We start from the raw sequence: 109,144 nt of genomic DNA, 5'->3' as shown, positions 1-109,144 counted from the left end.
GAAGCTAAAGAAGCTAAAGAAGCTAAAGAAGCTAAAGAAGCTAAAGAAGCTAAAGAAGCTAAAGAAGCTAAAGAAGCTAAAGAAGCTAAAGCACAGTCTTTTGCTCAAAAAGTAACGCCTGAACCAGCAGCCTATCAATGTTTTGCTGAGCAATGTCCAAGGGTGGATTTAAAAGAGATTCAAATTGATCTCAACGGAAAAGTACCAAAATTTATAACCCCTGTTGCTGTCGGGGAAATTCATGCAAATCAATGGACTCGTTTAGGTACGGAGTTCAATGTAAATTGGACAGATCAGAATCAAAATAAAACTTCAGAAAAGCTGATATTAAATGTCTTGGACATGCAGCATATGACTTTAAAAGATGAGTTAGGTCGTATCAACCGCTATAAGATGGTAGAGGCGAAAAAGCCTGATACTGATAAAAATTCAGATGTATTAGAAACACAATAAAAAAGCGGCTCAGCCGCTTTTTTTAATAAATTTTTTCAAAACCTTCCGGACGTGTTTTAAATCTACGGTGGAACCACATATATTGGGTTGGTGCTAAACGAAGTTGATTTTCAATAATCAAATTTGTTCGTGTCGCGTCTGCAATTTCATCTTCACTTGGCATATTGTCTAACGCAGGTTCAATCAAAATATGATATTTCGGATTTGTAATATCATCTTTACGGTAGAAGTAAAGTGGAATCGCGGCAGCTTTGGTCATTTTTAATATACGGCGATGTGCAGTTACAGTGGCTGCGGGTACACCAAAAAAGGGTGCCATAACGCCTTGTTTAAGACCAAAATCTTGGTCGGGACTATACCAAATAGGTCGTCCTTCTTTTAAATGACGGATTAATCCACGCATATCATCATGGTCGATTTGATTGGTATAAATCGTGGCACGACAACGGTAAATCAGCATATCTAGCAATGGATTATTTTGCGGACGATATACGACATCTGGATCAAAATACTGGGCACAGACATATCCACCTGCATCGAGTAGGGTAGAGTGTGTACCAAGTAGTAAAGCCCCACGCCCTTCAGCTTGCGCTTGTTGAATATGTTCTAAACCTTCAATCGTTACACGATCTTTAAACCATTTGGGACAATACCAAGCATTCAGTGTTTCAAAAACACCGACCATTTGATCAATAAAGACTTGGCGAGCATTTTCATAACGAAGTTCGGGCATCCATTCAGGAAAGCAGACTTCTAAATTTCTTAAAGTTGTTTCACGACGTGAACGCAAGTATTTGAAAGCTACATTTCCCATCAGATAAGCTAAACGATGCTGAATTGCCCAAGGTAATATCGCAAGGAGCATCAGAAATATAATACCAATCCAAATGCCCCAATATTTTGGCATTAAGAAAGACCACTGGAACTCTCCCGGTTGGTAGTTTTTCTGCTTACTCATATTTAAACTTGATAACAATTTAAGGTAATTCACTATATTAGCACGAACTGTTTTTTTTCGGCGAAGGCAACAATCGGATTCTTTAGAAAAACGTTCTTAGATTTTTCACATGAATTACTCATCAATAACAACATTAAGTGCCTAAAAACCTTTAACCAAAATTAGCTTGAGCAAACTTGGTGCAATTTTTGCAGAACATTTACTGAAAATGATATGAATACGAAGATGACCGTGAATGAATCAAGTATTGTTCAATGAGCCAGTCAAAAATGCACAGTATTGGTTTGCTAAATTAGAGTTAGGTTTTACCAAAGATTCAAATCGCACAATTTTGGCGCATCGTAAGCACTTTGGACCTGTTCGCGTGCAAAAGATGCTGTGGCCTGAAAAAACAGGAGTATGTCATGCCATTATTGTTCATCCACCTGCTGGAATTGCTGGTGGAGATCATCTTACCTTTGAAATAAAAATAGATCAGGATTCGCATGCTTTGGTTACCACACCTGGCGCAGGGAAGTGGTACAAAACCAATCTTAAACAAGCATTTCAACATATTCATATTCATGTCCAAGATGAGGCGATTTTCGAATGGCTTCCTCAAGAGACAATGCTCTTTAATGGTGCGAATGCAAATTCAGAAACAATCGTACATTTGGACGCTGCTGCCAGTTTTATCGGTTGGGATATGTTGGTGATTGGACGGCAAGCACGACATGAAACTTTCTCACAGGGTGCTTACCAAAATAAATTTCAGCTTTATCAAAATCAGAAAATATTGGTTGCAGACTGTTTAAATTTTAAAGGCAATGATCGTTGGTTAAAGTCTTGTTTAGGGATGAACGCTCATGCAGTGATGGCCAGTTTTTGGGCAGTGCCTCCAGAACAATACCGGTCAAATTTCTATCTTGATCAACATATTGATCAAATTCGTGAATTAATCATGCGTATGAATATTAACGTCACATTGACGTTACTCGATTACGTCGTGACAGCACGTTATCTCGGAAATGATGTACGTGAGTGTCATGATGCATTTGCTGCAATTCGTGCAAAGCTTCGTCGTTATTGGTTTGATCTTGATGAAGAGTTCCCAAGAATTTGGCGCACATAAATTTATTCTTGTCATAGCAACATAGTTAAGTTGTTTTAACACAAATATTTGAGCACACATCTTGCATCAATATTTAAAGATAGTGAGGAAAGCATTATGGAACTAACACCTACAGAAAAAGACAAAATGCTGATTTTTACTGCGGGGCTTGTAGCGGAAAGACGGAAGGCCCGTGGTTTAAAGCTGAATTATCCAGAAGCAGTGGCTTATATTTCTGCCGCACTATTAGAAGGTGCACGTGATGGAATGAGTGTGAGTGACCTCATGCATTTTGGAACAACATTGCTAAAACGGGATGAAGTAATGGAAGGCGTGGCTGAAATGATCGCAGAGGTCCAAGTGGAAGCGACATTTCCTGATGGTTCAAAACTGGTCACTGTACATCAACCGATTGTGTGATGTCTGAGAGGAAAAATTAAATATGATTCCAGGTGAAATCATTACGTCCGATACAGACATTGAAATGAATGTCGGACGGGCAACGCTCAAAATGACGGTAGCAAATGCAGGGGATCGACCGATTCAGGTTGGGTCACATTATCACTTTGCTGAAGCGAATGATGCGTTGCAGTTTGATCGTGAGTTGGCACGAGGATATCGACTGAATATTGCTGCAGGTACAGCGGTGCGTTTTGAGCCAGGACAGAGTCGAGATATTGAACTTGTTGCACTCGCAGGTAAGCGTGAGGTGTATGGCTTTGCGGGTCGTGTTATGGGTAAGTTGGATTAAGGGAAAATAATAATGAAAATGTCACGCCGTGCTTATGCGGAAATGTTTGGTCCAACGGTAGGTGATCGAGTTCGTCTCGCGGATACTGAGCTGTTTATTGAAGTTGAGCAAGACCTCACTACCTATGGTGAGGAAGTGAAGTTTGGCGGTGGTAAAGTGATTCGTGATGGCATGGGACAATCACAACTGTTGGCTGAAGATGTTGCGGATACGGTCATTACCAATGCGCTGATTGTGGATTGGTGGGGTATTGTCAAAGCTGATGTCGGTTTAAAGAGCGGTCGCATTTGGAAAATTGGGAAAGCGGGAAATCCAGATATTCAGCCCGATATCACCATTCCACTTGGTGCAGCGACGGAAGTGATCGCTGGTGAAGGACAGATTCTCACCGCAGGCGGTGTCGATACGCATATTCATTGGATTTGCCCGCAGCAAGTTGAAACCGCACTGATGTCCGGTGTGACCACCATGATTGGTGGTGGTACAGGCCCTGCGGCAGGGACTTCTGCAACAACAGTGACACCGGGGCCTTGGCATATTGGGACAATGCTTCAAGCCATAGATGATTTACCGATGAATATTGGTCTACTCGGTAAGGGAAACCTAAGTCAGCCCGACCCAATTCGTGAGCAAATTCGTGCAGGTGTGGTCGGTTTAAAGCTACATGAAGATTGGGGTTCAACCCCTGCAGCGATTGATACGTGTCTGACCGTTGCCGATGAGTTTGATGTCCAAGTGGCGATTCATACCGATACCTTAAATGAAAGTGGTTTCTTGGAAGAAACCCTCGCTGCATTTAAAAATCGTACCATTCACACCTACCATACCGAAGGAGCAGGCGGTGGACATGCCCCTGATATTTTAAAAGCCATTGGTCAGCCGAATGTGTTGCCATCTTCCACCAATCCAACTCGTCCTTATACCATCAATACCATTGATGAGCATTTGGATATGCTGATGGTTTGTCACCATTTAGACCCTGCGATTTCTGAAGATGTGGCTTTTGCGGAAAGTCGTATTCGCCGTGAAACCATTGCTGCAGAAGATATTTTGCAGGACTTAGGTGCCATTGCCATGATGTCATCAGACTCGCAAGCGATGGGGCGTGTCGGTGAAGTGGTGATTCGTACGTGGCAAACCGCGCATAAAATGAAAGTGCAGCGTGGACCTTTAGAGGGTGACAATGCGACACATGATAATAATCGTGTAAAACGTTATATCGCTAAATATACAATTAACCCTGCAATTACGCATGGTTTAAGCCATGAAATTGGTTCGGTGGAAGTAGGTAAACTTGCTGACTTGGTACTGTGGAAGCCTGCATTTTTTGGGGTAAAACCGTCGATGATTATTAAAGGTGGCATGATTGCAGCTGCGCCGATGGGAGATATTAACGCTTCGATTCCAACACCACAGCCTGTGCATTATCGTCCGATGTTTGGGGCAAATGCGCGCGGTGTGCATAACACCTGTATTACGTTCTTGTCACAAGTCGCGATTGAAGCAGGCGTGCATGAAAAATTGGGTCTGAAAAAGTTGATCAGTCCATGTAAAGGTACACGCGATATTCAGAAGAAAGATATGAAACTGAATACCTACTGTCCTGTGATGGAGGTTGATCCTGAAATTTATGAAGTGCGAGCCGATGGGAAATTGCTAACCTGTGAGCCTGCGGAAGTATTGCCGATGGCACAGCGGTATTTCTTGTTTTAAAGTTGTCTCTAGAAAAGATAATTACTGTGATAGGTGATAAAGTCTTATGTAATTAATAAGACTTTATCATTAGATAGAATTCATCGATTTATTTTAAATACATAAAAATTTCAGCGGAATAAACGCGTTTGCTAAAAGAAATTAAACACTGAATTAAAATATATAAATTTTAAATTTAATCGATATTAGAAGTTTTCCAAGCACAAAAAATATTAAATTTAATAGATTCATAGAGGTACTCTAATGATTGAAACTGAGAGACTAATATTAAGACAATGGAAGGAAGCAGATTACTCATCTTTTATAAAAATGGGTTTAGATCCAGATGTTATGAAATATTTTCATGAAGTTTTGACCCCACAACAGAGTATTGAGATGGCGGAAAAAATTTATGAGTTAATTGAACGAAACGGGTGGGGCTTTTGGGCTGTAGAGTTGAAAGATACTAGTGAGTTTATTGGTTTTATTGGATTGCACAATCAACCAGTGTTATTCGAATTTTCTCCATGTGTTGAAATTGGATGGCGGTTATTAAAAAGATATTGGGGAATGGGGTACGCAACAGAAGGTGCAAGAGCTGCATTGATATATGCTTTTGAAGAGCTTAATTTAAATAAAGTAGTTGCATTTACAGCTTTGACAAATAAGCCTTCAGAAGCAGTTATGAAAAGGCTAGGTATGACCGAAGTTAAGCAATTCAAGCATCCAGAATTACCTACAGGGCATATTCTTGAAAATCATATTTTATATGAAATAAATAAAGATACCTTTATAAAATAATTTTGAAATTAATTTATTAAAACTAATCTTTCTTAGACAAGGAATATACAGACCATTTTTTATCTTGAAATTGTTTGAGTCAATGTCTAATCATGACTTCAGTTTCAGAAAAAAGTGGTTGTGGAAGCTCATCAATGCTAAACCATTCCCAACGCTCAAAAATCTCAGGTTCTGTCACGCAAATTTGAGTTTTTAAACGTTCATCTAAAAGTTGATAAATCGTTCCGAACGTAATCTTCACCGCCTCAGCATTTTGATCAATGATCGTATTTAAGGGTTGAATAGACTCAATATATTGACTCAGATCTAAAGCAGTTTCCTCTAACAATTCGCGTACTGCAGCATCCTCAACTGATTCATGCGCATCCATTTTTCCACCTGGAAAACACCATGAGGCAGGTTCATCATTTTTGTTTCTATAACCCAATAGAACTTTTTGACGTTGATCAATCAACATGATGCCCACGCCGATGATTGGGTTACTTTTAATATTCATGATTGTGCACATCTAGCTGCTCTGTGTTCTACAAAGTACAACAGCGATATGACAACGCTAACTTTCAAATGTTTCAAAACATGTAATTTAAATAAAAAAGCATTCACATTTATAGGGGATTTTACCTATCACTATAGTAAAGAAAACCTATTTTATTTCTCTAAAACCTCTATACCGGTGAGAAAAAATCAATATTTCTACAAGATAATCCCTTAATTCAACATAGATTCATCCTTATATTTCCCTGCCTCCTTTCAAGACTAGATTAAGACATGCGCTAGACGATTTAGAACATCGCCAGCAAGGAATTTAGCAACGAGGGGGATGCGGTAATGGTAAGGAAATATCTAACTTCTGTGGCATTGACCACATGTCTTTTCAGTAGCGCAAGTTTAGCGCTTGCCGCTGAAAATGGCGGAAGTGCTTATCCAGATGGGACAGAGAGTTTTTTTGGTGGAGCAATGCCGCCACCTGGGATGTATCTCGTCAGTTATAACCAATACTACAACGCAGATAAATTTAAAAATGATCATCCAGTATTTGATGATTTTAAAATTGATACTTTTGCCACAGTTGCTCGTGGTGTCTATGTCAGTGACAAAACATTTTTAGGCGCGACATGGGGCATGCATGCATTCCTTGTATATGCCAATGCAGATCTTACATTAGGTGGTCGTCAAGATGATCACATGGCAATGGGTGATCTCATTATCGATCCATTCTTATTGGGTTGGCATAAAGGGGATTGGCATGTGGCGACAGGTGTCGACTTTTATATTCCAGTTGGCTCTTACAACAAAAATAGACTCGCAAATATTGGACGTAATTATTACACCATTCAACCGATTATCTCGACCACATACTTAAATAAACAAGGTATCGAAGTCAGTACCAAGTGGATGTATGACATCAATTTCGAGAATAAAGATACCAAATACGAGTCGGGTAATGCTTTGCATGTCGATTACTTAGTCGCGAAACACATGGGACCTTTGGCGGTTGGTGTTGGTGGTTACGTACATCGTCAGCTTGAAGGTGACTCAGGTGAAGGTGCTGTTTTAGGTGATTTTAAAGCTAAAGCAGCCAGCGTAGGACCACAGGTTCGCTATCAATTCCCTAAAGGGTATGCAATCGCAGCGAAATATCAAAAAGAATTTGATGTTGAAAACCGACCAGAAGGTCAGAAGTTCGCAATTGATATCACCATTCCATTTTAAAACATTGTTACCCAAACATTAGAGCAAGCATATAGAGGTAAGGCCATGAAAATTGAGAATCAAGAATATGCAGCAGGCAGTGCTGGAGCTGTCGATTATTTAGTGGTGAATGAGTTTTCAGGCGGTATTGTGGGACCAAGCCAACGTATGCTGGGACCTTTAAAAAATGGTGGAACGTTAAAAACAGGCACACCGCCTGGCTGTTGGGGTCCAATGATTACACCTGCATTCCAAGGTGGTCATGAAGTGACACTCCCTGTCTTTATTGAAGGTGCAGAGGTAGGTGATGCTGTCGCTTTAAAGATTAAGGATATGCATGTCACTTCTACAGCAACCTCATCGGGTGTGATGCAATTTGTTGAAGGGCGTTATAAAGGCGATCCGTTTGTTGCGAAATACTGTGAAGCATGTGGTACAGAGCAACCGGCAAGTTATGTAGAAGGAATTGGTGAAGATGCGATTCACTGTAAAAACTGTGGGGCAGAAGTCAGTGCTTTTCGCTTTTCACATGGTTATGTGATTGTGTTGGATGAAGAAAACAAAGTGAGCTTGACGGTCAATCAAGAGATTGCCAACAAGTTAGCAGGCAATGCCAATGAGCTTTCTGCACTGCCTGAACATGCAGCGCAACATTCAATCTTGTCGCTTGCACGTGCTGATATGCCTGGGGTTGCTGCGCATATGCGTCCATTCCTCGGAAATATTGGTACGACACCTTCACGTGACTTACCAGACTCTCACAACTGCCACGACTTTGGTCAGTATTTGATTGATGCACCGCATAAATTCGGAATGACTGAAGAAGAACTTATCGCAGCCAAAACAGACGGTCACATGGATACCAATTCGATTCGTCCAGGCTGTATTTTGATTTGTCCTGTGAAAGTACCAGGTGCAGGTGTCTACATGGGAGATATGCATGCGCAACAAGGCAATGGTGAAATTGCAGGGCATGCCACGGACGTTTCAGGCGAAACAGAATTACAAGTGGAAGTGATTAAAGGTTTAACAATTGACGGCCCAATTTTACTTCAAGCACCAGATGACTTACCACCAATGGCACGTCCATTTACCAAGGAAGAGCGTGAAAAAGTGAAAGCATTAGGTGCGCGTTGGGGACAAACTGAGATTGAGGAAAGTGGTCCAATCACATTTATGGGAACAGGTAAGAACCTCAATGATGCAACGGACAATGCTTTAAATCGAGCGGCAAAAGTCACAGGTTTAAGTGTGGATGAGGTTATGAACCGTTGCACCATCACAGGCTCTATCGAAATCAGCCGTTTACCAGGAATGGTACGTGCAACCTTCTTATGCCCAATGCCAATTTTAGAAAAATTGGGGATCGCAAACTTAGTTCGCGAACATTACCAACTTTAATTCATCACGTGAACGGCGGTTGATTCAGATGATTCAAACGCTGTTCGCAAATAAGCATGAAATTTACTGAACTTAAAACTTAGAAACGAGAACTTGAACAGGAATGTCATATGAACAGTAATGCAAAACTCCGTTGGGGCGATTTATATCCAGAACTTGGTATTGAGCCGATTCCAACCGAACCATGTATTTCGCCAGAGATCTATCAAGAGGAAATTGAAAAAGTTTTCTCAAAAGTTTGGCTGAAAGTGGGGCGTGTAGAAGAAATACCAAAGAAAGGCGACTACAAAGTTAAACGCTTAGATTTTGCTAAAACCTCAGTCATTTTAATGCACGGTAAAGATGGTGAAATTCGTGGATTTCATAATATTTGTTCACACCGTGGCAATAAAGTTGTGGTGGAGACTGGCAATGAAACTTTTGGTTCAAATAAAGCTGCAGTCGTGACTTGCCGTTTCCATGGCTGGGTTTACGATGCTAAAGGTGATTTGGTTAGTGTACCTGAAGAAGAAAAATTCACTTCTTGTTTTGATAAAGGTCATAACGGTCTTGCACCTATTCGTACCCAAGTTTGGGAAGGTTTTATTTTCATCAATTTGGATAATGATGGCACTCAATCGGTAGAAGAATTCTTAGGTGGTATGGGACAGCATTTAGGCGGTTATCCATTCCATGAAATGGAAGAATGCTTTGCCTATAACACAGTTCTGAACTGTAACTGGAAAGTCGCTCATGACGCATTTGCTGAAGCGTATCACGTGGCGACCATTCATGCAGGCTCTTTCCCGAATGTATTCGCATCAGGTTTACAAGAAGTGCAATTGTTTGGTGATCATCGTACTTGCGCTGTGTGCTTAACCAAAAACGCCAATCCAAAACCAGCGGCTGCATTGTCAGGTGAGATCACTGGCGCATCATTGGTGAATCACTATGAACGTGTTCAGCTACCTAAATCAGTCAATCCAAATGATCGTGATGACTTCTCGTTTGAATTATCTGTCATTTTCCCGAATATCTTGGTGCATGTGACTGAAGGTGTATGGTTCACCCATCAGTTCTGGCCGGTCGGTCATAACCAAACCCGTTGGGAGGGTCGCTATTACCTGCCTAAAGCGAAAACCTATTCAGAGCGTTGGGCGCAAGAGTTTGCACAAGTATTACAACGTAATGCGTGGTTAGAAGATACTGCCACCATGGAAGATACCCAAGAAGCACTTGAGTCTCGAGCGAAAAAAGTGATGCATCTACAAGACGAAGAAATCCTGATTCGTCACGGTTACCACGTTCTTGAACAATACCTGAATCGCGCATAAGGAGAATGCACATGTCAAACATCATTTCACAATTGCCAGCTGACTTTTCAAGCTTAGAACCTTATGTCGCGAAATGGGCTTTAGGGACATCGAAACAACGTCATGCAGCACGCTTAAATTCGACTACAGCTGAATTGCAAGCTTTTTACGATGCTATTTTGCCTGAAATGCGCAAGCTCCTTGCAGCACTTGACCAATACGCTTTAGGTACCTTGCCTGAAGAGCTGCACAAGTTGTACTGGTTAAGCCTGAGTTTTGCCGAAGTTGCTCCACATATTGAACTTTATAAAGGTTCAGTAGGTGTGCCATACGCCTTTGAAGAAAAGCGTTTCGTTTATGAAACTGGTGATGTAGTTAACGTTTAAAAGGATCTCGAAGATGAGCCAGCACAATCTAGAACAGCGTTTGCACTATCTGGAGACCTGCGAGGCGATTCGTAGCCTGATCGGTCGTTATGCAACAGCGGCTGATCAGCGCAACAATTCAGCCATTTTACAGCATGTATTTCATGAGGATGCCATATGGTGTGCAAATGGTTTTGGAGAATATCAAGGACGCCAAAATATCTTGAATGCATTGTCAGAGATTGCAGAAGCACAAGTGCTTTGGAGCTTACATATCATGGCGATGCCAGATATTGAAGTCATTGATCAAAATCATGCAAACGCGTCATGGATGCTTTGGGAAGTCTGTAATCTGGCAGATTCATCAACACAACAAAACCAACCAACAACCTGTTGTTTAGGTGGTTTTTATAAAACGGAAGTACGTCGGAATCAATGGGGTGAATGGAAATTTGATCGTGTCGAACTGAATCTGACCTTCAATCAACCTTATCCGAACACAGCAATATAGGCACTGTATCAGTACGGCCTAAGGGGAATTCAAGATGAGAAAAATCGCAATTATCGGTGGTGGACAAGCAGGCTTATTACTGGCGTTCTCGCTACTCGAAAATAAATATGATGTCACTTTATATGTAGATCGCCCTGCGGATGAATTGTTACACGGTCGTATGGTCAGTACCACGATGTTCTTCGCCAATACATTAGAGTTTGAACGCAAACTTGGTTTGAATTTCTGGGATGGTAAAGCCCATCATGGTCAAGCCATTCATGTAGATTTCCGTGGTCCAGATGGTTCAATTGCATTGCCACTTACAGGATTCTTGCATCAGAACAAAGGTATCGCGATGGATCAGCGAACCAAGTATCACCGTTGGTTAGAAGAATATCCACGCCGTGGTGGCAAGCTCATCATTCAAAATGTCAGTCCAGAAGATTTGGAAGTAATCACTGCTGAAAATGATCTGACGATTTTGGCGGCAGGTAAGGGCAATATCACGAGCCTATTCAAACGTAATGAAACACGTTCAGTGCATCAAACACCGCCACGTAAATTGGCTGCTGCACTCGTCGTAGGTGATGATTTGTGTGGTCCAAATAGTTGGCAAGGTCAACCCTCACAGACCTTACATTTCAACTTCGTGGCAGGTGCAGGTGAATACTTCAGTATGCCATTCTACAGTCACACGCATGGTCCATGTCGTAGTTTCTTATTTGAATGTGTACCGAATGGTCCAATGGATATCTTCGATGATGTGACATCTGGCGAAGAAATGGTCCAACGCATGAAAGAAGCGGTTGCCAAAGTAACACCAGATCAAAGCTTCCGTATGGTCGATAATATGGAATTAAGTGATCCAAATGCATGGCTCAAAGGTGCATTCCGCCCTGAAGTTCGAGATCCTGTTGCAACCTTAGATAACGGTGCAAAAATTTGGGGGATTGGAGACACTGTCATTGTAAATGATCCAATCGCAGGACAAGGCGCAAACAATGCAACTCGTATGGTGGAGCATTATTTAGCTGCGATTTTAGCACGAGGTGATGAAGACTTTAGTGCAGATTGGATGACAGAAGTATTCGAGCAATTCTGGGAAAATTCAGGTCGTTATACCACAGAATTTACCAACTTGCTGTTAAACCCACCAAGTGAAAGCTTATTGCAAGTGTTAGGCGCAGCATCGCAAAACCAAGCCATTGCAGATGATTTTATGGGGCATTTCAACAATCCATGTGGTTTCTGGCCAGCGGTAGATGGTGAAGCTGGGGCAAAAGAGTACTTGTCACGAAAGGAGTTTCAACATGCAGCTGCCTGAATTACTTTGGCAGGATGTTGATCTGGCGGAAGCGAAATCGCTCCGTCAGGCATTTGGTGGCTTTGCGACAGGAGTGGCAATCGTCACTTGCCTAGACCAAGATCAACAACCTGTAGGGTTGACGATTAATTCCTTTAGTTCAGTGTCTTTAGATCCTGCATTGGTGTTATGGAGTTTAGTCAATCATTCTCCGAGCCGATCCATTTTTGAAAATGCTGAATACTTTGCGATCAATATTTTAGGTGCACATCAGCGAGATGTAGGTTTGAACTTTGCTAAGCCGATTGCGGATAAGTTCCAACATGGCACGTGGACTATTCAAGATTGCAAAGCACCTATTTTAGAAGGTTGTGTGGTGCAGTTTGTTTGCAAACGTGAACAACAAATTGAAGCAGGCGATCATCAAATTTTCTTAGGAAAAATTGAGCAATGTCGTCACAGTAACCAACGTCCACTGTTGTTCTGCAAAGGTCAATTTAATGAATGGCCTGAGTACAAGGAGGTTTCATGACAGACTTAAATGGCAAAGTGGTCCTGGTGACAGGTGGTGCAACGCACATTGGTCAAGCCGTGGTGCAAGAATTAAAAAGCTTAGGTGCACAAGTCATTGTTGCCGACATTAATCAAACGCAAGGTCAGCAAGTGGCAGACGCAACCCAAGCGCAATATGAATTTTTAGATCTCGCTAATGATGACAGTATTCGCACATTAAGTGCCAAATTAACACAGTTAGATATTTTGGTGAATTTGGCGTGTTTGTATGAAGATCATGGATCTGCCTCAACACGTCAAGATTGGCAAAATACTTTTAATGTGACCGTGTTTGGTCATGCAGCACTGGTCCAGGCATGTCGACCTTTGCTGCAGGCCAGCGTTGATGGTGCAGTGATCAATATTAGCAGTGTCAGTGCACGCATTGCACAAAAAGAACGCTGGGTCTATCCAGCGTCTAAAGCAACTTTAGAACAACTCACACAAAGCATGGCGCTTGATCTAGCGCAAGATGGTATTCGTGTACATGCACTCTCATTAGGTTGGACTTGGTCAGTACCAATGCAAATGATCTCTGGCGGAGACCGTACCAAGACGGACCGCGTGGCAGGACGTTTCCATGTGTTAGGGCGTATTGCGGATGCAGAGGAAGTCGCACAAGCATTAAGTTTGTTGTGTAGCCCGAAAGCAAAATTACTCACAGGCAGTGTGATTCATGCCGATGGTGGTTATCACATTCTAGGTCCTGAAGCCACAGATTCACCGATAGAGGAGTTAACTCAATGAACATTAAAATGACCAATGTTGCTGAGAAATTTTTGTGTTCAACCTCTGATGTGGAACAGGGTGAGGGACTACAAATCATTATTGACGGTTATCCTCCATTGGCAGTGTTTCACTTAGAAGATGGCGAGTTCTATGTCACCGATGATACGTGTACACATGGTGATGCATCATTGGCAGATGGTGAGATTGATGGCTGTGAAGTGGAGTGCCCATTTCATGCGGGTGCATTTAATATCAAAACCGGTGAACCATGTGGTGCACCTTGTACGATTCCACTGAAAACCTATCAATCGATTGTACGTGACAATAATGTTTATTTGGTGGAGTGATGCCGATGTATAAAATCCAAATAGACGGTCAAGCCGAATTTTATTGTTCAGCTAATGATGTATTGCTACGCGGTGGCTTACGTGAAGGATTAGGCATTCCTTACGAATGTAATGCGGGTGGTTGCGGGACGTGTAAAATCGAAGTCCTGTCAGGTGAAGTAGAAAATTTATGGGCAGATGCACCTGGATTAAGCGATCGTGATAAACGTAAAGGTCGGTTACTGGCGTGTCAGTGTCGCCCCAAATCTGATTGTGTCATTAAGCTTCGTTTAGACGAACAATGTGTTCCTAAAATTATTCCAAAACAAAAAAGAGTAACATTGAAGCATGCTCATTTGGTGACACATGATATTTTGGAAGTACATTTTCAATCAGATGAGCCAGCACAATTTATTCCTGGACAATACGCTTTAATTTGGGTGAATCAACAGTTACTTCGTGCGTACTCAATGTCTAACCTACCGAATGAAGAGGGGTTATGGATCTTCCAAATTCGACGTGTTCCTGATGGTAAAATGACCAATTTGTTATTTGATGAACAGTTACGTGAAAAGGCTGATATTCAAATTGATGGTCCATATGGGTTAGCGCATTTACAAGAGAAGCCTCGCCCTATTGTCTGTGTGGCTGGTGGTTCTGGACTTGCTCCCATGTTAGCGATTGCTCGTGGCGTTGCAGTTAACCCACATTTGCAACATCAAAAAGTCTGGTTTTTCCATGGTGGTCGTGAGCAACGTGATTTGTTTACTGAAAATCAATTACGTGACTGGACAGAGTTAGGGGAACGCCTCAATTATGTACCTGCAACCTCCTCTGAACTCATTGAAGGTATCCGTTCGGGGTTTATTCATGAAGTGATTCAAGATGTATTAGGCGAACAGTTGCTTGAGCATGAAATTTATTGTGCAGGTCCGCCACCGATGGTGAAATCTATTGAGCAAATGGCCCATCAAGCAGGTATTCCACAACAACAAATTCATTTTGATCGTTTCTTTTAATCGAAGATATCATTTTTCTCCCGCTCAGGCGATGGTTAACCCATCGCCGGTATTGAGCGATCACGACACATCAAGACCATATTGACGATCTGTGCGATAGATTCAGTTCCTAATTTCTGACGAATATGAGTGCGGTGAATTTCTACTGTTTTATGGCTGATATTCAACATTTGTGCGATATGTTTACTCGAAAGTCCATCGACCAATAAATTTATAATCTCACTTTCTCTTGGTGATAAAGATTTCAATTTAATCATCTGTTCTTGACGTTTTTCTTCTTCAATAAAGTCTTGTTCAGCAAGTTGCAGACAGGCTTGGATTTGATTAAGCATATGTTGTGGATTAAAAGGTTTTTCTAAAAAATCAAATGCCCCAGCTTTCATCGCATTGACCGACATTGGAATGTCGCCGTGACCAGTCATGAAAATGATCGGCATACGGTTTTTTTGTTGGTTCAATTGTTGTTGTAATTGCAAGCCACTCATTCCTCGCATACGAATGTCAAGAATCAAACATGCAGGCGTTTGCGGGCGCTGATAATTCAGGAATTCAGTAGCACTATTGAATGTTTTTGTTTCGAGTTGCACGGAATCGAGCAACCATGTGAGTGAATTACAAATGTCTTGATCATCATCTATCACATACACAATGGGCTCGGGAACATGAGAATTGGTTAAATACATTTTGTACGCTCCTGTGCTGCCAGAGAGATATTAAAAATAGCGCCGGACTCACCTTCACAGACCCATAAATAACCATGATGGTTTTCAATGATGCTTCGAGACAGAGTTAAGCCAATACCCATGCTGTTGTTTTTACTTGAATAGAAAGATTCAAAAATTTGTTCTGGATTTTGCCCTTCGAGTCCAGGCCCATTATCTGCAATTGCAATTCGAGCATGTTGGTTATGTTGCCAAGTGCGGATATAAATGTCCCTTTCACCCTCAGGGTTAGTTTGTAGAGCATCGACCGCATTGAAGACGAGATTGATAATGACTTGGCTAAAGAGCGTTTCATCTGCTGATATAAAAATAGGCGAAACACTTAATTCATAATGGATGGTACATCCACCTTGATCTGCTTTAAGCTTAATCAAAGGATGTAACTCTTGAATAAGATGACTCACAGAATGAATCTGGAAATTCGCTTCGCCTTTACGTAAAAAGCTTCTCATGCTGTGAATAATGCCATTGACGCGATGTGTTTGATTTAAAGCAGCATTGAGGGCATCAAGAGTCTCTTGTGTGTTGGCTAAACCGTTTTGAATGCGAATAATACTACCTCCAACGTAATTGTTGAGTGCAGCCAGTGGTTGATTTAATTCGTGGGCGAGCGCTGTAGCCAGTTCGCCCATCGTTTTGCAACGTGACATATGACCAAGTTGCTTTTCACGAGCACGTGCTTTTTCTTCAGCCTCAATACGCTCAGTGATATCACGATAATTCACCAATACTCCCTGAATATCAGGGTGATCTAATAAGTTACGATAGGTTGCCTCTTGGTGTCGCCATTTTCCATTGTGGTGCAAGATTTTGTAATGAATCACACCAACTGCACGTTGTTCCGTTTTCTTAAATAGAAGCTGTCTGACTTTAATACGATCATCAGGATGAATTGCAGTTAACACATTCTTATTGAGTACAAAGCGATCCCGATAACCAAGAATACCTTGTAATGATGGGCTGGCATAAAGTAGTTTGCCTTGTAAGTCGAGAATAGCAATTCCATCTCCAGAATGCTCAAGCAGCATTTTGAAATATTGATCTTTAGACTGTAGAGCATATTGATACTTTTTGATTTCGCTGATGTTACGTACTAGAGCGAGAAGCTTTGGTTTATTTTCAATCTCAACTTTTTTAAGACATACTTCAACTGGGATATGACGTTGGTCTTGAGACTCTATTAACCATTCAAATGTGATTGCTTCGTCTTTTGTAGTGGCGGCCTGTTGAACTTTTCGGAGTGCATGATGCAAATCAAAACCATGTTGAAAAGCACTGATCTTTTCAACGTTCATTTGTGTCAATTCAGATTTACTATATCCAGTAAGTTCTACAGCGGCTTCATTGGCATCCATAAATTGGACACTGCCAATATCATGTACAAAAATTGCATCGCCCGCTTTATCAAAAATAGTTTGATAATATTGTAAGCTGGTCATTGTAGGTCCTTACCTGAGATGGCTTCCGGCTATCGGGTATAGGGTGAAATATCGTCACTGATAAATCATTTTTTTTATAAGTAAATACTGCATTAAGGGGCAGCATCTTGCAATTAGACTTAGGGTCTAATTACATACTTTTAACATATAAAAATATTCATGTGAAAAATTTATCAGTGATCTCAATGTTATGCAATTTAGATACCATGTTACTTCAACTGATTTAGGTGACAGTTACACGAGGAATGTTAGCTCAAAAAATATCATCTTTTTATCTAACGAATAAAATCAAACTTTATGCTATCTACATACAATCCTTTTTTGATTAGTCATTACACTGGATGAGGCATAGAATAAAACCCGTCAGTCCTACTCATTAAAGTGATATTTTTATGGCGTTCAGTTGGATTCTCTTTACCCTCATGGCTGCTTTTATGCAGGCTTGGCGCAATGCCTTTCAAAAACAATTGAGTACCACTGTCGATGTATGGGGCGTCACCCTTGCACGCTTTATCTTCGCCTTGCCTTTTGCATTGATTTATTTGAGTAGCCTTTATCACTTCTCACCTGTAACAGCGACTGTTCAATTTACGACAAAATATTGGGTTTATATTTTTATCGCAGGCATTAGCCAAATTTTAGCCACTGCATTGATGGTGCAGTTATTTAAACAAAAAAACTATGCCATTGGCGTGGGACTGGCTAAAAGTGAAGCGATCTTAGCTGCAATCATTGGCGTTGCTTTTCTCTCTGATCATTTGTCATGGTTGGCATGGTTTGGGGTGTTACTGGGTGGTTTTGCTGTGTTTCTGTTGAGTCGGGGACATGGTTTTACAGGATTTTCACCCAAAACACTGGTGATTGGCATCGGAAGTGGTTTGTGTTTTGCTATCACTTCACTATTGGTTAGAGAGGCCAGTCTTGAACTAACAATGTTGCCAACAATTCATCGCGCTGCATGGGTATTACTGTCGGTGATTGGCTTACAATGTTTGAGTATGCTTTTGTATCTCAGTTTATTCAGTCATCAAACGTTGCTGGCGATGTGGCAACGTCTAGGACTGACCTTTAAAGTCAGTGTATGTAGTTTTATGGCATCTCTCGGATGGTTTACTGCCATGAGTATGATGAGTGTCCCAGTTGTAAAAACACTTGGTCAAATTGAAATCTTATTTAGTTTGTTGATCTCCGCTTATTTCTTTAAAGAAAAGTTAGCGAAAGCCGAACATTGGGGATTAGCCTTAGTTGTGATTGCAGCAATCTTGGTGATTTGGGCTTAAATATTTTTAGAGATCATCAAATATTATTTAATAAGAAAGAAGGGGATGCACCAATAGATTTCATGTTGGCATGAATAATGCTTAATTTTGATGCGTAAATGGATTGATGTTGAACAAGACATTTCGCGAGTTGAAATTAAAGCAAAGTATTCAAGCGACAATAGGAAAGGCATGAAAATCTATACTCAAAGAATAGAAGCAGTGACAGAAGATCAAGCTTTCGAAACTGTGCAACTCAACTTTGATACACGACAAAAGAGCCGTTTTCGTGCAACTTTAGTTTCAGGGTGCGATATTGGTGCAGATTTACCGCGCACAGGTATTCTTCGCGGCGGATCATTTATTGCAACTGAATCAGGTGACTTACTGCGGGTGGACGCATTGCCCGAACGCCTGATGTGTGCCCAAGCTTCTTCTGATTTTGAGCTTTTGAAAGCAGCCTATCATTTAGGGAATCGTCATGTCCCTCTTATGCTCACGCCTAGTGCACTATATTTTGAACCTGATCATGTCTTAGCAGAAATGGTCGAAGGATTGGGTTTAATGGTGACTGAAGTGGATCATCCATTTGAGCCAGAAAGTGGTGCTTATGCTCAGCATGGACATGATCATCGTCTCAGCCCAATCAAAGCGATTCATGCTCATGCGCATCACTAATGCAGCTCACTTACTCAAACTGTTAACTTTGTCGTCTACAGCTTTGCCTGTAGGCGCTTATTGCTATTCGCAAGGTGTTGAAAGTGCGATCGATCAAGGTTTGATCCATGATGAGCAATCCAGTATTGCGTACTTCGAAGAAGTTCTGGAAATGCTTTTGGTTCGTTTTGAGCTACCTGTATTGAAGCGTTTGATGCAGGCCCATGATGATGAACAGCAGTTTAATCATTGGGCGCAGTTGTATCGAGCCAGTCGTGAAAGTCGTGAGTTATTGGCTGAATCGCAGCAGTTGGCATTTTCCTTGAACGCATGGATTAAAGATGTATTGAAAATGCCCGTTACGGTCAAAAAACAACTTGGATTTGTACCTGTATATGCTCAGTTATGTGGGCGATTGGATCTGAATATCGAAGATGTTTTAACGGCGTATACATTTACTGTTTTAGAAAACCAAGTACTTGGCGCAGTCAAAACTGTGCCGCTCGGACAGATGAGTGGTCAACGAATTTTGTGGCATTTACATGGTTTAGTCCCAGATGCCATAACGCATGCAATGTGTATAGAAGATCATCAACTCAGCAGTGCCTTACCTCAATATGCCATGCTCAGCATGTCCCATGAAACACAATATTCGCGTTTATTTAGATCTTAAAAATTATCATAAGGAATCAATCATGTCAGAACGTTCTCCTTTACGTGTCGGAATTGGTGGACCAGTCGGCTCTGGTAAAACAGCACTGACTTTAAATTTATGCCGTGCATTACGTAATAAATACAATATGGCGGTGGTGACCAATGATATTTATACAAAAGAAGATTCCAACTTCTTAACTCGTCATGAAGCCATGTCACCCGATCGTATTGTGGGGGTGGAAACTGGCGGTTGCCCTCATACGGCTATTCGTGAAGATGCCTCAATCAATTTGGCAGCGATTGATGACTTATGTGAAAAGTTTGATGGTCTAGAGTTAATTATCATTGAAAGTGGTGGCGATAATTTGGCAGCAACGTTTAGCCCTGAACTGTCTGATCTGACGTTATATGTGATTGATGTTGCTGGTGGTGAAAAAATTCCACGTAAAGGTGGTCCAGGCATCACCAAGTCTGACTTACTGATTATCAATAAAACAGATCTGGCGCCAATGGTTGGAGCGAATTTGCAGGTGATGGACCAAGATGCCAAGCGTATGCGAGGAGATAAACCGTTCTTGTTTTCAAACATGAAAACTGAAGATGGTTTAAACGAGATTATCAGTTTTATTGAAAAACAAGGTTTATTCAAAGCTTAAACAAGAGGGCTTAAAGGATGAAACAATGCAATAAATTCGGTCTATTCATTCTGGCAAGTGTTCCGAGCCTTGTAATGGCACATCCAGGCCATCATCACCATGACGCTAATTTTTGGACGGGCTTCATTCATCCGTTTACAGGATTGGATCATTTGATGATGGCACTCAGTTTCGGCGTTTTGATGTGGAGCATGTCTAAAATTTGGAAGATGATAGGGGCATGGGGCTTGCTTACAGCGCTTGTTGCTGGATTCAGTTTAGGTGCGCATGGAATTATTCCGAATGGCGTTGCAGAAATTGGAATTGTAGGTTCATTGTTCATCTTAGCTGTAAGTTTATGGACCAAATCGAACAGAATTTTTCCAGTTGCAGCAGTGTTTCTATCAGTTTTTCATGGTTCAGCACACGGAGCTGAATTAGCGATGAATGGAAATGTTGGCGTTCAGATTTTAGGCATGATTACTGCCATGGCAATGATTTATGCTCTTGGACTGGGTTTAGGGGCATTGATGGTGAAATTTGTTCCACAAGGTAAAAAGATTGTAGGTGTGCTAGCAGCATTGGTTGCAGTAATTGGTTTAGCGTGATCAAACTTGGCAAAATAAAAAAACTCCGCAAGCGCGGAGTTTTTTATTCATCAGGGTAATCAGCCACCATTCGCAAGACTTTCAAGCGCTTCCCAGCGCTCTAATTTCTCTAAAAGTAACTCATCAATTTCAGTAAGGCGAATCGAAAGTTGAGTTGCTTTGTCACTATCTGTCACAAATAAAGAACCATCAGCTAAAAGCGCATTAATCTCGGCTTGTTCCTTTTCCAAAGCTTCCATTTCAGCAGGAAGTTGTTCTAAAGTACGTTGATCTTTATAGCTTAGTTTTACTTTTTTAACTGCGGGTGCAGGGGTTGCCGCCGCTTCAGCTTTTGCAGCTGCTTTCTTCACCGCAGATTTCTGATCGACTACAGTTTGATCAGGACGTTGCATGAGGTAGTCTTGATAACCACCGACATATTCATCGATATTGCCTTTGCCATCGAATACCCAAGTTGAGGTCACGACATTGTCCATAAAGGCACGGTCATGCGAGATCAACAATAAAGTTCCTTTGTAATCACTGAGCATCTCTTCAAGCAGCTCAAGCGTCACCATATCCAAGTCATTGGTTGGCTCATCCATCACGATGAGGTTCGATGGTTTAAGCAGTAATTTCGCTAATAAAATGCGGTTACGTTCACCACCAGAAAGGGCTTTTACAGGTGTACGAGCACGCTCAGGGGAGAACAAGAAATCTTGTAAATAGCTATAGATATGACGACGTCCGCCATTGATATCGACAAAGTCTGACCCTTCGGCCACGTTGTCTTTTACCGATTTTTCAAGATCGAGCACGTTACGAAGCTGGTCAAAATAAGCCACTTCGAGTTGTGTCCCTGTTTTGACCGTACCTGAGTGTTCTTGTTGACCCAAAATTGCTTTGATCAGCGTGGTTTTACCGACACCGTTGTCACCGACTAGACCAATACGGTCACCGCGTAGCACCAATGCGTTAAAGTTTTTGATAATTGGAGGATTGTCGCCAAATTGCACACTGAGGTTTTCAATTTCGAAGACCACTTTGCCTGAACGTTGAGCATCTTGGGTGGCCATGCTCACTTTGCCTTGCTGCGAACGGCGGGCTTTAGATTCTTCTCGTAATGCTTTTAAGGCACGCACACGACCTTCGTTACGGGTACGACGTGCTTTAATACCTTGACGAATCCAAACTTCTTCTTCTGCTAACTTTTTATCGAACAGCGCATTTTGTTTTTCTTCTGCTTCCATCTGTGCAGCTTTGAGTTCGAGGTAACGTGAATAGTTCCCTTCATAACTGCGTAAGATGCCACGATCCAGTTCCACAATACGTGTAGCAATACTGTCTACAAATGAACGGTCATGCGAAATGAAGAGTAATGTTAGATTATTTTGATCGAGTAAGAATTTTTCTAACCACTCGATACTTTCAACATCTAAATGGTTCGTTGGTTCGTCGAGTAACAAAACATCAGGTTGGGTGAGTAGTGCGCGTGCAAGAAGCACACGACGTTTACGACCACCTGAAAGATCAGCTAAATCAGCATCAGGATCAAGTCCCATTTTACTGAGGATTGAATTCACTTTAGTTTCAAGTGCCCAACCATCTAATTGATCCATTTTATGTTGCAAGTTACCCATGCGATCGCAAGCTTCCATATCGCCGACTACACAAGCTTCGCTTGCTTCGTGATAAGCTCTAAGAACAGAAGCTGCTTCACCTGCGCCATCTGCCACAATATCTGCAACACGTCCCGAGTCCATTGGCACGTCTTGAGCCAGCATAGAAATGGTAATACCATTTTGCAGGGAAACTTCACCAGCGTCAGGCAATAAACTTCCATCAATGAGTTTAAGTAAAGTAGACTTACCCTCACCATTACGGCCAATCAAACACACTCGTTCGCCGCGCTCTAAACTAAAATTCGCGCCGTCGAGTAAGTACGGTCCACCAAATGCGAGTTGGACGTCCCTTAAGGTAATATAGGCCATAATGTTTCCTGAAATCCCCTGATGAGGACTTATAATGTCGAATCAAAAAAATCTAAATGAGCAGGCGTCATTTTCCGCACCCATAGAAGATTTGCAAGTCCGAATTGCATTTTTAGATGAATTAGTTGATCAGTTAAATATTCAAATTGCATTACAAAGCCGTGAAATCAGCGATTTAAAGAAACAAATGCAAATTTTGTATCAACGTGTTGAAGCTACTCATGCTGACGATGGTGTTGCTCCATTTGATCCAATTTTGGATAAACCGCCACATTATTAAGACGTGACATAAATACTGATTATTTATTAAGAAGTATGCGTAAATAGTTTGACCTTTGATATGAAGGTCGTTGTAATAGTCTTTTCACTTGCCGAATTCTGAATCTTATCCTATGAGCGCTAAAGTTGTCCTAATAGATCTTGAAAATAACATGCCGACTTCGACGTTATTTCGGGAGATTGTGCAACATTACACCACGACCTATCTATTTCATTCGAAAGGGAGTTTTTATTACAGTCTCACTGATTTGACTGAATTTGCGAGTTGGATTAGTAGTGGTCAAATTGTCATTTTAGAAATGCTTGAGGCAAAAGAAAAAGAATTTGAGTACGCTGTGATTGTGGGGCAAATCTTGGCATTGGTTGAGCATGGCGCAGAGATTGATGTGATTTCTGCACGAGACTGTAGCACCATGTTGGCTGACATGATGCGAGCTTCTGGCATTCAATGTAATTTGATACAGGTACAACCAGAGCAACCTGTGTCAAAACTCAAATACAACGTGCCTTCAGTTGAAACTATTCGTCAAAATCATGATTTATTTAAAGTAAAGCAGTATTGTGATGTTGTGGTTCGTATGGAAGGGAAGCCCAACACCTTAGCTAAGCTTAAAAACTCGATCGAGAATACGTTGCGCATAAATGACGAGCACAGCGCTAAATTGATTGGCATGCTGATTAATTTAAAGGTAGTTAAAAAAGAAGGTGAGCAAATTTCCTTTCGTAAAAAGGTATTAAAGCAGTGGGCTCAATTGGATATGAATGTTGATGAAGATGTAGTAGCAGACCACAAGCTTGGTCAGGTAGATGCGTTATTGGCGAAGCTACATATCGAAGCAAAAGACATTTTAGCTGAAATTGAAGAGTCACAAGACATTCAACATATTCAGAGTGATTTGTTTAAAAATTTTGAAAAAATAGATCCTGTCCAGCTGGAAGTCATCCAAAAATTGAACGCTTTAAAATCCGGAAAGCCTAAAGATATTTATGAACTGCGTGATTTATTAGAACAGCTATTTCCAAAATCTGATGTGCGATTATTGCTTAAGGAAATGATTGATAAGGGATATATTTATTGGAATGGTCATGAAGTACTTTATAGCCATGAGATGTTTTTGAACTAAAATATGCCTAGGAAAAAAGCGATGATTTTATCGCTTTTTTTTTATTTCAGTTGCACTGTGCTTAGGTGGGTTATACCACATCGTGCCTTATTTGGTTCAGGTCTCAATACTGGTTTCATGCCGCTATAAATCGTATTTTTAATTTTCAACTTGCCTTTTATATTCGGCTTATGCAACTCTAATATAAGAAGCAAAAGGTGAACTATGGAAAATGCTGGACTTTGGATAACGATTCTTATCGTTGTGTTTGTGCTGGGCTCGATCTTCGGATTACGTGTAAATCCAAGAGAAAAAGCTTTGGGGATTATGCGTGAGAAAGCGCGAAAAATGGGATTACACCCACGTTTGATTGCTGCACCTTCATGGACCAATATTCCAATGGCATCAGAAAATCGTGCCAGTATGGTGGCGTATTACAGCGTTATCATTCCTGATGGTCGCCTACCTTTAATGCGCGCTTTGGTTGAAAATGAAAAACTCAATGTTGTTCACGGAAATGAGAAATTTAATGATTTCCCCATTGCATTAAAAGGGATTTATGCTATTGATATGCAGTCTAATTGCGTCGGTTTGTACTGGAATGAAGAAGAAGATCTTCACGCTACACAACTTGATGAAATGAAAGCACTTTTACATAAATTGGCTGAAATTTAATTTTTTTAATCTTATAGGAATAACGGTTCACTATGGCGAATGCTCCTAAGTCCACATCCAAAAGCGCTACAGCTCAATCGTCAGAAGCTGGAAAAAAACGTGCTTTAGTGATCGTCGAGTCGCCTGCTAAAGCGAAGACCATTAATAAATACTTAGGTTCAAACTACATTGTGAAATCATCTGTGGGTCATGTCCGTGACTTACCAACAGGTGCTTCAAAAAGTACGGAAAAGAAACCAGTAACACGTACCAAACAGACTGCTGAAGAGAAAGCTGAAAAAGCTCAACAGGCACTGATTAATCGTATGGGGGTAGACCCTGAGCACGGTTGGAAAGCACACTATGAAGTGCTTCCTGGTAAAGAAAATGTTGTTTCAGAACTGAAAAAGCTTGCTTCGCAGGTTGACGAGGTCTATCTCGCAACCGATTTGGACCGCGAAGGAGAAGCAATTGCTTGGCATTTAAAAGAAGTCATTGGTGGTGATGACTCTCGTTATAGACGTGTGGTTTTCAACGAAATTACTAAAAATGCCATTCAAGAAGCATTTAAACAGCCTGCTCGTTTAGACATTGATAAAGTCAATGCACAACAAGCACGCCGTTTCCTTGATCGTATTGTTGGCTTTATGATTTCACCACTATTGTGGGAGAAGATCGCACGTGGTTTATCTGCGGGTCGTGTACAGTCAGTTGCTGCGAAACTTGTGGTAGAGCGTGAGCGAGAAATTCGTGCTTTTATTCCTGAAGAATATTGGCAAGTTTTTGCAGATACCAAATCTAAAAAAGATGATATTCGTTTAGAAGCAGTCAAACAGTCAGGTAAGACATTAAAACTTCAAAACAAAGCACAAACAGATGCTTTATTGGATGTTTTAAAAGAAGCTGAATTTAAAGTTGCTGCCCGTGAAGATAAACCGACCAAAGTTAATCCGAGCGCACCCTATATCACATCGACCTTACAACAAGCAGCAAGTACTCGACTTGGTTTCTCTGTAAAGAAAACAATGACGATGGCACAGCGCTTGTATGAGGCAGGTTATATTACCTATATGCGTACCGACTCTACATTCTTGAGTGATGATGCGGTCAATATGGTACGTGGACATATCGAAACCGAGTATGGTGAAAAATATCTTCCTGCAAAGCCAAACCGTTTTGGAAATAAAGCAGGTGCGCAAGAAGCCCATGAAGCGATTCGTCCATCAAACGTCGCGTTGAAGGGTGATCAGCTTGCGGGCGTAGATCGCGATGCTCAGCGTCTATATGATCTGATTTGGCGTCAGTTTGTTGCATGTCAAATGACACCTGCTGAATATTTGTCTTCGACAATCTTGGTCGATGCAAACGGTGTAGAACTTAAAGCTAAAGGTCGTACTTTGGTATTTGATGGCTTTACGAAAGTACGTGGCCAGAACAAGTCGGATGATGATGTTTTACTGCCTGCTGTGAAAGTGGGTGAAGTTCTGCAACTTCAAAAGTTAGATCCTTCGCAACATTTCACTAAACCACCTGCACGTTTTACAGAAGCATCATTGGTGAAAGAGCTTGAGAAAAAAGGCATTGGTCGTCCTTCAACTTACGCAGCGATTATTTCAACGATCCAAGATCGTGGCTATGTGAAATTGGATAACCGTCGTCTCTATGCAGAGAAGATGGGTGAAATCGTTACAGATCGTTTGGACGAAAGTTTTAACAACTTAATGAATTATGCATTTACTGCAGATCTAGAAGGTCAACTGGATAAAGTTGCAGATGGTGAGCGTAATTGGAAAGAGTTATTAGATAGTTTCTATGGTGATTTTAAGAAACGTCTGACTACTGCACAGGGTGAAAATGGCATGCGCCGTAATCAGCCTGTTGAAGTTGATGCTGTGCATTGTAAAGAATGTGATCGTCCGATGCAGATTCGTACCGGTACCACAGGTGTATTCTTAGGTTGTTCTGGCTATAACTTACCACCGAAAGAACGTTGTAAAGGTACACTCAACTTAACGCCAGTAGAGTCCTTGGCCGCATTATCTGATGATGAGTCTGCAGAAACCGCAGATTTAATGTCGAAAAAACGTTGCCCAATTTGCGAAACAGCAATGGATAGCTATGTTATTGATGGTGGTCGTAAACTTCATATCTGTGGGAACAATCCAGACTGCGAAGGTTTTGAGCTTGAAGAAGGTGAGTTCAAAATTAAAGGGTACGATGGTCCAACAATTCCATGTGACAAATGCGATGGTGAGATGCAGTTAAAGACAGGGCGTTTTGGTCCTTATTTTGCCTGCACAAGCTGTGAAAATACACGTAAAGTATTGAAGAACGGTCAACCAGCGCCTCCTCGTGTCGACCCGATTAAAATGGAACATTTGCGCTCAACGAAACACGACGACTTTTTCGTATTACGTGATGGAGCAGCAGGCTTATTCTTAGCAGCAAGTAAATTCCCTAAAGTACGTGAAACTCGTGCTCCTAAGGTTGCGGAATTGCGTACGGTTGCTGAACAGCTAGATCCAAAGTATCAGTTTATTCTGCAAGCGCCAGATACTGACCCTGATGGAAACCCAACTTTAGTGAAGTTTAGTCGTAAAAATCAAGCGCAATATATTGGTTCTGAAACGCCTGAAGGTAAACAAACGAAATGGTCTTTGATTTACCAAGATGGTAAATGGATTGAAGCTTAACGTTTAAATAACAGAAAATGCTGACTTAGGTCAGCATTTTTTTATGACATTAAATTTATTGTCTTACACATACTCTTGAGAGATTTTCTATTTCTGTATCAAATAGAATGAAATTCGCAATCATTTCTTTGTTATCGAGTTTTTTAATTAGTAATTTCACAGCATCAGGATCAGCTAAAGCTGATTTAAGGTTTAATTGCTCTTCAACTTGAGCATTGTCTATTTCAAATTTCAGTAATTTATTTTGATCAATTGTGAGTATATGTTCTTGTAAACTCCATTGAGCTTCAGATTGGGTATAAGCAATTGCTTTCTCGTTATCTTTAATAAAGGTCATTTGATTTTTTTCAAAATATTGACCATTTGGTTTGAACTCAGACACTATTTCGCTTTTCGCAGCATAACCCATGTAATCCATTTCTTCAGTACATTTCCATTTGGCTGAAAGTGCTGATAATTGAATATTTTCACTACTGTGTGAATTGGTTGCAGACGAGCTGGTAGCTTGATTACATACAAAAATGAATGTACACAGCACTAAAGTTTTTTTAAATATTTGATATTTTTGCATTGTTATACCGTTATTTTTTTTGGGGAATTGTAAGTTTATTACAATATATATAAGGGTTCTATTTGAAAAATTGAAAATCTCAATGTAATAAATAAGTATCTGAATTAATTTAAATATGAGAATAGCAATAAAGCATGCAGCAAAGGATAGAAACTTTTATTTTGGCTCCCGACTCTTTCAAAGAAAGCATGCCTGCTGAGCAGGTATGCATGATTATGAAAAATGCAATCCATAAAGTCTTACCCGATGCACAATGTATTTTGAATCCAATGGCAGATGGTGGTGAAGGAACCATTGATGCATTGGTCATGGCAAAATCAGGATTAAAAATCGCGTGCGAAGTACAAGGCCCATTCGCTAATCAGCGTGTCATGACTCATTTTGGATTAATTGATCAGGGACAAACAGCAGTCATTGAAATGGCGAAAGCCAATGGCATTCATCTCATACCACCTCATTTAAGAAATCCTTTGTTCACTAATACTGTAGGAACAGGGCAACTGATTGCCGCAGCTCTCGAATTCGGTGTGAAAAAGATCATCATCGGATTGGGTGGGAGTGTGACCAATGATGGTGGTGCTGGTATGGCGCATGCTTTGGGCGTGAAATTTATTAATCAATATCATGAAGTATTTGAGCCAACAGGTGGAAACTTAAACCAAATCGATTCCATTGATGTGTCACAACTCGACCCAAGATTGACTAAAACAGATATTGTTATTGCTTCAGATGTAAACAATCCATTATGTGGTCCACTTGGCGCATCTTATATTTTTGGTCCGCAAAAAGGGGCAACACCTGAAATGGTGCAAGTATTGGATCATAATTTATTGCACTTTGCAGGGGTGGTAGAGCAGCAGCTTTTAGTCGATTTACGTCATCGATCTGGTGCTGGTGCAGCAGGTGGTTTGGGATTTGGTTTGATGGCATTTACAGGCGCAGATATTCGATCGGGTGCTGAATTAATCATTGAGGAAACTCAATTGGCTGAAAAAATTGAGCAAGCTGATTATGTATTTACGGGTGAAGGGAAAATTGATACTCAGACTCAATTTGGTAAAACCCCATTTGCCGTTGCTCAAGTCGCATATCGGCACAACAAGCCTGTATTTGCATTCGCTGGTAGAGTTGGTGAAGGAGTAGAACCATTGTACGAACAAGGGTTTCATCACATCTGTAGTATTAATCCTCTGGATCAAAGTTTGTCAGAATCCTTGAAAAATGCAGTTCAGAATTTAGATTTAACGGTACAAAATATCGTAAGGCAGTATATCTAATTCTCTATGTAAGTGGGCTTTGATGTTTAAAACTGAAGCGTGTTTGTATTTTCTAAATCTAGCTCTGTTAAACTATTGTTATTGTAAAATTGATGAGTAGCGATGAGTTTAGACAGCCTGATTGATGAATTAAATCCTCAACAAAAACAAGCTGCAACCACAGAAGCCTTACATAGTTTGGTGTTGGCGGGTGCGGGCTGTGGTAAAACCAAAACGATTGTGGCACGTGCTGCTTATCTCATTGATCAAGGTGTACCCGCCAATCAAATTCAAATTTTGACGTTTACGCGTCGTGCTGCCAGTGAAATCGTGGCGCGTGTCGAATTGGCACTCGGTGAACAAGCAAAAGGATTACGAGCATCAACATTCCATACTTTTTGTATGTACTTGCTGCGTCGTATACCAAAAGCTTTCAGCTTAGCGCAATTCTCAATTATTGATCGTGATGATCAACTCATGATGTTTCGTTTGATACGTGGTAAAGATGATAAGAAGAATCCCAATCAGCTCCCGAAGCCTGCTGAATTATGTGATCTGTATTCATATGCCAGAAATACGCGTCAAAAGCTAAGTGTTGCCATAGAAAAGCAAATGCCTGAATTCTTAGCAATGAAAGACCTGATTGCAGAAATCATGAAAGAATATGAAACTCGAAAGCAGGCACGTAGCTTTCTTGATTATGACGATATTCTTGCGATCGTGGCATCAGCTTTAGCACAGTCTGAGGGTCTAGTCGATTATGTGGCCTCGATTTGCAGACATATGCTTGTGGATGAAATGCAAGACACCAATCCATTGCAATGGGCGCTATTAGAGCCTTTAAAGGATCGAGTAAGTTTGTTTTGTGTCGGGGATGATGCTCAATCGATTTATGGTTTTCGTGGAGCAGATTTCGAAAACATTCATCATTTTAAAGAGCGTGTGCCAGCAGCACAGATCTTTAAATTAGAAAAAAACTACCGATCTACTCAAGAAATTTTAGATTTATCAAATTGGTTGCTTGATCAAAGTGAGATTAAATATGACAAGCGCTTAAATGCGTATCGAGGTACAGGCATAAAGCCTAAAATTCATATTTTCCCGAATGAGTTTGATGAAGCAAAATGGATTGCCATAGATATTAAAGAGCGACATTTGCTTGAGGGAAGTCCTTGGCGCGATCATATGGTTCTGGTACGTTCAAGCTTTGCAGCTCGTCATATTGAAGCAGCTTTCATTGCAGCGAATGTCCCATATCGGTTTATTGGTGGTATGAAACTTCTTGAAACTGCGCATGTTAAGGATTTACTGAGTTTACTACGGGTCATTGCCAATCCTTCAGACGATATTGCATGGATGCGGTTTTTGACGCTTTGGGATGGGGTCGGTGATGTTGGCGCAAGCCGTTTAGCGCAACAGTTGTTACAGGACCCTCAAGATGACGTCATTGCGGAAAAACTAGAAAAATTTGGACGTATTCCTGCTGAGGCTCTACTCATTATGAAGCAGTTGAATGTGTTAAAGACTGAAGTTCAAGCTTGCGTAAGCTTGGCAATTCAGGCAATAGAAATTCAGTTGAGTGAAAATTACAAAAAGGATTGGGGGCGTCGTCAAGGAGACTTTGAGTTGGTGAAACAGTTAGCTTCAAAACATACTCAGTTAAGTGAGTTTTTAGAAGCCTACGTGCTTGATCCAGTTTCAATCAGTGAAATCGAACGCCAGTCAGATACTGATGTTGTTACCTTAATCACGATACATTCTGCTAAAGGAACTGAACAAAAAGTTTGTTACGTGGCGAATGTGACACCTGGTCAGTATCCACATGCAAGAGCTCAAGGGGATTTTGATGAAGTTGAAGAAGAACGCCGTGTGCTTTATGTAGCACTTACCCGTGCACAAAATGAATTGATTTTAACCAAGCAAAATTTGGTGACGTGGGCAAGGGAACAAGTCGATGAGCAAGGACGAAAAGTTGAAAGCTATTTTCTTAATAATCTTTCAAGACATTTGTGTACAAGTGAAACACATTATAAAACCAGGCAGCAAACGGTTAAGAGTGCTTTGATTGAGCGACAGTCGATTAATTTAGATTTTGGAATTGATCTCGATTAAACTATCTAGATTGTTTCATACAAAAAGTAGAGTAGGCGCGTACTTTTTGGTTTTTTTGCCTATCTTCTTAAGGTTTTTTCATGAAAATTTTAGTTCGTAACTTAGAGCGCAGCATTACTGAAGCTGAGATTCTGGAGTTATTTCAGCAGTTTGGAACAGTAGACTCATGTACATTGGTGTTAGATGCTGCAACAGGCAAATCGAAAGGATTTGCCTTTGTTGAAATGCCACATGGCCGTGAAGCTGTGAAAGCAATTAAGGGGCTGAACACCCGTAAAGTTAAAGGTGCAGGTATTCGAGTAAAAGCTGCAGACGAAAAGCCAGAAGCATAACTTGATGTCTAAATAAAGTAGGAGCAGTTATTGCTCCTTTTTATTTGATATTTTATTTAATTTTACTAATAAATATGAATCTTTTTTAGCTTTTTTGACCAACTTTTGTACTTTGAAGAGTTGACATATTTTTGAAATGTATTTCTGTTATATATTAATATTTTTATTAAAAACATACATTTAAAATCACATTTATATACAAATTATTGTGAAGTATATCTTAATAATAGATTGAATAAGTTTGAGTGAAGTGTGTAGTATAAAAGCTCCATTATAAAACCCCAAAAGGTTATAAAAATGTCTATTCAAGAATTAAATCATCTAGAAACAGAAATCGTATCAGGTGCAGGTACGTTAATCGGTGACACGCTTCAAAACGCATCAAACCTATTTTCGAGCACATTGAATGTTCAAGCTCCAATTTGGAAGCCATTGAGCCTAATTCCTGGTGTTGGTACAGTTCATCAAGCAATTGATGTTGGCTTCCTTGCGATTTCAGAAGGTCTTTACAGGGCTGGAACACTGTTAGGTGGCGATCAAGATCAGGTCAAATTTCATTATGACAATGAAAAAGGCGATGGGACTTATAATCCATTAGGAATTTTTAAGGGTATTGTTCGCTAATATAACCTTAGATTCATTCGAAAGGGTCAGCCATGCATTTGGCTGGCTTTTTTATTTAAGCAGTATGCATTAATAATCAGGCTTTCAATCAATCTTGTTGATCTAAAATTAATCTTGATTTTTTTCTTAAAAGCATTGCGTGATATGGCGTCAACATTTAAGTTGTATGACATAAATGTTGTTAGGAAGTTTTCATGTCTCGTGTTGCTCGTTTTCATGCAGATCGCACTAATCAAAAACTCTATTTTGCCCGTCTATCATGTCAGCAAGCAGAACAGACAGAGCATATTCAACAAGCTCAAGCCCATCGTGAAGCGGCAGTCTTTCATTTGCATGGAGCGGTCTTGGCATTTTTGCAAGAGTTGGTGCGTTATTACCGTTTAAATGATTTTTCACCTACATTAAAATCTATTGAAGAGCATATGGCCGCTAAAGGGCAAGTTTCTCCAGAAATCACCGTGTTACAGCATCTTGCAAAGGATGGTTTTATTGCAGAACTAAAGCGCGCTTATCGTATGTGCCAGTATGCACCTGAACCAAGTGCACCAGAACCTGAGGATGAGACTTCTTCAAATCTTATTATTAAAGTCACGCAGACACCTCAAGCGTGGTTGCCAGACACTCAAATTCTTCGAGAGTGGCATCGTGACTTAACCCATCTTATTGACGGTTTTCGTAACGAAATGGTTGAGTTTTAATTGTAATCATGACAGTTTTAAACGATTAGACTTGAAATATAAATTTTAGAACTTATATAAAATAGTCTAAGCAATGCAAAGTGCATTCAGCATTTTGCCACCATGTGAATCATGGAGGGTATATGTCTATAGAGCAATTGAAAGAATTATTCGGAACACAAGAAGCAATTTTAGAATTGGTGCAACTTGAGAATGGCGAGTTAGCTCTTCGTCACGCTGCATCCGAGGATGAGCCACTTGTGAAAATTCAATTTAATGATGAAGTGAAAGCTTTATTAGGTGATCATATGCCTTTGATTGCCCAACACATGATTCAGGCTGCGTTATTTGCACTTCTCGAAAAACAATCGAATGAATGGCATGCGGAAGTCGTAGATGAAAAACCACAGTTTTATAGCTAAGAAAAAACCGCGCAAATAGCGCGGTTTTTATTTTACTTAGTGAGATGGTGCATGATGATGTGCGATTTCAATTTGATTTAGAATATGATTGCTCATGTTCTTCGCCATTTCTTCCTTCGCGTAATACACTTCACCAATTTCATCTGCACGTATTGCTTCAGCTTCTTCTTTACTTTCTGCACAGATCAAAACTTGAATCTGTGGATTCAGAAGTTTGGCAGTATCTACAATCTTATGAATATCTAAAATATCCATCGGCGAGATAATTAAAAGCCTCGCATGTTGTATATGCGCTTGAATTAATACGCCCGGTTCTGTTGCTGAACCTGATACTGCAGCAATATCTTTTGCACGTAGTTTTTCAACAATTTCTCGATTTTCTTCAGCAATCACCACTTTGATGTTATTTTCCATCAGTGTTTTTGTTAAGCGACGTCCAACTTCTCCATGACCGACCATGACCACTTGATCGCGCAGGTAGTCCTGTGAGACCTCGTCAGGTAACATCGCCAATGGATCACCACTACGCTCAAGCAAACGAGCCAAATGCGAGCGCTCACGAATCCATTTCTGTACGGGTTCAATGGCTGAAAATAAAACAGAATTGAGCGAAATAGAAAATAATGCCCCGGCTAAAATCAAGTTTTGAGCTTCAGGGGTTAATAATCCTATAGATAGACCGAGTGTTGCCAAGATAAAGGAGAACTCACCGATTTGAGCCAGTGAGGCACCTACTGTAAGTGCGGTATTTAATGGATAGCGGAAGAACAAAACCAGCGCCATTGCTGCTAATGTTTTTCCGATCATGATAATGCCAATCACAGCCAGAATATGAAGTGGTTCTTCAACGATAATTGTTGGGTCAAACAACATTCCGACAGAGACGAAGAATAGGATGGAGAATATCTCACGCAGTGGTAACGTTTCTTCTTCAGCACGATGACTGAAGTCAGACTCTTTAACCACCATCCCAGCAAAGAATGCACCTAATGCCATTGAAACGCCAAAAACTGCATACGAACCATAGGCAATGGATACGGCTGCTGCAACCACAGTCAATGTAAATAGCTCGCGAGAACCTAAGCGTACGACAAACTGAATAATTTTAGGGATGAGGCGCTTACCTATAATCAGCATAAAGGCGATAAAGCCCGCAACTTTAAGTAAGGTTATTCCTAAAGTCACAAAGACATTTTGATCTGGATTGGCGCCTTCGAGTGCTGTTCCGCCGAGGAGTACGGCTGTAGCGGGTAATAAAACTAAAGCGAGCACCATAACTAGGTCTTCGACGAGTAGCCATCCCACAGCAATTTTTCCATTGACTGAATCCAATAAGCCTCGGTCACCCAAAGCTTTCAGGAGTACCACAGTACTCGCACAAGATAAGCTTAAGCCAAACACCAATGCTGACCCAAAACTCCATCCCCATAGCATAGAGACGCCAATCCCGAGGATGGTAGCCACTGTGATTTGTAAAATTGCACCAGGGACAGCAATACGCCGAACTTGCATTAAATCTTTCAGTGAAAAGTGCATCCCGACACCGAACATCAAAAACATGACACCCAGTTCTGCGAGTTGATTGGCTAGTGTGATATCGGCGACGATACCGGGGGTTTTGGGGCTAATAATAATGCCGGCAATGAGATAGCCAACAAGAGGGGGTAGACGTAAACGTGCGGCGATAAAGCCAAAAATAAGGGCTAAGCCAAAACCAACCGCAAGCAATATAATTAAATCTACATCATGTGGCACTAATCACCCCTTAAATATTTATAAATTATGAATTGGCTTTTGAGCTGTATAAGCATAAAAAATGCCAAACTGAGATTAAATTTTAACAACCTGAAGAAAAAAAAGGCAAAAAAAACGACCCAATGGGTCGTATTTTTTTAAAGAACTAAAATTATTTGATTTTAGCTTCTTTGAAGATTACGTGTTGACGGATTTTTGGATCAAATTTTTTGATTTCCATTTTTTCCGGCATAGTACGTTTGTTCTTAGTAGTGGTATAGAAATAACCTGTACCAGCAGAAGAAACTAGGCGAATCTTATCACGCATTTTCGTTGCTCCTTAGATCTTTTGACCTTGAGCACGTAGGTCAGCAACAACCTTTTCGATGCCCAATTTGTCGATAATACGCATACCTTTAGTAGTTAGACGAAGACGTACGAAACGTTTTTCGCTTTCTAACCAAAAACGGTGGTGGTGCAGGTTCGGCTCGAACCGGCGCTTAGTTTTGTTGTTGGCGTGTGAGACGTTGTTACCAACGACTGGACGCTTGCCGGTAACTTGGCAAACCTTAGACATGGTGTAACTCCATTGATTTAGCCAACAGCAAACCTGTATGGCCAGTCAAAATAAAACGGATTGAATTCATTCAAGGGGCGTTTTATATCAAAAATACGCTTAAAAGACAAGCGAAATTGATAAAAACAGGGCATGACCTGTTGTGATAGATCATGCCTTGATCATTTAACGAAGAAAGGCTTTACGGATAAGACTAGGGATCGGTCTATTAAACGGAGGCAGTACGTATTTCAAGCTGAATAGCTTTGGAATAGACATGACTGAGCGTTCATTTGATAAACTGAAGAAGCCTTCGGGACCATGGTATCTGCCCATACCAGATGCACCAACGCCACCGAAAGGTAGATCATCTTGTGCAACATGAGTAACAACAGCGTTTTGACCAAAGTGTCCAGAGTGAGTACGTTGCGAAACGTATTCTGCTCGAGCATCGTTAAAGTCGAAATAGTATAATGCAAGTGGACGTGGTCGGTCATTAATAAACTCGATAACTTCGTCTATTTGATCATATTCTAAGATTGGTAAAATTGGACCAAAGATTTCGTTCTTCATAATTTCCATATCAGGGCTGATATTGGTCAGAAGGGTTGGCGCTATTTTACGTACAGAAGCAAGCTCTTCTTTTAATGGGTTAATTTCAGTGACTTGAGCACCATTTTGAATCGCATCTTCTAAGTAACCTTGTAAGCGTTTATTTTGCTTATCGCTCACTATAGAGGTGTAATCTTGGTTGTCACGTAATGTTGGATACATCGTTTTCGCAACGGTTTCAAACTGGTGAATAAACTCTGAAGTTTTACCACGTGGTAGGAAAATATAATCTGGTGCGACACAAGTTTGACCCGCATTCCACAATTTACCGAATGCAACACGCTCCGCGACATCCTTTAAGTCAATTGAAGGGTGCACGATAACTGGTGATTTACCACCAAGTTCTAGAATAACTGGAACTAAGTTTTCAGATGCTGCTTTCATCACAGTCTTACCAACATTGGTAGAGCCTGTGAAGACTAATTTATCAAATGCAAGATGACTGAATGTGTCAGAGATTACGCCACCACCTGTAACAACGGCAACTAACTCTTGTGGGAACGCTTCAGATAAAGCATTTTGTAATACATAGCCAAAGTTACGAGAGGTGCTTGAAACTTTAATCATGGCATGGTTGCCCGCTGCCAATGCACATACTAATGGGCTAATCGCCAATAATAAAGGGTAGTTCCAAGGGGAAATGATACCGACAACACCTAAAGGTTGATACTGAACCCAACCTTTTGCAGGTTGATGTAAAATACCGATATGGCGTTTAGAAGGCTTCATCCACTCTGTTAAATGTTTGCTGTAATATTTGATTTGTTCGAGTGAAGTGAGTAGTTCACCAATTTTCGTTTCAGAAACCGAACGATTACCATAATCTTGGCTAATTGCTTCTGCAATTTGGTCCTGATATTTAATCAAAACTGCTTTAAGACGAGCCAAACGTTCAATACGCTGTTTTGCTGTCGGGTTCGGATAACGTCGATAGGCTGCTTTCTGAAGCGCTAGAAGATCATGTAAATGCTGAACTTCCGATGCTTCAGTCGTCATTAAATTTGTTTTTGTTTGACTGTTCATGACCAGTACCACTAATGTAAGGGTTGATGTGATTTTTATTTTTAGAGTAAATACTCTAAAAGTCAAGTCACTTTTATGTTAGCTTGGGCTAAACGTCATTATTCTTGTTATAGATGGTATTAGGATGTCGCATTCCAAAACGTTAAAAACCAAAGACCGAATCTTGCAAATTAGTTTGCAACTCTTTAACGAACGTGGAGAGCGATCTGTCACAACTAACCATATCGCAGCAGAGTTAGGTATTAGCCCTGGTAATCTCTATTATCACTTTCGTAACAAGCAAGAGATCATTAAAGAGTTGATGGAGCAATATCAGCATGCAACTTTAGAGCTGCTAGCATTGCCAGAAGACCGTGATGTAAATGCCAATGATAAAATCCGATACTTTCAAGTACTCAGTAGTCAGTTATGGGCCTATCGTTTTCTGCATCGTGATGTATATCATTTAACCGAAAATAATGATGACTTTAGAAAAATTTACCCGCGTTTCGCAGGTAAAGTGATGCAACAAGGTCAAAAGATTTACCGAGCCTTCGTCAATGCAGGTCTCATGCAAATGACAGAGTCTGAAATTGAAGCGTTGATCATTAACCTATGGATTGTCCTAACCAATTGGACGAACTTTCTCTATATGTCTGGTCATTTAAAAGATTCCAACCATCTAGATGAAAAGTGGGTTTGGCAGGCACTGCGTCAAATGGTGTTTCTTGAAGGTCCTTATTTACGTGGTGAAAGTCGTCAGACTTATGAGCGCTTGCTTGAAACGTTGGGAACATCTGAATTATTTGCTAGTCTTTCTGCTGATCGAGAAGATTGATTTCAGCAAAGATAATTTGAAAGCATTAAAAAAAGAGTTAGAATACGCGGCTGTTTTTCAATTTAACTGTTAAGTGATATAAATCATCATGAATATGACAACTGCTAACACAGCACGTTTACTGATTACTTGCGAAGATAAACCAGGAATCGTGCAGGCTGTATCGAGCTTTTTGTATCATCAAGGGGCAAACATCACTGCGCTTGATCAATATGCAACAGAAGCTCAGGGCGGGCGTTATTTCATGCGTGTTGAGTTTGAACTCGACAATTTGCAAAGCCGTAAGGAAAATATTCTACAAACTTTCGCCACAAACGTAGCTGAACGTTACAACATGCATTGGCGTCTAGCTTTAGTGTCAGATGTAAAGAAAGTAGGTATTTTGGTATCGAAAGTCGATCATGCCTTGCTTGAACTTTTATGGCGTCATGCACGTGGTGGATTACCTTGTGAAATCACTAAGGTTGTGTCGAATCATGAAGATCTACGTGAGTCTGTGGAAAACTTCGGTATTCCTTTTGAAGTTGTGCCTGTCAATAAAGAGAACAAGCGCGAAGCATATGCAAAAATTGATGAGTTAATGCAAGGTAATGATTTGCTTGTACTCGCACGTTATATGCAGATTCTTGATGAAGAGTTCGTCTCTAAGTGGGAAATGAAAGTGATCAACATTCATCATTCTTTCCTTCCAGCTTTTGTGGGTGCTAACCCTTATAAGCAAGCGTATGAAAAAGGCGTAAAACTGATTGGTGCAACAGCGCATTATGTGACAGCTGATTTGGATCAAGGTCCGATTATTGAACAAGATGTTGAGCGTGTCAGCCATGATTTTACAGTTGATCAATTACGTGAATTAGGTCAAGACGTTGAACGTAATGTCTTGGCGCGTGCTGTTAAGTGGCATTTAGAAGACCGTATCATTGTTGATGGTAATAAAACTGTGGTATTCCAGTGATTTTTAATTAAATATCACTGATTTATTAAGGCATGCATGAGCATGCCTTTTTTATTGATGATCAAAAAAACTCATCAAAACTGCAGAATTAATAGTTGCAAATGAAAACACTTCTCATTTATTATTGGCGTACTTTAATTGTACTAACCGATAAGTTTGATTGAAATCTTCCTTATGAAGACAGCGTCAATGTATATCAGATCATAAATTTTAATGAGCCCATCTCCCATTCCTATGATGCAAAATCCAATCTCAATGAAAAAGAAAGTGCTTACTTCGCTCATTGCAGTGGTGATCGGGCATATTGGTGTTTTATTTGCCGTGAGTCAGATGAAAACACCTGAATTAAAACCTATTGATAAGGATCCAATTAAGGTTCGTTTTGTTCAGATAAAAGAGGATGCGCCACCGCCGCCACCTCCTGTTGAACCTGTGAAACCTCAAGTTCAACCAAAACCAGAACCTAAAGTCGTTGAACCACCTCCTGTGGTTAAACCCAAAGTCATTGCTGAAAAGCCTAAACCTGTCGAACAAAAAGCAATTGTTCAAGAAGATAAATTAGAAAAGCAAAAGCAGGAACAACAGCGTTTAGAGCAAGAACGTAAAAATCGTGAGTTGCTTGAACAGCAGCGACGTGAGCAAGCATTGCGTGACCAACAGCTACGTGAGCAACAAGAACGTGAGCGCTTGGAAAATGAAAGACGCGAACAAGAACGTCGTGAGCAGCAAGCACGTAATACACCAAAGAATTTAAGTATTGGGCAAATATCATGGTCTCGTACACCGAAGCCATCATATACCAACCGAGATTTACAAGGTTCTGATCGTACTGTTGTAGTATCGATTGAAGCGGACACTAACGGTAATGTAGTGAATGCCAGAATCACAAAATCAAGTGGAATTGATTCGCTTGATCAAAAGATTTTACGCTCGGTGCGTAATGCAAAATTCAGACCTTATAAGGAAAATGGCGTGGCTTATCCGTTTAGAGCGGAACAACCATTTGAACTTAAGTTGAATTCTAACGGCTAACTTTTATTAGGAGTTCGAGTATGAACTTTTCAGTTTATTGGCAACATGCTGATGCAGTCAGTAAGACGCTTTATTTCGTTTTACTCGCAATGTCTATTGCGACATGGACAATTGTCGTTTTACGTGTGATGGGAACACGTCAACTGAAAGAAGTTGCTTATGCTCAACTCTCTAAAGCATTAGCAGGATTGAAAGCAAAACTCGCTCCTTTGGGATTTGAACAACGTAAAGCTGTTGCTGAGCAAGCTTTATTGCGTCAGATTGCTTTGGAAAAAGCATCTGCTGAAAAAGGTGTTGCTGTACTCGGAACAATTGCCTCACTTGCACCATTTGTAGGGCTATTTGGTACAGTATGGGGAATCTTCCATGCATTGGTTGCAGTAGGTAAAAGCGGTCAAGCAGGACTTGCACAAGTTGCAACCCCTGTGGGTGAAGCCCTGATTATGACTGGTATTGGTCTAGCAGTAGCTATTCCAGCAGTGATCGCATACAACATTTGTATTCGCTTTAATCGTACATTAAGTAATGAACTACAAGATCATGCTCACAGTCTTTTAATCGACACGATGCTGCAACAAGATTCTTCTGCGCAAAAAGTTGAAGTGAAAGCGACTCAAGAAAGTTACGTTGGAGGTCAAGCTTAATGGCTTTTCAATTGGGTGAAGACAACGATACAGGCATGACGGAGATGAACCTCATCCCGTTAATTGACATTATGTTGGTTTTGATGATCATCTTCTTGGTGACAGCGACCGTTGCTAACCCATCAATTCCATTAACTTTACCAAAAACGACAGCGGATATCATTGATCCGCCACCTGAATCGATTCAAGTAAGCATTAACTCACAGGGTGAGATTGCATGGGATTCAGAAATTATCAGCTTAGATGAATTGCAAAAAAGATTTAACGATGCCGGTGGTTCAGCACAACAACCGACAATTATTCTTAAAGCAGATAAAGAATCACGTTACGATACTGTTGCTCAAGTGATGTCACGTGCAAGCGAAGCCGGGCTTGCTGACATTGCCTTTGCCACAGATAATTAACTGATTAACATGAGAAAAGCGACCATAAGGTCGCTTTTTTTATACCTGTATTAGTCTTTGAGTAAACCTTCAAATTTAGAGCGAAGCTTTAAAAGTTTTGGTGGGATACTAAAATTGCAGTAGCCCTGAGTCGGGTTACGAGCAAAGAAATTTTGATGATATTCTTCAGCAGGGTAGAAGGTCGGTACTGAGCTTAGTTCTGTAACAATATCTAAACCTTCTGCTTTTAACTGTTGAATCGCTTTCTCTGCAATCTGGCGCTGTTCTTCATTAAAATAATAAATGACAGAGCGATATTGCGTACCTATATCATTACCTTGGCGATTGAGTGTGGTTGGATCATGTGTTGCAAAAAATACATCAAGCAATTGAGCAAAGCTAATTTGACTTTCATCAAAATCCACTAAAACCACTTCTGCGTGATGGGTGTCTCCTTTGCAAATGTCCTCATAGCTTGGATTGGCCGTATACCCACCCGCATAACCACTCACGACTTTAGTGACACCTTTGAGTTGAAGGAAAACTGCTTCAACACACCAGAAGCATCCGCCACCGAGCAAAGCTTGTTGCATGGGATTCACCTTATTGAGTTGCAATGACTGAAATAATGGGGTGTAGAATGAAAAAAGCAACCAGTGAAATGGTTGCTTAACTGTTAACGCGGTTGTATTGCAGACTCATACTGCAATACTGGATTACCATTCTCATCGAGTAGGCGAAGCGTTTTGTCATAGACTTGGAATGCCGCGACTTTTGCCAAGGCAGCATTATAGCGATTTGCAAGTTCTTGAGTATTCACACACATCATTTGTGTAGTTGCAACTTCACTCAAGCTAATTTTGTCAGCTTTAATGCTATATGCACCCATAAAACGGTTACAACCATCTGCACCACTCAAACGACTAGATGCTGCATCAAATTGAATACTTGGAACATTGTGTGCAGTAGGGTCGGTCTTAAATTCTGTTGCGCCAATATGTGTCAAAATCCAAGTTTTATTTTGCAATTGATTAAGTGCTTGTTGTTGCTTTTCAGCAGATGGTGTTGTGGTACATGCTGTAAAAAGTAATGCTGAGCCTATAACGGATACGGCTAAAAGTTGTTTTAACATATGAAATGCCCCTGTGTTATTTCTTTCTAATGTAAATTAAATTCAAGTCAATTTTATGTATATCAACTGATACGCTAAGGTGCAAGCTCTGGCTGACTCTGAGGGAGACCCAGACGAATCAATTTTGAATAATTTTCACTACTTTGATATTTAAATTGATTAAATTGGTCTGTTCTTGGGTTGACATGTGCCTTGTTGTACCATGTTTTGATATCCCAATGATGTTGTAATGCCCCTAAGTCATACAGATAATTAGGTAAATAACCTGAGGCTAATAATCGGTAGTCCACTGGCAGTTCATGTTTGGAAATCGCTTGAACCATATCAAAAACCAAAGTGGTGCAGTTACTGGTCAAGGTGTTATACCATTTTGGTTCTTGACTAAGTTTATCTGCTTGCTCTAAATATTCCTCAAATAAAGCTTTCATTTCAGCAGCTTCCATGTTGATTGGGAAAAAATAGACCTGCTCATTACGTACATTGCTACGTGTATAAATAATGTCTTTCTCGTCAGCAGCAACTAAACTGACTTCGTACTTTCTAAAAAAACCACCAATAGCAGAAAACTCTTCATCTTTTTCTTTGCGAATTTCAATCGAAAAGGTCAGTGGTTTAGAGTTTTTGAAATCAAAGCTGACTAAAGTGTGGGCGATTTGTGGTCCCATCCAATATGAAGTAATGATGTTAATGCCACTGATTTGATTCAAATCAATTTGACGTGTTTCCCAGCGTTCTTGATAGGTTCCGTCTTCATTCCATGCAAAATTACGCACATTGTGTAAAGTGACCCAATCACCTTGACGTTCATAATTGAGAATTCTTGCGACTTCAGGATTCCACTCACGGTCTTGTTTGGCAGGGATACTAAAATACCAAACTAAACTGAACGCAAAAAAGACAATGTATAAGACAACATCTTTACTACGGCTGAAAAAATGTTGTGTTGCATATATGCCTAAAACACTTAAGGCAAAAGCGACCCAAAAGCCAATGATAATACGACTGACTAACCAGCCAAATGGCTCTTGAACCCATAAGGCCATACATAACCAAATTGAAGAGAAGATGACAAATAAACTAAATAGGGAGTGAAAAGCTCCCTTTGCAAGCGCAAGAATAAACTCTCTTTTACCGATGTTATGCATTGTTATTGGCTATATGTAAGAAAGCTTTATTTTTGGTAGGTTGCGAACTCAAATGCAATATTTGTTTTGTCATCAATGTGTTGCTCTGATGCCACTTTTTTAAATTCAGGTGGAATCTCAGGATAATGAGCATCACCTTGAACGTCTAATTCAACATGCGTGAGTTCTAAGCGATCCGCAATAGAGATCGTTTGGCTAAAAATTTCTCCACCACCTATGATAAAAATAGATCCAGGCTTTTCTGAAGCTTTTACATCATGGACTGCCTGCTCAAGTGCACTCTCGATTGTATGCGCGATTTTTGTTCCTTCAAATTGCCATGACGTATCTCGTGTAATGACCCAATTTACACGTTTAGGAAGCGTTCTACCCATAGACTCAAGTGTTTTACGTCCCATCACCACAACACCACCTTGGGTAATTTCTTTAAAATGTTTGAGATCAGCTGAAATATGCCATGGCAAATCATTTCCTTTGCCAATACAACGTTGCTGATCCATTGCAACGACGTGTACGACTTCTAAACCTTGAAATGCCATGATTATTCTTCCAGCGAATATGAGTTAAAGAGGGAAATGTAAAGTTGGATCACGATTAGTATCAACTGTGATCCCAAAAGACATTAGTTAAAATCAAACCGCAACAGGTGCTTTAATTGCAGGATGCGATTCGTAATTTACGATTTCAATATCTTCAAATTTGAAATCAAAAATATCTTTAATTTCGGGATTCAGTTTGAGTTGGCACAATGGAAGTGGTTCACGTGTTAATTGAAGTTGTGCTTGCTCGAAATGATTGGCGTAAAGATGAGTATCACCACCTGTCCAAACAAAATCACCGACTTCTAGATCACAGACTTGCGCAATCATATGGGTGAGAAGTGCATAACTTGCAATATTAAATGGAACGCCAAGAAAAACATCAGCACTACGTTGATAAAGCTGACATGATAATTTTCCATCCTGAACAAAAAACTGGAAAAGCGTGTGACAAGGAGGGAGTGCCACTTGTCCAGCTTCTTTTGGGTTCCAACCTGATACGATTAAACGACGGGAGTTTGGATTGGTTTTAATTTCATTAATTAACCATTTGATTTGATCAAAACCATCTTGCTCGTATAAACCATCGTCTTTTTTAGTTGCACCAAAGTTACGCCATTGGTGTCCATATACTGGACCTAGCTCTCCTTCAGGACGTCCAAAACGAGCAGTCTGCTCAGCTGTCGACCATTCATCCCAAATTGTAACTTTATGATCTTGCAGATATTTAACATTGGTATCACCTTTAAGGAACCAAAGTAATTCAATCACGATTGAACGGAAGTGAACTTTCTTTGTGGTCAGTAGAGGAAAACCTTTAGAAAGATCAAAGCGCATTTGATGACCAAATACAGAACGAGTACCTGTACCAGTACGGTCACCTTTATCACCGCCATTGTCGAGGATATGTTGTAGTAGGTCTAAATACGCTTTCATAAATGTCCTGATCGATTTGAATGTGGCATTTGAAGAATAAACCAATGCCAAAAATTTCATTGGCATCAGTTTATACTAAAGCAGCATGCATTTTAATATCTTCCTTACGGAATAGACTCTTTGAAAGCGAGTAATTAAAGAAATAAGAAAGCACCCTTTAGGGTGCTCTCATTTAACACAAAATTTTAGGGCTTAAACAGTTTTGTGTCCTGTATGTACAGTATGAATTAAATCGCTTAGGTCATAACCAATGGATTGAGCATATGCTAGATACGCTTGCTTGATAGATTCATTTAACACAGGTTCACGGTGCAGAATCCAAAGATATTTTTGATTAGGTTCACCGACTAAAGCAGTTTGATAATTTTCATCGATCTTAAGTACCCAATAATCACCCTTAGTGAATGGAATCCAACGAAATCCTTCAGGCAAAAAGCTGACTTCTAATTTGCCATGTTCAGCATCTACAACTGTGGCTTCGCCAATAGACTCATCCAGTTCTTTGTTGCCATCAAGACAACGATTTTGAACACGTACAGTTCCATCGCTGTTTAAGGTATAGACTGCCGAAATATCCGTACTGTCTTCAGGTTGATGCTTCATTGGTAAGCGTGCAATCTCATACCAAGTACCTAAATAGCGTTCAAGTTGGAAGTTAGATACGGTCGTTAAATTTTGACTCATTATGATTTACTCCATTTAATCTAAATTAGATACATCCTTTGAGTATAGGCACAGTTTTGGAGTAGAAATAATACTGTTCTGTAGCAAAGCGTTAAGTGAGTGTGATTAATTTTATATTTATTTTCATTTGCTTAGTTGTTTTGAAATTCAGCGGGGTGTACGAGATGCATATAAACTCACTACGAATAATCCCACTGCGCTATAACCCATGAGTTGTACAAAAAGTGCAAAAAACTCTCTGCTATTTTGAAAGTTCAGCGCTGAAAGCATGAAGATAAAAAATACAATCAAGATGAAAGGACTAAAAGCATAATATGCTTTCAGCTGATGCTTTAGACGCTTAGATTGGATCAAAACATGATGAATAATGTGTAGACTTAAGCCTAAACATAAGCTCATTAGTGTCGATAGAAAATCAAGTTTTTTAATTTCAGCTGTCAACAGAATCACTACACACGTTGATATACAAATGATCAATTTAATCGTGCGTGTGCATCGTTCCGAATACCAGAAATTTAACATAATGACGTTTTAATGCTGATGTTGATGAAGTAGTGACAGTGGAGAAAATAAGCAAATAGATAAAGCCATAAATCCTAATCCTTGAGCACCAGGTAAAAGAATTTCTCCATCCTTTGCATGTATGAAAATTAAGGCAAGTAGCAGAGCGATAGGAATCCAAGTAAATAATCGGTACATCAACCCTGTTGGATGGTGTGAAGCGAAATGAATTTTACAGTAACGGCAAATAAGAAAAACGATACCTGTGCCCACAAACATTAAGATCGCATCGAAGTTAAGCGGTTGCATCCAATATAACGTAGCGGTAGCACTCGTAATCAAAATAAAAAATAAAGCTTTGTGTTGTATTGAAACTTTAGGATCAAACCAAAACTCGAGCATAGTAATCTGAATCAAAGTAAATAAGTCAAAACTCTAGCACAAAAAAAGGTGAACAAGATGTTCACCTTTGAGGGCATGATTTACTTATTTGCCATTATTTTGTAGAGGACCCCAGTCATATACTTTCTTTTGGTAGGCATACCAAAGCATCCATAGCCCGATGAGAATCATTGGAACTGTAAGGAATTGTCCTTTGCTCATCCATCCGATAAATAATTGTCCATTATCTGGCTCACGGAAGAATTCAACTGTGAAGCGAGCGATGCCATATCCAATTAAGAAGAGGGCAGAAACAGCCATGCGTGGACGAGGTTTAGAACTAAACCACCACAGAACAATAAAAAGAATCAAACCCTCACAGAGTGCTTGGTAAAGTTGGGATGGATGTCGTACGAGTTGTAAAGGATCTGTAGGGAAAATCATACCCAATGCGAAATTTGGATCTGTGACTTGTCGGCCATAAAGTTCGCCGCCAATAAAGTTGCCAATACGACCAAACATCAGACCTGTTGGAACACATGGGGCAATAAAATCCAGTGTTTGGAACCAAGTCATTTTGTATTTTTTACACCACAATAACATGGCCAACATGACACCTAAGAAGCCGCCATGGAAGCTCATGCCACCTGTCCAAACTTGGAATAACCATATCGGATTTGCAAGGAATTGATCAAAACCATAAAAGAACACATAGCCTACTCGACCACCAATCACGACACCTAATGCACCGTAAAAGATGAGATCAGAGACCATGTCTGGTGTCCATCCTCGTTGCTTAGCACGGAATGTTGCCAAGCCCCACGCAAATAAAAATGCGAGTAGATACATGAGTCCATACCAGTGAACTTGTAATGGACCCACAGATATTGCCACTGGGTCAATAGAAGGATAGGTCAGCATTGCTTTTCCTTTATATTATGTTTTGTGTCGATTCTAACGGAAAGACTGAAAAAATGTTGTACATTCAATGTGTAAAGTTATAAGGATGCAACGATGTGTATTGTAGCAATCGCATGGCAAGTGTTGGATGAAACACCATTATGCTTAATTTCAAATCGGGATGAGTTTTATCACCGACCTGCTTCACAAATTCATAAGTGGGAAAATAGCCCAATTATTGCAGGTCAAGATTTACAATCTGGTGGGACATGGATGGGGATTACTGCTGCAGGGCGTTGGGCACTTGTGACAAATTACCGTGATGCAAATGATAAGAAGGAATATCCAACTTCAAGAGGACATATCATTCAGCAATATCTGGAGTCTGAATTAGCACCGATCCGATTTGCCCAAGAATTAGAAAAAAAGCAATGTGATTACGCTGGATTTAACCTTTTTATCGGAACCTCTGATCAAGCGGTTTATATGAGTAATCGTGGTGAATCTCCACAAGTGCTTGCCAAAGGTGTATATGTGGTTTCCAATGGTGTATTAAGTGATCCATGGGAAAAAACCAAACATTTGCGTAAACGCTTCACACAAGAGTTCTTACCATTATTGCAATTAAATCCCAATGCTCAAAAAGCGTATGATTTAGAGTACGCCGTTTGGGATATCTTACAAGATGCAAGAAAAATTGATTTAGATTTATTACCTCAAACGGGCATATCGGTGGAAATGGAGCAGCTGTTATCTTCTACTTTTATACGAAGCCCAATATATGGAACACGATGTTCAAACTATTTATTGATGAAAAGAAATCAATGGACTTGGTTTGAAAAAACACAGCAAGGTGAACATCAGAATCACATAGTCAAAATTGATCTGAATCTCTCAAAAAAAATGCCGACATCGTAGTCGGCATTTTCTATTTCAATGTTTGAATTAAGCAGCAGGAGTGTTTTCTTTCTTTTCTAGACTTTCCCCAACAATCTCGCCACCGTCTTTACGTGTAATCACGACCGTCGCAGAGCGAGGACGTGTACCTTTACCACCGCTGATAGTGTTGCTGTGATTTGCAGGCCAAGTGCCACCTGGATGCTGAACATTCACAAAAATAGCTTTATAGTCTGGTGTCATCGTTACACCTGTAATTTCACAGCCTGAAGGGCCTGTTAAAAAACGACGTAACTTTGAATCATCAAGCTGTGCGCCAGCAGGAGTAAGTTGAGTGGCATTATTTGAACCAGCATTTGCAGAAGTCACTTTACCATCACTTACTTGACCTGGAAGTGCAGCAAGCATCATGCAATTCGTTTCATCTGTATAAGCGCCATCATCAGTCTGTACCCATAAGACACCACGTGGATCAAACCATAGGCCATCTGGACTTGAGAAATCATTTGCTGATGTGAGTCCAGATAGGTTTACACCCGGAAGTGAATCTTCTTCTGCGCCAAATAAGAAGATATCCCATACAAATGTTTTTGCTGTAACAGTATCACCAGTTTCACGGAAACGGATAATATGTCCGTTGATATTACCACGAGGACTACCACCTTTATCATTATCAGCATAATTACGAGGGTTGGCAGCATCAATTGTATGCTCACTTCCACGTAATGAGTTATTGGTTAAGGTGACATAAACCTCACCATTCTCTGGGTTTACTGCAACCCATTCTGGACGATCCATTTTGGTTGCACCAACTGCATCACCTGCTAAACGGGCATTTACCAATACATCAGCTTGATCTGTAAATTTGTATTTTGAATAACTAGCAATTAGTGGATTGGAGATATTGAGTTCAATCCACTCACCAGACGTCTTTTGAGTTGCTTCATTAAAGTTAAATTTAGCAACATAGAATTTACCGTTATTCATATATTTATCGCCAGCAGCATAACCACCGTTGATATCTTTAGGGTCCCAAACCGCATCTGAAACAAATTTATAGATATATTCGCCTTGAGAGTCATCCCCCATATAGAAGGCTAGTGGTTGCCCAGGAATGGCACGACTGACACGACAATCTTCATGTGCAAAACGTCCAAGAGCTGTACGTTTTACTGGGCGTTGACGACCATCAAACGGGTCAATTTCAACAATCCAACCAAATGTATTTGGTGAGTTTCTAAAATCTTGAGTTGCAGAAGATGCAGAGACTTTAGTTAACCAGCGCTCATAAACATCTTGAGGGAACAGTTGTGCTTGAACTGTGTGCCACTTATAAGAACTATTTGAAGCAATTTTATAGCGTTTTAACGACTCCAAATCCTTTTCAGAACGATCTTTATCATCGCGAGTAAAGTATTGGTTAAAGTTTTCTTCAGTGGTTAAGTATGTGCCCCAAGGCGTATAACCGTTACCACAGTTGTTGATCGTACCTAATGTAAATGTGCCTTCTGGACTGATCTTGGTTTGTACCAATTCATGCCCTTTTACAGGACCAGCGAAATCGATCGGTGTTGCAGCTGTAATTCGACGGTTGAATACAGAGCGTTTGTTTAGAGTGACTTGTTGAGTTGTAGGATTTTTTTGTACTTCAATCACTGAAACGCCGTGACAGTTGATTTCACGTAATGCTTCATCTTCAGAACGAATATCCGCTGAAATGGTATTATTCGCTGGATGCAAAATCGCTTTGTTATCTACATATTCGTGGTTGAGTACCAGTAAACCTACATTTGACTCATTTTGATCATAACGACTATTTTTCATGCCGAAATATGTCATACCGTCATGACATTCGCCTGAGCGCATGGTAAATGAAGCACCACTCGGAATATTATCTGCATCCCATTCAGGCATACCTTCAAAAAGCGGGTCTCCTAGTGCATAAATAACACGTGCTTCATATCCTTCAGGCACTGTGAATTCATTTTTAATATTTTTATCAACCGCTTTAAATGTTAGTTCAGTTGGCGTTTTTGATTTGTCGAATTCAGGTAGAGAAGGATTTGAGTTGTTATTGTCATTGTCGTCACTGTTACAGCCTGCTACTGAAGCCGCTACTGTCAATGCTACTGCACCACCAGCAGTCTTCTTAATGAGATCTCTACGCGTAATTTGCTTTTCAAGTAAATGGTGAAATTCTGGATTCCCCGAATCATTGCTATCGTAATCATCGTTAAAAGGTGTTAAATCAGTCATGTTCGTTCCTAGCATCTTGCTTGGTAGTTTTTAGCGTCACAAACAACTTAATGCGGAATCATGACAATCAAATGATAGATTTATGTCAGTTGAATTAAGCTTTTATTTAAAGAGTATGAAAAAGGCGAGTCTTTAGACTCGCCTATGTGTAAAAGGGTCAAGATATCAAAGTACTGACTTTGCTCTTCTGTTTTCGAGTAATTTTCCAAACAAAAGTCCCAATTCAAATAACATCCACATTGGTATCGCTAACATAATCATCGAGAGTGCATCAGGTGGCGTCACAAACATAGAAACGAAGAAACAACCTACAATAATAAAACGTCTTTTTTCAACTAATTGTTCTGTGGTAACTACACCAATCATAATGAGTAATAAAGTCACAATTGGAATTTCAAAAGTTAAACCAAAAACCAAGAATAATTTTAAACAGAAACTCAGATAGCTATTAATGTCAGTCATGGGTGCAACCGTTTCAGGTGCAACGCTAATGAAAAAATGTAAAATCGAAGGGAGGGCTATAAAGTAAGCAAAAGCAACACCTGCATAAAATAATGTAATACTTCCGATGAGTAATGGTAGAGCTAAAGCTTTCTCATTTTTATATAGCGCCGGTCTGACAAAAGCCCATATTTGATAAATGATAAATGGCATGGCGATCATTAGAGCAACGAAGAAGTTTAACTTAAATGGTGCCATAAATGTCGCGGTGACATCCGTTGCAATCATTGATGAATTTATTGGGAGTTGAGCTCTAAGAGGCTCAGACATCATTTGATAGCTTTGATTTGCAAATGGTAATAAACAAAAGAATAAAATGAGAATGACCCCAACTATTCTAAATAAATATTTTCTTAAAATAATAAGATGCTTGGTTATTGGCATTTCTTCAAGCTGAGGATTTTCCTCATTTGAAGAGATGATATTTGGGAGAGTATTGTGACTCATACTGCCTCCGCTAAGACTACATACGGTTTATTGTGTTGCGCCGAATTTTGAATATGAATAAAACTTTGCTTAGGTGTCGCGTGTCCTCTAAAAGGAACTACTGTACTTTGCTGAACGTTTAAATACACATAAACAGGGCTTGTTTCAGATCGAATCTGTTGATGGATAGGTGGATTTAAATATTCATCGCTTAATACTGTGTGTTTTTCAATTTCCTGCATTTGCGCTTTCATTTTTTCTTCTAATTCTTGAATGCGCTTCATTTCAGTCTGCATTTGTTCTTTAAGTTCAGACATTCTTAGTTCACGATCAATATCATTTTGTACATTGCTAACCATACGCTTAATTTTGCCATACCATTTACCAGCAAATCGCGCACCCTCAGGAAGCTTTTCAGGTCCAAGAACAAGCAATGCAATGATGCCAAACATTAATAGTTCAGCCATACCAATATTCAGCATTACTGTTACCTACCTTTAATGTTTCGCTGTTGAATTCAAATCATGAGATGTTTGATGTTCAATCGTGCGTGGTTCTTTTAATTGAGCAGATGTGCTCTGGTCTTCGTCATCCTTAATTGATTTTTTAAAATCTTTAACCGCACCACCAACATCTTTACCCAAATTTTTTAGCTTAGACGTACCGAACAAAAGTAAAACGACAATTGCGAAAATAAGTACGTGCCAAATTGATAATCCAGCCATGATATATTCCTTATTGAAAATGATCTTGAATGATTTCAACAGTTCTTTATGACAGCAAGTTGACGGAATTATTTCAGTTTGAAGTCATGGCTTTCTTATGTGTGCAAGAGACTTATCCTGAAGTGAAATAGATGTTGTGCTAAGATGAGAAAAAATCTATTTCATATTTAATATGGTTCTTCTACTCCCACTAGTCTCCTTTCTTATCGGCTATTTTGGCGTAGAATATTTACAAAAAATTCGTCCCTTTATGGCGATGTTGTTGGCGAAAGTGCTGATTCCTCTCATCATTATTTACAATATGGTGTTTTACCAAGAGGGCAGTATATGGTTGATGTTATTTAGTTTTATCGCTTCATTTTTACTGTATTTATTTGTTTATTACCGTACAAAAGACAAATTAGTCTCCTTATGTTCCAGTTACCTAAACATGGCTTGGCTTGGCTTTCCATTTGCATTCGCTATTTTTGGTGCGCAAGCATCTAGTCCTATGGTTGCACTTTATGTCGGGGGCTCTATTTTTGGTAATATTTGTGCAGTGACCGTATTAAGTGCTGAAAAGCAGTCTGCGATGGAGATTTTGAGAAAATTGACTTTCTCTCCACCGATTTTAGCTTTATTAGTTGCTAGTTTTCTTTCGTTATGGAATGTTAGTCATTTTCAGCAGAATGCAATGATTCAATCATTGTATATATTGGATAAGTGGTTAATGACCTTTACAGGGATGTGTATCCTTGGGATGTGGTTATCTCAAGTCAAAATTCACTTGTCCGATTTAATTGAAAGTTTAAAACTTGCTTTGATTAAATTTCTATTTGGTTTAGTGTGCTGTGCGGTAGCCTATTTTCTTCTACCGATTCCTCACGAACTGGTTGTTATTGCACTGATGTCTATGTTTTTTTTATTACCACCCGCAGCGAATATTGTTGCTTTAGAAACACATTATTCAGGAACAGGTGTTTCAGCCCAATATATCGCAGCGGGTACCATCGTAAGTTGCATGACAATTGGTTTATTTGCCATGGTTTATCATGGACTGATCGTTTAGTTCGTTTCGAGGCTTGCTTTGAATAACTGCATGGCTTGACCACGATGACTGATCTTATTTTTTTCTTCTTTGGTCATTTCAGCGCTACTAATATTGAGTTCAGGTAGCCAAAACAGTGGGTCGTAGCCAAAACCATTTTTGCCACGTGCTACTTCCAAAATTTCACCTTTCCAGATTCCTTGGAAAATCTGAGGTAAAGGATCTTCAGCGTGTTGAACTAAGGCGAGTACACACACAAACATCCCTTCAATCACGTCACCATTGTTACGTAATGGTGCTAAATCTGCCAGTAATTTAGCATTATTGGCAGCATCATCGCCATGCTCACCAGCATAACGTGCAGAGTAAATACCAGGAGCACCACCAAGTGCAGGGACGCAAATACCTGAGTCATCTGCTATAGCTGGTTTACCCGAAATCTTAGAAGCATGTCGTGCTTTGATAATGGCATTTTCTACAAAACTTAACCCATCTTCCACCGCATCCTCAATGTTCAGTTGTCCTTGAGGCACAACGTTAACAGGGAGTTTTAATTCTTCAAATAACTTTTCGAACTCAGCTATTTTCCCTTTATTGTTGCTCGCTAAAACCAAAGTACCTTGATCTAACCAATCTTTAGACGCCATGTTGAATCACTTTCTGTTTCAAATTTGAAGCTATTCTAACGGATATTTGCGATGATACAGATGAACTCATCTTTAAAATAACCAATCATTAAACATGAGAAATTTAAATAGCATTCATATTCGTCAAGCAGAGATCGCAGATGTTGAAAATATTGCGTCCTGTATTGCTTTAGCTTTGAACCACTTTGATGAAATACCAAAAAGTAAGTCCCTATTTTCAAAATAAGCTCTTGTATCGCACATCAATCATCAAGGGATAAAATACTTTGTTGCAGAATTAAAGCAGTCGCTTGTTGGGATGATTGCTTACAAACAACCCACTCATATTTTTCATTTTTTTGTTCATCCAAATCTGCAATTTCAAGGCGTTGGAACTCTTTTATTTAATTATGTGTTAGATCAATTAAATCAAACGGATATCCAGCAGATCACAGTCAATGCGCATATAGGGGCTGTTCATTTTTATAAAAAATTAGGTTTTACTTCACAGAGTGAAGTGGACATATTCGAAGATCTGAAATTCATAAGAATGAAGAAGATGATCGAATAAAAAAAGCACCGATAGGTGCTTTCTTCAAACTTATAAGCGTTACTAACGGCTTTGAATCCATTGATCAGCACGATCACGTGCAGTACGAATTTGTTCTGGTGTCAGGTTGGCAGCCAAAGCCGTCTTTTTTGTCTCAGACATATTGATCACTTTATTATCTAACATGCCATCACGTGTAGAAAGCTCATACCATTGGTAAGCACCCATATAGTTTTTCTTTTGCTCTTCCATAACGGCTAAATTGAAGCTTGCACGATTGTCACCATGGCTTGCTGCTTTTTCGAAGTATTGGCGAGCTAAGGTTTCATTTTTAGCAACACCAATACCGTCAGCATACATACGACCCACATTCAGCTGAGCAGATGAAATACCTTGATCGGCTGCTGCCTTATACCAAACGAAAGCTTGTTTTAGGTCTTTAGCAACATCTTTACCATGTTGATAATGTGTTGCCAGATAAAACTGGGCAGCCGGTTGACCTGCTCGAGCAGCTTTTTGCAGCTCAGATACAGGCATACGTGAATACTGTGCAGCCAGTGCAGAAGTTGATGGTTGTTGAGGTACATAATCTGCATGAACTTGGAAACTCAACAACCCTAGAAATAATGAAGTACCTAAGAATAACTTTTTCATAGAGCGCTCACTCGATAAATCGCGACCTCGCCAAACAAGTTCGGGATATGCTTGCTGAGCAAACTCCCTTGTTGATTCCCATTCACGGCTAAACGGTCAATAATTTTAATTTGATTCTCAGCACAAAGTGCTTCGAAATCCTTAAACGTGCACAGATGGATATTTGGAGTGTTATACCACATATAGGGTAAGGCATCCGAAACAGGCATTTTCCCTTTTAAAGCAAGGAAAGAGCGTGTTTTCCAGTGTGCAAAGTTAGGAAAAGTAATAATTGCTTGTTTCCCAACACGCACCATATCGCGCAAAAGCACATCAGGTGCATCTACAGCTTGCAAAGCTTGTGCCATGACAACATAGTCAAATGACTGGTCTGCAAAGCGTCCCAAACCGAGGTTCAAGTCTTGTTGGATGATATTTAACCCTCGACTGACTGCAATTGCAATCTTTTCTTGATCGATTTCTAATCCGTATGCACGAATGTTGTGCTTTTTGCTCATATGAGCCAGTAACTCACCATCGCCACAACCAAGATCTAAAATGCTTGAATCAGGTTTAATCCATTTTTCTGCAAGCTTCTGATCGATACGCATTACACGGTCTCCTTAGGGGTTGAAGCAAGATGGTCTACACCACCTAAGAAAGCCCTTAAAGTTTTGACATATAAAGGGATAGGGAACAAGAACGAGTCATGACCTTGTTCTGCATCAATATCAACATAGCTCACAGGCTTATGATTGGTAATCAATGCATCCACAATCTCAACAGATCGGGAAGGAGAGAATCTCCAATCCGTAGTAAATGAAATCACAAGGAATTTACATTTTGTATTCGACATTGCTTTAACTAAAGATTGTTCATACTCACGAGAAGGATCGAAGTAATCCAAAGCTTTAGTCATGATCAAGTAGGTGTTCGCATCAAAGTTACGACTAAATTGTTCACCTTGATAGCGAAGATAACTTTCAACTTGGAATTCAACATCGAAACCATACATGAATTTGCCAGATTTTAAATCACGACCAAATTTTTGTTTCATGGCTTCTTCAGAAAGGTAGGTAATGTGACCTACCATCCGCGCTAGAATAAGACCACGTTTAGGATAGCTATCTTTTTCTAAATAGCGACCATGATGAAAATCAGGATCGGACAAAATGGATTGGCGCGCGACTTCATTAAATGCGATATTTTGCGCTGAAAGTTTAGGTGCACTGGCAATAATGACACAATTATTTAATCGGTCAGGATAATCTACAGACCACTGAAGTGCCTGCATGCCTCCCAAAGAGCCACCAATAATAGAGTGCCAAACAGTGATACCGAGACGATCAGACAGCATTGCTTGAGTTTTAACCCAATCGCGCACGGTCACTAATGGAAAGTCTGGACCATAAGGACGATTTTCATTTTCAGGATTTGGGGAGGTTGGTCCTGTTGATCCGTTACAACCACCAATATTGTTTAATGCCACCACAAAAAATGTATTGGTATCAATTGCTTTGCCTGGCCCAATACAAGCATCCCACCAACCTGCTTTTTTATCATCTTCATGGTGATAACCAGCAGCATGATGATGACCAGAAAGCGCATGGCAGATCAAAATTGCATTAGATTTATCTGCATTGAGTGTGCCATAAGTTTCGACCATCAATTCGAAACGTGGTAAAACGCGGCCACATTCTAATGCGAGTGGTTCTTCAAATTGGAACTTTTGTGGAACAACAATGCCCACTGAGTCAGCTGGAAAAGACACAGGATAAATTCGCCTAAAATCTTAAGTATGAATAAATAAAAGGATACCACTTGAGGGTATCCTTCTAAAGTCATTTTCGTGCTAAATATTATTGCTAATATTTATACTGCCGCAGCGATCACTTGATCTGTGCTCAAAACACCTTGATCAATTAAACGATTTGTACATGCAATAATTCCTTCAATAGATGAAGTCACGATGTTGTCATGTACACCAGCACCGAATGCTGATTTACCTGTACCTTTGACTTGAAGTTCAATTAGTGCCAACGCTTTAGCATTTGCACCAGAACCAATGCTACGTTCTTCATAGTTCACAACATCGATTGGCAACTGTAAAGCATCTAAAATTGCAGAGATTGGTCCGTTGCCTTCACCACGTAGATGTTGAACTTGACCACCGACTTCAATATCTAATTCAATGACTTGATTGCCATTTTCATCAGATAATCGATAGTTTTTCGCGACATAATGTTTATCTTTCTGATTTACATATGTACTTTGGAATAAACTCCAAATTTGCTCAGCAGAAACTTCTACGCCTTCTTCGTCAGCTACCTGTTGCACGACTTGCGAGAACTCAATTTGTAAGCGACGTGGTAATACGACGTTGTAGTTCGACTCTAACAAGTATGCGATACCACCTTTACCTGATTGTGAATTGACACGAATGACTGCGTCATAATCACGTCCCAAATCTTTAGGATCAATTGGTAAGTAAGGCATGTCCCAAATTTCTTCGTTTTTCTGGAACTCAAAGCCTTTTTTAATCGCATCTTGGTGTGAGCCAGAAAATGCAGTAAATACTAAATCACCCGCATATGGATGACGTGGATGAACGGGTATACCTGTACATTCTTCAATAGTAGAAATGATTTCATTAATATTTGAAAAATCTAGATTTGGAGCGACACCTTGGGTATACATATTTAATGCAATCGCTGCAACGTCAACGTTACCTGTACGTTCACCATTACCAAATACACAACCTTCCACACGATCAGCACCAGCCATGATCGCTAACTCGGATGCTGCAATACCGCATCCACGGTCATTGTGACAGTGTACAGAAATAATGACACCATCGCGGCGTTGTAAGTTGCGATGCATCCATTCAACTTGGTCAGCGTAAACATGAGGCCCAGAAACTTCAACAGTCGCGGGTAGATTCAAGATAACTTTATTATCTGGGCGAGCATCCCAAATTTCAGTGACTGCATCACAGACATCTTTTGCAACTTCTAATTCAGTTGCGGTAAAGCATTCAGGAGAGTATTGGAACACCCATTCAGTTTCAGGGTATTGCGCTGCATATTCTTTCACTTTTTGAGCCGCATTCACCGCTAAGGCTTTTGCACCCGCTACATCAACATTCAATACTTTTTGGCGGAATGTTGGTGAGTTTGAATTATAGATATGCACAATTGCACGTTTTGCACCTTGTAATGATTCAAATGTACGTTGAATCAAGTGATCACGAGCTTGAACTAATACTTCGATATAGACATCATCTGGAATATGATTTTCTTCGATTAATTTACGGGTAAAGTCAAAATCAATCTGTGAGGCAGATGGAAAGCCAATTTCAATATGTTTGAAACCAATTTTCACCAACATTTGGAACATTTTGAATTTTTGTTCGATGTTCATTGGTTCGAAAATAGCTTGGTTACCATCACGAAGGTCGGTGCTCATCCAGATAGGCGCTTTATTAATTTCGTTATTTGGCCATTGACGGTCAGGTAAGTCTACACGTTGGTACATGCGACGGTATTTTTTGCTTGGATCAGCCAACATCATGAGATAACTCCTTTCATAGCACAACATGCTTGGGTCTTGTGTAAAGGCACTGCGCTATTTATATCGATTGTGTCTATTCTATCAATTTACAAGTGGCTTACTGCATCATTTTGCTGAATTCTCTAAAAATCTTTTGAATATATAGAGCTTAGCTATACCGTCACAGTGCTTGTAAATTCTTTCTTTTATTATAGTGCGATCTTCAAGAGAATTATTCCCTGATTTAGATCAAAGTATGATGAATGTGAAATTTTTTTTCACAATATATTTTTTTTTAATAAAATTTTTCATTATAAAAATTAACCATGAAAAATAAATTAGAGTTCTGCCCATTTTCGAATTAAATTGTGATAGAGGCTCGTGAGTTTGATGACTTGCTCATGTTGATCCCCTAATGCCATACGAAGTTGCTGAATAGATTGATCTAAAGTAAATAACATATGTCGATTTGAATCATCTCGAATCATACTTTGTACCCAAAAAAATGATGCCAAGCGACAACCCGATTGGATAGAAGTGACCTCATGTAAGCTAGTAGATGGATAAAGTATCAAATCTCCTGCAGGGAGTTTGACTTCGTGATAGCCATAAGTATCTTCAATGACTAATTCACCGCCGTCATATTCGTGCGGATCACTCAAGAATAAAGTACAAGATAAATCTGTTCTCAAGCGTTCTTGTGAGCCTTGAACTCTGCGAATCGAATTGTCGACATGAAAACCGAATGATTGATGCTGTTCATAGCGATTAAACAGAGGAGGGATGATATCTAGTGGAATTGCTGCTGATAAGAATAAAGGATGTTGACCTAGGGATTCTAAAATAATATCACCTAGATGTTTGGTCAGGGGATGATCATTGGAAAGTTGCTGATTATGTTTCACTGTCGCAGAGAGTGTTCCAGCTGTTACCTTTCCATTGACCCAATCTACTTTAGACATTTCTTCACGAAAATATCGAACTTGTTCAGGGCTTAGAATATTTGGAATATGATGAATCACTACGATCACTCACTGCTTTAGGTGATGAAAAGCATAGCTTGTATAGAGCTATGCTGAAATGAAATTAAAACTTGAAATTTAAAGACAATACAGCATTTCGACCTTCAGCTTCAGTTGCATAATGCGAAGCATAAGCTTTCGTGAAATAACGTGTATCTGAGAGATTATTGACGTTCAATTGAAGATCAATATCTGAATTTACTTGATAGCGAGCCATGGCGTCATAACGAACATAGCCTGGTACAAATTTGGTATTTGCAGCATCTCCATACACTCGATCCATAGCTAAAACACCAGCACCTAATTGTAATTTAGGGAGAACTTGGTAAGTTGTCCACAAAGTGGCAGAGTGTTTTGCGACATTTTGGACTTGGTTACCATTAGTTGGGCTAGCCGAATAACTTCCATCGCTATTTTTGACATAACCTGCATCAATAATTTCACTATCTAAATATGTGTATCCTGCAGATAAAGCCCATTTATTTGTGATATTGCCGTTTAAGCCTAATTCAACGCCATCAACACGTGTCTCACCAATATTTCTTGTAAATCCATCACTATCTAAAGCGCGAGTATTTTCTTTTTCTGTACGGAAAATAGCAGCTGTGAGATTAATTCTGTTATTCAAAAGGTCCCATTTGGTTCCGATTTCATAGGTTTTGACTTCTTCAGGTTTGAGGTTGTTAATTGCTCTTGCTTGTGCATCAGTCGTATTTCGTCCTGGGACACTTAACCCTTCTGAACCATTACCAGCATCGATTCCAACGGGATTAGCTGAAGTCGCATAGCTTGCATAAATTGATCCATTTTCTCTTGGTTTAAAGGTTAATCCAGCTTGATAATTGAAGAAATCGTGTTTTGAATTATATTTTGTTCCTGCTTGAATTGCTGAAGTGCCTGAACCAGTATCTTGATTGTATTTCATTTCAGTTTCGAATTCATCCCAGCGAATACCAAGGTCAAGGAGCCACTGAGGATTAAGCTCAATATTATTTAGGGCATATACTGATTGTGTTTCAGATTTAATCTTCATGACATTTGGATTAGCTTGAACTTTACCTAGCCAAGCATCATTCGAATTGGGGTTATAAAGATCAGTACACCAACCATTTGAAATATTTAATGAGCATGCATTATTAGCACCACTACCGCCTATTAACGTGGTATTAGGGTCGGTTACAATGTTTGTGCCGCGTTCAGAATCTTGTTTACTGTATTCAGCACCCAAATTGAAATTATGTTTTATGATGCCTGTTTGGAGTTTACCTGTTAATGCGAGTTGATCTGTAAAACTGTCAGTGGTTGTTAGGTTGGTATTTAGACGACGCCAAACTTTTCCATTTGCGACGTTGCCCTGACTGTCATCTGGTTGAGTCCATAAGTAATTATTTTTTGATTTGCTATAGACAGCAGTATTAATCAAGCTTAGATTTTCGCTAAAATCGTGCTCTAGCTTAAGGGTCCCACTTTGATTTTCTTGCTTTTGAAAATCACGATTTAACCAACCGTAGTATGTACCCTGTTTAACATCAACGGGTGAGCCGACAGTCGCTTTTCTGTCAGTGTCGTATTTATATGGAATACCTGAATCTGGCTTATCATCAGACTTTAGGTAGTAGTAGGCTAGTGTCGCTCGAGTGGGCGTCTCTAACCCAAAGCTAATACTTGGTGCAATACCAGCACGTTCATATTCAGCGCCATTATGTTGTCCCGCTTTTTCATTCTGGTGACCCATTGCCACGACACGAGTCGCAATACCATTCCCAAAATCTTTATTTGCATCTAATGTGATACGTGCATAAGCATCAGTACCGCCAGCAACAGAGCCTTGGAAAGCATCTCCAGATTTGGCTAATTTGGAAATTAGGTTAATACTACCACCCGTAGAACCTCCACCACCTAAAGTAGAGGCGGAGCCTTTGGTGACTTCAACCTGTTCAACGGCAAACATTTCTCGGTTTTGAGAAGTAGAGTTCCTCACACCGTCAACGTACATTGAACTTTCAGAGTTATAACCACGGATAAATGGACGGTCACCATTTGGGTTGCCACCTTCGCCCGCACCAAGTGTAATTCCTGGAATAGTTCTTAAAGCATCAGACAGCGTAGTCACTTGAGTATCTTGTATCTGTTTTTGAGAAATAACAGAGATTGATTTGGGAGTATCGAGTAGGGGAGCAACGTATTTAGCGTTTGAGGATTTGTCGACTTTAAATGACTGCTCTGATTGAGCCTCTGATTTAATTGTTTCTAAATGCGCTGTATCTTCTTGTGCGAAAGTTTGACCTGAAATAACAGCCAATGACGTTGCTATTGCAGATGAAACGATTTTTTTACGTGTCGTGATAAAGGCCATGTTCAACCTGATATGAATTTGTTTTCAGGTTGAGAATAATAATGATTCTTTTTTAGCTTTAACGGGTCTTAAAATTGATATTTGCGATTTAAGTTAAGCTAAATAACGGAAGCTTAAATGTAATAATGTAATATTTTATGTATAAGTAAATGAATTTAAATAATATTGGAAAAATTAAAGTTTCTACATTTTTGTATGGCTATTTTTGATAGGGAATTAAATTTTAATAAAATAAAAAACCCTGCTAGCGCAGGGTTTTACTAGAGAGAATCTACCTAGAATTAGAAATCATATGAAATAGATAACCAGTAGTTACGACCAGCTAAGTATGTGCCTTCAGAGCTACGTCCAATTGAAAGATATTTATAAGCTTGTTGAAGATCGCCGTTAATATCTACATATTCCATATTTTGAGTAAAGTCTTTATCCAATAGATTGTTTACTGCAGCATTAATACGAATTTTATCGTTCAGTTGATAACTTGCACCAAGATTAAATAAATTATAACCAGAAAATTCGTTATTGGTTTGTTCCAAAATACTAATTGAGCCAGCGTCTGTAGGTTCACTAGTAAATCGAGGACGACCAGATTGATATTCATGTTGTAACCATAGGTCTAAAGAGTCATTAATGTGCCAAGTAGATGTTAGGCTAGCTAAATGTTTCGCAGTAGACTCTAAAGCATATCCTTTGTCTTGACCTTTAGTTATTTCTGAATCGGTATAGGTGTAAGCCGCTTTTAAGCTCCATTCTGGAATAATTTGATAATTTAGGGATGTCTCTAAACCATAAATTTCTGCTTCATCCGTGTTGAAACTCTTGCTATAAGAAGTTGCTTTATCACTAAGATTAGAGCAATCATTGGTGTTACAACTGAACGTTCTAGAAACGATCTTGTCTTCAACAACGTTGAAGAATGCAGTTGCTGTAAGGTTAAAATTATCAGAAGGTTGATAATTAAATCCAAGCTCATAGTTGATTGATGTTTCAGGATCTAAATCTGGATTTCCAAGACTCGGTGTAGCACCTTGACCACTATAACCATTGATTCCGTCGTAAAGATCCTTAGCGGATGGTGTTTTATAACCTGTACTTACGCCACCTTTGATCGTTAGTGCATCATTGGTGTTCCAAACTAAATAAGCCCGCGGACTAAATTGTCCACCAAATCCGCTATGATCTTCGAAGCGACCACCGAATGTGAAAAATAAGTTGTCTTTGAGTTGCCATTCATCTTCAGCGTAGAGAGACCAAGTATCCTGTGTAAATTCTTTTCCTATACCTGCAATATCATCTGCAATGGTTGTATCTTTGTATTCAGTACCAACTGTCAATTTATGACTTTTGATTGGTGCAACAATATGAGAGTCAATCACAAGATCTTTATTTTCGAGTTTTCGAGCTTGACCTGCTAACTCTGGGAATGCATCTGTTGGAATGGTGCGACCTTGGGTCTCTGTTGTGTTATGGCTTAGATAAGTTTTCCACAAACCAAAATCATAGTTACCATCATGACCAAGTGCAAATTGAGTTCGATTGAACTCAAGCTCATCGTTATAGCCTGCGATACCACCACGAGAAATAAAGTTTCCTAAACGTTGATCTGTGTTGTCATAGCGTTGGCTAGAATAAAAACCATCGATCCATAAAGCATTTTGTTCATCTAATTTAAAGTCTAATTTTGCACCATAATCATAATTATCTGCTTTACTTGGGCGTGGATCACGGCTAGTCGAACCCTCAACAATACGTTCAGAACGTTGACGATCCAAATAGCTACCTCTTAATTGTAAACCTAAGCGGTCATTAATAAGTGGACCATTAATCACAAAACTAGATTTCCAAGAGTCTGCTTCAGCATTACTTTCCATAATGTTGCCACTCGTTGTGACATTTGCTGACCACTGATCTGCAACTTTTTTAGTAATGATATTGATCACACCACCCATTGCTTCTGAACCATAGCGAGTAGCCATTGGTCCACGGATAACTTCAATTCGCTCAATAGCGGCTAGAGGCGGTAAAAAACTATTAGAGGTTTCACCAAAGCCATTAGGTGTTACATCTGATGAGGTTGTTTGACGGCGTCCATCAATAAGAACTAAGCTATAGTCATTACCAAGACCACGCATCTTAACGTTAAGGCCAGATGTTTTCCCAACTCCAGAACGAATATCAATACCAGGGACATCTGATAAAAGATCAGCGATGCTTGTCGCATTTTTCTTTTCAATATCTTCTTTAGTTACAACACTAATAGATGCAGGTGCATTTTTAATATCCTGCTCAAAACCCGCAGCAGAAACGACAATTGTCGAAAGTTGATGAGCACTACTTTCATTTGTGGTATTTGCAAATGTTACACCGCTAGACAAAGCGAATAATGCAACTGTAAGAGGTTGAAGCTTAAACTTACTCATATTATGTTCTTCCGCTGGTATGAGTGATGCTTGAGGGCATGATCAAATTTGATGCAAATATTAATGATAAACTTTATCATTTGCAATAAAAAACAAACAATAATTAAGAAATATGAATTGAATATGGTCAAACCTTGTGAGCAAAAAAAATATTCTCAGGTTCATAAAAAAGATGGTTTGAAAAAGGTATTTTGTATATCTTTGATTGTTGTCATATAATGTGGCACTTTAAAAATTGCAATTACTATTTCTATATCGAGGAAGCCATGCAAGTAACTTCTGAAGCGGTTTCGGGCGTAGCCCGTCGTTTAAATGTATCTGTACCGACGAGCCGTGTTAATGAGCAATTCGAAGCTCGTTTAAAACGTACTGCTAAAACAGTTAAGATCAACGGCTTCCGTCCAGGTAAAGTGCCTTTAAATGTTGTTCGTCGTGAATACGGCGCGAGCATTTACCAAGAAGTGGTAAATGATGTTATTCGTGACACAGTATTCGAAGCAATTCAACAAGAGAAAATCAATGCTGTAGGCATGCCTAACATTGAAAAAGTTGAAAACAAAGAAGATGCTTTAGTTTATGAAGCTACTGTTGAAGTTTATCCAGAAGTTTCAGTTAAGTTTGACGGTTTAGAAGTTGAACGTAAATCTACTGAAGTAAATGATAAAGATGTAGATCAAATGATCGAAAATCTTCAAAAGCAACGCGCGACTTGGACTGAAACAAAAGGCATGGCTAAAAAAGACATGCAAGTTACTTTTGATTTCGAAGGTTCTATTGACGGCGAAAAATTTGAAGGTGGTTCTGCTGAAGACTTCAAACTTGTATTAGGTTCTGGTCGTATGATCCCTGGCTTCGAAGACGGTATCGTTGGTATGAAGAAAGGCGAAGAGAAAGTAATTGATGTAACTTTCCCTGAAGATTACCAAGCAGAAAACCTTGCAGGTAAATCAGCTCAATTCAAAATCACAGTTAAGCTTGTTGAAAAACAAAAGCTTCCTGAGGTAGATGCTGAATTCCTAAAAATCTTTGGTTTAACTGAAGAAGAAGGTGTTGAGAAGTTAAAAGCTGACGTTCGCAAAAATATGGAACGTGAAGTGAAAAACGGTCTTCGCAATCAAGTGAAAGGTGCAACTTTTGATGCGCTTGTAGCTGCAAATGAAATTGAAGTACCTGCATCTATGTTGTCTCAAGAAATTGACCGTCAACGTCAACAAATGATCCAACAGTTTACTCAACAGTTTGGTGCTCAAGGCGCTAAAGCATTTGATTCAAGCATGCTTCCAGATGAATTATTCAAAGAGCAAGCTGAAAAATCAGTAAAATTAGGTGTTTTGGTGAGCAGTATTCTTGCTGAAGCAAAAATCGAAGTTGATCAAGCACGTGTAGAAGCTTATATCGAAGATATGGCGACTTCTTATGAAGATCCTACAGAAGTTATTGAATACTTCAAAAATGATAAGCAACAACGTGCACAAATCGAAGCTGTTGTTTTAGAAGACCAAGTTGTAGATCACATCTTAGCGTCTGCTAAAGTAACTGATAAAGCTGTTAGCTATGAAGAATTGTTGAAAGAACAACAAGCTCGTCAACAAGGCTAATCGGTTATCCGAAGGAAGAGGCGCTTAACGCGCCTTTTTTCTTGTAAAAAATATGGATCAACTTGTCCTGTATTCACAAAGCCTAATCAAAAAATATCTGATATTTAATGGTGAATATTTTGCATTTTCGACAATTATCCCTCATATTGTGAAAATGTATTGAGTGACAAAAAATTCAGGAATAAATAACGTATGTATGTTCCAACAATTGATAATGCTTTGGTTCCAGTTGTCGTAGAGCAATCATCTCGTGGTGAGCGTTCTTTTGATATTTTCTCGCGTCTTTTACGTGAACGTGTAATTTTCTTAACGGGTGAAGTTGAAGACAATATGGCGAACTTAATCGTTGCGCAAATGTTGTTCTTAGAAGCTGAGAATCCAGAAAAAGATATTCATCTGTACATTAACTCACCTGGTGGTTCAGTGACTGCGGGTATGGCAATTTACGATACGATGCAATTCATCAAACCAGATGTCGTGACATATTGTATGGGCCAAGCAGCCTCAATGGGCGCTTTTTTATTGAATGCTGGTGCTAAGGGTAAACGTTACTGCTTAGAAAACGCTCGTGTTATGATTCACCAACCATTGGGTGGTTTCCGTGGTCAAGCTTCAGATATTGAAATTCATGCACGTGAAATTCTATTTATTAAAGAGCGTTTGAACCGTCTAATGGCTGAACACAGTGGCCAAGATTATGAAACTGTTGCACGTGATACAGACCGTGATAACTTTATGACCGCTCAAGCTGCAAAAGAATATGGTTTGGTCGATGAAGTTTTAACGAAACGTCCGCAACTTTAAGCTGTAAAGCATAGAAATTTATTTGGAGTGAAGATGTCTGAAAATCCTCAAGGACAAAAGCATTGTTCATTTTGCGGTAAAACGCAGTCTGAAGTGGGTAAACTCATTGCAGGCGAGGACGCTTACATTTGTAATGAATGTGTAGATGTATGCTTAGATTTAGTTCAGACGAGCCAGCAAGTCGAAACTGGTGAATGGGCAACTCGTCCATTACCTAAGCCGCATGAAATTCGTGCAGCTTTAGATCAATATGTGATTGGTCAAGACACTGCGAAAAAAACGCTCTCTGTTGCGGTATATAACCACTATAAACGTCTTAAAGTGACTCAATCAACTGCAAAGTCAGAAGATCGTGTAGAACTTGCTAAAAGCAATATCTTACTCATAGGACCAACAGGTTCGGGTAAGACTTTGTTGGCGCAAACTTTAGCGCGCTTATTAGATGTGCCATTTGCGATGGCTGATGCAACGACATTAACTGAAGCTGGTTATGTTGGTGAAGATGTTGAGAATATCGTTCAAAAATTGCTACAAAAAGCAGATTACGATGTTGAGAAAGCACAGAAGGGTATCATTTATATCGACGAGATCGATAAGATTACCCGTAAGTCTGAAAATCCTTCAATTACACGTGATGTCTCAGGTGAAGGTGTTCAACAAGCGCTTTTAAAAATGATCGAAGGTACGGTAGCTTCAATTCCACCTCAAGGTGGTCGTAAGCATCCACAGCAAGAGTTCATTCAAATTGATACGTCTAATATCCTGTTCATCTGCGGTGGTGCATTCTCTGGTTTGGAGCGTGTCGTGCAACAGCGTCAAGAAAAAGGTGGAATTGGTTTCACTGCTGACGTGAAGACTAAAGATGATTCTAAGAAGTTATCTGAATTATTTAGTCAGGTAGAAGCTGCCGATCTTGTGAAATTTGGTTTAATCCCTGAATTCATTGGTCGTCTGCCAGTGATTGCAACGCTCGAAGAATTGGACGAAGAAGCATTAATGCAAATTTTGACTGAACCAAAAAATGCATTAACGCGTCAGTATCAATACTTGTTCGAAATGGAAGATGTTGATCTATTATTTGAAGATTCAGCATTGCGAGCTGTTGCGAAAAAAGCACTTGAGCGTAATACAGGTGCACGTGGTTTACGTTCAATTCTTGAAAACGTCTTACTCGATACGATGTACGATTTACCAAGTCGCTCTGATATTGGTACTGTTGTGATCAATGAAGCTGTGATCAATGAAAATGCTGAACCAGAATATCGAACTGAGCGCCAACCTAAACAAGAACAACAAGTTGAAGAAAAGGTCGATTTAAAGATTTTAGATACTAAATCTGCTTAATTGATTGTAATTCATCTGAAACGCGTAAAAAGTCCCACTTTTTGCGCGTTTTTTGTTTTTAATCTCGGATTGAGATGATAATCTAACGATAACAAAAATATGACATAGAATAAAAAGTATTCGTGATGAGGGATAATCATGCGATCAAGCGTAGCAGTGTGTGCTTTGAGTCTGTTTCTTGTGGCATGTCAGACACATAAAGGGCTTAACGATAATAATCAAACTCATGTGGTTTCAACGTTAAAACCGGTAGATTTTAGTGAGAAAAAAACTTTTGTATCTCAGAAGCTAGCTCAATATAAAGTTGCAGGATTTGATCTGGGCTCATGGGTAAATCAAAAACCAGGACAGTTTTTCAGCCGTGTAAAACCTCAACATCAGCAAGCCGCAGTGTTGTATCTGTACCGTCCTGATAGTAAGTGGAATCGTCAGGAAATTATTGCACCGAGTTTTTTTCTAAATGGTAAGCGCATTCCGAGTTTAATCAGCAATCATTATTATTGGATAGAGCTGGCTGAAGGGGATTATCAACTTAGTATCAGTCGACCTTTAACTGTGATGCATTTTCAAAAACCTTTGGTTGCAAGTTTTAGTGTTAAAGCGGGGCAGCAGTATTTCTTAAAATATGAAGAAGAACAGTTTCGAGGTGGACCAAATGGTAGTGAAGATCTCCTCAGAGTTGGACCATTGATGCAAATGCCAACAAAACAGGCATTAAGAGAAATTGGCATGACTCAGTTGAAAACGCCTGGGCTTAACTATGTTGCCGTTATTCAACCGAACGGAACATTGCAAAAATCAAAAGAAAAAATTAAAAATAAAGAATATAAAGCCAGTGATGATGTGCGCTTAACAGAACCTTTTAAGATATATGATCCACGCACATGGTAACTCTGATTCAGCAGAATGGTTTTTAGCTTATTTCGAGTCAGTATGAATACTTTGTTTTTGTAGTTGTTCTAATTTCTTTTGGACTTCAGCAAAATTCTTTTCTGTAGATTGTAAAGAGCCTGCAAGTTGTTGATTCAGGATTTTCATGGATTCTTGAGCAACAAGTGGACCTTTATTTAAAATGGATTGACCTGTTGGAGAGGAATAAAAGTCGATCTGGGCTTGAACTTCTTGGGCATCATAGACATCTTTATAAATTTTGAGATAGATCGGTTTAAGTTTTTCCCAAGAAGTTTGCTTAATATTTTCTTGGTGAATTTTATCAGCCAGTTCATTGGCAATAACTTGTTGTTGTGGTGTTAATTTTTCGGCCTTAACAATATTTTGAACAATGCTATAGGCCTGTTGATCAATTTGAGGTCGGATTTGTTTAAGCGTACTTTGTAAGAGCTGATCTAAATTCAATACTTGTATGAGTTTTTCGATTTGTTGATCAGTCGCTTGAGCTGCCATAACCGCAGGTGAGCAGATCATGCATCCGCTCAAAAATAATGTTCTTAAAATTTTCATGAGTATTCTCGGTATAAAAAAGCACCCTAATGATAGAGTGCTTTTTGAACTTGAGACAAGTCGAATATTATTTATTGTGCAGCTGCATCTACAACTGGAATTTTACCAATTTTAGCCTGCCAAATTTTTGGTGCAGTTGCGTGAACTGATGTGCCGTTAACGTCTACAGCAACAGATACAGGCATATCTTTAACCACGAACTTATAGATTGCTTCCATACCTAAATCTTCAAAAGCGACAACTTCCGCTTCACGAATTGCTTTAGATACGAGATATGCAGCACCGCCTACAGCCATGAGGTAAGTTGCTTTATTGTCTTTGATTGCTTCAATCGCAGCAGGACCGCGGTCCGCTTTACCGATCATACCGAAAAGACCAGTTGCTTCTAAAACTTGACGTGTGAACTTATCCATACGTGTTGCAGTTGTTGGACCTGCAGGACCTACAACTTCGTCACCCACTGGATCAACAGGACCAACGTAGTAAATGAACTTACCTTTAAGGTCTACTGGAAGCTCTTCACCGTTGTTTAACATATCAACCATACGTTTGTGCGCAGCGTCACGACCTGTATAGATTGTACCGTTAAGAAGAAGCGTATCACCTGGTTTCCAAGAGTTCATTTCTTCTTGTGTGATGTTATCTAAGTCAACACGTTTAGAAGAAGATGAGTCCCAAGTGACTTCAGGATAGTCTTCAAGTTTAGGTGCAATAATATTCGCAACACCTGTACCGTCTAGTGTGAAGTGTGCGTGACGAGTCGCAGCACAGTTCGGGATCATACCGACTGGTTTACCCGCAGCGTGACAAGGGTAGTCTTTAATTTTGATGTCTAGAACAGTCGTTAAACCGCCAAGACCTTGTGCACCAATACCCAGCGCGTTTACTTTCTCGAAGATTTCGATACGAAGTTCTTCAAGTTTATTTTGTGGACCACGACGAAGAAGCTCGTCCATGTTGATCTCTTCCATCAATGCTTCTTTAGCAAGCATCATGGCTTTTTCAGCTGTACCACCGATACCAATACCGAGCATACCAGGAGGACACCAGCCTGCACCCATGGTTGGTACAGTTTTCAGTACCCAGTCCACGATTGAATCAGATGGGTTTAACATTGCAAGTTTAGATTTATTTTCTGAACCACCGCCTTTTGCTGCAACAGTGATATCTACTTTGTTACCTGGAACAAGTTTATGGTAGATCACAGCAGGGGTGTTGTCTTTCGTATTCTTACGGCCAAAAGCAGGATCAGCAAGTACAGATGCACGAAGTACGTTAGAGTTTTCTAAGTAACCTTGGCGAACACCTTCGTTAATCGCGTCGTCTAAGCTCATTGTTAAATCAAATTTAACGTCCATGCCCACTTCAACGAATACGTTGACGATACCAGTATCTTGACAGATCGGACGGTGACCTTCGGCACACATACGTGAATTGATTAAGATTTGTGCGATCGCATCTTTGGCAGCTTTGTTTTCTTCACGGTCATACGCACGACTCATTGCTTGGATGAAGTCTTGTGGATGATAGTAAGAAATGAACTGAAGCGCATCTTTAACGGATGTGATCAAGTCGTCTTGCTTGATAATAGTTGTCATACAAATATCTCTTGAGCGGGCTGATAGCTAGCGGGCTAAATTATAAGACAAAATGATTCAATTGTGGCTTTTTTGCTGAGGAATTGGCGAAAGTTTAAGAGAGCAGATTCATTCATAGAAAAGTTAAAATTAATATTTGCTAATTAATTTTTTAGATGGAAATACGTTTACGTAATAAGTTGTTTAAGCTTTTTTATACGTAACAATAATTTTTTTCAAATTTATCTCATAATATTTTTAGATTAAATGGGTGAAATTTCACTATTTTAGTCATCAATAATTCTAATACATTGACTTTATGAAATTAAATTTTGTTAAGATTTTCAATAGAAAGTATTAAGTAAATATTTATATAATTAAAAATCAATATTATTTATATATTTCATAAAATCTAGAAGTTAATTAAATATGAAGTCAAGTGACGCTGGAGTCTTTCTGAGTTATGCCTATATCACAATGCACCAGATGGGATTAAATGTAGAGCAAATTTTAGAAGATGTAAGATTGCCCGCACAGTTGCCTGATAAGACAGTTCGCAGAGATAATTCATGTCAGTACCGATTTTGGAATACAGCGCTAAAAGTTTCTAATGACAGAGATATTGGTTTACATGTAGGAGAGCATTTTCCTGTAATTAGAGGCTCAGTGATTGAGTATCTGTTTTTGAGTAGTTCGGGATTTAAAGTTGGACTAGAGAAAGCTTTAAATTACCAAAAATTACTTTCTTCAGCTTTTCATTTTAGCCTGTTCACAGATGAGCATGTTGCTGGAATTCAAGGGTTTAATCATCCTGTTCGGCACTATTTAGAGATTGTGATCAGTGTGATTTTAAAGTTTTTGAAATTCATTACAGATGATCAATTCCGCCCAATTAAAATTTATTTACCCTATGAATATGGTGCGACATTAATAGAATACAAGCGCGTATGGGGATGTGAAGTTGAGTTGGGCTGTCCAGATGGGAAAATTATATTTGATGCAGCGTTGTTGAATTTAAAATTTGACTGGTATGAGCCTGAATTATTTGCCATCCATGAAACTTATGCAAAACGTCAGATGAGACAGGTTGAAAAATATGAACTTATTTCTGATATAGAACAAATTCTAGCTGAAGTTTTACTCGAATCAGGCAATGTTCAATTAAAGCATGTGGCAGACAAGTTAAATATGAAGGTCAACACCTTGCGTGCATCTTTAAACGATATTGACACTTCTTTTGAGAAAATTCTAACTCATTATCGTATTCGGACTGCAAAGCAATTATTAGCATCCAAAGAGATTTCCATGTGCCATATTGTCAGCGTTCTCGGTTTCTCAGAGAGTTCTGTTTTTTCACGAGCATTTAAACGTTGGACGGGTGAGACACCTTTGCAATACCGAAAAAGAAAAATCTCCAGAAAATGATTCAATTGATACTTAAACTATATCATCTGAGTCAATTAAACTTATGCCAAATCCGTTACTTTAATCTGAGGTAGAACAGTTTTAATGCTCTAAATGGTTACTTGGTTTTTAACACATTTAAGTTTTTAATGAAGTTCTAATCCTAATAAATCGAATTAAATTTTAAAAAATATTCAATTGCTTAAGAATTAATTTGATTTCATATTCAATTATTATTCAACCAATTTAAGGAGTTGAAAATGAGTTATGTAAAGACTAAAGACGGTGTTGAAATTTTTTATAAAGATTGGGGATCACGTGACGGTGAGGTTCTTTTTTTTCATCATGGGTGGCCTTTAAGTTCAGATGATTGGGATGCGCAAATACTTTACTTTTTAGACAAAGGTTACCGTGTAGTGGCGCATGACCGCCGTGGTCATGGACGATCTTCTCAAGTGTCTGAAGGTCATGATATGGATCATTATGCTGATGATGTTGCAGCTGTTGTTGAGCATTTAGGCATCAAAAAAGCGATTCATATTGGTCATTCAACAGGCGGAGGTGAGGTTGCGCACTATATTGCAAGACATGGTGAGGAACGTGTTTCTAAAGCTGTTCTGGTGAGCTCTGTACCACCCTATATGGTGAAAACTGAAGATAATCCAAACGGATTGCCGAAAGCTGTTTTTGACGACATGCAGGCTCAATTATTTAAAAATCGAGCTGAGTTCTATCGTGTTGTACCTGAAGGTCCATTTTATGGATTTAATCGTTCAAATGCGAAGCCGTCTGAGCCGGTGATTCAGAATTGGTGGAGACAAGGAATGATGGGTTCTGCTAAAGCTCATTATGAAGGGATTGTGGCTTTCTCCCAAACTGATTTTAGAGAAGACCTTAAGAAAATTTCAGTGCCAGTATTAGTTTTACATGGTGATGATGACCAAATTGTTCCTCTTGATATTTCAGGAAAGTTATCGGCTGAATTGGTACAAAATGGAACTTTAAAAATTTATCCAGGTTATTCACATGGGATGCTTACTATTAATCATGACGTGATTAACCCTGATCTTCTTGCATTTATTCAAAGTTAATTTTCGATCTTGTCTTAAACAAGAACTCTTTAAGAGTTCTTGTTTTTTTATATAAGTCTTTAGTTAACCTCATGATTCTAAGTTACAACACGTAGGAGTTAATCATAGATCTCAGTGTTCTAAGGGATTTATTGAAAAAACCATCCTCACATTCGCGAGGATGGTAACTCATATGCAAATCAAATTATTGGGCTTGTTGCTCAGCCTGAATCGCTGTTAAAGCAATCGTAAAGACAATATCATCGACCAATGCACCACGAGATAAATCGTTTACAGGTTTGTTTAAACCTTGGAGCATTGGACCGACACTGACCACATTGGCAGAGCGTTGAACTGCTTTATAGGTGGTATTACCAGTATTCAAGTCAGGGAAAATAAAGACATTGGCACGACCCGCCACTTGAGAGTCAGGTGCTTTAGAGCGACCTACACTTTCTACAGAGGCAGCATCATATTGAAGGGGGCCATCGATCAATAAATCTGGACGACGTTCTTTTGCGATGCGTGTTGCTTCAGCAACTTTTTCAACATCAGCACCTGTGCCAGATGTACCAGTTGAATATGAAATCATGGCAATACGTGGATCAATACCAAACGCTTTGGCTGAATCGGCAGATTGAATCGCGATTTCAGCAAGTTGCTCTGCATTAGGATCTGGATTGATTGCACAGTCACCATAAACATACACTTCATCTGGTAGTAACATAAAGAAAACAGACGAAACTAAAGAGTAATCAGGTGCCGTTTTAATCAACTGAAATGCAGGGCGAACTGTATTGGCTGTGGTATGAACTGCACCTGAAACTAATCCATCCACTTGATCTAGTGCTAACATCATCGTTCCAAGAACCACTGTATCTTGTAACTGTTCTTTCGCTTGCAGTTCATTTAACTTGCCTTTACGCAACTCTACCATTTGCGCAATATAATTGTCGCGGATGAGGTCTGGATCAATGATTTCTAAATCGTCAGGTAATTCAATCCCTCGAGCTTTGGCTACATCTAAAACTGCTTCTGGTTTTGCCAGTAAGATACAGTGAGCAATACCACGTGATTGGCAGATCGCGGCTGCTTGAATCGTACGAGGTTCATCACCTTCAGGAAGAACAATTCTTTTCTTCGCTGCAATTGATTTTTGTACCAACTCATGACGGAATGCAGATGGAGAAAGACGTGGTTGGTATGAACCATTCAGCAACTGCGTTACCCAATCCGCATCAATATGGCTAGATACAAATCGAGTGACTTGTTCAGCGCGAGCAGTATCATCTACAGGAATTTCATTACTTAAATTAGCCAGTTGGGTTGCCGTTTCAAAGGTGCTCAATGGTGTGTGTAAAATAGGTAAGCCCTGTTTTATCGCAGCTTGGCAGAAAGCCAGTACTTGTTGATTAGGTGCATAATGTTCAGTCAATACTAAACCAGCAAGAGGGATACCATTGCTGCTTGCTAAACTACTTGCAAGTAAGACATCAATACGATCTGATGCGCTAATAATCAGTTCGCCTGCCGTGAATTTGTGCAGTTCGCGCTCGATATTTGAAGCGATCAGGCTACTATGCAGAACACGTCGTTGTGCAGCCTCACCTAAGTTAATCCATTCTGCTTGAATATGTTGCGCGATATCAGACATTCGCGGCACACTTAAAGTATTGCTAAATGGTACTAATGCAATAACAGGAAGTTGTTCGGAACCAATCAGCGGATGTGTTTTTTGAATTTCCCCAACAAATTGTTGAGTCTCTTGTATCAGACGCAGACTTGGATCAATGGTCACTGGAATCTGTGCAGACTCCTCGGACAGACCTTTGGTTCGCATGAAAAGCACACCAGCTGTTCGGTTGCTGTTTGCTCCACCAAAATTACGTAATTGGGTTTCTACTTTTTCTGCTGTATAGGCTGGTTGTTTGATATCAGCATTGCTCACAATGATGACTTTCGCATCTAGTGCTTGAGCAAGTTGAGCATTCAGTTCAGATGCAAAACTATCACGACTGTTTGGAACTAACCCTTCCACAATAATAAGATCATGTTTTTTAGCAATTTGACGATGTAGACGAACAGCTTCTTCTAATAACTCATCACTTTCACCAGCATTTAATTGCTGAACTACATTTTGATATGAGATTGGTTCAACTGTTTCGTTCTGAGAAACATGGCGGAATAACGCTGTGGTGCGATCGAAATTTTCAGCATGTACTTCTTGTGAAAATGGCTTAACAAAACCAGCTTTTACACCTTGACACTCAAGTGCATAAATTAAGCCTAAACACGCTGATGTCAGACCTACACCTTCACCAGTTGGAACAAGTACAATTGTTTTCATATCATCAAAATCTATATCTAAAAATAAAAAAGAAATATGTAAATATGTCTGAGCGGGCGACTACTTAAGCAGTCGCGGTTTCAAGTTCAGACTTTTTTTCAGATGAATTCACATCTCCGATTTGATTCACCACATGTTCTGTTTCTTGTGCAATACGTCCTTCTTCATCTGTAGGAATGACCCAAATTTGCGGACCAGTACCTTTATCAATGCGACCTTCTGTACCGCGAGCTAATTGGTCATTTTTTTCTTTGCTAAAGTTAAAACCAAAATGTGGCAAATAAGATAATGTTTTTTCACGAATAAATGCTGAGTTTTCACCAATACCACCTGTGAAGAATAAGCCATCAAGACGAGGTAAACCACAGCTGAGTGCTGCTAATGATTTAGCAAGACGATAGCAGAATACTTCAATAGCAAGTGCAGCATCTTCATTGCCTTCTTCTGAAGCTTCGATAAGTGTTCGCATATCGTTTGACAGGTTTGAAAGTCCTAATAAACCAGATTGGCTATTGAGCATTCTGTCAATTTTGTAAATGTCCCATCCTAGGTTTTTGGCTAAAAAATTATGTAAACTTGGATCTACATCACCACTACGGGTACCCATCACTAAACCTTCGAGTGGCGTTAATCCCATAGAGGTATCAACACTTTTACCATTCCAAATTGCACAAGTAGAACTACCATTGCCTAAATGAGCGGTGAGCCAACCACCTTCACGGAAACTACCAGCAAGCTCAGAACCACGATCTGATACATAGGCATGGCTTGTACCGTGGAATCCATAGCGGCGAACATTATGTTCAGTGTATAAAAATTTTGGTACCGCGTAACGATAGGCATGCGCTGGCATTGTTTGATGGAACGCTGTATCAAACACTGCAACTTGCGGTAAGTCTGGGAACAAACGTTTAGTCGCTTCGATCCCAACGAGATGTGCAGGATTATGTAATGGAGCTAAAGGTGTTGCTTCACGGATTTTTACAATAATTTCATCGGTGATTAACTCTGCTTGAGTTAAAGAACCACCATGTACAATACGATGACCAATGGCATCAGGCTTGTGATTCGCTAAGCGAGATAATCCAACTTCAAGTGCTTCTTTATGGTCTGCATTTGGAATACGAATATCAACTGGTTCGTTGCCTACAGTCACGCCTTTGATGCGCGCTTCTGGCGTACCTAAGTTTTCAGCAAGACCATGAATTCGGAAATCTTGATCTTTAAGTAATAATGCAAACTTGATCGAAGAAGAACCGCAATTGATGATAAGAACTGAATGAGGCATGGTGTGTTCCTTTACTGGCAATTTTAATATTTCGTTTGTTTTCTTCCAAATGAACAAAAAATGTTATTTCTTGATCGTGAAGCATTTGTAACATGCGTTTTTTTATTGTCCTAGATAGACTTTAGGTGATTAGACTTAAGCACTATCGACCACTAAGGCAATAATAATTAAAATTTATAGTCTTTCTTTATTCATTTATAAAATAAATAATGGTTATGTTTTAATTAAATTGTATGCGTAAAACATAGCATGTATTGTATTTTTTATATACCACTTCTGCTTTGTAATTGATTTAATTTATACGTTTTTTATTTCGTTATGATGAGTTGAATCACTCAAAAACAAAGCCCTTTACTCAAAGGGCTTTGTTTTTTTAAGTTAGGTTTATTGACGGATTTGGCCATCGCCTAAAACAATCCATTTTTGTGAGGTGAGTCCTTCTAATCCGACTGGACCTCTGGCATGAATTTTATCTGTTGAAATGCCGATTTCAGCACCTAAACCATATTCAAAACCATCAGCAAAACGAGTAGAGGCATTAACCATGACCGAACTTGAATCGACGCGAGTAAGGAATTTTCGGGCCGTGCTAAAGTTTTCAGTAATAATCGAATCAGTGTGATGCGATCCGTATTTATTGATATGCAAAATTGCTTCTTCAACGCCACTGACTACTTTAACCGCTAAAATAGGTCCTAGATATTCCTCATACCAGTCTTCTTCGGTCGCAGTTTTAATCTGTTCACCTAAAATTGCTTTGACTTTCAAGCAACCACGCAATTCAACTTGTTTTTCAGCATAAAGTTCAGCAATGCGAGGCAGAAAGTCGTCAGCAACTTTTTCATCAACCAGCAGCGTTTCCATGGCATTACATACGCCATAGCGATGAGTTTTTGCATTTAACGCAATTGGCAATGCTTTTTGTAGATCAGCTTGGGCCTCAACGAAGACGTGACAGTTACCATCAAGATGTTTGATTACAGGAATAGTCGCTTCACGTGTAATACGTTCAATTAAGCCTTTGCCACCACGTGGAACAATAACGTCAACATACTCAGAGAGGGTAATCAATTGCCCAACTGCAGCACGATCTGCTGTATTGACAACTTGGACTGCGTTAACTGGTACACCAGCTTGCTCTAAACCTTTTTGAATTGCGGTAGCAATGGCTTTGTTTGACTCTAATGCCTCTGAACCACCGCGAAGAATGATGGCATTGCCAGACTTAATCGCTAAAGAGGCTGCTTCTAGAGTGACGTTAGGACGTGATTCATAAATCATACCTACGACACCTAAAGGCACTCGCATTTTTCCAAGCTGAATACCAGACGGGCGATAAGCTAGGTCAGTAATTTCACCAATGGGATCAATTAAACTGATGACATCTTTAAGACCTTGTAACATTCCACTGAAGCGTGTGGGTGTAAGTTCCAAACGATCGAGTAATGCGCTGTCTAAATTGTTTTCATGACCACGAGTCATGTCTAGTTTATTCGCAGCTAGAATTTGAGCTTGATGGTCTTCCAAAGCGGTATGGATTGCCGTCAAAGCATTATTTCGTTCAAAAGTCGAAGAGCCAGCCAAAAAGCGTGAAGCTTCACGCGCATTCTGACCGACGACTTGCATGTACTGTTCGATGGAGTCTTGCATAGCAGTTTAACTGATCATATTAAAATCTCATTCAAATAGTAGCAGCGCAGATGACAACAATCTATGTTTATCAGCGAAAAAAGCTAAGTTGATAAAACTTGTAACTATTTTTAGAACCTAACGGTAGTTAAAAAAGATAAAAGATGAATTCTTGCATTGCGCAGATTTCATGCATCTGTATAAAATGAAATGAATGTTAATTATGTTGCATAATCATAACGAATTGAGAGTATTATCAAATTAACGGCTGTGAAAACAAAACAATAAAGCCAAATGGAGATAAGGGAATGAATTCCATGATAAAAATGGAGCTTGAAGATTATTCAGCTGAAGACAGCACTCATTTTTTTGATCTGTACCATAAAAATAGTTTTAAAGAGCCGCCACGAACCACATGGATTGATGGGTGGAAAATTGAATATATGGCGATCGCATCGCCAGAAACACTGCATCAGACGCCAACGCTGATTGTCGGAGGCGCATTTCAAAATTTTAATTCATATAAATATTGCGTTGAACAGCTCTTCGAGAAAGGACCTGTTATTTTAATCGACTTACCATCTTTAGGTTCAAATCAACAAATCCACAATCGTGATACTGGAATTTCTGCTGGTACTCTAGAGCTACCAGAGCTTTCAAAAATGTTAGGTCAATGGTTGGATTTGGTGGAGATTAAGAAAGTCTCTGTTATGGGGATGTCATTAGGCTCTGTGGTTGCTTCCTGTTTTGCTCATTATCGTCCAGAACTGGTAGATCGATTAATTCTGATGGGCGTCATGCAGAAGACGCGTAAAAGCTGGCGTATGTTGCTTGAAGAGTCATTAATATTGATGCAAGAGCAACGTATGGATGAGTTTGGTCAGGCTGTCATTTTGTATTTGGTGAATCATGCAAAATTAGATCAAACGCGTATGTCTCCAACAGCTAAACGACTCTTTTATAAGCAGATGTCTGAGTTTGATATCGCTGAGCGTGAGCGATATGAAATCAACTGTAATCGTTTATTGCGTCTTTCCCATGTTCCAATTCCGATGTGTAAAACATTAGTAGCATGTGGTCAATTCGATAGTTTTACTTTGCCATTTGAGAATGCGAATTTTGCCTTGCAATGTCCTGATGTTGAGTTTGCAATGATTGCAAATGCGGATCATGTGCCTCAACTGCAACGCCGAAAAGAAACCATGAATCTTTTTACCAGTTTCTTAAAAGGCGAATCGATTCATAATCTAGATGGGATCATTTATTTAGATAAAGACCAAATGCAATCATTGGATCGCAGAGGGGAAGTTCGATTTGCCCTTAAAAATGCACATTCTGTTTTAATTCATCAAACAAATGCACAACGTTTTGAAGTTGAAATTAAAGACCTGAATTACTTTGGTGTATCATTCTTTTTGGATGATCCATCTCAAGTTGAAGTCTTACAGGAAGATGCTCGAAGTTTTGCAATTGAATTTGAGGATGAGCAAGGACATTTTGCTGTCGAATGTTTAATGTTCGATTTTATTGGAAATGAAGTAAGAGCATTATTCAAGCATGGTTATTTTGAAGTGGCTGATCGCTTACTTCAATTTATAGATACCCATAAACACAATGACAGCGTTGATTAGGCTGTCATTGAATTCATTTGAATCAAAAAAGAGATACTTCGTAATATTGCTACGAACGATTCATTATTTTATTGCATGAATCATCCATACTAGATCACCAAGATGCTGATCTGTATCCATATTTTGATTATTTTTTTCAAAATACAGTTGAGGTTGAATGACTTCAACTTCAGTAAAACCTGAAAGTTTAAAAAAGTGCTGTACCTCTAAAGGGTCTTTAAAGTGGAATGTAAATGCACTTCTTGAAGCGTATTTGAGTAATTTGCTGCTCGACCAAATTAAGTTAGCCAGTTTATGTTGGACAGGTTCGGGATAAAGGTCAGTTAAATAATGAAGCGTTTGGAATGGTTGACCAAAACGTACAATTGAATTCAGCAATTGTTTGAGTAAATCTTGATTAAAATAATTGATTAATCCTTCACTGATAATCACTAGCGGTCTTGTTGGGTCGAATTCGTCAAAAGCTGTTTTGAAATCATCCGTGAATAAGTCTGCTGATAAAACTTTAGGGCTTTCGGGATCGATTTTATTCAAAGCGGATTGTTTTGTGGTAGCCATGTCTGGTAAATCTAATTCGCGATAATCTATTTCGGGATAATGAGATCTAAACCACCAACCACGAGGTGAAAGTCCCGCTGCAATTTCTAAAATTTGCAGGGTTGGATATTGTTTGATTAATAATTTTAAATGGTCGTCTAATAATGTATGTCGTGTCTTCAGGGTTGAACGCATACTTCCGCCGACAAACTTCTCAGCTATACTTTCAAAAGGGTGAGCGAATTGCGCCAAGGCTTTACCTTTCGAAGTCGCAAATGCTTCGTGAGAGATACCCATTTGGTACCAAATATAGCCAGTGTAGTGAGCAGTAAACGAAATATGACGGTGCTTTGATTGTTTTGATTGAGACATACACATCCTTGGCTATGATTATTATTGGATTGGTCAAGATAAAGGGAGCATTAGAATGCTCCCTGTATTATTAAAATGATTGTCTAAAATCTTCAATGACCTTTTTGACAGATTTCCATTCGTTGCCTAAGTCAAGTTGTTCACCAATGCGAATCTCTTGAATCTTACCGCGCATACGCTCTAAGCGTTCTTGGTTCGGCAATGGATAATTCTCTATGGCACTGAGCGCGACACATGCAGATTCCCGATTATTGCAGACTAAGCCCATATCACAGCCAGCTTCAAGCGCGGCTTTGATGCGGGCATCTGCACCACCTGCAACACAAGCTGCTTGCATACTTAAGTCATCAGAAAACAGGACACCGTCAAACTGAAGTGTTTCACGAAGTACTTTTTGAACCCAATACTGAGAAAAACCTGCAGGATTTGGATCTACTTTTTCATAAATCACATGTGCTGGCATGAGTGCGTCAAGTTGAGGTTGGAGTTGAATAAAGCTTTGCATATCTTGAGCTTCAATTTCAGCATAACTTCGTGTATCCACAGCTGCCGCAATATGTGAATCTGCTTTAACCGAGCCATGGCCAGGGAAGTGTTTCCCCGTGGTTGCCATACCAGCGCGTTTCATACCTTGCATAAAGGCTTGGGCTAAAGGGATGATATCTGAGATATTTTTAGCAAAAGCACGGTCACCAATAACATCGCTGATGTCGTTAAGGTCTAATACAGGTGCAAAGCTAAAGTCGATCCCGACTGCAAGGACTTCGGTAGCCATGAGCCAACCGCATTGTTCAGCCAATTCAATTGCTCGATCTGGCTGACTTAAATAGAGCTCACCGAAACGTCCCATGGCAGGAAGGAGAGTGAAGCCTTGTTTTAAACGTTGTACGCGTCCGCCTTCTTGATCGACTGCAATTAAAATATCGGGGCGAACTTGGCGCATATGATCCGTTAAGGCGCGAACTTGTTGAGGTGATTCAATATTTCTTCCAAACAAAATGACTCCACCAACTTGTGGAGATTGTAGGAGTTGAATATCTTCTTGATTAAGTGTTGTGCCCTCAATATCAAGCATCAATGCGCCAATCATAGTGGAATCCGTGATTCTAATTTTAAAAGAGAAAACAATACCCGAATTTTGCAATGATTTGCTACATTTTCTCCGTACAGATTATGATAAAACTATACGGCAGAAATAAAAAAGTTGTTTAAGGTTTTGAATATTAATATTTCTATCTGAAAACAATAGTGTAAATTTGGTTTATCCAAGGAAAGACAAATTCGTTATGAAACTTCAAACAATCGCTTGCGCGGTAGCCATTGCCACTGGTGGTTTATTTTTTGGTCATACAATTAATGTTGCGATCGCAGCGAATGAACCAGCGGTTCAACAGGTTCAGAATATAAAGCCCACACAAGAACAAGCTTTAGTTTCAAGACAATTAGCAACTTTGGTGGATCGTCAGCACTATTTAAATATGCGTTTAGATGCTACGACCTCACAACGTATTTTTGATATGTATATTGATAGTCTTGATCCTGACCATAGCCTTTTCTTGGCAGATGAAGTGGCAAACTATAAGAAAAAATACGGACCAACTTTTGGAGCGGCGCTCAAAGCGGGTAACCTTGAAGGACCTTATGCCATTCACGCTCAATATCGTGATCGTTTAAAGTCATTCTATGAGTTTATGTTGGCGGAGTTAAAAAAACCGCAAAACCTAAATCAACCTAATGTGTTTATCGAGTCTGATCGTGAAAAGGCTCCATTTTTCAAAAATAAAGCTGAGCAAGAAAATCAATGGCGCAAAATGCTGGTGTCTCAGTTAATCAATTTAACGATTGCTAAAGAAGAAGATTTGGCTAAGCAAAAAGCGCTGAAAGATGATCCTTCTTTAGCAGCAGGACAAGATCTCACTTCAGCTGAAGATTTAACGCCAGTTCAGACTTTGACCAAGCGCTATATGCGTCAATTAGAACGTATGAAGCGTACAAAAAGCGATGACGTTTTAGAAAAAACGCTCAATGCTATGTTGGCGACCTATGACCCGCACAGTAATTATTTCCCGCCAATCGATGCGATTGAGTTAAATCGTCAGACCACATTGCAGCTTGAGGGGATTGGTGTGTCGATCCGTCCAGAACGCGGGAATGAAGACTATACGCGTATCGAGACGATCGTAGATGGTGGTCCTGCGTTTAAGACAGGACAGGTTAAGTCTGGTGATCGTATTATTGGTGTCGCGCAAGACGGTGACAAAATGGTCGACGTCATTGGATGGACCAGTTCTGAAATCGTTGGATTGATCCGAGGTAAGCGTGGGACTAAAGTCACCATTAAATTGCTCGGACCTGGAGCATCTATGAGTCAGGCACGTACCGTAACTATCGTACGTGATGTGATTCAAGAAGAGGATGCAGGTGTACGTTCAAGAACAGTAGAAATTGTACGAGATGGCAAGAAACATAAAGTTGGGGTAGTCGAAATTCCATCGTTCTATTACAACTACCGTGCCCGTCGTGCTGGTGAAAGCTATCGTTCAGTATCTGAAGATACCAATAATGCATTGAAAAGTTTAGCTGCGCAAAATGTCGATGGCATTATCGTCGATCTTCGTAATAACCCTGGCGGTTCACTCGAAGAAGTGGCAAAAATGATTGGGCAAGTGATTAAATCTGGTCCAGTGGTTCAAATTCGGGATGGGAATGGTAACGTCAGTGTCTTCGAAGATCGTGATGGAGGCGCTCAAACCTACGCAGGTCCATTGGCTGTCATGGTGAATCTGGCTTCTGCATCAGCAAGTGAAATCTATTCAGCTGCTGTGCAGGATTATGGTCGTGGGATTGTGATTGGAAGTACTACGACAGGTAAGGGTACAGCTCAAGTTCAATTGGACAGCTTAGCGTATGGTCAAGCGACATTGACGCAACGAAAGTTTTACCGTGTTACTGGTGGAAGCACACAAAATAAAGGGGTTGTGCCTGATATTCAATTGGTTGATATCTACGATGAAGAGTTTGGGGAGCGTAAAGCTAAGAATGCTTTAGAGTGGGATACCATCCCTACAGCTCCTTTCAAACGTGAGGGAGAAGTGCAAGCCTTTGTACCAAAATTAGCTGCTCATTCAAAACAGCGTGTTGCGAATGATATTCAATTTAAGTATTTAGAAGCGCGTAAAGCGATTTCGCAGAAAGCTAAAGAGAATAAACAAATCGTGTTGGATATCGATCAACGTAAAGCTGAACTCATCGCTTTGGAAAAAGAAACGTTGGCAGAAGAAAATAAACGCCGTATAGCAATGGGTAAAACTGCTTATCCAAATTGGGAAAGTTATCAGGCATCGATGGAAGCTTTGGCTGAATCGCGTGCTAAGATGAAAACTAATCAACGCCCACCTTTACCTGAAGAAGAGGCATTTGTCACTGAATCAGCTCATATCTTGCTCGATTACATTGCCTTGCAAAAATAAAAATATTTATTGTTAAGTTTTACTTAAAAAATGGCGTATTTCGATACGCCATTTTTTATGGATATCGCCGAAAAACAACTTGACGTTCAATGAGATGGTGATATTGTTGTAGGCGACAAATGCTCATTAAAAAGTTGAACCTTCTTACATTTATTTGCTGTACTTTTGGGGTTTAAATAAAATAAAAACAGGTTCAGGTACGGATAAGTCTCTATATGATTCATATGAGTTACGATTATGCAATGGTGGCGGGTTCTGCTGTGGCGGCAGTGATCGTCTGCTTTATTGCTATTTCATTTGAACAACTCATTAGTACCCACAAAAACCCAGTTGGTCAAAAAGTGCTGCTCGGTGTAAGTGGCATGATATTTGGTCTTGCGATTTGGGTCATGCATTTTGTTGGAATGCTGGCTTGTCATTTACCCGAAGATCATAGTTTCGATATAGGTTTAACGCTATTCTCTTATGTGATCGCAGCTCTCGCTTCAATTTTTGCCATATGGCTCACGACTAGATCTACACTTCCTTTGGCTAGATTGGTTTTGGGTGCACTTCTGATGGGTTTCGGTATTTCAGGTATGCACTATACTGGAATGGCGGGATTGATCGTTCCCAACTACATTATTCGTTATGACACCATTTTGGTGATTTTTTCTGTACTGATTGCTGTATGTGGTTCAGGATTGTCATTCTGGCTGATGTTTAAATATAAGCGTACCTATCACAATAAATTGGCTTTCAAGCTTGCCGTGGCATTCATGATCGCTTTTAGTATTGTGGGAATGCATTATATTGGTATGGCGGCTGCGACTTTCCAACCCGTGGATGCCAAATATGCAGCATTGAATCAACTCCATGAAGGTCAAGGTTTATTACTTTTTGTCATTATATTTGTCACCTGCTTGGTTTTAGTGGTCAGTTTTTTTGTCGCTATTTTAGAATTACGACTTGAAGAACGAAATCAACAACTAATCAAAATGAATAAGGAATTGGAAAGTCTTGCTCTTCAAGATAATTTGACCAAACTTCCAAATCGACTTTTTTTGCTTGATTACACCACTTCATTATTTTCACTTCACCAATCTAAAGATCATAAAGTTGCATTCATTTATATTGATTTGGATCGTTTCAAGGCAGTGAATGATGCTTTTGGACATCATATTGGTGATCAGCTTTTAGTGAATTTAGCGCATCGACTTCATGCATTACTCGAAAAAAACCAAAAATTAATTCGTATTGGTGGTGATGAGTTTTTATTGGTTGTTGAAGACTTTTCTACAGACCAAATTGATCAAGTTGCCAATCTAGTATTGAGTAAAATCCAAGAAGGCTTTGTGATTTCTGGGAAGGAAATCAATATCTCAGCAAGTTTAGGTGTGGTCTATTATCCAGATCATGGTGCTGATTTACATGATTTGTTGGTGAATGCTGATGCTGCAATGCTGATGTCCAAAGAGCAAGGTCGCAATACTTACAGTGTGTTTAACTATTCATTAGATCAACAAGAAATCGCACGTAGCCAATCAAAACTTATTAATGATTTGTATCGTGCTGTTGAAGAACAACAATTCATTTTATTTTATCAGCCGAAATTCACAGCAGATTTTAAAATTTGTGGCGTTGAAGCTTTAATTCGTTGGAAGCATCCAAGTCTAGGACTTCTAGCACCAAATATGTTTATTGAGGGTGCGGAGCAAACAGGTCTTATTATTAAAATGGGCTACTGGGCTCTTGAACAAGCGTGTATACAGATTCAAGCTTGGCAAAAAAAGAAATTGCCTTTCTGTCCGATCGCTGTAAATTTATCAGCTGTACAATTTGAACATAAAGCGCTGGTAGATACATTAAGATGTTTAATCACGCAATACCAGATCGATCCAGCCCATTTAATTATTGAGATTACTGAATCGACAGCAATGCATCATATCGATGTCAGTATTCGTACTTTTGAGAGCCTACGTAATTTGGGGATTGGGCTTGCGATTGATGATTTTGGAACTGGTCATTCTAGCTTCTTATATTTAAAGAATCTCCCGGTAGATGAGCTTAAAATTGACCGTGAATTTATTCGAAATCTTTCACCCAATACTAAAGATGAAATTATCTTAGAAAGTATTATTGTCTTGGCTAAACGTTTAGGTTTGGTGGTGACAGCTGAAGGCGTTGAAACTCAAAAACAAGCCGATATCTTAAAACGTTTAGGTTGTCAGCAATTACAAGGCTATTTATTGGGTATGCCATTACCTGTGGATCGTTTAGAAAGCACATTTAAGAACTATTAACTTCTGGTCAGTTTCTGATTCATCACATTCACATTCGGTATTGATCTGCTACAATATCGCCAATTTTTATTTTGATCTTTTTTGATCTTCTAAACTGCATGTCTGCAGTAGGTGTTATTCATGAGCTTTAAGCAAGAGTTAGCGGAGCAAGTTGCTCAGCGACGTACATTTGCCATTATTTCCCACCCCGATGCGGGTAAAACCACAATGACGGAAAAGTTATTGTTGTGGGGGCAAGCGATCCAAGTTGCAGGTATGGTAAAAAGCCGTAAATCTGACCGTGCTGCGACATCAGATTGGATGGAAATGGAAAAAGAGCGTGGTATCTCGATCACGACCTCTGTGATGCAGTTCCCTTATAAAGACAAAATGATCAACCTGCTCGATACACCGGGGCATGAAGATTTCTCTGAAGATACATATCGTACCCTTACAGCCGTAGACTCAGCGTTGATGGTGATTGATGGTGCGAAAGGTGTCGAAGATCGTACTATTAAGTTAATGGACGTGTGTCGTATGCGTGACACACCAATTATTTCATTCGTCAACAAAATGGACCGTGAAATCCGTGAGCCGCTTGAGCTCCTCGACGAAATCGAAAATGTCCTGAAAATTAAATGCGTACCTTTAACTTGGCCTTTAGGTACAGGCCGTGACTTCGCGGGTGTTTTTAATCTGATCGAAGAAAAATTCTATGTCTATAAAGCAGGTTTTGGTTCAACCATTACAGATATTGAAATTCGTGACGGTTATGACCATGCTGACCTTCGTGAAAAAGTCGGTGAATTAGCTTGGGCTGCATTTGAAGAGTCACTAGAATTAGTTCAAATGGCAAATGAACCGCTTGATCGTGAAGAATTCTTAGCAGGGCGTCAAACTCCAGTATTGTTTGGTACAGCGTTGGGTAACTTTGGTGTAGACCATGTCTTGAATGCATTTAGTGAATATGCACCACCACCAAAAGCACATCCTACCCAAGACCGTAAAGTTGAAGCGACTGAAGAGGGTTTCTCTGGTTTTGTCTTTAAAATTCAAGCCAATATGGACCCTAAACACCGCGATCGTATTGCTTTCATGCGTATCTGTTCAGGCAAATATGAAAAAGGCTTGAAAATGAAGCATGTGCGTATTGGGAAAGATGTGCGTATTTCAGATGCATTAACGTTCTTGGCGGGTGATCGTCAGCATTTAGAAGAGGCATGGCCAGGCGACATTATTGGTTTACACAACCATGGTACGATTCAAATCGGCGATACTTTCACTTCGGGTGAAAACTTGCAATTCACAGGTATTCCTCACTTCGCTCCTGAAATGTTCCGCCGTGTTCGTTTAAAAGATCCTTTGAAATCAAAGCAACTTCAAAAAGGTTTAAAAGAGCTTTCAGAGGAAGGTGCAACTCAGGTATTTATGCCACAAAACAGTAATGATCTTATTGTCGGTGCTGTGGGTGTTCTTCAATTTGAAGTTGTTGCTTATCGTTTAAAAGAAGAATACAAAGTAGATTGTATTTACGAGCCTGTGAGCATTAACACTGTTCGTTGGGTTTCATGTCCAGATGAGAAAAAATTTAATGAATTTAAGAAAAAAGCACATGACCAACTTTCAGTTGATGGTGGTGGGCATTTAACGTACTTAGCACCTAGCCGTGTCAATTTACAATTAATGCAAGAGCGTTATCCTGATATTGTTTTCCGTAATACACGTGAACATTAATTTTGCTTGAAAATGTAAAACAGCTTCCTCGTGAAGCTGTTTTTGTATCAGAATAACCAATGCTTTAATTTTGGTTGATTCTTGTGATTACTCTAAACTTACAAAAAAAACGATTGCGTATTCTTCTTGCTACTTTAGTCATTGGGGTGGCATCTTGTGAAAAACAACCAGAGTCTACGACACAAAAGTCAGGGCAGTCTGCCCAAGTTAAAAACGCTGATGTGTTACCTTACTTAAATGATGACGCGTTTCAAGTTGAAATAAAGAGCGAAAATTGTACAAAATCGGTCTGCGAAAAAATTGAAATTTTAAGTCTAAAAACAGCAGATCAGTGGGTCAATCAACAACTTAACAACCATTTGGCTTTTGTGATTCAAGATCAAATCAATGAAAAAGCAAAATTGAGTTTGGATCAATCCATCGAAACCTATATAAGTCGATCTGAATCATGGATGAAGGAGTTTTCACTGAATCAGCCTTATGAGTTGGATATACTGACGCAAGTCGCCACCCAACGAAATCAATATGTGTTGATCCAATTCATCGTAAACACAAAACAAGCTGAAGTGATCGTTAAAGATCGTGGTTACTTTATGGTATTGGATCGAAAGCAGAAAAAAGTTTTACAGTTGCAGGATGTGATTCAAAAGAACCAAATAAATGATTTTGAAAGAATACTTCAGTTGTCCTATCAAAAATGGTTAAAGGCCCAGAGCAGTGAAGTGAGAAGTATCGCTCCAGTGAATCTTAGCTGGAAAAATCAGGAGTGGTTCTTTGATGGTGAAGGGATTGGTATTCATATTCGCGCGAACGAAATTGTCAAAGGTGGTGAGCAATTGGATATCTATTTGAATCATGCTCAAACCAAGCAAGTGGTTGTGCCGCAGATCTTCCAAAAGATGTTTTGAAATATTACAAATATTGTAATGTAGCATATACAATTGCAGTTAAACCCATACAAACGAAGCTTGAGCTATCAATTTCATCGGGTTAGGCTTAAATCAATGATAAATGACCGTTTCTCCTCAAGGTTGTGAGATGTTAAAAAATAAAATAGTTTGGACTGTATCTGTACTTACTGCCGCAATTACGCTGAGCGCATGTCAGCCAAAAGGGGACGGGCCTAAAGAGTCACCTGACACTCAAACTCAAGCAGCATCGGAAGTTCAGATACTCGTGCTTCAGGGTGAAACTGAAAAAGTGCCTGTTCGGTTGGTAGAATGTGATGGTAACAATTGTCCAGAAATTTCAATTGATCGATTGAGAACGAATCAATTTGTGTTAGATGGCTTAATTGATCAAGCGATTATCAAAAATTTACAAGAAACGCTAGAGTTGTTCGAACCTGAGCAGACGCTGCCTAAAGACAAAGATACTCAAGCCGCAAGTGAAGTTGTTGAATATAAAACTGCAGCGCAGTTACTTGCAGAGCAGATTCAGCCCTATATTGATAACTTTGTGGGTTTAGATAAAGAGTTAAAGCACTTGGGGGTTGGACATCAAATTAGTTTGAGTATTAGTCCTAAAATTTTAAATTCACAAGGACCACTTGCAACCGTCGTATTGAATACGAGTAACTATTTAGGAGGTGCACATGGTTCTTCTTCACAAACTTACTTTAATTTTGATTTGAAACAGCAGAAACAAGTGTCACTGGATCAAATTTTAGTGAAAGACCAAAAGAATAAATTAAATCAATTTGCCCATGAAGAATTTAAAAAATGGGTCATAGATTCGCAGTTAGCAGATAACGTTGAAGAGTATGAAGAGGCTTGGAAATTTAAACTCACTGATAACTATTATTTGGGTAAAAAGGGTTTAATTCTTCAATACGGTGAATATGAAATTGGTCCTTATGTGGTGGGTTTGCCAAGACTCACGATTCCTTATGAAAAGCTACAGGGTGTGATTAAACCTGAAATTCTGGAGGCTGTTCATCCTGCGGTTCAAGTTGCTGTACCTCAAGCTGCAGGTGAAGCAAAATAACATGTCTATGCCACGTTTGTTTGATACGCATACGCACTTTGATGTAGAAGATTTTGACTTCGATCGTGAGCAACTTGCGTATCAGGCTAAACAGAAGGGAGTGGATGCCCTTGTACTGATCGGGTTTCAACACCAACGCTTTCATACATTGATTGAAACACACCATTGGTTAAATGGTTTAGATCAGGCACCGAGGAGTTATCTCGCTCCAGGTCTACATCCTTTTTATATCGAACAACATCAGCCTCATCATCTAGACGATTTAAAAAAAATTCTTGAAGTACAACAATGCATCGCCGTTGGTGAAATTGGTTTAGATACTTTTCTCAAGCAACATAAGCAGCCGGAAGTTTTCGCTAAGCAACAGGATTTTTTTGCGCAACAACTCGATTTGGCTCAACAATTTAAGCTTCCTGTGCTGTTACATATTCGTAAATCTCATGCTGAAGTATTAAAACTGTTAAAAGCAAAGCAATTTTTTCAGGGGGGGATCGCCCACGCATTTAGTGGAGGGGTAGAAGAAGCAAAGGCATTTATTCAACTTGGATTTAAGTTAGGGGTCACGGGACAGATTACCAATCCCAATGCTAAAAAATTACACCAAACAGTTCAGTATGTTGGCATTGAGCATCTGGTCATTGAAACAGACTGTCCTGATATGACGCCATTATGTTGTCAAACTTCAACTGAACACCGAACCCGTAATACCCCACAGAATTTAATTTATGTTTTAGAGGGTTTGGCACATAGTCTAAATACGAGAATCGAAGACATTGCGCAACGTGTTTGGGAGAATAGTGTGTCTGCACTCAACCTAAAAAATGAACTGAAATTGTCGTGAGTTCAAAACTCTCTATTCCTCTGAAGTTTTGCTAAAATACGCCTTTTCCAAATAGTGTTAGAGCAATATGACTGACTTAGTTCATGATGATGAATATGAACGCCGTTTTACCGGTGTAGCCAAAATTTATGGCGAAGAAAATTTTCAGCATTATGAAAACAGTCATGTCATGGTGATCGGTATTGGCGGTGTTGGCTCTTGGGCTGTCGAAGCTTTAGCTAGAACAGGTTTGGGCGAGCTCACATTAGTGGATATGGATTCTGTTGCAGCATCAAATATTAATCGTCAGTTACCTGCGATGACATCAACATTAGGTCATGAAAAAATTGAAGTGATGGCAGAGCGTTGTCGCCAAATCAATCCACGTATAAAAATCAATTTAATTGATGATTATCTAACGCCTGAAAATGTAACGGAGATTTTGAGTTCAAATCCAGATGTTGTTTTGGATTGCATTGATGATGTCAAAGCAAAACTCGCATTGATGCTACATTGTCGTTTCAATAAAGTCCCCTTGATTGTATCTGGTGGTGCTGGTGGTAAGTTAGATCCACTCAAAATTCGGGTCGCAGATTTGTCAAAAACAGAATACGACCCGATGCTGGCAAAATTAAGAAGTCAGTTACGCTCAAAAGGTATCTGTAAAAAGCCGAAAGAGAAGTTCGGTATCACCTGTATTTATTCGGTGGATAATCCTTTTTCGAATGCTGATGTTTGTGCGAGTGCTGGGTTAAGATGTGGTGGTTATGGTTCAGCCGTGGTGGTGACATCAAGTTTTGCAATGGTAGCTGTGGCTGAAGTGTTAAAACGATTAGATTCGATTCAAGCAAAACAAGCCTAAAAGTGATTATCAAAAAAGGTCTCTATCAAGAGACCTTTTTTACGGATTATATTGGTTTATTCAGCATTGATTTTTAAGCTTTCTTGTTCAGCATGTCTTTGAATGGCTTGTTGCATACCGATTAAGGCATTTTCAATATCTTTTAATGTTTTCGCATTACCCCCGCTCAGGGCTTGTCGCCATTTTCGTGCACCAGGAAGGTTTTGAAATAAGCCTAAAATATGACGTGTAATCACTGAAAGTGGCGCACCATCAGCTAAACGTATTGCAATATATGGCATCATTTCCTGCATGATCTCAAAACGATCAGGTGCTGACAAATTCCATAATTGTCCTAGTTCAGCCAGTAGATAAGGATTGTGATAAGCCTCACGACCAATCATGACACCATCCACATGTTGTAAGTGTTGTTGAGTTTCAGCAAATGTTTTGATCCCACCATTGATTTCGATCAATAGTTCTGGGCGATCTTGCTTTAAACGATAGACATCTTCATAACGTAAAGGCGGAATGTCTCGATTCTCTTTTGGTGACAAACCTTGTAGTAAAGCAATGCGTGCATGCACGATAAAATTTTGACATCCCGTTTTTGCAACGGTATCGACAAAATGCAGCATCTCCTCATACGATTGCATATCATCGATGCCGATTCGGTGTTTTACCGTGACGGGAATATCAACTGCATTTTGCATTTCAGCAATACATTCAGCAACCAGCTCAGGCTCAGCCATGAGGCAAGCACCAATTTTATTGTTTTGAACACGATCACTAGGGCAACCAACATTTAAATTGATTTCATCATAGCCCCAATCTTGAGCCATTTTAGAACAGGTTGCGAGGTCTTTAGGATTTGATCCACCAAGCTGTAACACAATAGGGTGTTCTTCTTTGCTGTAATCTAAATGACGGGCTGCATCGCCAAATAAAATTGCGCCTGTGGTTACCATCTCGGTGTACATGATGATATTTGGATTGAATAGGCGTGCAAAAAAGCGGTAATCACGAGTCGTCCAATCCATCATGGGTGCGACGGAAATTCGAGGCTGTAAGGATTGGATATTGGACATGATAAAACCTAGATTTTGTAAATCGTGAAAAGCTCGGCATCTTACCATAATTTAAAAAATGGTTCATTGAGGAGGGGCATGAAACACTTGATAATTCAGGTAATATTAGACAGATACGCCCAGAATTTAATAATGGAACTAAAACACATTATTTATTTGATAAGAATGGGTAATATACTGGGAAATGGTGTTATGAAAATATTTTTATCAGATGTACAACAAGTATTCAGCGGCTTATTGACCCATAAAATCAGTCGAGAGGAAGCTGAAGAGTGGGCAAGAATAAGGATGAATGCGCTTGACCATAATGAATTGTTTTTTGATCCTCCTACTGAAGAGAAGCTTCTATGGAAAGCAATAATTTATTTGAGTGGTGTAGCTTTAAAAATATCACCTGAGGAATATATGGAAGATGATGATGGTATCAAAGAGATGTTTAATACTTATTGGTCAAAGTGATGTGGCGTCATGTATTAAACTGGACGGTATATTTAGCCAGACTTTGAGGAAGTTTAATACACTGCTTTATCTAATAGATGAAGGATGTGTGGATATGGGCTATGAAGCCAAATGTGGGTTTTCAAAATGATGAGTGGTTTTAAAAACCCAGGAGACTTTTTACTCATTTTGGCTTATTTTTTTATTTTTCAGGCTACATTGACTCTCTTTGGTTGGCAATTAAAAGAGAAAAGAGAAAAGATATTGAACTGGAATATTGTAATTGGCTCGCTTCCATTTGTACTCAGTATTGAATTGTTGTTTGATCACTATCAGAATTCATTTTTTGGGGAACTAACATTAATTCTCACTTATTTTTGTATATGTTTTGCTTTAAATACATTTTTTTGGATATTTAGTTTTTTATTTAAATTAAATCTACTTAAAATTAGATGGTATTTTTTTTCTTATATCAATGTTATAGGCGGTTGGATATTTTCAATATTAATTTAAATATTATCAGAAGCTTTGGCTTTTTTTATATAAATCTTTTTATATGAATAAATCTTTATTATAGGAAATATAATTTTTTATTTTAATTGATTTGAATCAGGCGGTTATGAATTATTGTTTGCAACAAAGCCTCTTGGTTATTATATTTTTTTGCTTGGTATAAATATTAGGGTTCTTTCATAAATCATTTTTTACTCAGTTCTAAATTATAAACCCCTGCGATTAAACTGAATCTTAATCCCAATCTTTTGCCACGGTTGCGATATCGCTCAGCAAGGATTTTGAAGGTCTTCAAAGTCCCAAATACATGCTCAATCCCAATTCTTCTTTTATTGATTTCTTGATTGTAAACTTTTAGCTCAGGATCTAGTTTACAGCGCTTTTTTGCTTTTAATGGCAATAGACTATTTGGATACACCGTATAAATCCCTTGATAACCTTTCTCTGCAAGAATAAAAGCACCTTTAGGAATCTGATTCAAGTTGCGTTTGAAAAGCTCGAAATCATGTACAGCACCACAACTCGTGCATAAACTCAGAACTTGCTGTGTTCTATAATGGATAATGGCTTGTACTTTGAAAGTATGAGCTTTCTTCTTACCACTATAGCTTTTCTTCTGTTTTTTTAGGTCTTTGTATTGGGGTTTCTGTGGCATCAACGATCACCACATTCCAGTCGATACCTTCGCCTTCAGGCAAACTCTTGGGTAAATTAAATAGATTGGACTTGATCAGGCAATCCTCTACGTGGCGGACGATTCTTGAAGCAGTAGGCTCTGACACACCATAACTGGTTGCGACATGAAACAAAGTTCGATATTCACGCCAATAACTTAAGCACAGCAGGATTTGATCTTCTACACTTAACTTAGATGGTCTACCTTTAGCAGGTACAAGCATTTTTAGCTGTTCCGCCATTAAATCAAAGGTTGACCATGAGATGCCTGTATATCGCTTAAACTGTGTTTCAGAAAGCTTCTTTGAGTCGATGTATTTCATTCGCAAATTATGTATGAATATTTAAAATTATTCGGTACAAATAATCAGCAAAGGATAGATCTTTTTTTGATTTATGAAAGAGATATAATTTAAATTTTTCAATCATTGGTTTAAAAAGTGTTCAAGTGAAGTCATATTTTATTGATGATTTTATTTTAGAATTCTATTAGCTAACCCTTCAAGAATAAACTTAGCTGCTTGAGTTTGACTCTGGATAAAACCATTATTTTTTGGCAAATCATCAGCTACATCTTGCACACGACGATGGTAAAAAATATGCATATTTTCAGGGGGAACTTGCGAGAAGTCTTTTAAGTTCCATTTAGGAATAAATACCAACTGATCTAATATTCCAAATTCAATAGAAGGGGACTGACATTGTTTGCATATCCCACGACGGATATTGGGTGGTGACTTCAAACGTTTAAAAGTAGTATGTTTAATATTTAAATCATAAACATCTTGTTTCAAGAATACTAAAACATCTGAAAATGCCTTACCTGTATATTCTTGGCAAACTTGGCAGTGACAAATAAAATGTGCGATGGGTGCATGAGAAAAGCGAAAAGTATTTGCGCCACAAGAACAACTTGCTTCAACATTGAAAGGCATGTGATTTAAATTTGACATAAAACTTCCTTGTTTAAGATCTATTCATAGATGAAATTAAAATTTTAAAGTTCGATTGAGTATCACGCAGGATAAATAAGGACTCTGATCAAGTTTGAGCCCCATAGTAAAAAAATCGCACTTATGTCGTATAGAACCTAAAGATTATCTAAAGTGCACTGATATCAGATCCGGTCTTTTTGGGGTCGACCAAAATTTTAGCGTGTTGTTCAGGATCACCTAAGGCCTGAAAAGCATCTTTGACTCCTGCAAGACCTACAACGCCCGTTATCAGAGGAGAACAATCAATTTGACCTTCAGCGATCATATGGAGCGCATCTCTGAACTCAAGTGGCGTATAACCAATCACAAACTGGATTTCGATTTCTTTGTTTAAAGCCAAAGCGGGTTCGATGCTGTCGGATTGCATACATACACCCACACCGATAATTTTAGAAAATAATGGCGCACCGTTAATAATCTGTTGAAGGATGCCTGGCATCCCGACACATTCAAAAATCACAGGACGTTTGGGTAAAGCACCTAATTTGTCAGCCACACGCCACGCATGCCACCATGGAATATGCATAGACTGTATCTTTTCGAAAATACCGATTCCATAGTTAATTGCTTCAGAAGCATCACCCAATAAACCGTATTCTTTCCAACTCTCAAAAGGTGAGGATTGTTTGGGATCAATGACGACATCTGCACCACAAAGTTGAGCCAGCCGACGGCGATTTGGTGAGAAGTCACTGGCAATAATTTTTTTCACACCAATCGCTTTGAGCATTAAAATGACACCTAAGCCTACTGGACCACAACCAATAACAATTGCGGGTTCTGATTTCTTTATTCTGCTCCGACGTACTGCATGTAAAGCAACCGCCATTGGCTCGGTCATTGCTGCAAGATCGGGATGTAATCCATTTGGCACCGCAAACATGAGTTGAGATTGCACCAAGATTTGTTCGGCATAACCACCAGAAGCTTGAGGGGAAAGACCAGTCGCTTGATAACCCCACTGATCAACTTTCAATAGTGGCATCGCACAAACTAAGGTATCTGTTTTAAATTTTTTTCTAGTTTTAGGACCATAATCTAGAACACGACCGCAAAATTCATGCCCCATGACAAAACGGTCTGTTGACTTTGCAACACCTTTTAGACCCACTTTAGCCGTAAGTTCATGCATGTGGTCACAACTATGTTGCATATGTAAATCACTGCCACAAATACCACATCGCACAACTTCTAATAAAGTTTGTCCTTGTGATGGTGTTAGATGGCTGACATCTTCAAGTGTTAATTCATTTTGATGACATACAACTGCTTTCATTCTTGTTCACGAATATTTTTTATAATGATAGTGAACAGTGTGTGTGATTACGCACAAGAGATACACAGCTTTAGAGGACTGAATGATGACTGCGGAGGCTAAATTATTGAAAAAGCCTCCATTTATAGAGGCTTAACATGCATATTTTATGAGTTAGCTTAGTTGGGTTCGATGATAACGTTGATCCACTAGCGTGAATAGTGCTGTACAACTGACCAAGATTAATCCTACGATACACGCCATTGCCCATCCACCATGATCCCAAGCATAAATTCCTAGCGCGGAACCACTTGCGCCACCAATAAAATAGCTGGTCATATAAAGTGAATTTACACGAGATTTAGCATCCGGTCTTAAATTAAAAATCACATTCTGGTTGCTACTATGCACCAATGCTAGACCGAGATTCATCAGTCCAAAACCGATGATATAGCAACTTAAATAGAATGCACCTAAATAAAGGAATATCCATGCGCTACCTAGGATTAAAATGCCAAACCAAGTGATTTGTTTGACGTAACCACGGTCGGCGATCTTACCAATTTTCTTGGTGGACAAGGCGCCAAATACGCCAACCAAAGTGACTAAACCCACCATGACATCTTCAAGAGAAAAAGAGGATTTAAGTAAAATAGAAATGGTCGAGAAGAGGATGCTCATCGTTGCAAATGCAAAGGCACCAATGATAGAGCGATAAATTAAACGAGGCTCTTCTTTGAGTAGCAGCCCCATGGATTTAAACACAGCAAAATAACTAATTTTAGAGCTAGGAATATAAGGCAGACGAATATTAAGTACCACAGCGACCATTAACATCAAAATTCCACTGACGATATAAATGAGCTGCCAATTAAATAAGTTGGATAACAAACCAGCTAAACTGGTCGAAATTAAAATGCCTACCAATAATCCGCTCATCAGTAACCCGACGACTTCGCCTGTTCGTTCTGGTCGAACCGCCATCGTGGCAAACGGAATCAAAATTTGTGCTGCAACCGAGAAAAGCCCAGTGATAATTGTGCCAGCCCATAACATATAAAGGTTGAGCGAAAAAGCACAAATAAATAATCCCACTGCTGCAAAGAACATTAAAAATGGGATTAATTTCGTTTTATTGAGAATATCACCAAGTGGTACGATAAAAAGTAGTCCGACAGCATAAGAGACTTGAGCCAAAGTAACAGTTAATGCCACATCTGTTGCAGGGGCATTAAAGTAAAGTTGAACAGAGTGAATTAAGGGTTGCGAATAATAATTAGCGCCTGCACAAATACCACAAGCAATGGCCATCAACCAAAGTAAAGCAGTGTCATTCGTGATGTCTTTTTTATTTAAATCGTCAAGATCGTTATACATGAATAAATGGCTCAGTGGATGAGGAGCAGTAAGCTGTGGCTTCGATTTCAATTTGCATGGCGTCTAATGCCAAGCGAGACACAGGGATTAGTGTGCATGCTGGGAAATTTTGATCTTTCCATATTGTATTCATTTTCAGATTTAACAGGTGATGTTTTTGTTGGTCAAAATTGACAATCAATACGCTTAGAACAGCAATGTTATAAAAGTCGATATGTGCATAGCTGAGAGCGATTTTGAGATTTTCGAAGACTTGGTTGAGTTGTTCTGAATAATCAGTGGAATAATGTCCTTCGGCATTTTCACCACCTTGACCTGATATATGAACGACTGTGTTGAAATGTTTGACCTCACAGATGTGGCTATATCCAAATTGCCTTGGGGAATAAAGCTGAGGTGGATTTTTAGTTGTTAAACTAAATGGTGGCTTATTTGGTTTTGTCATTCTATCTTCTCTGGATTAAGCTTAGAAAAGTATTATGAAAGCTCAACTTAACTTGAGGTCAAGAGCATGGAAGAACAAAAATTACAACAGTGGCTCAGTATAGGCGCGTTAGCTGCTCGAAGTGGTGTATCGGTCGCAGCACTCAGATTTTATGAAGACAAAGCTCTTATTTGGAGTGTGCGGACGGAAGGAAATCAACGGCGATATCCACGATATATGCTGAGAAGGATTGCCATCATCAAAGTGGCACAGCAGGTTGGGATTCCACTCTCTGAAGTGAAGCAAGCATTTAACATACTCCCTAAGAATAAAACCGCGACTAAATCAGATTGGACCGCATTATCGAGTGCATGGCAAAAAATTTTAGATCAAAAAATCTTAAATATGCTTCAACTTCGTCAACAACTGGATTGGTGCATTGGTTGTGGGTGCTTATCTTTAACTGAATGCCCACTAAGAAATGAAAATGATCAAATGGGGTCTACATCGTCGGGTTCCCACTTTGTTCCACTCGACATTAAATTTGACGATGATCAAGGGAAAATAGAAATTCACTATGAAGACTAAGTTTCATCGTGAAGCATTATTTTGAAATTTGAACTGTGAGGTTAATGTTGTCTTTATTTCAGTTTAGTTTTGGAAAGCGTAATCATCATCACACCCAATATATTCAGCGCACAACCAAACCATTGAATCATATTCATTGATTCCCCTAAAAAGATAGTTGCCAATATAATGGTCAGAATTGGACCAAGTGAACCAATCATGGCTGTTTGAGAAGCACCCAAACGAGCAATACTTTGCGCAATGAGAATAGTTGGAATCACCGTTACCCCAATACCTAATGCAACACCATATCCGATTATTTCTATGGGTTGTTGAAGGATATTGGATATAGGACTTGGCTGAGCAATAAAGTAGTGAAGAATCGTCCCTAAGCAGGCGATAGACATTGCTAAGCCCGTAAAATTCCACGATCCAAATTTTTGGATTAATTTTGGAGTCATCAATAGATAACTCGCAAAGCAAATCGCGCTTGCGAAAACTAAACTCACACCTAGCCAAAAATTACTTTCATGAGGCACATTGCTTTGTTCTTGGAGCATCACTATAAGCGTGCCGCCATAACTTAGTCCAATCGCAAAAATAGTCTTCATTGAAAGAGGATGTTTGAAAATTACACTTGATGCAATTACTGTCATGGTGGGATATAGAAATAGGATAATACGCTCCAAAGAGGCACTGATGTACATCAGACTCATAAAATCGAGCCAACTTGAAAAATAATATCCAATCAAACCAGCAACGAGGAGTAGGGCCCAATCCTGCGCTGAAAATCCGCGATTACGGTGTCGGTTCAACCAACAAATAAAAAGAAAAACGGGTAAGGCACTGAGCATCCTTAAGGCAACCAGCAATGTTGCATCAACATCTTCAGAAACTGCATAAGCTTGTTTGATTAAGATCGCTTTACTACTAAACAAGAATGCTGCCAACAGCGCACATAAACTCCCTAACTGAGTGGGAGTCAGCTTAAGTACCATAAATGTTAAAAATCAATTTTTAAGTAATGGAAGTATAAGCCAATCTTCATTGTAAGCTCTAAAATTCAATCTCTAATTTTCGCTAAATCACCTACCTAGCGACATAAGAAGTTTTGATTTTTTGTTTAAATGCATCATTGTGGTGCGTAATATGAAAAAAACAGTGGTCTATCAACCCAAAAAATACATCAAAAAAATATTTCAAATTTTTTTTGCACGGTTTGTAAGCATTCTTTTCAAGAATCTGTCATCTTGTATTTCATCTTTAAGCCAAAATCTAAGCCCAATGTGTAAACCTAGATTTATCTAAATTTTGTCTTATTTATAATTTTTAAGAATGTCGTGAGAATTTGAATCGATTAGTCTGATTTTTTGTCAATTCGGCAAATTGAAATTTATGAGAATGAAAGAAGCAACTAAAAATGTGACATGCACGGCGCTTTAACACAATCAAAAGGGATAAAAAGAAAGCTAAAAAATGTCAGAATGATCAAAGCTTAATAAAGTCAAGCTCCCTATACTGACGATAAATTAGAAAAAAGTTTCTTTTTTGTTAAAAAATGGATCGAAAATTAAACGAAACTGGAACTATTTTTTATGAAAATGATAGATCAAGTACCATGAAATTTTGTGATGATCGTGAATCATGAGTTCAAAATGAGGGTATTTATTAAATAAATATTGGGTGGTAATTTAAAAAAGTTCAATTAGAATCCAAAAAATTCACATGAATACATCCAGGGGTATATCGCAGGAATGCGATATCTACTTTAAGAAAAATTAGCTTGAGGAATGCTCATGCAGATCGGAATCCCTACCGAAACTGTAGTTGGTGAAAGTCGTGTAGCTGCGACACCAGAAACAGTAAAGAAGTTAATTGGTGCTGGTCACAGTGTCGTTATCCAACGTAATGCAGGTGTTAAAGCTGCTTATATTGATAGTGCCTATGAACAGGTTGGTGCAAAAATTGTTGATGATGCTTATACCGGCAGTCAATTGGTTTTAAAAGTTCGCGCACCTAAAGGCGAAGAAATACAAAAATTAGCCCCAAACACCACAGTGGTTGCGATGTTTGATCCGTACCGTAATACGGAACTTGATCAATTCGCTGCTCAGCAAGTGTCTGCATTTGCACTTGAGTTATTACCACGTACGTTATCTCGTGCCCAAAATATGGACGTGTTGTCATCACAAGCAAACTTGGCAGGTTATAAATCTGTGCTTCTTGCGGCGGCAGAGTACCAACGTATGTTCCCAATGTTAATGACAGCGGCGGGTACGGTTAAACCAGCTCGTGTAGTCATTATGGGTGTTGGTGTAGCAGGCTTACAAGCGATTGCAACAGCCAAACGTTTAGGTGCTATTGTTGAAGCGACAGACTTACGTCCAACAGCCAAAGATCAAGTTGAATCTTTAGGCGGTAAATGGTTAGACGTACCAATGTCAGCAGAAGAGCAAGCGCGTGCCGATGAAGCTGCAAAAAATGGTTATGGTTGGATGCCTGGTGAACAATATATTAAAGACCAAGCTGCAATTGTAGACAAAGCGGTATCGAATGCTGACATCGTGATCACGACGGCGCTTTTACCAGGTCGTGATGCACCGCGCTTAATTAAAGCTGAAACAGTTGCCAAAATGAAACCAGGTTCAGTCATCCTCGATATGGCAGTTGAAACTGGCGGTAACGTTGAAGGCTCAAAATGCGGTGAAACTGTTGTGACTGATAATGGCGTGAAAATTTTGGGTATTCCAAATATTCCAGCGACCGTTTCTACAGAAGCTTCAGCGCTATATGCACGTAACGTTTATAACTTTGTTGAAACGCTTTTTGATCAAGATAAAAACTACAGCATTAATCAAGAAGATGAAATCCAAAAAGCATTGCTTGTCACTCATGGTGGTCAAGTGCTGTTGAAGCGTGGTTAAGGAGACTGATCATGGTTGAAACTATTACAATTTTTGTCCTCGCAATCTTCGTAGGTTATTACGTTGTTTGGGGAGTGACACCTGCGCTTCACACGCCGCTGATGGCCGTAACGAATGCATTGTCTTCAATTATTATTGTCGGTGCGATGATCCAAACTGTTGGTCTACCTGTTATGGGTGTTGAGGGGGCTGTTGATTTTCAAACCATCAATGTGGTGAGTGTATTAGGTGCGATCGCTGTTTTCTTAGCAAGCATTAATATTTTCGGTGGCTTCGCAGTAACCGCTCGTATGCTTGAAATGTTTAAGCCAAAGCAAAAGAAAAAAGAGGGTTAATACATGGAATTTATTCGTGAGTATGCGGATTGGTTTTACCTAATCGGTGCCGTTCTTTTTATCTTAACTTTGCGTGGCTTGTCTGGTCCTAAGACAGCAATTGCAGGTAACCGTTACGGTATGATTGCAATGGCAATCGCCGTGTTAACAACTTTCTTTGTTGCTGATAATCCTGTGGTATGGATGATTGTCGGTGCAATGGTATTGGGTGCGATTGTTGGTATTGCTCGAGCTCGTACAGTGCCTATGACACAAATGCCAGAAACAGTTGCTCTCATGCACTCACTCGTGGGTCTTGCTGCAGTGTTGATTGCGATCGCTGCAATTATTCACAACAACAAGCTTGTCGAGCTTGGGCCAGACTTACTGGCTGCAAATGGTGTGAACTTCCATGAAATGAGTCGCGTACATTTATTCGAATTATTCGTAGGATGTTTCGTTGGTGCCATTACATTCACTGCATCGGTATTTGCTTATGGTAAATTGGCGGCAAAGAAATGGGCAAAAACGATTTCAGGTGCATGGGTTAAACCTGTTCAAGCTTTGATTTTTATTGCTATGCTAGCAGCAGGGATTCACTTCTTCTTGACGGGTAACATGACCTCGTTCTGGGCAATGACAGCACTTGCTTTAGCCTTTGGTTGGATATGGATTGCGCCTGTTGGTGGTGGTGATATGCCAGTTGTGGTGTCTTTGCTTAACTCATTCTCTGGATGGGCGGCAGCAGGGATTGGTTTTACGCTTGAAAACAATATGTTAATTGTTGCAGGTTCGCTTGTAGGTTCGTCAGGTGCAATTCTGTCTTATATTATGTGTAAAGCAATGAACCGTTCAATCATCAACGTATTGTTTGGTGGTGCAATGGGTGGTGCTGCAGCACCGACAGCAGCAGCTGGTGCAGCAGTTCAACGCAACTACCGTTCTGGTTCTGCTGACGATGCTGGTTTCTTAATGTCAAATGCAGACAGTGTTGTTATTGTACCGGGTTATGGTATGGCGCAAGGTCGTGCTCAAAATGCGGTGAAAGAGCTTGCAAACTTATTGAAAGAGCAAGGTGTAACTGTACGTTTTGCGATTCACCCAGTGGCAGGTCGTATGCCTGGTCACATGAACGTCCTTTTAGCTGAAGCAGATGTTCCGTACGAAGACATCTTAGAGATGGATGAGATTAACTCAGACTTCCCAGCAACAGATGTGGTGTTGGTCATCGGTGCGAATGACGTCGTTAACCCTGCAGCGAAAGATGATCCAAACTCGCCAATTTATGGTATGCCTATTCTTGAAGCACATAAAGCTCGTACCATTATGGTGATCAAGCGCTCTATGGCGACAGGTTATGCGGGTCTTGATAATGACTTGTTCTATAACGACAAAACAATGATGATCTTTGGTGATGCGAAGAAAGTTGTTGAAGATATGACGAAAGCCATTAATGGTACAGGTCACTAATTTATAGACTGTTTTAAAAAAACCACCTTCGGGTGGTTTTTTTATTTTTCATGTGTAGGTTTTCGCCACATTCCCCAAATTTCAGGTGCATCGTAGGGCAGATCCCGAAGGTGAAAGATCACTTCAAATCCATAATGACGATAGAGTCCAACATTGCTTGGTGTTGCAGTTTCTAAATAACATGGGATACCGTGTTGATCGCTCTTGGTGAGAATAGGTGTTAAGACTTTGCTGGCTAAGCCTTGTCCTTGGTGGTCAGGACTTACACCTATGAGTTGTAAATAATAATGCGCCTCACTGGGATGATGTTTCTGCACCAGATTAATGATGTGAATAAATTTCACCAGTTGTCTTAAACCGATAATCTTCGTTAATTGAGGGAGTAGTTTAACCTGCTGAATGAGGTTTAAATCCCACTGATTTGGCGGAATCCAAAGTGCAGCAACTGAGCGATCGGGATTGGTATAGACTTCATCATATGGTTGAGCGATATCTTTCAATTGAATACTAAAGAATTGCTCTAGTTTTTCATGTTTTTGTTGGAAACTCAGTTTTTCAGCTTGGATCGCCCAGTTGCAAAACTCTTCGTTCCAAAAGGATTGCATTAATGTTTCTACTAATGCATCGTGATCTGTTCTTGTGGCTTTTATCATGGTCATATTAAGGTAAACCAAATTAGTGAGTTCTTTTTTGTTGGCTTTATTGTTATAAATTTAAAATGCACAGTATAAAAAAGCGACCAAGAAGGTCGCTTTAATATGTTTATGCTACAGAATCTGTAGTTGAAGCATTACGCCATAAGTTTTCTAGATCATAAAACTTACGTGCTGTAGGTAACATCAGATGTACTACAACAGTGCCAAGATCAACAAGGATCCATTCTGCATCGCTTTCGCCTTCAATACCGATAGGGCGAAAACCTGCTTTACGTGCTTCATCAGCGACGTTGTTTGCAAGCGCTTTCACGTGACGTGTAGAAGTACCTGAAGCAATGACAATTGCATCTGCAACATTGCTCACTTCGCTAACATCAATCGTTGTGATTTCTTTTGCTTTAACGTCAAGCAATGCTTCTTGAACAACTTTTAAGCAAGCTTGAACGTCTTGTTTTGGAGAATTCAAAGAGAGTTCGTGAGAATTAGAAGCGCCGGGCGATGGTTCTAAATTCATGAGAAGTGTATTTTCCTGACTATAACTCATCTTTCACTATAGCGCTTTCTGCTTGAAAATTCAAACTTTGAACAAATTTTATACCACAATATGATGATATTAAAGAAGTTTATTTTTCCATTCGAAAGAATCTGTTGAATGAGATTGGGGGCGATATTCGGCTGCGACAAATCCTTCATACATGCTATTTGCAATGCATTCAAAAATAGCGGGATAGTCAATTATCCCTGTGAGTGGTTCATGGCGACCTGGTACATCTGCAAATTGGATATGCCCAATGTGTTGCATATTTTCTTTGAGTGACAGAATCAGGTCTTCTTGCATTCTAGCCATGTGATAGCAATCGAATTGCATTTTTAGAGCTGGATGATTGACGTCTTTCAGTAACTCTTTGGCTTGATGCATTGTTTGAATCATGAAGTTGGGCATATCAAAGCCATTAATCATCTCAAAAACGGGTTGAATCCCATGCGCTGTGAAGATCTCGCTGACAAATTTAAGATTTGAGACTAAGGTTTCATAGCAGACCTGATATTCAACATTATCTGGTTGCTTGCCAGCCAAAATATTCACTCGAGGTATATTGAGTGAGCATGCATATTCAATCGCTAAGTCAACAGCTTGTTTAAATTCATCAGTTTTACTTGGGATACTTGCTAATCCGCATCCGCCTTGCATTAAATCTCCGGCAGGAACGTTGATGAGACACAAGCTAAGTTGATGTTCATTAAGTTCATGCTGAATTTGCTCAATACTCAGCTCATATGGAAATTGAATTTCTACATGTTGGAACCCATATTCAGCAGCCAGCGCAAAGCGTTCAATGAGTGGAACTTCTGTAAAGATCATCGATAAATTAACAGCGAGCTTCATATTGAATGCGACCTATTTATTGTTTTGTTCAACTTGCAGAATGACTGAGGCAAGGTCTGATTCAGAAAAGCCATTGGATTGATGCGCTTTCAATTGTTCTAAGGCTTGTTGAGCGACAGGAATATTAAGGTCAAATTGTCGAGCCAAACTCAAGGCATTATTTAAATCTTTAGACAGCGTCTGAACTTTCCATTGCACAGGCTCAAACTCATGCGTTGCCATACGTGGTGTTAAAATTTGAAAAGGTTTAGAGTCGGCGAATCCACCTGCTAAGGCAGGTGCAAGCAGTTGAGTATCAACACCCGCCTGATCTGCTAAAGCAACAGCTTCTGCGATGAGTGTGCTATTTGCAGCAACGATGAGTTGATTACAAATTTTGGTGGCTTGTCCTGTTCCAGTTCCACCCATACAGGTTACACGTTGTGAAAGAACTTGATACATTGGTTGTAAAGATTCGATGATGCTCGATGGTCCGCCAGCAAAAATAACTAAACTGCCATTTTCAGCACCAGCTGTTCCACCTGACACAGGAGAATCTATCCAATGCGCTGATTTAGCAGTTGCACGTTGTGCAAGATTTTTAGTTTTATCCACAGATAGACTCGAGAAGTCCACAATAATCTGCTTGGGTTGAATCAGTGATTCAATTTGAGAAAAAACAGCCTCTACCGCATTGTCATCGGCTAAACAAGTTAGGATCAGATCAAATTGTGCTATCTCAGAGAGTTGAAGGGGATGTGCCCCAAGCTGGATTAACGGCTCACATGCGTTGGGGCTTCGGTTCCAGACAGCAGTGTAAAACCCAGCCTGTATCAATCGAGTCGCCATTCTGCTACCCATTAAACCCATACCTAAGAATGCGATTTTAGTTTGACCGTTAATCATTATTGAAGCTAATCCCTGATCTAAGTTTGAAAACCAATTTATTTGAATTGACGTGGTAGAAATTCCAAATCTGGATTTTTATCTTTTTTACGCGCAATTTGACTGTTTTTGCCAAGGAGTAATTTGAGTTGCCAAATTTTCTCAAGACGAAGTGATTTTTTGGGTGCGTGTTCCATCGCATCTAAGACTTGTTTTACTGCAGCTAAGGCATCAGGTGAGCGCTGCAACATTTCGTCGGCAAGCTGTTGAGCTTTTTGCATCGGCGCGTTATCAACATGTGTGATCAATCCAATTTCTTTGGCATATTGACCATCAAATACACGTGCTGTTAATGATAATTCTTTGGCTAGGTCGACTCCAATAATACCTTTGATTGAGCGTGTTAACCCCATATCTGGAACTAAGCCCCAACGGGTTTCCATAATCGACATTTGGGTGTTGGGGTGAGCAATTCGAATATCAGCCGCTAAAGCCAATTGCATACCTGCACCGAAGCAATACCCTTCAATAGCTGCAATGACTGGAACTGGGAGTTCTTGCCAGATTAAAAAAGCTTTTTGAAATAGACTTTGACCAGGCTTGATGAGTTCCCATGCGGCATAAGCACGATTTTGTGGATTATTCAGGTCTGTTAAATCAATACCTGCACTAAATACGTTGGCTTCACCAGTGAGAATCACACAGCGGATAGTACGATCAGATTTAATTTTTTTTGCGACTTGCACCAACTCTTTCAAAAGTTGAAAGCTCATCGCGTTACGTTTGTCGGGACGATTCAGAAAAACCGTCGCAATGCCATTATTTTTTTCTACACGTATTACAGCCATTATTGTGACTCGAGTTTATTGTTCCTTGTTTTAAGCATAACATGTCCAAAATAGACTGTCGTGACAGTAGAGTCATCACGTATTGCCTAATACAGTGCGTTGATCGTCTATTAATGATTCAAAATAGACTCGGCTGCTTCTTTTACTTGTACAATCGCATCTTTTAATTCATCCAGTCGTTTCATCACATTTTCAATAAATTGCTCATCTGCTTTTCTACGCTCTTTACGCAGCGTTGAAACGAACTGTTCAAATTCACCTGTGATGTTTTGTAAATTCGGAGTGCCGACGTAGCGTGTTGCCCCATATAAACGGTGTAGTACATGTTCGAGCTGCGGATAATCTTCAAGTTCGATGAGTTGTTCTATTTCAGCAAGTTCATTCGGGAAGCTGTCCACCAGCATCTTCAATAAATCTTGTGCTAAGTCTTCTTTATTCGCTGCCAATTGAACGCACTGTTTCCAATCTAAAACCTGATGATCTAAGGTTTCGATACGTAAATTTTTTTCTTGGGATTTAATTGGATGAATAAACTTATCACTGCTCCAATGGGTCAGAATCTGAATAATCTGATCCATTTGGATTGGTTTGGTGACATAGTCATCCATGCCGACTTTAAGTAATTTTTG

Annotated in this window: 111 protein-coding genes (1 of these 111 running past the window's edge); 59 read left to right on the top strand and 52 right to left on the bottom strand. The window is 39.5% G+C overall.

The window, feature by feature from the left end; genetic code table 11:
- On the top strand, nt 1-453 hold a 453-nt coding region (locus tag AC1M9B_RS09535; protein WP_481608987.1), incomplete at its 5' end, for a hypothetical protein.
- 22 nt (nt 454-475) lie between these two features.
- On the opposite strand, the gene AC1M9B_RS09530 is transcribed toward AC1M9B_RS09535, so the two are convergent.
- Entirely contained in the window at nt 476-1,411 is a 936-nt protein-coding gene (locus AC1M9B_RS09530) for an LpxL/LpxP family acyltransferase (protein ID WP_092766717.1), read from the bottom strand.
- Between the two features lie 235 nt (nt 1,412-1,646).
- Between AC1M9B_RS09530 and AC1M9B_RS09525 the strand changes: the two genes are divergently transcribed.
- From AC1M9B_RS09525 to AC1M9B_RS09505, 5 genes are all read left to right on the top strand, one after another.
- Complete coding sequence (locus AC1M9B_RS09525; RefSeq protein ID WP_481591583.1) at nt 1,647-2,522, top strand: urease accessory protein UreD; 876 nt, start codon at nt 1,647-1,649, stop codon at nt 2,520-2,522.
- Between the two features lie 96 nt (nt 2,523-2,618).
- Nucleotides 2,619-2,921 carry an urease subunit gamma gene (gene ureA, locus AC1M9B_RS09520; protein WP_035270654.1) on the top strand — a complete coding sequence of 101 codons (303 nt, stop codon included), beginning with the start codon at nt 2,619-2,621 and terminating at the stop codon, nt 2,919-2,921.
- Nucleotides 2,922-2,943: 22 nt separating this feature from the next.
- Nucleotides 2,944-3,252, top strand: a complete 309-nt coding sequence (locus AC1M9B_RS09515; RefSeq protein ID WP_035270651.1) for an urease subunit beta — start codon at nt 2,944-2,946, stop codon at nt 3,250-3,252.
- Between the two features lie 12 nt (nt 3,253-3,264).
- Nucleotides 3,265-4,965, top strand: coding sequence for an urease subunit alpha (gene ureC / locus AC1M9B_RS09510; protein ID WP_481591582.1), 1,701 nt, complete (start codon nt 3,265-3,267; stop codon nt 4,963-4,965).
- A 243-nt stretch (nt 4,966-5,208) separates the two neighbouring features.
- Complete coding sequence (locus tag AC1M9B_RS09505; protein ID WP_481591581.1) at nt 5,209-5,745, top strand: GNAT family N-acetyltransferase; 537 nt, start codon at nt 5,209-5,211, stop codon at nt 5,743-5,745.
- 79 nt (nt 5,746-5,824) lie between these two features.
- On the opposite strand, the gene AC1M9B_RS09500 is transcribed toward AC1M9B_RS09505, so the two are convergent.
- Nucleotides 5,825-6,241 (bottom strand): nucleotide triphosphate diphosphatase NUDT15, encoded by a 417-nt coding sequence (locus tag AC1M9B_RS09500; protein WP_481608986.1) that lies wholly within the window; start codon nt 6,239-6,241, stop codon nt 5,825-5,827.
- Nucleotides 6,242-6,573: 332 nt separating this feature from the next.
- Here AC1M9B_RS09500 and AC1M9B_RS09495 point away from each other — a divergent pair, with 332 nt between their 5' ends.
- The 10 genes from AC1M9B_RS09495 (at nt 6,574) to AC1M9B_RS09450 (ending at nt 14,917) form a co-directional block, all read left to right on the top strand.
- Nucleotides 6,574-7,458, top strand: coding sequence for a SphA family protein (locus tag AC1M9B_RS09495; protein WP_481591579.1), 885 nt, complete (start codon nt 6,574-6,576; stop codon nt 7,456-7,458).
- A 45-nt stretch (nt 7,459-7,503) separates the two neighbouring features.
- Entirely contained in the window at nt 7,504-8,838 is a 1,335-nt protein-coding gene (locus AC1M9B_RS09490; RefSeq protein WP_225530670.1) for an acetamidase/formamidase family protein, read from the top strand.
- Between the two features lie 110 nt (nt 8,839-8,948).
- Nucleotides 8,949-10,151, top strand: a complete 1,203-nt coding sequence (locus AC1M9B_RS09485) for an aromatic ring-hydroxylating oxygenase subunit alpha (RefSeq protein WP_481587618.1) — start codon at nt 8,949-8,951, stop codon at nt 10,149-10,151.
- 11 nt (nt 10,152-10,162) lie between these two features.
- Entirely contained in the window at nt 10,163-10,516 is a 354-nt protein-coding gene (locus tag AC1M9B_RS09480) for a hypothetical protein (protein WP_481587617.1), read from the top strand.
- 13 nt (nt 10,517-10,529) lie between these two features.
- A complete protein-coding gene (locus AC1M9B_RS09475) occupies nt 10,530-11,006 on the top strand; it encodes a nuclear transport factor 2 family protein (protein WP_481587616.1) in 477 nt (158 codons plus the stop codon).
- A gap of 34 nt (nt 11,007-11,040) precedes the next feature.
- Nucleotides 11,041-12,312 carry a styrene monooxygenase/indole monooxygenase family protein gene (locus tag AC1M9B_RS09470; RefSeq protein WP_481608985.1) on the top strand — a complete coding sequence of 424 codons (1,272 nt, stop codon included), beginning with the start codon at nt 11,041-11,043 and terminating at the stop codon, nt 12,310-12,312.
- On the top strand, nt 12,299-12,823 hold the full coding sequence (locus AC1M9B_RS09465; RefSeq protein WP_481608984.1) for a flavin reductase family protein: 525 nt from the start codon (nt 12,299-12,301) through the stop codon (nt 12,821-12,823). The genes AC1M9B_RS09470 and AC1M9B_RS09465 overlap by 14 nt, the downstream gene beginning before the upstream one ends.
- Nucleotides 12,820-13,590, top strand: coding sequence for an SDR family oxidoreductase (locus AC1M9B_RS09460; protein ID WP_481608983.1), 771 nt, complete (start codon nt 12,820-12,822; stop codon nt 13,588-13,590). The genes AC1M9B_RS09465 and AC1M9B_RS09460 overlap by 4 nt, the downstream gene beginning before the upstream one ends.
- On the top strand, nt 13,587-13,919 hold the full coding sequence (locus AC1M9B_RS09455; RefSeq protein ID WP_092766730.1) for a non-heme iron oxygenase ferredoxin subunit: 333 nt from the start codon (nt 13,587-13,589) through the stop codon (nt 13,917-13,919). Before AC1M9B_RS09460 ends, AC1M9B_RS09455 begins: the two co-directional genes overlap by 4 nt.
- A gap of 5 nt (nt 13,920-13,924) precedes the next feature.
- Entirely contained in the window at nt 13,925-14,917 is a 993-nt protein-coding gene (locus AC1M9B_RS09450; protein WP_481607785.1) for a 2Fe-2S iron-sulfur cluster-binding protein, read from the top strand.
- Between the two features lie 35 nt (nt 14,918-14,952).
- On the opposite strand, the gene AC1M9B_RS09445 is transcribed toward AC1M9B_RS09450, so the two are convergent.
- Together AC1M9B_RS09445 and AC1M9B_RS09440 are read right to left on the bottom strand one after the other, a co-directional pair.
- Nucleotides 14,953-15,600, bottom strand: coding sequence for a response regulator transcription factor (locus AC1M9B_RS09445; protein WP_481608982.1), 648 nt, complete (start codon nt 15,598-15,600; stop codon nt 14,953-14,955).
- Nucleotides 15,591-17,078 carry a PAS domain S-box protein gene (locus AC1M9B_RS09440; protein WP_481591576.1) on the bottom strand — a complete coding sequence of 496 codons (1,488 nt, stop codon included), beginning with the start codon at nt 17,076-17,078 and terminating at the stop codon, nt 15,591-15,593. Before AC1M9B_RS09440 ends, AC1M9B_RS09445 begins: the two co-directional genes overlap by 10 nt.
- 392 nt (nt 17,079-17,470) lie before the next feature.
- Between AC1M9B_RS09440 and AC1M9B_RS09435 the strand changes: the two genes are divergently transcribed.
- From AC1M9B_RS09435 to AC1M9B_RS09415, 5 genes are all read left to right on the top strand, one after another.
- Nucleotides 17,471-18,358: a DMT family transporter gene (locus tag AC1M9B_RS09435; RefSeq protein WP_481608981.1), complete on the top strand. Its 888-nt coding sequence runs from the start codon at nt 17,471-17,473 to the stop codon at nt 18,356-18,358.
- Nucleotides 18,359-18,529: 171 nt separating this feature from the next.
- Nucleotides 18,530-19,015, top strand: coding sequence for an urease accessory protein UreE (ureE, locus tag AC1M9B_RS09430; protein ID WP_481608989.1), 486 nt, complete (start codon nt 18,530-18,532; stop codon nt 19,013-19,015).
- Nucleotides 19,002-19,667 carry an urease accessory protein UreF gene (locus AC1M9B_RS09425; protein WP_481590387.1) on the top strand — a complete coding sequence of 222 codons (666 nt, stop codon included), beginning with the start codon at nt 19,002-19,004 and terminating at the stop codon, nt 19,665-19,667. The genes ureE and AC1M9B_RS09425 overlap by 14 nt, the downstream gene beginning before the upstream one ends.
- Before the next feature lie 22 nt (nt 19,668-19,689).
- Nucleotides 19,690-20,304, top strand: a complete 615-nt coding sequence (ureG, locus tag AC1M9B_RS09420) for an urease accessory protein UreG (protein ID WP_035266791.1) — start codon at nt 19,690-19,692, stop codon at nt 20,302-20,304.
- A 17-nt stretch (nt 20,305-20,321) separates the two neighbouring features.
- Nucleotides 20,322-20,891, top strand: coding sequence for a HupE/UreJ family protein (locus tag AC1M9B_RS09415; protein WP_035266789.1), 570 nt, complete (start codon nt 20,322-20,324; stop codon nt 20,889-20,891).
- Nucleotides 20,892-20,950: 59 nt separating this feature from the next.
- Here the strand turns inward: AC1M9B_RS09415 and AC1M9B_RS09410 are convergent, their stop codons facing one another.
- Nucleotides 20,951-22,861: an ATP-binding cassette domain-containing protein gene (locus AC1M9B_RS09410; RefSeq protein WP_481591574.1), complete on the bottom strand. Its 1,911-nt coding sequence runs from the start codon at nt 22,859-22,861 to the stop codon at nt 20,951-20,953.
- Nucleotides 22,862-22,895: 34 nt separating this feature from the next.
- On the opposite strand from AC1M9B_RS09410, the gene AC1M9B_RS09405 reads away from it, so the two are divergent.
- The 4 genes from AC1M9B_RS09405 to topA all read left to right on the top strand — a co-directional run bounded on the left by AC1M9B_RS09405 (nt 22,896) and on the right by topA (nt 27,590).
- Complete coding sequence (locus tag AC1M9B_RS09405; RefSeq protein WP_035266784.1) at nt 22,896-23,141, top strand: SlyX family protein; 246 nt, start codon at nt 22,896-22,898, stop codon at nt 23,139-23,141.
- A gap of 112 nt (nt 23,142-23,253) precedes the next feature.
- Entirely contained in the window at nt 23,254-24,264 is a 1,011-nt protein-coding gene (locus AC1M9B_RS09400; protein WP_481591573.1) for a hypothetical protein, read from the top strand.
- A gap of 204 nt (nt 24,265-24,468) precedes the next feature.
- Entirely contained in the window at nt 24,469-24,918 is a 450-nt protein-coding gene (locus AC1M9B_RS09395; RefSeq protein ID WP_481587602.1) for an ammonium transporter, read from the top strand.
- A gap of 32 nt (nt 24,919-24,950) precedes the next feature.
- The gene (gene topA / locus AC1M9B_RS09390) at nt 24,951-27,590 is read left to right on the top strand and encodes a type I DNA topoisomerase (RefSeq protein ID WP_481591572.1); all 2,640 of its coding nucleotides are present in this window, start codon (nt 24,951-24,953) and stop codon (nt 27,588-27,590) included.
- A gap of 55 nt (nt 27,591-27,645) precedes the next feature.
- On the opposite strand, the gene AC1M9B_RS09385 is transcribed toward topA, so the two are convergent.
- Nucleotides 27,646-28,161 carry a hypothetical protein gene (locus AC1M9B_RS09385; RefSeq protein ID WP_481588666.1) on the bottom strand — a complete coding sequence of 172 codons (516 nt, stop codon included), beginning with the start codon at nt 28,159-28,161 and terminating at the stop codon, nt 27,646-27,648.
- A gap of 134 nt (nt 28,162-28,295) precedes the next feature.
- Here AC1M9B_RS09385 and AC1M9B_RS09380 point away from each other — a divergent pair, with 134 nt between their 5' ends.
- From AC1M9B_RS09380 to AC1M9B_RS09355, 6 genes are all read left to right on the top strand, one after another.
- Complete coding sequence (locus AC1M9B_RS09380; protein WP_481591571.1) at nt 28,296-29,438, top strand: glycerate kinase family protein; 1,143 nt, start codon at nt 28,296-28,298, stop codon at nt 29,436-29,438.
- A 102-nt stretch (nt 29,439-29,540) separates the two neighbouring features.
- A complete protein-coding gene (locus AC1M9B_RS09375) occupies nt 29,541-31,529 on the top strand; it encodes an ATP-dependent helicase (protein ID WP_481591570.1) in 1,989 nt (662 codons plus the stop codon).
- An 80-nt stretch (nt 31,530-31,609) separates the two neighbouring features.
- Nucleotides 31,610-31,861, top strand: a complete 252-nt coding sequence (locus AC1M9B_RS09370) for an RNA recognition motif domain-containing protein (protein WP_035266766.1) — start codon at nt 31,610-31,612, stop codon at nt 31,859-31,861.
- A gap of 297 nt (nt 31,862-32,158) precedes the next feature.
- Nucleotides 32,159-32,485 (top strand): hypothetical protein, encoded by a 327-nt coding sequence (locus AC1M9B_RS09365; protein ID WP_481591569.1) that lies wholly within the window; start codon nt 32,159-32,161, stop codon nt 32,483-32,485.
- Between the two features lie 194 nt (nt 32,486-32,679).
- Nucleotides 32,680-33,183, top strand: a complete 504-nt coding sequence (locus AC1M9B_RS09360; protein WP_481591568.1) for a DUF6586 family protein — start codon at nt 32,680-32,682, stop codon at nt 33,181-33,183.
- 122 nt (nt 33,184-33,305) lie between these two features.
- Nucleotides 33,306-33,584 carry a hypothetical protein gene (locus AC1M9B_RS09355; protein ID WP_035266758.1) on the top strand — a complete coding sequence of 93 codons (279 nt, stop codon included), beginning with the start codon at nt 33,306-33,308 and terminating at the stop codon, nt 33,582-33,584.
- A gap of 36 nt (nt 33,585-33,620) precedes the next feature.
- On the opposite strand, the gene AC1M9B_RS09350 is transcribed toward AC1M9B_RS09355, so the two are convergent.
- From AC1M9B_RS09350 to AC1M9B_RS09335, 4 genes are all read right to left on the bottom strand, one after another.
- Nucleotides 33,621-35,339 (bottom strand): cation:proton antiporter, encoded by a 1,719-nt coding sequence (locus AC1M9B_RS09350; protein WP_179998680.1) that lies wholly within the window; start codon nt 35,337-35,339, stop codon nt 33,621-33,623.
- A gap of 151 nt (nt 35,340-35,490) precedes the next feature.
- The gene (rpmG, locus tag AC1M9B_RS09345; protein ID WP_001205031.1) at nt 35,491-35,646 is read right to left on the bottom strand and encodes a 50S ribosomal protein L33; all 156 of its coding nucleotides are present in this window, start codon (nt 35,644-35,646) and stop codon (nt 35,491-35,493) included.
- A gap of 12 nt (nt 35,647-35,658) precedes the next feature.
- Nucleotides 35,659-35,895: a 50S ribosomal protein L28 gene (rpmB, locus tag AC1M9B_RS09340; protein ID WP_000048256.1), complete on the bottom strand. Its 237-nt coding sequence runs from the start codon at nt 35,893-35,895 to the stop codon at nt 35,659-35,661.
- Nucleotides 35,896-36,060: 165 nt separating this feature from the next.
- Nucleotides 36,061-37,509: a coniferyl aldehyde dehydrogenase gene (locus AC1M9B_RS09335; protein ID WP_035266754.1), complete on the bottom strand. Its 1,449-nt coding sequence runs from the start codon at nt 37,507-37,509 to the stop codon at nt 36,061-36,063.
- A 124-nt stretch (nt 37,510-37,633) separates the two neighbouring features.
- Here AC1M9B_RS09335 and AC1M9B_RS09330 point away from each other — a divergent pair, with 124 nt between their 5' ends.
- The 5 genes from AC1M9B_RS09330 to AC1M9B_RS09310 all read left to right on the top strand — a co-directional run bounded on the left by AC1M9B_RS09330 (nt 37,634) and on the right by AC1M9B_RS09310 (nt 41,361).
- Entirely contained in the window at nt 37,634-38,326 is a 693-nt protein-coding gene (locus AC1M9B_RS09330) for a TetR/AcrR family transcriptional regulator (RefSeq protein ID WP_035266753.1), read from the top strand.
- Nucleotides 38,327-38,414: 88 nt separating this feature from the next.
- Nucleotides 38,415-39,281: a formyltetrahydrofolate deformylase gene (purU, locus tag AC1M9B_RS09325; protein WP_092766746.1), complete on the top strand. Its 867-nt coding sequence runs from the start codon at nt 38,415-38,417 to the stop codon at nt 39,279-39,281.
- A gap of 213 nt (nt 39,282-39,494) precedes the next feature.
- Complete coding sequence (locus tag AC1M9B_RS09320; protein ID WP_092766747.1) at nt 39,495-40,313, top strand: energy transducer TonB; 819 nt, start codon at nt 39,495-39,497, stop codon at nt 40,311-40,313.
- A 20-nt stretch (nt 40,314-40,333) separates the two neighbouring features.
- Nucleotides 40,334-40,957 carry a MotA/TolQ/ExbB proton channel family protein gene (locus AC1M9B_RS09315; RefSeq protein ID WP_180028347.1) on the top strand — a complete coding sequence of 208 codons (624 nt, stop codon included), beginning with the start codon at nt 40,334-40,336 and terminating at the stop codon, nt 40,955-40,957.
- A complete protein-coding gene (locus AC1M9B_RS09310; RefSeq protein WP_035266746.1) occupies nt 40,957-41,361 on the top strand; it encodes an ExbD/TolR family protein in 405 nt (134 codons plus the stop codon). Before AC1M9B_RS09315 ends, AC1M9B_RS09310 begins: the two co-directional genes overlap by 1 nt.
- A 50-nt stretch (nt 41,362-41,411) precedes the next feature.
- On the opposite strand, the gene msrA is transcribed toward AC1M9B_RS09310, so the two are convergent.
- From msrA to lgt, 9 genes are all read right to left on the bottom strand, one after another.
- Nucleotides 41,412-41,933, bottom strand: coding sequence for a peptide-methionine (S)-S-oxide reductase MsrA (gene msrA, locus AC1M9B_RS09305; protein WP_035266744.1), 522 nt, complete (start codon nt 41,931-41,933; stop codon nt 41,412-41,414).
- Between the two features lie 83 nt (nt 41,934-42,016).
- Nucleotides 42,017-42,472 (bottom strand): META domain-containing protein, encoded by a 456-nt coding sequence (locus AC1M9B_RS09300; protein ID WP_035266743.1) that lies wholly within the window; start codon nt 42,470-42,472, stop codon nt 42,017-42,019.
- Between the two features lie 74 nt (nt 42,473-42,546).
- Nucleotides 42,547-43,617 (bottom strand): Lnb N-terminal periplasmic domain-containing protein, encoded by a 1,071-nt coding sequence (locus AC1M9B_RS09295; RefSeq protein ID WP_481587592.1) that lies wholly within the window; start codon nt 43,615-43,617, stop codon nt 42,547-42,549.
- Nucleotides 43,618-43,643: 26 nt separating this feature from the next.
- The gene (locus AC1M9B_RS09290; RefSeq protein WP_035266739.1) at nt 43,644-44,156 is read right to left on the bottom strand and encodes a dihydrofolate reductase; all 513 of its coding nucleotides are present in this window, start codon (nt 44,154-44,156) and stop codon (nt 43,644-43,646) included.
- A gap of 93 nt (nt 44,157-44,249) precedes the next feature.
- Nucleotides 44,250-45,092: a thymidylate synthase gene (gene thyA / locus AC1M9B_RS09285; protein WP_035266815.1), complete on the bottom strand. Its 843-nt coding sequence runs from the start codon at nt 45,090-45,092 to the stop codon at nt 44,250-44,252.
- Between the two features lie 192 nt (nt 45,093-45,284).
- Complete coding sequence (locus AC1M9B_RS09280; RefSeq protein WP_481591567.1) at nt 45,285-45,776, bottom strand: lipocalin family protein; 492 nt, start codon at nt 45,774-45,776, stop codon at nt 45,285-45,287.
- A 147-nt stretch (nt 45,777-45,923) separates the two neighbouring features.
- Entirely contained in the window at nt 45,924-46,175 is a 252-nt protein-coding gene (locus AC1M9B_RS09275; RefSeq protein WP_179998671.1) for a hypothetical protein, read from the bottom strand.
- A gap of 132 nt (nt 46,176-46,307) precedes the next feature.
- Nucleotides 46,308-46,679, bottom strand: coding sequence for a hypothetical protein (locus AC1M9B_RS09270; RefSeq protein ID WP_481591589.1), 372 nt, complete (start codon nt 46,677-46,679; stop codon nt 46,308-46,310).
- 84 nt (nt 46,680-46,763) lie between these two features.
- Entirely contained in the window at nt 46,764-47,579 is an 816-nt protein-coding gene (gene lgt, locus AC1M9B_RS09265; RefSeq protein ID WP_035266733.1) for a prolipoprotein diacylglyceryl transferase, read from the bottom strand.
- Between the two features lie 93 nt (nt 47,580-47,672).
- Between lgt and AC1M9B_RS09260 the strand changes: the two genes are divergently transcribed.
- Nucleotides 47,673-48,476 (top strand): NRDE family protein, encoded by an 804-nt coding sequence (locus AC1M9B_RS09260; RefSeq protein ID WP_481608980.1) that lies wholly within the window; start codon nt 47,673-47,675, stop codon nt 48,474-48,476.
- A gap of 27 nt (nt 48,477-48,503) precedes the next feature.
- Here the strand turns inward: AC1M9B_RS09260 and AC1M9B_RS09255 are convergent, their stop codons facing one another.
- The 4 genes from AC1M9B_RS09255 to tatA all read right to left on the bottom strand — a co-directional run bounded on the left by AC1M9B_RS09255 (nt 48,504) and on the right by tatA (nt 52,363).
- Nucleotides 48,504-50,711 (bottom strand): PhoX family protein, encoded by a 2,208-nt coding sequence (locus AC1M9B_RS09255; RefSeq protein ID WP_035266728.1) that lies wholly within the window; start codon nt 50,709-50,711, stop codon nt 48,504-48,506.
- Nucleotides 50,712-50,876: 165 nt separating this feature from the next.
- On the bottom strand, nt 50,877-51,659 hold the full coding sequence (gene tatC / locus AC1M9B_RS09250; protein WP_481608979.1) for a twin-arginine translocase subunit TatC: 783 nt from the start codon (nt 51,657-51,659) through the stop codon (nt 50,877-50,879).
- Nucleotides 51,656-52,120, bottom strand: a complete 465-nt coding sequence (gene tatB / locus AC1M9B_RS09245; protein WP_481608978.1) for a Sec-independent protein translocase protein TatB — start codon at nt 52,118-52,120, stop codon at nt 51,656-51,658. The genes tatC and tatB overlap by 4 nt, the downstream gene beginning before the upstream one ends.
- Nucleotides 52,121-52,135: 15 nt before the next feature.
- Nucleotides 52,136-52,363 carry a Sec-independent protein translocase subunit TatA gene (gene tatA, locus AC1M9B_RS09240; protein ID WP_035266725.1) on the bottom strand — a complete coding sequence of 76 codons (228 nt, stop codon included), beginning with the start codon at nt 52,361-52,363 and terminating at the stop codon, nt 52,136-52,138.
- A 172-nt stretch (nt 52,364-52,535) separates the two neighbouring features.
- On the opposite strand from tatA, the gene AC1M9B_RS09235 reads away from it, so the two are divergent.
- Nucleotides 52,536-53,411 carry an AEC family transporter gene (locus AC1M9B_RS09235; protein ID WP_481608977.1) on the top strand — a complete coding sequence of 292 codons (876 nt, stop codon included), beginning with the start codon at nt 52,536-52,538 and terminating at the stop codon, nt 53,409-53,411.
- Here AC1M9B_RS09235 and rdgB read toward each other — a convergent pair.
- A complete protein-coding gene (gene rdgB / locus AC1M9B_RS09230) occupies nt 53,408-54,037 on the bottom strand; it encodes an RdgB/HAM1 family non-canonical purine NTP pyrophosphatase (protein ID WP_481587585.1) in 630 nt (209 codons plus the stop codon). The genes AC1M9B_RS09235 and rdgB overlap by 4 nt on opposite strands.
- A 241-nt stretch (nt 54,038-54,278) precedes the next feature.
- On the opposite strand from rdgB, the gene AC1M9B_RS09225 reads away from it, so the two are divergent.
- Complete coding sequence (locus tag AC1M9B_RS09225) at nt 54,279-54,587, top strand: GNAT family N-acetyltransferase (protein WP_481608988.1); 309 nt, start codon at nt 54,279-54,281, stop codon at nt 54,585-54,587.
- Between the two features lie 42 nt (nt 54,588-54,629).
- Here the strand turns inward: AC1M9B_RS09225 and AC1M9B_RS09220 are convergent, their stop codons facing one another.
- The 7 genes from AC1M9B_RS09220 to AC1M9B_RS09190 all read right to left on the bottom strand — a co-directional run bounded on the left by AC1M9B_RS09220 (nt 54,630) and on the right by AC1M9B_RS09190 (nt 64,546).
- Nucleotides 54,630-55,220 (bottom strand): tetratricopeptide repeat protein, encoded by a 591-nt coding sequence (locus AC1M9B_RS09220; protein ID WP_092766758.1) that lies wholly within the window; start codon nt 55,218-55,220, stop codon nt 54,630-54,632.
- Nucleotides 55,217-55,810: a methionine biosynthesis protein MetW gene (gene metW, locus AC1M9B_RS09215; RefSeq protein ID WP_092766759.1), complete on the bottom strand. Its 594-nt coding sequence runs from the start codon at nt 55,808-55,810 to the stop codon at nt 55,217-55,219. Before metW ends, AC1M9B_RS09220 begins: the two co-directional genes overlap by 4 nt.
- Complete coding sequence (metX, locus tag AC1M9B_RS09210; RefSeq protein WP_035265259.1) at nt 55,810-56,970, bottom strand: homoserine O-succinyltransferase MetX; 1,161 nt, start codon at nt 56,968-56,970, stop codon at nt 55,810-55,812. The genes metW and metX overlap by 1 nt, the downstream gene beginning before the upstream one ends.
- Nucleotides 56,971-57,071: 101 nt before the next feature.
- Nucleotides 57,072-58,769, bottom strand: a complete 1,698-nt coding sequence (gene leuA / locus AC1M9B_RS09205) for a 2-isopropylmalate synthase (RefSeq protein WP_035265262.1) — start codon at nt 58,767-58,769, stop codon at nt 57,072-57,074.
- 317 nt (nt 58,770-59,086) lie between these two features.
- Nucleotides 59,087-59,770: a Fe2+-dependent dioxygenase gene (locus tag AC1M9B_RS09200; protein ID WP_180028368.1), complete on the bottom strand. Its 684-nt coding sequence runs from the start codon at nt 59,768-59,770 to the stop codon at nt 59,087-59,089.
- A 64-nt stretch (nt 59,771-59,834) separates the two neighbouring features.
- Nucleotides 59,835-62,126 (bottom strand): TonB-dependent receptor, encoded by a 2,292-nt coding sequence (locus AC1M9B_RS09195; protein WP_481608976.1) that lies wholly within the window; start codon nt 62,124-62,126, stop codon nt 59,835-59,837.
- A 281-nt stretch (nt 62,127-62,407) separates the two neighbouring features.
- Complete coding sequence (locus tag AC1M9B_RS09190) at nt 62,408-64,546, bottom strand: TonB-dependent receptor domain-containing protein (RefSeq protein WP_035265267.1); 2,139 nt, start codon at nt 64,544-64,546, stop codon at nt 62,408-62,410.
- Between the two features lie 266 nt (nt 64,547-64,812).
- On the opposite strand from AC1M9B_RS09190, the gene tig reads away from it, so the two are divergent.
- From tig to AC1M9B_RS09170, 4 genes are all read left to right on the top strand, one after another.
- A complete protein-coding gene (gene tig, locus AC1M9B_RS09185) occupies nt 64,813-66,144 on the top strand; it encodes a trigger factor (protein ID WP_481587580.1) in 1,332 nt (443 codons plus the stop codon).
- Between the two features lie 192 nt (nt 66,145-66,336).
- Nucleotides 66,337-66,948, top strand: coding sequence for an ATP-dependent Clp endopeptidase proteolytic subunit ClpP (clpP, locus tag AC1M9B_RS09180; protein ID WP_035265270.1), 612 nt, complete (start codon nt 66,337-66,339; stop codon nt 66,946-66,948).
- A gap of 33 nt (nt 66,949-66,981) precedes the next feature.
- On the top strand, nt 66,982-68,292 hold the full coding sequence (gene clpX / locus AC1M9B_RS09175) for an ATP-dependent protease ATP-binding subunit ClpX (RefSeq protein WP_035265272.1): 1,311 nt from the start codon (nt 66,982-66,984) through the stop codon (nt 68,290-68,292).
- Nucleotides 68,293-68,430: 138 nt separating this feature from the next.
- Nucleotides 68,431-69,183, top strand: coding sequence for a DUF2846 domain-containing protein (locus tag AC1M9B_RS09170; protein ID WP_481591561.1), 753 nt, complete (start codon nt 68,431-68,433; stop codon nt 69,181-69,183).
- A gap of 27 nt (nt 69,184-69,210) precedes the next feature.
- Here the strand turns inward: AC1M9B_RS09170 and AC1M9B_RS09165 are convergent, their stop codons facing one another.
- Nucleotides 69,211-69,753, bottom strand: a complete 543-nt coding sequence (locus tag AC1M9B_RS09165; RefSeq protein ID WP_035265277.1) for a DUF2059 domain-containing protein — start codon at nt 69,751-69,753, stop codon at nt 69,211-69,213.
- A gap of 71 nt (nt 69,754-69,824) precedes the next feature.
- Nucleotides 69,825-71,351 (bottom strand): fumarate hydratase, encoded by a 1,527-nt coding sequence (locus AC1M9B_RS09160; protein WP_035265279.1) that lies wholly within the window; start codon nt 71,349-71,351, stop codon nt 69,825-69,827.
- 408 nt (nt 71,352-71,759) lie between these two features.
- Between AC1M9B_RS09160 and AC1M9B_RS09155 the strand changes: the two genes are divergently transcribed.
- Complete coding sequence (locus tag AC1M9B_RS09155; RefSeq protein ID WP_481608975.1) at nt 71,760-72,755, top strand: AraC family transcriptional regulator; 996 nt, start codon at nt 71,760-71,762, stop codon at nt 72,753-72,755.
- 239 nt (nt 72,756-72,994) lie between these two features.
- On the top strand, nt 72,995-73,825 hold the full coding sequence (locus AC1M9B_RS09150) for an alpha/beta fold hydrolase (RefSeq protein ID WP_481608974.1): 831 nt from the start codon (nt 72,995-72,997) through the stop codon (nt 73,823-73,825).
- Nucleotides 73,826-74,009: 184 nt separating this feature from the next.
- Here AC1M9B_RS09150 and pta read toward each other — a convergent pair whose 3' ends face one another.
- The 3 genes from pta to AC1M9B_RS09135 form a co-directional block, all read right to left on the bottom strand.
- Nucleotides 74,010-76,151, bottom strand: coding sequence for a phosphate acetyltransferase (pta, locus tag AC1M9B_RS09145; protein WP_481608973.1), 2,142 nt, complete (start codon nt 76,149-76,151; stop codon nt 74,010-74,012).
- Nucleotides 76,152-76,215: 64 nt separating this feature from the next.
- The gene (locus AC1M9B_RS09140) at nt 76,216-77,439 is read right to left on the bottom strand and encodes an acetate/propionate family kinase (protein ID WP_481608972.1); all 1,224 of its coding nucleotides are present in this window, start codon (nt 77,437-77,439) and stop codon (nt 76,216-76,218) included.
- A gap of 384 nt (nt 77,440-77,823) precedes the next feature.
- Nucleotides 77,824-79,089, bottom strand: coding sequence for a glutamate-5-semialdehyde dehydrogenase (locus AC1M9B_RS09135; protein WP_035265287.1), 1,266 nt, complete (start codon nt 79,087-79,089; stop codon nt 77,824-77,826).
- A 287-nt stretch (nt 79,090-79,376) separates the two neighbouring features.
- Here AC1M9B_RS09135 and AC1M9B_RS09130 point away from each other — a divergent pair, with 287 nt between their 5' ends.
- A complete protein-coding gene (locus AC1M9B_RS09130; protein ID WP_481591556.1) occupies nt 79,377-80,699 on the top strand; it encodes an alpha/beta fold hydrolase in 1,323 nt (440 codons plus the stop codon).
- 63 nt (nt 80,700-80,762) lie between these two features.
- Here the strand turns inward: AC1M9B_RS09130 and AC1M9B_RS09125 are convergent, their stop codons facing one another.
- The gene (locus AC1M9B_RS09125; protein ID WP_481608971.1) at nt 80,763-81,608 is read right to left on the bottom strand and encodes a class I SAM-dependent methyltransferase; all 846 of its coding nucleotides are present in this window, start codon (nt 81,606-81,608) and stop codon (nt 80,763-80,765) included.
- A gap of 70 nt (nt 81,609-81,678) precedes the next feature.
- Nucleotides 81,679-82,698 (bottom strand): beta-N-acetylhexosaminidase, encoded by a 1,020-nt coding sequence (nagZ, locus tag AC1M9B_RS09120; RefSeq protein WP_092766767.1) that lies wholly within the window; start codon nt 82,696-82,698, stop codon nt 81,679-81,681.
- Between the two features lie 196 nt (nt 82,699-82,894).
- Here nagZ and AC1M9B_RS09115 point away from each other — a divergent pair, with 196 nt between their 5' ends.
- From AC1M9B_RS09115 to AC1M9B_RS09085, 7 genes are all read left to right on the top strand, one after another.
- Nucleotides 82,895-85,078, top strand: a complete 2,184-nt coding sequence (locus AC1M9B_RS09115; protein WP_035265294.1) for a carboxy terminal-processing peptidase — start codon at nt 82,895-82,897, stop codon at nt 85,076-85,078.
- A gap of 215 nt (nt 85,079-85,293) precedes the next feature.
- Nucleotides 85,294-87,360 carry a putative bifunctional diguanylate cyclase/phosphodiesterase gene (locus AC1M9B_RS09110; RefSeq protein ID WP_035265296.1) on the top strand — a complete coding sequence of 689 codons (2,067 nt, stop codon included), beginning with the start codon at nt 85,294-85,296 and terminating at the stop codon, nt 87,358-87,360.
- A 120-nt stretch (nt 87,361-87,480) separates the two neighbouring features.
- On the top strand, nt 87,481-89,073 hold the full coding sequence (locus AC1M9B_RS09105; protein ID WP_035265298.1) for a peptide chain release factor 3: 1,593 nt from the start codon (nt 87,481-87,483) through the stop codon (nt 89,071-89,073).
- A gap of 83 nt (nt 89,074-89,156) precedes the next feature.
- Nucleotides 89,157-89,981 carry a hypothetical protein gene (locus tag AC1M9B_RS09100; protein ID WP_481587570.1) on the top strand — a complete coding sequence of 275 codons (825 nt, stop codon included), beginning with the start codon at nt 89,157-89,159 and terminating at the stop codon, nt 89,979-89,981.
- Between the two features lie 130 nt (nt 89,982-90,111).
- Nucleotides 90,112-91,059 (top strand): RsiV family protein, encoded by a 948-nt coding sequence (locus tag AC1M9B_RS09095; protein WP_481608970.1) that lies wholly within the window; start codon nt 90,112-90,114, stop codon nt 91,057-91,059.
- A 7-nt stretch (nt 91,060-91,066) separates the two neighbouring features.
- Nucleotides 91,067-91,900 carry a TatD family hydrolase gene (locus tag AC1M9B_RS09090; RefSeq protein WP_481591587.1) on the top strand — a complete coding sequence of 278 codons (834 nt, stop codon included), beginning with the start codon at nt 91,067-91,069 and terminating at the stop codon, nt 91,898-91,900.
- 67 nt (nt 91,901-91,967) lie between these two features.
- Nucleotides 91,968-92,741, top strand: a complete 774-nt coding sequence (locus AC1M9B_RS09085; RefSeq protein WP_481587568.1) for a tRNA threonylcarbamoyladenosine dehydratase — start codon at nt 91,968-91,970, stop codon at nt 92,739-92,741.
- Nucleotides 92,742-92,797: 56 nt separating this feature from the next.
- Here the strand turns inward: AC1M9B_RS09085 and dusA are convergent, their stop codons facing one another.
- A complete protein-coding gene (dusA, locus tag AC1M9B_RS09080) occupies nt 92,798-93,808 on the bottom strand; it encodes a tRNA dihydrouridine(20/20a) synthase DusA (protein WP_481608969.1) in 1,011 nt (336 codons plus the stop codon).
- A 192-nt stretch (nt 93,809-94,000) separates the two neighbouring features.
- Here dusA and AC1M9B_RS09075 point away from each other — a divergent pair, with 192 nt between their 5' ends.
- Both AC1M9B_RS09075 and AC1M9B_RS09070 read left to right on the top strand, forming a co-directional pair.
- Nucleotides 94,001-94,267, top strand: a complete 267-nt coding sequence (locus tag AC1M9B_RS09075) for a hypothetical protein (protein WP_481590401.1) — start codon at nt 94,001-94,003, stop codon at nt 94,265-94,267.
- A gap of 126 nt (nt 94,268-94,393) precedes the next feature.
- Nucleotides 94,394-94,759 (top strand): hypothetical protein, encoded by a 366-nt coding sequence (locus tag AC1M9B_RS09070; RefSeq protein WP_481608968.1) that lies wholly within the window; start codon nt 94,394-94,396, stop codon nt 94,757-94,759.
- A gap of 184 nt (nt 94,760-94,943) precedes the next feature.
- Here the strand turns inward: AC1M9B_RS09070 and AC1M9B_RS09065 are convergent, their stop codons facing one another.
- The 6 genes from AC1M9B_RS09065 to AC1M9B_RS09040 all read right to left on the bottom strand — a co-directional run bounded on the left by AC1M9B_RS09065 (nt 94,944) and on the right by AC1M9B_RS09040 (nt 99,506).
- On the bottom strand, nt 94,944-95,414 hold the full coding sequence (locus AC1M9B_RS09065) for an IS5/IS1182 family transposase (RefSeq protein ID WP_035265306.1): 471 nt from the start codon (nt 95,412-95,414) through the stop codon (nt 94,944-94,946).
- A complete protein-coding gene (locus tag AC1M9B_RS09060) occupies nt 95,362-95,757 on the bottom strand; it encodes a transposase family protein (RefSeq protein ID WP_035265307.1) in 396 nt (131 codons plus the stop codon). Before AC1M9B_RS09060 ends, AC1M9B_RS09065 begins: the two co-directional genes overlap by 53 nt.
- A gap of 150 nt (nt 95,758-95,907) precedes the next feature.
- Nucleotides 95,908-96,387 (bottom strand): GFA family protein, encoded by a 480-nt coding sequence (locus AC1M9B_RS09055; RefSeq protein WP_481608967.1) that lies wholly within the window; start codon nt 96,385-96,387, stop codon nt 95,908-95,910.
- Nucleotides 96,388-96,535: 148 nt separating this feature from the next.
- The gene (locus AC1M9B_RS09050; RefSeq protein ID WP_481591546.1) at nt 96,536-97,705 is read right to left on the bottom strand and encodes a zinc-binding dehydrogenase; all 1,170 of its coding nucleotides are present in this window, start codon (nt 97,703-97,705) and stop codon (nt 96,536-96,538) included.
- A gap of 153 nt (nt 97,706-97,858) precedes the next feature.
- Nucleotides 97,859-99,061, bottom strand: a complete 1,203-nt coding sequence (locus AC1M9B_RS09045) for an MFS transporter (RefSeq protein WP_035265309.1) — start codon at nt 99,059-99,061, stop codon at nt 97,859-97,861.
- Nucleotides 99,054-99,506, bottom strand: a complete 453-nt coding sequence (locus AC1M9B_RS09040; RefSeq protein ID WP_481587565.1) for a RidA family protein — start codon at nt 99,504-99,506, stop codon at nt 99,054-99,056. Before AC1M9B_RS09040 ends, AC1M9B_RS09045 begins: the two co-directional genes overlap by 8 nt.
- Nucleotides 99,507-99,572: 66 nt before the next feature.
- Here AC1M9B_RS09040 and soxR point away from each other — a divergent pair, with 66 nt between their 5' ends.
- Nucleotides 99,573-100,073 (top strand): redox-sensitive transcriptional activator SoxR, encoded by a 501-nt coding sequence (gene soxR, locus AC1M9B_RS09035; protein ID WP_481608966.1) that lies wholly within the window; start codon nt 99,573-99,575, stop codon nt 100,071-100,073.
- Between the two features lie 53 nt (nt 100,074-100,126).
- Here the strand turns inward: soxR and AC1M9B_RS09030 are convergent, their stop codons facing one another.
- The gene (locus AC1M9B_RS09030) at nt 100,127-101,050 is read right to left on the bottom strand and encodes a DMT family transporter (protein WP_481587564.1); all 924 of its coding nucleotides are present in this window, start codon (nt 101,048-101,050) and stop codon (nt 100,127-100,129) included.
- 798 nt (nt 101,051-101,848) lie between these two features.
- On the opposite strand from AC1M9B_RS09030, the gene AC1M9B_RS09025 reads away from it, so the two are divergent.
- From AC1M9B_RS09025 to AC1M9B_RS09015, 3 genes are read left to right on the top strand one after another with little or no spacing between them, the layout of a single operon-like run.
- Nucleotides 101,849-102,976, top strand: coding sequence for a Re/Si-specific NAD(P)(+) transhydrogenase subunit alpha (locus AC1M9B_RS09025; RefSeq protein ID WP_035265315.1), 1,128 nt, complete (start codon nt 101,849-101,851; stop codon nt 102,974-102,976).
- An 11-nt stretch (nt 102,977-102,987) separates the two neighbouring features.
- Nucleotides 102,988-103,311 (top strand): proton-translocating transhydrogenase family protein, encoded by a 324-nt coding sequence (locus AC1M9B_RS09020; protein ID WP_035265316.1) that lies wholly within the window; start codon nt 102,988-102,990, stop codon nt 103,309-103,311.
- Nucleotides 103,312-103,314: 3 nt separating this feature from the next.
- A complete protein-coding gene (locus tag AC1M9B_RS09015; RefSeq protein ID WP_481591544.1) occupies nt 103,315-104,760 on the top strand; it encodes an NAD(P)(+) transhydrogenase (Re/Si-specific) subunit beta in 1,446 nt (481 codons plus the stop codon).
- A 41-nt stretch (nt 104,761-104,801) separates the two neighbouring features.
- Here the strand turns inward: AC1M9B_RS09015 and AC1M9B_RS09010 are convergent, their stop codons facing one another.
- From AC1M9B_RS09010 to AC1M9B_RS08985, 6 genes are all read right to left on the bottom strand, one after another.
- Entirely contained in the window at nt 104,802-105,419 is a 618-nt protein-coding gene (locus tag AC1M9B_RS09010; RefSeq protein ID WP_481590354.1) for a GNAT family N-acetyltransferase, read from the bottom strand.
- Nucleotides 105,420-105,522: 103 nt separating this feature from the next.
- The gene (gene rsfS, locus AC1M9B_RS09005; protein ID WP_035265319.1) at nt 105,523-105,930 is read right to left on the bottom strand and encodes a ribosome silencing factor; all 408 of its coding nucleotides are present in this window, start codon (nt 105,928-105,930) and stop codon (nt 105,523-105,525) included.
- A gap of 99 nt (nt 105,931-106,029) precedes the next feature.
- Nucleotides 106,030-106,803, bottom strand: coding sequence for a hydroxypyruvate isomerase family protein (locus tag AC1M9B_RS09000; RefSeq protein ID WP_481588703.1), 774 nt, complete (start codon nt 106,801-106,803; stop codon nt 106,030-106,032).
- Nucleotides 106,804-106,815: 12 nt separating this feature from the next.
- On the bottom strand, nt 106,816-107,691 hold the full coding sequence (locus AC1M9B_RS08995; protein ID WP_171076746.1) for an NAD(P)-dependent oxidoreductase: 876 nt from the start codon (nt 107,689-107,691) through the stop codon (nt 106,816-106,818).
- A gap of 35 nt (nt 107,692-107,726) precedes the next feature.
- Nucleotides 107,727-108,515: a crotonase/enoyl-CoA hydratase family protein gene (locus AC1M9B_RS08990; RefSeq protein WP_092768311.1), complete on the bottom strand. Its 789-nt coding sequence runs from the start codon at nt 108,513-108,515 to the stop codon at nt 107,727-107,729.
- 110 nt (nt 108,516-108,625) lie between these two features.
- Nucleotides 108,626-109,144: the final stretch of a GacS-like sensor histidine kinase gene (locus tag AC1M9B_RS08985; protein WP_481608965.1), read on the bottom strand. It continues 2,286 nt past the right edge of the window; the window shows 519 of its 2,805 coding nt (coding positions 2,287-2,805); the start codon falls outside the window, past its right edge; it ends in the stop codon at nt 108,626-108,628.

The organism is Acinetobacter sp. ANC_7513 (assembly GCF_056779915.1).
This window is presented reverse-complemented; position numbering and strand designations above follow the sequence as displayed.

Coding starts and splice junctions, on each gene's coding strand:
- AC1M9B_RS09040 (WP_481587565.1), bottom strand. CDS start 99,506: ATGACAAAACCAAATAAGCCACCATTTAGTTTAACAACTAAAAATCCA.
- AC1M9B_RS09000 (WP_481588703.1), bottom strand. CDS start 106,803: ATGAAGCTCGCTGTTAATTTATCGATGATCTTTACAGAAGTTCCACTC.
- dusA (WP_481608969.1), bottom strand. CDS start 93,808: ATGTCCAATATCCAATCCTTACAGCCTCGAATTTCCGTCGCACCCATG.
- AC1M9B_RS09455 (WP_092766730.1), top strand. CDS start 13,587: ATGAACATTAAAATGACCAATGTTGCTGAGAAATTTTTGTGTTCAACC.
- AC1M9B_RS09090 (WP_481591587.1), top strand. CDS start 91,067: ATGCCACGTTTGTTTGATACGCATACGCACTTTGATGTAGAAGATTTT.
- lgt (WP_035266733.1), bottom strand. CDS start 47,579: ATGCTGACCTATCCTTCTATTGACCCAGTGGCAATATCTGTGGGTCCA.
- AC1M9B_RS09290 (WP_035266739.1), bottom strand. CDS start 44,156: ATGGCATTTCAAGGTTTAGAAGTCGTACACGTCGTTGCAATGGATCAG.
- AC1M9B_RS09365 (WP_481591569.1), top strand. CDS start 32,159: ATGTCTATTCAAGAATTAAATCATCTAGAAACAGAAATCGTATCAGGT.
- AC1M9B_RS09295 (WP_481587592.1), bottom strand. CDS start 43,617: ATGCATAACATCGGTAAAAGAGAGTTTATTCTTGCGCTTGCAAAGGGA.
- AC1M9B_RS09070 (WP_481608968.1), top strand. CDS start 94,394: ATGATGAGTGGTTTTAAAAACCCAGGAGACTTTTTACTCATTTTGGCT.
- ureA (WP_035270654.1), top strand. CDS start 2,619: ATGGAACTAACACCTACAGAAAAAGACAAAATGCTGATTTTTACTGCG.
- AC1M9B_RS09270 (WP_481591589.1), bottom strand. CDS start 46,679: ATGCTCGAGTTTTGGTTTGATCCTAAAGTTTCAATACAACACAAAGCT.
- rsfS (WP_035265319.1), bottom strand. CDS start 105,930: ATGAATTTAGAACCATCGCCCGGCGCTTCTAATTCTCACGAACTCTCT.
- metW (WP_092766759.1), bottom strand. CDS start 55,810: ATGCGTATCGATCAGAAGCTTGCAGAAAAATGGATTAAACCTGATTCA.
- AC1M9B_RS09055 (WP_481608967.1), bottom strand. CDS start 96,387: ATGTCAAATTTAAATCACATGCCTTTCAATGTTGAAGCAAGTTGTTCT.
- AC1M9B_RS09405 (WP_035266784.1), top strand. CDS start 22,896: ATGTCGAATCAAAAAAATCTAAATGAGCAGGCGTCATTTTCCGCACCC.
- AC1M9B_RS09330 (WP_035266753.1), top strand. CDS start 37,634: ATGTCGCATTCCAAAACGTTAAAAACCAAAGACCGAATCTTGCAAATT.
- AC1M9B_RS09130 (WP_481591556.1), top strand. CDS start 79,377: ATGAATTCCATGATAAAAATGGAGCTTGAAGATTATTCAGCTGAAGAC.
- AC1M9B_RS09110 (WP_035265296.1), top strand. CDS start 85,294: ATGATTCATATGAGTTACGATTATGCAATGGTGGCGGGTTCTGCTGTG.
- AC1M9B_RS09075 (WP_481590401.1), top strand. CDS start 94,001: ATGAAAATATTTTTATCAGATGTACAACAAGTATTCAGCGGCTTATTG.
- pta (WP_481608973.1), bottom strand. CDS start 76,151: ATGAAAACAATTGTACTTGTTCCAACTGGTGAAGGTGTAGGTCTGACA.
- AC1M9B_RS09400 (WP_481591573.1), top strand. CDS start 23,254: ATGAGCGCTAAAGTTGTCCTAATAGATCTTGAAAATAACATGCCGACT.
- rpmG (WP_001205031.1), bottom strand. CDS start 35,646: ATGCGTGATAAGATTCGCCTAGTTTCTTCTGCTGGTACAGGTTATTTC.
- AC1M9B_RS09320 (WP_092766747.1), top strand. CDS start 39,495: ATGAGCCCATCTCCCATTCCTATGATGCAAAATCCAATCTCAATGAAA.
- AC1M9B_RS09395 (WP_481587602.1), top strand. CDS start 24,469: ATGGAAAATGCTGGACTTTGGATAACGATTCTTATCGTTGTGTTTGTG.
- AC1M9B_RS09010 (WP_481590354.1), bottom strand. CDS start 105,419: ATGACCATGATAAAAGCCACAAGAACAGATCACGATGCATTAGTAGAA.
- AC1M9B_RS09335 (WP_035266754.1), bottom strand. CDS start 37,509: ATGAACAGTCAAACAAAAACAAATTTAATGACGACTGAAGCATCGGAA.
- AC1M9B_RS09160 (WP_035265279.1), bottom strand. CDS start 71,351: ATGACAACTATTATCAAGCAAGACGACTTGATCACATCCGTTAAAGAT.
- tatA (WP_035266725.1), bottom strand. CDS start 52,363: ATGGCTGGATTATCAATTTGGCACGTACTTATTTTCGCAATTGTCGTT.
- tatC (WP_481608979.1), bottom strand. CDS start 51,659: ATGAGTCACAATACTCTCCCAAATATCATCTCTTCAAATGAGGAAAAT.
- AC1M9B_RS09360 (WP_481591568.1), top strand. CDS start 32,680: ATGTCTCGTGTTGCTCGTTTTCATGCAGATCGCACTAATCAAAAACTC.
- AC1M9B_RS09375 (WP_481591570.1), top strand. CDS start 29,541: ATGAGTTTAGACAGCCTGATTGATGAATTAAATCCTCAACAAAAACAA.
- AC1M9B_RS09025 (WP_035265315.1), top strand. CDS start 101,849: ATGCAGATCGGAATCCCTACCGAAACTGTAGTTGGTGAAAGTCGTGTA.
- ureC (WP_481591582.1), top strand. CDS start 3,265: ATGAAAATGTCACGCCGTGCTTATGCGGAAATGTTTGGTCCAACGGTA.
- AC1M9B_RS09530 (WP_092766717.1), bottom strand. CDS start 1,411: ATGAGTAAGCAGAAAAACTACCAACCGGGAGAGTTCCAGTGGTCTTTC.
- AC1M9B_RS09095 (WP_481608970.1), top strand. CDS start 90,112: ATGTTAAAAAATAAAATAGTTTGGACTGTATCTGTACTTACTGCCGCA.
- clpP (WP_035265270.1), top strand. CDS start 66,337: ATGTATGTTCCAACAATTGATAATGCTTTGGTTCCAGTTGTCGTAGAG.
- AC1M9B_RS09460 (WP_481608983.1), top strand. CDS start 12,820: ATGACAGACTTAAATGGCAAAGTGGTCCTGGTGACAGGTGGTGCAACG.
- AC1M9B_RS09450 (WP_481607785.1), top strand. CDS start 13,925: ATGTATAAAATCCAAATAGACGGTCAAGCCGAATTTTATTGTTCAGCT.
- AC1M9B_RS09475 (WP_481587616.1), top strand. CDS start 10,530: ATGAGCCAGCACAATCTAGAACAGCGTTTGCACTATCTGGAGACCTGC.
- AC1M9B_RS09275 (WP_179998671.1), bottom strand. CDS start 46,175: ATGAGCTTATGTTTAGGCTTAAGTCTACACATTATTCATCATGTTTTG.
- AC1M9B_RS09260 (WP_481608980.1), top strand. CDS start 47,673: ATGTGTATTGTAGCAATCGCATGGCAAGTGTTGGATGAAACACCATTA.
- AC1M9B_RS09135 (WP_035265287.1), bottom strand. CDS start 79,089: ATGCAAGACTCCATCGAACAGTACATGCAAGTCGTCGGTCAGAATGCG.
- thyA (WP_035266815.1), bottom strand. CDS start 45,092: ATGAAAGCGTATTTAGACCTACTACAACATATCCTCGACAATGGCGGT.
- AC1M9B_RS09465 (WP_481608984.1), top strand. CDS start 12,299: ATGCAGCTGCCTGAATTACTTTGGCAGGATGTTGATCTGGCGGAAGCG.
- AC1M9B_RS09165 (WP_035265277.1), bottom strand. CDS start 69,753: ATGAAAATTTTAAGAACATTATTTTTGAGCGGATGCATGATCTGCTCA.
- AC1M9B_RS09220 (WP_092766758.1), bottom strand. CDS start 55,220: ATGAAAAAGTTATTCTTAGGTACTTCATTATTTCTAGGGTTGTTGAGT.
- AC1M9B_RS09045 (WP_035265309.1), bottom strand. CDS start 99,061: ATGTATAACGATCTTGACGATTTAAATAAAAAAGACATCACGAATGAC.
- AC1M9B_RS09310 (WP_035266746.1), top strand. CDS start 40,957: ATGGCTTTTCAATTGGGTGAAGACAACGATACAGGCATGACGGAGATG.
- AC1M9B_RS09370 (WP_035266766.1), top strand. CDS start 31,610: ATGAAAATTTTAGTTCGTAACTTAGAGCGCAGCATTACTGAAGCTGAG.
- AC1M9B_RS09410 (WP_481591574.1), bottom strand. CDS start 22,861: ATGGCCTATATTACCTTAAGGGACGTCCAACTCGCATTTGGTGGACCG.
- AC1M9B_RS09355 (WP_035266758.1), top strand. CDS start 33,306: ATGTCTATAGAGCAATTGAAAGAATTATTCGGAACACAAGAAGCAATT.
- AC1M9B_RS09490 (WP_225530670.1), top strand. CDS start 7,504: ATGAAAATTGAGAATCAAGAATATGCAGCAGGCAGTGCTGGAGCTGTC.
- purU (WP_092766746.1), top strand. CDS start 38,415: ATGAATATGACAACTGCTAACACAGCACGTTTACTGATTACTTGCGAA.
- AC1M9B_RS09445 (WP_481608982.1), bottom strand. CDS start 15,600: ATGTATTTAACCAATTCTCATGTTCCCGAGCCCATTGTGTATGTGATA.
- AC1M9B_RS09125 (WP_481608971.1), bottom strand. CDS start 81,608: ATGTCTCAATCAAAACAATCAAAGCACCGTCATATTTCGTTTACTGCT.
- AC1M9B_RS09030 (WP_481587564.1), bottom strand. CDS start 101,050: ATGGTACTTAAGCTGACTCCCACTCAGTTAGGGAGTTTATGTGCGCTG.
- AC1M9B_RS09065 (WP_035265306.1), bottom strand. CDS start 95,414: ATGCCACAGAAACCCCAATACAAAGACCTAAAAAAACAGAAGAAAAGC.
- AC1M9B_RS09385 (WP_481588666.1), bottom strand. CDS start 28,161: ATGCAAAAATATCAAATATTTAAAAAAACTTTAGTGCTGTGTACATTC.
- rdgB (WP_481587585.1), bottom strand. CDS start 54,037: ATGGCGTCTAAAGATTGGTTAGATCAAGGTACTTTGGTTTTAGCGAGC.
- AC1M9B_RS09505 (WP_481591581.1), top strand. CDS start 5,209: ATGATTGAAACTGAGAGACTAATATTAAGACAATGGAAGGAAGCAGAT.
- AC1M9B_RS09470 (WP_481608985.1), top strand. CDS start 11,041: ATGAGAAAAATCGCAATTATCGGTGGTGGACAAGCAGGCTTATTACTG.
- AC1M9B_RS09190 (WP_035265267.1), bottom strand. CDS start 64,546: ATGAGTAAGTTTAAGCTTCAACCTCTTACAGTTGCATTATTCGCTTTG.
- AC1M9B_RS09085 (WP_481587568.1), top strand. CDS start 91,968: ATGACTGACTTAGTTCATGATGATGAATATGAACGCCGTTTTACCGGT.
- AC1M9B_RS09315 (WP_180028347.1), top strand. CDS start 40,334: ATGAACTTTTCAGTTTATTGGCAACATGCTGATGCAGTCAGTAAGACG.
- ureG (WP_035266791.1), top strand. CDS start 19,690: ATGTCAGAACGTTCTCCTTTACGTGTCGGAATTGGTGGACCAGTCGGC.
- AC1M9B_RS09255 (WP_035266728.1), bottom strand. CDS start 50,711: ATGACTGATTTAACACCTTTTAACGATGATTACGATAGCAATGATTCG.
- AC1M9B_RS08990 (WP_092768311.1), bottom strand. CDS start 108,515: ATGGCTGTAATACGTGTAGAAAAAAATAATGGCATTGCGACGGTTTTT.
- AC1M9B_RS09050 (WP_481591546.1), bottom strand. CDS start 97,705: ATGAAAGCAGTTGTATGTCATCAAAATGAATTAACACTTGAAGATGTC.
- AC1M9B_RS09280 (WP_481591567.1), bottom strand. CDS start 45,776: ATGAGTCAAAATTTAACGACCGTATCTAACTTCCAACTTGAACGCTAT.
- AC1M9B_RS09015 (WP_481591544.1), top strand. CDS start 103,315: ATGGAATTTATTCGTGAGTATGCGGATTGGTTTTACCTAATCGGTGCC.
- nagZ (WP_092766767.1), bottom strand. CDS start 82,698: ATGATTGGCGCATTGATGCTTGATATTGAGGGCACAACACTTAATCAA.
- AC1M9B_RS09515 (WP_035270651.1), top strand. CDS start 2,944: ATGATTCCAGGTGAAATCATTACGTCCGATACAGACATTGAAATGAAT.
- ureE (WP_481608989.1), top strand. CDS start 18,530: ATGAAAATCTATACTCAAAGAATAGAAGCAGTGACAGAAGATCAAGCT.
- tatB (WP_481608978.1), bottom strand. CDS start 52,120: ATGCTGAATATTGGTATGGCTGAACTATTAATGTTTGGCATCATTGCA.
- leuA (WP_035265262.1), bottom strand. CDS start 58,769: ATGATGTTGGCTGATCCAAGCAAAAAATACCGTCGCATGTACCAACGT.
- AC1M9B_RS09195 (WP_481608976.1), bottom strand. CDS start 62,126: ATGGCCTTTATCACGACACGTAAAAAAATCGTTTCATCTGCAATAGCA.
- AC1M9B_RS09140 (WP_481608972.1), bottom strand. CDS start 77,439: ATGCCTCATTCAGTTCTTATCATCAATTGCGGTTCTTCTTCGATCAAG.
- AC1M9B_RS09105 (WP_035265298.1), top strand. CDS start 87,481: ATGAGCTTTAAGCAAGAGTTAGCGGAGCAAGTTGCTCAGCGACGTACA.
- AC1M9B_RS09525 (WP_481591583.1), top strand. CDS start 1,647: ATGAATCAAGTATTGTTCAATGAGCCAGTCAAAAATGCACAGTATTGG.
- AC1M9B_RS09415 (WP_035266789.1), top strand. CDS start 20,322: ATGAAACAATGCAATAAATTCGGTCTATTCATTCTGGCAAGTGTTCCG.
- AC1M9B_RS09440 (WP_481591576.1), bottom strand. CDS start 17,078: ATGACCAGCTTACAATATTATCAAACTATTTTTGATAAAGCGGGCGAT.
- rpmB (WP_000048256.1), bottom strand. CDS start 35,895: ATGTCTAAGGTTTGCCAAGTTACCGGCAAGCGTCCAGTCGTTGGTAAC.
- clpX (WP_035265272.1), top strand. CDS start 66,982: ATGTCTGAAAATCCTCAAGGACAAAAGCATTGTTCATTTTGCGGTAAA.
- topA (WP_481591572.1), top strand. CDS start 24,951: ATGGCGAATGCTCCTAAGTCCACATCCAAAAGCGCTACAGCTCAATCG.
- AC1M9B_RS09020 (WP_035265316.1), top strand. CDS start 102,988: ATGGTTGAAACTATTACAATTTTTGTCCTCGCAATCTTCGTAGGTTAT.
- AC1M9B_RS09235 (WP_481608977.1), top strand. CDS start 52,536: ATGGTTCTTCTACTCCCACTAGTCTCCTTTCTTATCGGCTATTTTGGC.
- soxR (WP_481608966.1), top strand. CDS start 99,573: ATGGAAGAACAAAAATTACAACAGTGGCTCAGTATAGGCGCGTTAGCT.
- AC1M9B_RS09480 (WP_481587617.1), top strand. CDS start 10,163: ATGTCAAACATCATTTCACAATTGCCAGCTGACTTTTCAAGCTTAGAA.
- AC1M9B_RS09150 (WP_481608974.1), top strand. CDS start 72,995: ATGAGTTATGTAAAGACTAAAGACGGTGTTGAAATTTTTTATAAAGAT.
- AC1M9B_RS09300 (WP_035266743.1), bottom strand. CDS start 42,472: ATGTTAAAACAACTTTTAGCCGTATCCGTTATAGGCTCAGCATTACTT.
- AC1M9B_RS09500 (WP_481608986.1), bottom strand. CDS start 6,241: ATGAATATTAAAAGTAACCCAATCATCGGCGTGGGCATCATGTTGATT.
- tig (WP_481587580.1), top strand. CDS start 64,813: ATGCAAGTAACTTCTGAAGCGGTTTCGGGCGTAGCCCGTCGTTTAAAT.
- AC1M9B_RS09425 (WP_481590387.1), top strand. CDS start 19,002: ATGCGCATCACTAATGCAGCTCACTTACTCAAACTGTTAACTTTGTCG.
- msrA (WP_035266744.1), bottom strand. CDS start 41,933: ATGCAACAAGCTTTGCTCGGTGGCGGATGCTTCTGGTGTGTTGAAGCA.
- AC1M9B_RS09170 (WP_481591561.1), top strand. CDS start 68,431: ATGCGATCAAGCGTAGCAGTGTGTGCTTTGAGTCTGTTTCTTGTGGCA.
- AC1M9B_RS09115 (WP_035265294.1), top strand. CDS start 82,895: ATGAAACTTCAAACAATCGCTTGCGCGGTAGCCATTGCCACTGGTGGT.
- AC1M9B_RS09435 (WP_481608981.1), top strand. CDS start 17,471: ATGGCGTTCAGTTGGATTCTCTTTACCCTCATGGCTGCTTTTATGCAG.
- AC1M9B_RS09485 (WP_481587618.1), top strand. CDS start 8,949: ATGAACAGTAATGCAAAACTCCGTTGGGGCGATTTATATCCAGAACTT.
- AC1M9B_RS09495 (WP_481591579.1), top strand. CDS start 6,574: ATGGTAAGGAAATATCTAACTTCTGTGGCATTGACCACATGTCTTTTC.
- AC1M9B_RS09380 (WP_481591571.1), top strand. CDS start 28,296: ATGCAGCAAAGGATAGAAACTTTTATTTTGGCTCCCGACTCTTTCAAA.
- AC1M9B_RS09155 (WP_481608975.1), top strand. CDS start 71,760: ATGAAGTCAAGTGACGCTGGAGTCTTTCTGAGTTATGCCTATATCACA.
- AC1M9B_RS09060 (WP_035265307.1), bottom strand. CDS start 95,757: ATGAAATACATCGACTCAAAGAAGCTTTCTGAAACACAGTTTAAGCGA.